Genomic DNA, 112517 nt, shown 5'->3' with positions numbered 1-112517 from the left:
AAGTCGAGTAATACTAATAATCCGAAGCTTTCAAGAGCAATAAACTGTTGTTTGTTCTTCCTAACTTAACTTCTTTCAATAATATGTCACTGTTTGAGTGGTGGAATGTGTAAGCATGAAACCAATAATAATCAAACAATAAAAATATTTAGGTGCCTATATCGGTGGTGTCTACCTCTTCCCATTCCGAACAGAGAAGTCAAGCCCACCAGAGCCGATGGTACTGCGGTAACACGTGGGAGAGTAGGTCGGTGCCAAATCTTAAAGTAAGCCTGTAGTGAAAACTGCAGGCTTTTCTTGTTTACAAGCTTTTTTATTCCTGGATTGTTTACAGATTTTTGAAATCATTGTTTTTATTCAGAACCTATTCCTTCCCGGGCGCTGTAAGTTTGTTGGGTTTTTATCTCTGGATTTGGTATCAGGATTAGCTCATTATAAGCTTAGAGCTCCTTTCTTAGCGCTTTGATCAACATTTCTGAATTCAATTGATCTCCTATATCGGATGTCCGGTCCTGAACGGACTTTATACAAAAGATCCGATCCTTATTCTGGTATTTAAAACTTATTCTTTTATACGATGTTGTTTAGATATATCGCCAAATATTATGTCGGGAAAGCGCTTTTATAAGGCCCTTAATTGCGAATAAAATAATGTCGAAACGATAAAATATGCAATTTTTGGTTATCTTTGACTACTAATTTAAAACATAAAAAACAATGAGTTTTTTCGCAGAAAAGAGAAGGGAAGTGATGCTACACATTGAAAGCTATATGCTGGATATGATGGACACCTACTTGAAACCGATTGACACTAATTGGCAACCATCTGACTTCCTGCCTGATTCAACCAGCGAAACATTTTTCCAGGATATAAAACTATTGCGTGAGAATGCTGATGGGTTATCTTATGACCTTGTCGCAGTATTGATCGGAGATACCATTACAGAAGAGGCCTTGCCTACTTATGAGTCATGGTTAACAATGGTAGATGGTATTACTAAAAATGAGCAAGGTGGCTGGATGAAATGGGTGCGTCATTGGACTGCTGAAGAGAATAGACACGGAGACTTATTAAATAGATATCTTTACCTGTCTGGACGTGTGGATATGCGCCAGATGGAAATTTCTACTCAGTATTTAATTGCTGATGGTTTTGATATTGGAACAGGCCATGATCCATATAGAAATTTTGTATACACGAGTTTTCAGGAATTGGCAACAAATATTTCCCACAGAAGGGTAGCCTCAATGGCTAAAAAAGATGGCGATGCCTTACTTTCTAAAATGTGCGGAGTAATTGCTTCTGATGAGGCACGTCATGCAAAAGCATATAAAGACTTTATGGCTAAAATCTTTGAAGTGGATCCTAACGAAGCGATGATCGCTTTTGAAGATATGATGCGTAAAAAAATCGTTATGCCGGCACATTTCTTACGAGAAATGGGACTTAAGATCGGACAAACTTTTGGACACTTTACAGATGCTGCACAACGTCTGGGCGTATACACGGCAGTTGACTACGTAGAAATCATGCAACAGCTGATTGAAGAGTGGAAACTGGAAAGCATGCGCGATTTAAATGAAGCTGGTGAAAAAGCCCGTGATTATATCATGGCATTGCCTAATAGATTGTTGCGCGTTGCTGAAAGAATGAAAACCCCAACAATGGATTATAAATTTAGCTGGATACATTCTTAGTCTAAAATCTTAATATAACAGAAAAGCCCGAATATTAGTATTTGGGCTTTTCTGTTATCCATATTTTTTCTTTTCATCCCTGATTGGCAATCGATCCCCATTACCTGCGCTGCCTGATGAGAAGTGATGCCTCTTTTTCTTCTTGATTTATCTCATTAACTGCATTCAGTTATTGCTATATATTTGATTTAACTTAAAAATAATTGAATTATTTTAATAATAATTGGAAGATATTAAAATAATTTATTAAGTTTAATAAACAAACTATTTTTTATGAAGATTAAACTTGTAAAAGCATCGGAGTTGAAAAGCGAAATATTAAAAAAGCTTTACTATGAAAATGCTCTTTCATGTGCAGAATTAAGCGTGCTGTTTGGTAAAAGCTTACCCATCATTATGAAAGCTATAAATGAGCTGATTGATGAAGGCTTCGTTGTGGAAGTGGGATATGCGCCTTCCAGTGGCGGAAGAAGACCTTTGAACTATGCCGTTAAGGCTGACGCCATGTACATTATGGCGATTGCGATGGATCAGCTTTCCACAAGGATTGCAATTGTAGACCTCTGTAACCGGCCGGTGGCCGAGGTGGAGATGGTAGAATTGCTTTTGAATAACAATGCGGTCGCCTTAGAGAAACTGATAGAATACATCAATGCCTATATTTTAAGAAACGGAATAGATAAGGCGCGAATACTCGGAATTGGTATCGGAATGCCTGGTTTTGTTAGTGCTGCAGATGGGATCAATTATTCCTATCTCGACGCAAATGGACAAAGCCTGAACGAATATATTTTTAAGGCAACCGGCTTGCCAACCTACGTGGCCAATGACTCCAGTGTGATTGCATTGGCAGAACAGAAATTCGGTGTAGCAAAATCTCAGGAAGAAGTTATGGTGATCAATTTGGGCTGGGGAATCGGCCTGGGGATGATCATTAAAGGCGAAGTGTTTAGAGGTTACGACGGCTTTGCCGGAGAATTTAGCCACATTCCTTTATTTGAAGACGGTGCCCTATGTATCTGTGGCAAGCAAGGATGCCTTGAAGCCGAAGCATCCATGTTGGTTGTTGTAGAAAAAGCGAAAGAAGGCATTAAACAAGGTCGCTTATCCACGTTGCAATCCGTTATTGACGACCCTTTGAAACTAATGGGTGATGCGATTTTCGAGGTGGCAGCAACAGGAGATCCTTTTGTGATTGAATTGCTCTCTGATGCCGGGTATAAGATTGGAAAGGCCCTGGCCATTCTGATCCATATCATGAATCCAAAAACTATTGTGTTGAGTGGAAGAGGGGCCAAGGGAGGTAAGATCATGATGGCACCTATTCAGCTCGCACTAAATAAATATTGTATCCCAAGATTGGCAGCAAACATAGAAATTTTGATTTCGGAACTTGGTTTCGACGGAGAGATTATTGGCGCTGCTGTATTGGTGATGGAGAACTTTGACCAGGAAAAACTAATTATTAACACTAAAAGAATTCAAATGAATATATAAATATAATTAATCAACCCCAACTCTATTAACCTAACCCATCCACTAACTTACAATGAAAAAATCATTACTATTGACCGTAGTAATGCCCTGTCTTGCGCTGGGAGCTTTGGCTTCCGATGCAGATCATGGTGCATTAAGAATTCGATCCTTAATCGGGATTGAAGTCGTAAAACAAGCAGAAACCATTAACGGAACCGTAAGAGATGCCAAAGGGCAACCCCTGGCAGGTGTTAATGTTTTGCTTAAAGGAACAAAAAATGGTACTTCCGCTAACGGAAACGGCCAGTTTACCATACAAGCCAATATTGGAGATGTATTGGTGTTTAGCTATCTAGGCTACACCACTAAAGAAGTCACCGTTAGTTCCAAACAATTAAATATCGTTCTTGAAGAGGATGCCCAACAACTTGGTGAAGTTGTGGTGACTGCCCTGGGTATTAAGAAATCAGAAAAATCAATCACCTATTCCAGTCAGCAGTTAGCAGGATCTGAGTTAACCAGAGCAAAGAGCGACAACCTGATGAATTCCCTGAATGGTAAAATTGCAGGGGTAACCATTTCACCTAGTGCTTCAGGTGTAGGGGGCTCTGCTAAAGTCGTCCTGAGGGGTAATAAATCCGCTGGTGGTAACAACCAACCGCTATATGTGATTGATGGAGTACCAATCTCGAACGGTTCAAACGCCAACGGACAACCTAATAATACCTTTGGATCCAATGTTGGACAAGGCGGAACGACTGCTGTTAGTGCAAGTCAGGACGGTGGCGACGGTATTTCTAACCTGAACCCGGACGACATAGAGAACATCACGGTATTGAAAGGTGCTTCAGCTTCTGCATTATATGGTAGTCAGGCACAGAATGGGGTGATCATGATCACCACTAAAAAAGGAAAAGCAGGAAAGCCTGTGGTGAATTATTCTTCCTCGTTTACCCTGGATAAGATTGCTTACAAACCAGAGCTACAGAACAGTTACGGCGAAACGAAAGCCGGAGCAACAGATAGTTGGGGAGCGAAAATAACAAACGCAGCAGATAATGTATCTTCCTTTTATCAAACCGGAAGAAACTGGACAAATTCGATTAACCTTTCAGGAGGTACCGAAGCTGCTCAATCTTATTTTTCTTATGCAAATACGGCATCCAGAGGAACAGAGCCTACAAACGAGCTTTCCAGACATAACGTTAACTTCCGGGAGAGTGCTAAATTTTTTGACAACAAATTAAGCGTTGACGGAAATATAAACTACATCTCGCAAACGATCAAAAACAGCCCTGGACTGGGATTGTATTTGAACCCATTAACCGGTTTGTATTTGTTCCCAAGAGGAAAAGACCTTTCTCCGTACAGAAGTCAATTTGAATTGGCTGCAGTTCCAGGTGGAAATGGTGCGCCAACTCAGAACTGGCCTTTTAATGAGGATGTACAGCAAAACCCATGGTGGATTCTGAACCGCAACCTTAACGAATCCAAGAGAAACAGAATCCTGTTGAATGCCAGTGCAAAATATGATTTTACCAGTTGGTTAAACCTGCAGGCACGTGGTAGCATTGACCGCACCAACGACAAGTACGAACAACGTCTTTATGCAGGAACACATCCTGTACTGGCAAAAAAGAATGGTCAGCTGCTCATGAGTGACCAGACTAACGAACAAAAATATGCCGATTTATTGCTTACTTTTTCCGTTCCGGGCGAATCGGATTTAAAAATAGATGGGGTTCTGGGTACGAGTATTACCGATTCAAAGACGGTGGGAACACGCACTGGTCCTGATGCCAGTAATAACTATACGGAACCAGGATTGACCATTCCTAATATCTTTTTACCTGAAAACATCGCAACAGCTGCCGGAGGGCCTCCGACACTGACTTTGCCAAATAACCACAATCAGATTCAATCTGTATTTGCCAACGCGAATTTCTCTTATAAAAACTGGGCTTTTCTAACCCTTACCGGAAGAAATGACTGGTCATCAAATCTGGCCTTCACGCCAAATAAATCTTATTTTTATCCTTCGGCAGGTTTATCTTTTATTTTGAACCAGGCGCTGACATTGCCGGAAGTGATCAGCTATGCTAAAATCAGAGGTACATACGCACAAGTGGGAAATACAGTCCCTTCATATGTGACCAGGCCTTTAACGCATATGTTTATCGGTGGTGGCGTACTTTTGAATTCTGTTGCCCCATTCCCTCAATTGAAACCGGAAAAAACAAATTCCTTTGAACTTGGTGCTGACCTCCGTTTTCTGAGCAACAGACTGAGCCTTAGCTTTACTTATTACAAGTCAAATACTTTAAACCAATTTATTCAGGTAATTCCAGCTTATACGACTACATTCTCTCTTGGATATGTAAATGCGGGTGACATTCAAAACTCAGGTATTGAATTTAACTTAGGATATGATGTGGTCAAAAACAGCGACTTTAACTGGAACACTTCATTTAACGGATCTGCCAATAAGAACAAAGTCATCGATGTAGATTCAAAAGATGGAATAAACCGCTTTGTATTGACGCCTAACCGTAACAATACTTACGAATCGGTGTTGAGTACAGGAGGTTCTTTTGGGGATATTCATGGTGTTACTTTCCAACGTGATGCACAAGGCAGAATTTTAATTGGTAGCGGTGGAACGCCAATGGTGAATCCAGGATTTAATTATATTGGAAATCCTAATCCTAAATTTCAATTGGGTTGGAGCAATACTTTCGATTATAAAAATTTCAGCCTGAGCTTCCTGGTAGACGGGAAATTTGGAGGTCAGGTTCTTTCTCTTACTGAGGCTTTATTGGATAAATATGGGGTGTCTAAAGCTTCCGGAGAAGCAAGGGACCGTGGTGGTGTAAATATCAATGGTGTGGATGCTGCGAATGGTACACCAATCAGTAGTGTTGATCCTAAAAAGTGGTTTACTACTGTTGGCGGACGTGATGGTATCACCGAAAATTACATTTATAGCGCAACGGCAATTCGTTTACGTGAAGTATCTCTTGGGTATAGCGTACCGATTACTAGAGGATTTGTGAAGAATTTAAGGCTTTCTTTAATCGGAAGGAACCTTTTATACATTCATAAGAAAGCGCCTTTTGATCCGGAAGTTACCATGTCAACAGGTAACGGACTTTCTGGTGTAGATGTATTTAGTCAGCCTGCAACACGTAACATTGGTTTCAGCCTGAATGTTACCCTATAAATTATTCAATTTAAAAGAAGAAACAATGAAAACACCTCATATATTAATGGTACCTCATGGAGCTAAGTTCTGCCAGGCAGTCTTATGTTTCCTCCTGTTATTTTCGTTTAGCAGTTGTACAAAAGACTTTGAAAAATTCAATACAGACAATACCGGCTTTACTCCGGATCAATATCATATCGGTTTAGTTTATCCAGGGATTCAAAGTGCAATTTTTGGCCTGGAAGGTGATTATCAATTAACCCAGAACTTAAATGCAGATTGTTATGCAGGTTATATGATGTCTCCGAATCCTTTTAGGGGAAACATCAATAACTTAAATTATGATCTGGTAGATGGTTGGAACAGACAGTCGTTTATCGTTTCCTATACCAATTCATTATTTGCGATCAATTCCATCGCCCAGGCTGGAACGAGAACCAAACTTCCTGATTTTTGGGGAATAGCCCTGATCCTTAAGGTGGAGACCTTTAGCCGTTTAACTGATAAATTCGGCCCTATTGCTTATAGTAAAGCAGGAAGCTCTTTGATTGCAACTCCTTACGACAGTCAACAGAACCTGTATAAACAGTTTTTTCTGGAATTAGATACCGCTGTTACGAACCTGAATACCTATGTAAAAGCTGCTGCTCTAAATTCGAGCATGGAGAAAAAGCCTTTCGAGAAATTCGATCTGGTCTATGGCGGGGATTATGAGAAATGGATCAGACTGGCAAATTCCTTAAGGTTGCGTTTGGCGATGCATATTGTAAAAGTTGATCCTGCAACTGCTCAGACACAAGGTCAGAAAGCTTTAGACCCTGTTAATGGTGGATTATTGGCTACAAATGCAGACAATGCCGGTATTTCAGGTGGTGGATACCACAATCCTTTAAATGTGATTGCAACCAGCTGGACAGATATTTCTATGGGTGCTTCTTTAGAGTCTTACATGACGGGTTATAACGATCCAAGGTTGCCTAAGTATGTAACACCCGCTACTGATGCACTTTTTAAAGGTCAGTATAAAGGAATCCGTATCGGATCAGCAGTAACCGCAAAACCGGGTTATAACGGCTTTTCTACCTTAAATGGTGCAACTGCCTTTGGCTCAGCCTCACCAATGTGGATGATGACCGCTGCTGAGGTCTATTTTCTAAAAGCCGAAGCAGCATTGCGCAGCTGGACCGGTGCAGGAGATGTAAAGCTCAATTACGAAACTGGTATCCAGGCTTCCATGGACCAATGGGGCGTATCGGCAGGTGCTTATAAAGACGATGCAACGAGCCTGCCTAAGGCTTATGTTGATCCGCTAAATGCGGCAAATAATTCTCCAGCTGTTTCTACGGTGACCATCAGCTGGGATGCTGCAGCTTCCAATGAGCGTAAACTGGAACGAATCATTACACAAAAATGGTTGGCGATGTTCCCGGAAGGACAGGAGGCATGGACAGAATTCCGTCGTACCGGATATCCTAAGTTGTTTACAGTAGTAAACAACAATAGCAATGGCGCGATAGATACACAGGTTCAGATCAGAAGACTGGCTTACCCGGCCAATGAATATTCTACGAATGGCGCTGAAGTTCAGAAAGCTGTTCAGTTATTGGGCGGACCAGACAATGGTGGAACCAGACTATGGTGGGATGTGAATAAAGCTAATTTTTAATCGCTCTTCATTATATATTAAAAAAGGGTTTCGTCTATGACGAAGCCCTTTTTTAATATGGAATAGAACAGAATTTACATGTTTCTTCTGTATTGTCCACCTACCTCATATAAAGCATTTGAGATCTGGCCCAGCGAACAAATTTTACATACTTCCATCAGCTCTTCAAAGATGTTATCACCTGCAATGGCAGACTTTTGCAGTTTTCTGAGTGCGGACGCCGTCTGATCGGCATTCCTGTCCTGGAAGGCTTTTAATGCCGTAATCTGGTATTGTTTTTCTTCTTCTGTAGCACGAATCACTTCTCCGGGAACAATTGTTGGCGAACCATTTTTATTCAGGAAGGTATTTACGCCTACAATAGGATATTCGCCCGTATGTTTCAGGGTTTCATAGTACAGACTTTCTTCCTGGATCTTACCGCGCTGGTACATCGTTTCCATGGCGCCCAATACCCCACCTCTATCGTTGATCCGCTTGAATTCAAGTAATACAGCCTCTTCCACTAAATCGGTCAGGTCTTCGATAATAAAGGCACCCTGTAAAGGATTCTCATTCTTCGCCAAACCTAATTCCCTGTTAATGATCAGCTGGATGGCCATCGCCCTGCGTACAGATTCTTCTGTAGGTGTGGTAATCGCTTCGTCATAGGCATTGGTATGTAGTGAGTTACAGTTGTCGTAGATCGCATACAACGCCTGCAAGGTGGTCCGGATATCATTAAAATCAATCTCCTGCGCATGTAAAGAGCGGCCGGAGGTTTGGATATGGTATTTTAGTTTTTGTGAACGGTCATTTCCTTTGTATTTGTTCTTGATGGCTTTTGCCCAGATTCTTCTGGCGACACGGCCGATCACCGAATATTCCGGATCGATTCCGTTGGAGAAGAAAAAGGATAAATTAGGTGCAAAATCATCGATATTCATTCCCCTGCTCAGGTAATATTCTACAAAGGTAAAACCGTTGCTCAGGGTAAAGGCTAATTGCGAAATCGGGTTGGCACCTGCTTCAGCGATATGGTAACCTGAAATCGATACGGAGTAAAAGTTCCGTACTTTTTCCGTGATAAAATAATTCTGAATATCTCCCATCATTCTCAGTGCGAATTCTGTAGAGAAGATACAGGTATTTTGTGCCTGATCTTCCTTCAGGATATCGGCCTGAACAGTTCCCCTTACCGTGCTGATGGCATAGGCCCTGATTTTGGCATATACATCGGCTGGCAGCACCTGATCTCCGGTTACGCCAAGCAACATCAGGCCTAAGCCGTTATTGCCCGCCGGAAGGTCACCGCTATAGGTTGGTCTTTCTATTCCTTTGTTTTTATAAAATGCCGCTATTTTAGTTTCTGTTTCTTCCTGAAGCTCATGTTCAATAATGTATTTTTCACATTGCTGGTCGATCGCTGCATTCATAAAGAAGCCCAGTAACATCGGTGCAGGACCGTTGATGGTCATCGACACTGAAGTAGAAGGCGCGCACAGGTCAAAACCAGAGTACAATTTCTTCGCATCATCTATGGTGGCAATGCTCACTCCTGAGTTTCCAATTTTACCATAAATATCCGGTCTGATGTGTGGATCTTCACCATATAAGGTAACGGAGTCAAATGCGGTAGATAAGCGGTGTGCAGGCTGGCCTAAAGACACATAGTGAAATCTTTTATTCGTTCTTTCCGGACCACCTTCACCGGCAAACATTCTGGTTGGATCTTCTCCATCACGCTTTAGCGGAAATACCCCTGCGGCATAAGGGAATTCTCCCGGAACATTTTCTGTCAGTAACCAACGCAGGATATCCCCCCAGTCTTCATAACGGGGAAGGGATACTTTAGGGATTTGAAGTTTGGACAGCGACTCATAGAACAAAGGTTGTTTGATCTCTTTGTCCCTTACCTTATACACAAAAAACTCCTGTTTGTATTTGAGCTTTGTGTCCGGCCATTGGCGCAGTAATCTCCTGCATTCTCCGTCCAGTTGTTCTTCGAGATGCTGATAAATATCCTGTAATGCATCTCCAATATTTTCTGTTGCCGGAATATCTTTAATCAGCTTCTGTTCTTTAGAGAGTTGGATCACACCCTGAAGCTGGTATAATTTCCTGGCAATGGTACTTTGTTTTTCTACCCATTCGTTGTAAGTCTGACTGGCTTCGGCAATCTCTGCGAGATATCTTGTTCTGTCTGGCGGAATGATATAAATCTTTTCTGACTGCTCTGAGGTCAGTTCCATTTGTGCATTGAAATCCACTTTGGTTTTCTCTTTGATCTTGTCCATCAGGGCAGTAAAGAGGTTGTTCATTCCAGGATCGTTGAACTGAGATGCCATCGTTCCAAAAACCGGAATCGTATCGTCTTTGGCGTCAAAAAGATTATGGTTGCGTTTGTATTGCTTGCGAACATCGCGTAATGCATCCAATGCGCCTCGTTTGTCGAATTTATTGATGGCAACAAGATCCGCGAAATCAAGCATGTCAATCTTTTCCAACTGCGTTGCAGCTCCAAACTCAGGAGTCATCACATATAGGGAAACATCACAATGTTCTGTGATTTCTGTATCCGACTGGCCGATTCCGGAAGTTTCCACAATGATCAGGTCGTAACCGGCAGCTTTACAGATGTCTATACTTTCCTGTACATTTTTAGATAAGGCCAGATTGGCTTGTCTCGTGGCCAGGGAACGCATATAAATCCTTGGGTTATTAATGGCATTCATGCGGATTCTATCGCCCAGTAAAGCACCTCCTGTTTTACGTTTGGAGGGGTCTACGGAGATGATTGCCATGGTTTTATCTTTTACTTCGATCAGGAAGCGCCTTACGAGTTCATCTACCAGAGAAGATTTACCGGATCCTCCTGTTCCTGTAATTCCAAGTACCGGAGCCTGGCTTTTAATCGTGAGTTTCTTGAGCTCATCTACAAATGCCTGTGCACCTTCCGGATCATTTTCTGCAACAGTAATCGCGGAAGCAATGCTCTTTACATTCTTTTGAGGAATGGTTTTAAGCTCTCCGTTAAGCGTGGTTGTCGTGATGTAATCCGTTTGTTCCAGCATGTTATTGATCATGCCTTGCAAGCCCATTTTACGTCCGTCATCAGGAGAATAGATCCTGGTGATGCCATATGCCTGTAACTCTGCAATCTCGGAAGGGAGGATCACTCCGCCACCGCCACCAAAGATCTTGATATGGGAAGCACCACGTTCCTGTAACAGGTCGTACATGTATTTAAAATATTCGATGTGCCCGCCCTGGTAAGAAGTCATGGCAATACCTTGCACATCTTCCTGAATGGCACAATTTACCACCTCGTCTACAGATCGGTTATGCCCAAGGTGTATGACCTCAGCTCCCGAAGACTGAAGGATCCGACGCATGATATTGATCGTTGCATCGTGTCCGTCAAATAGTGCTGCAGCGGTAACAAAACGTATTTTATGTTTGGGCTTATAGATTTCAATTTTCTCCATAGGATGGTTTTATAATTGGTAGGTAAAGGTAACAAAAACTGAGCGTAGGGTGGTTAAAATAGCCAAATCAATACAATGGCATGATGCATAAAAAAAGCTCCCCTGAATCTTGTTCAGGGGAGCTTTTCTTTCTTTTGAATTGGTTTACTGATGAGTAAGCTCTGTGATCGGCTCTCCGACACAGCCGCTTGGCATCTGTATGTGTAACATCGCCGCCAAAGTTGCTGCGATATCAGTCATGTAATGTGTTTTATTGGTTTTTCCTGGTTTTACATTCCATCCCATGAATACACAAGGAATATGGGAATCGTAAGGGTTCCATGAACCATGAGTGGTACCTGTTTTGCTGCTGCTATCGAAATAGTTGGGCTGAAGGATAAAATAGACATCTCCGCTTCTTTTGGCATTGTATCCATTGGTGATCCTGGTTTTGATGGGTTCAGGCAAGGTGCTTGCACCAACTTTATTCAGGTCTACTGCATTTACAAAACCATTTTGAGTTTTTAGGAATTCAATGCTGAAAGCTTTAACGGCGTCAAAATCAAGTTTTGCATTCTCTATATTTTTATGGTTGAAATAGAGTTGGTTATTCATGGATTTGATGATCGCCTGTTTGATGCCAAACTTCGCTTCCAGGCGTGTATTCAGTTCTTTTACAACCGGGCTGTCGTCAATTGTTCCACCAGGTAATTTGTTCTCTGCCATGAATCCCGGTACATGCGCTGCACCATGATCTGCAGATAAAAAGAACAGGTAATTTCCTTTACCTACTTTGCTGTCCAGGTAGTCAAAAAATTCTGCCAGGTCTTTGTCTAATCTAAGGTAAGTATCTTCTGCTTCGATAGAATTCGGACCATACATATGTCCTACGTAATCCGTAGAAGAGCAGCTTACTGCAAGAAAATCAGTGATGTTGTCCTTACCCAGGTCTTCAGAGAGGATGGCCAGTTTAGCCAGGTCTAAAGTCATGGTATTTCCATAAGGCGTACTTTTGATCATCTCAAAATTCTTTCCTGCATATAGTTTCAAAGGATGTGGGAAAACAGGGCTTTGTTCGCCTCTTGCTTTTCCTTCGTAAGACTTATCATCTGCTGTACTCTGAGTATAAGTTTCGACCGGGTAAAGTGTAGGCCAGTTTTTCTCATAAAACTTGTTTACCAGTTTTATTTTATTGTAATCTTCTACCCATGAAGGGAGTTTAGTCATGTAAAAGGTACTCGTAATCCAGTCGCCGGTTTGTCCGTCGAACCAATACGCTGCATTGGCTGAGTGTCCGGCAGGAAGGATGGATCCACGGTCTTTCAGAGAGATTCCGATTACTTTGCCCTGGAAATTAGTCGCCAGACGAAGTTCATCAGTTATAGTGGTGGTTAACATGTTTTTTGGTGACATTACCCCTGCCATTGTCGTACTTCCCACACTGGTTACAGAAGTATCTTCCGCGCAATATACATTGCGGCCTAACTGAGGATCATACCAGTCGTTACCAATAATTCCATTGATGGCAGGAACAGAGCCGGTATAAATACTGGCATGTCCGCACGCGGTATAAGTAGGGGTATAAGGAATAAAAGTATTTTCGGCAGAGAAACCTTCATTGATGAGTCTTTTAAAGCCTCCTGAACCATATCTGCTGTAATAACGGTAGAGATAATCCCATCTCATTTGATCTATGACCATACCAACTACCAGTTTAGGTCTGTTGATGGAAGCAGGGAAGTCTTTTTTTGCAACGGCAGCTGTCTTTTTTTGTGCCATAGATACACTACAGGTAACAAGCAGTGCAGAAAATAACAGGTAAATTCTTTTCATTGAGTTGTGTGTATTAAGAATTTTTAAAGGTAGTTAATCCATGTAACTAATGAATTGACTGTAATGTAAAGATTTTATAGGACTTCTGCCACGACAAAGGTGCTCCCACCTACGAAGACCATATCGTTGGAATCGGCATTGTCTTTTGCCGCATGAAAAGCGAACTGAACAGTTGGAAAGACATCTCCAATCAGTCCGTATTGCTTTGCTTCCTGTGCAAGTTCAGCAGCAGGGAGGGCCCTTTCCAGTTCAGGCTGACAAAAATAGTAATGTGCATCCTTTGGCAGTAATTTCAATACGCCACTGATGTCTTTGTCTTTCACCATTCCGATAACGATGTGTAGCTGATCGTGAGGAGTGTCGTTGATGTTCTGTACCACCTCAGTGATTCCACCGATATTATGCCCGGTATCACAGATGATCAATGGATTTTCTCCCAGGGTTTGCCACCTGCCTTGAAGGCCTGTTAGTCCTTTCACATCTTTTAAAGCGGCATAAAGTGCCTCCTCATCGATCTGATAACCCTTTTCTTTTAAAATTTGTACAGACTGGATCACCGTCAGGATATTTTTCCTTTGATAAGATCCGTTCAGGTCTAATTCCAGATGCTGGTATAAAGGCGTATTCCCTGATAAGACGTCTGCATTCAGGTATTTCTCCTTTTTTATAAGATTCGTAATGTGCAGTTCCTGATCTGCAAAAGTTATCCGGCTATTGGTTTCCGTCGCCTTTTGAATAAATACGGACTTGGTTTCTTCCTGTTGTTCTCCGATCACTACCGGAATTCCAGGCTTAATAATGCCTGCTTTTTCCTTCGCAATTTCGGGTAGGGTAGTTCCCAGGATATTGGTATGGTCCAGACTGATATTGGTGATCACCGAAAGTTCCGGTGTAATGATATTCGTAGAATCTAACCTGCCACCCAGTCCTACTTCGATGATGGCGATGTCTACCTGCTCTTTCGCAAAATAGGAGAAGGCCATGGCGACAGTCACCTCAAAAAATGAAGGGTTGATTTCTTCCATGATGTCTCGTTGCTGTGCGACAAAATCAGTGACGAAATTTTCTGTGATCATTTCTCCGTTGATACGGATGCGTTCTCTGAAATCTTTAAGATGGGGAGAAGTATAGAGTCCTGTTTTATATCCTGCCTGTTGCAGGATCGCGGCGAGCATGTGTGAGGTGGAACCTTTTCCATTGGTTCCACCGACATGTATGGTTTTGAATTTATGCTGAGGGTTTCCCAGTTTCTCGCACATGGCGATGGTGTTGTGCAGGTCTTTTTTGAAGGCTACTGCGCCAACACGGGTAAACATAGGCAGTTTACCGTACAGATAATCCAGAGTTTGTTTATAGTTCATTTTGGAGTTCCAAAACAGGTAGGTTATTTCACTTTAAAGTTGAATACTACCACTCCGATTTGAACATCAGGGGCAGATTCAGATTGGGTCAGACGTGCACCCATTACGGCTTCTTTACACTTTTGCCATAGCTCTCTGTCGTTCAGGGTAGTCCCTTTCACTCCGGGAGTTGCGTCAATCACGATACCACTTTTATTGATCTTTATCCTTACTGCAATTTTTCCGGTCTTTTGCCCGTCATCCTGAGGGGTGACCAGGTTCGTAAACTTTCTGAGTGCAATCGGGGTTTCGCCAAATCCGGAGCCACCTTCGCCATAGTTGTTGGCCAATGGATCTCCATCTTTGTCGCCCTGATTTCCCGGGGTAGTACCCGTTCCATCACCACCACCTGTACCTTTATTGGCTTTGCCTTTATACAAAGCATTTTGATTGATGACAGGTTTTGCCGGCTTAGTCTCTGTTGTTGCTGTAGGTGCAGTATTTTTATTGCTGCTTTTCGTGTTTACACTAACTGCTTCTTCTGTACTTTGGGTAACGATCTCTTTGGTACTGTTCTGATTGGTCGGCGTCTCTTTGGTTGGTTCTTTTGGAACCACCTTATCCGGTGGTTTATTGTTGGCATTCGGATCTGCAGAAGGTTCTTCTATACTCGTATAGTCTGTTCCCATTCCGGTCACCGATGTACCATAATTGACCACAATTCCTCCCATACCGGCCTCTACAGGAGGCTGGAATGTTCCTATCGCGATGAAGAAACTCAGGGCGATGAGGAAAATCATAATACCAGTAGAGATGGCTACTGCTTTAGGATAATTGTTTTCTTCCTTAGGGTACATCATTATTTCTTAGGTTCTACAGCGAGTACAACTTTCAGTTTTAACTTGTTGGCGATATCAAAAACCAGCATGGTATTTTCGATGGAAACTCCTCTGGCCACATAAAGTACAATGGTCAGATCCGGCGATGCTTTCTGATAAGTCTCAATTGCCGCCTGGATGTTTTCCAGCGTTGTCGGTTGCTTGTCTACAAAATAATTCAGCTTTTCATCTATAGATACCGTAACGGTTTTCTGAGCCGAAGATTGTTGTCCTGATTCTGATCTGGGTAACAACAGCTTCACTACCTGTGGATTAACTACGGCAGAGGCCAGTAGGAAAAACAGCAGGAGGAAGAACATGATGTCGTTCAATGCAGAAGTATGAACCTCTACAGTTCCCTTATTTCTTTTGCGTAGATTCATTATTTACCTGGCTCCTCTAATAGATCAATAAACTCAATAGCATCAGTTTCCATTCTTAGTATGATGCGCTCTACCATCATATTCAGGATATGATATAATACATAAGCGATAATACCGATGATCAGACCTGTAGCAGAAGTGATCATTTTAGTATATAAACCTCCGGATATCGTTCCGATCTCAATAGCACCTTTGATAGACACATCATGGAAAATGGTAATTACCCCAATAATGGTACCAACGAAACCAAGCATAGGTGCAATACCGGCAATAATTCCAAGTACACCAATGTTTTTCTCCAGTTTGGATACTTCCAGCTTTCCATTGTTTTCAATAGCAGCTTCAATATCTTTAATCGGACGGCCAATACGTTTTAGCCCTTTTTCCAACATTCTGGCTAAAGGAGAGTTGTTGTTCTTACATAAAGCAATCGCGTTGTCCAACCGGCCGTCGTGGATATATTGTTTAATCTGAAGCATCAGGTTAGATTCTGTTTTAGAAGCTTTTCTGATGGTCAGGTATCTTTCAACAAAAATGACTAGTCCTAAAAAAGCAAGGAAAGCCAGGGGAAGCATTACCCATCCACCTTTTAACAGCAGGTCGATAAAGTGTAATTCCGGTGGTGCTGCAGCGAGTGCCTGAGTGGCGTTGTTAGCGGTATCAGCAATTTGTTTCAGGCTATCAGTAGCACCCTGTATTAATGCGATCATAATTTATAATGGTTTATTTGTGTGTATGTATGTGTCTTTAATACCTAACTTCTTTTCTAATTTTGGTCTTTCCTGATGAGCGGTGTTGTAGTCTTTAAACGAGCCAATGCTGAGCTTTATTATTTTCCTGCCATTGGTAGGAGGGATGGCTTTCGCTGTAATTCCCAAAGATTTCATATTGGCAATAAAGCGTTCTGCTTCCTTCTGACTGGTTACGGAAGAACCTATAACCTCATAAGTCGTTCCCGTTTCTACAGCAGGAGGTGTTGTTGCAGTAGTTGTCGGTGTTACCGGGATTGTTGTTTCCGGTTTTGGGACCACAGGCTTTGCAGCAGCAGGTTTTGTGATTGCTGAGCTGTCTTTTTTAGTAGTATCTTTTATGGGTAGTACTTTCTCTGAACTTCTTTTAAGGCTGTCCGCTTTTGCAAGGGAATCTGCTGTTAATTTAGCATCCTGCACACTCGGACCTGATTCTACAGGTAAGGCGGTAGTGCTTTCTCCTCTTTTCAGAATGGGATCAAAAAGATCGGGGCGGATGAAGTAAGCAGCCGCAAGTCCGATAAGAATCAGCAATAGGGCAATCAGGATTTTTAAATAAACAGGTGTTTTAGCTTTGTCTGAATATTCTCCGTCAGAATTGTAGAATCCAGTTTCTGTAATTTGTTCCCTTTCTACCAGTTGTTCCGGTACCGGAGTTGGACGGGGCTCAAAAACAGCCCTGTTAGGTTGTGCATAAGCATCGTTGATGGTCGTTGGAACAACCGTTTCAATTACGGGTTGTTCTACTGGTTTTTTAGGAAGTTCAACTTCTGCGATTTCTTCATAGACAGGTTGATCATCAGCGATAGCTAAAGGTTGAATTTCTTCTTCGACCTCGTATACTTCTGTTACAGGAAGTTCTTCTGCAGGTTTTTCTTCTATTGCAGGAATTTCGATAGGAGGAGCTTCGGTTGCAACGACCTCATCAACACGCTCAGAAAGCGCTTGTTGTTCTGCAGGGTTAAGTGAAGGAATTTCTTCTTCTCTAAGATCTGCATTGCTGTTCTCCAATTCCAGTTGTTCTTCAGTGACCTGATGTATATCGCGCTCCTCGTTGAGTACTTCTTCTTCAGACTGAAGATCTGTGATCACCGGTTCTGTGGAATAAGGCAGGATTTCTTCCGGCTCAGCCACCAATTCGGCTTCTTCTTTGACTGGCGGTAAACCGTAAAAATCAAAACCGAAGTTTTGATCATTTACAGGTTTAAAGCTTAATGTTTCCGGGGAGCCATATAAAGTACCCAGGGGATAAAAACTGGCTTCCTCATGTTCCTCTAATTGTTTCTTTATTTCATCCGAAAACTGATCCACATAATAGGTGGCAGCATCCGGGGATATATTTCTTTTTTTGCAGATATGGGCAATTAACAGTGTTTGCTCTCTTACTTCAGAACTGAAATCCAGTACATAGCTGGGAGGTAGAAACGAATGTGTTTCCGCATCATACCTTCCCGGTGATTTCTTTTTATAGATCGTTCCAAGTCCGGGGATCCCAACCTCTTTACGGGTTTTAATAAGCTCTGTAAGATACGCTAGCATGTCCATTCTGGTAAAATTAAATTTTAATTCTATATCAACCAATTAATAATTGAAAACCGCTTAGAAGGAGTACGTTAAACCTCCGAAAATATTGGTTCCAATTGTTGGATAATACAGGTATCTGCTATACGAGGTATTCAACAGATTGTTTGCTCTTACAAAAGCAGAGAATTTGTTGTTGATTTTATAGCTGGCACCAACACCAAGATCTACAAAAGCTTTCACACTTTCTACGGTTTCAATAGAACGGTTAGGAATTAGATAGGGACTAGCTGGTGCGGCAGTATAAACTTTTGCTTTGCTGGCATCCTGAATGGCTACAGATGCATTTAATCCAATCTTATCCGTGATGTTGAATAATAAGTCTGAGCTGATTCTCATCTGTGGCTTAAACCAGCTTGCGGTTTCCTGAGCCGGTTTATAGTCTTCAAAGTTCAGTTTTCCAGTCCATTTCAGGGAATTGCTCACTTGTACAGAAATTTCACCTTCAAGTCCTGTCATCGTTGTTGATCCGAAATCATAAATCACATCAAAACGGGTAGGGTTTGCAAAGTTGTTTACGAAAAGCGGCATATCAGAGATTTTCTTGTGGTAAACCCTTGCTTTATAACCAAAGCCCGGACCACCGGTTCCTTTGATACCTGCGCTGAAACCTAATTTTTCTACTGAATTTCTGATTTGAATATTCGAGTTCAGGAATGGGTTTTCATCTGTAAACTGTTTTAGTGAATTGCGGTTCACATCACCTTTCACCTCAGCGAACAATTGCAGGTAGTCTGGGATTAAGGTCAGGTCTGCAGTAATCGCAGGGAAAATTCTGCTTTTTGAAAAAGCGCCAAATTCCTGTACGAAATTAATACCTGCATTGATCTTTACCCCATTTGCCTGAAGTCTGATGTATGGATTTAATTTTAATACGTTATTTCCAACACTCACCAGGGCATCTTTGGTATTTCCAAATTCTGCAGAAGCAGCAAGGCCAAGATTAAAACTGCTGATTCTTTTGTTTACGTAACCGTTTAGCACGATAGAGTTTTCTTTTGCAGCGTATTTATCGTTCCATAGATATCCGTTTAGTTTTACGGCATAGCTCAGTGCATCAGGATCGTCTGTATACTTATTTACGATTTCTCCTTCTGCTTCGATGAAGCTCAGCGTTTGTCTGTCCGGATTCAGGTTAAGTTCTGGTTTCGCAGGATTAAAGCCATAGAAGAACAATCCGTTTCTCTGGTAATTGATGCGGCCACTCATGGTCACCTGATCACCGATACTTCTTCCAAAGACACTCAGTTGTTGTTGGTTTACCTCTTGTCCGGCAAGCTTTCCTTTTTGTCCGAAATGCTTAAAGAAAGCACCCGCCTGTAAGGCTTCATCTCTGCCCAGGTTGATGTAGGCTTCTCCTAAGATCGTGGTACGGATTCCAAAACCACCTTTCACATAATTGTTGATCAGTTCTGTTTCTCTTTCCTTGGCGACTTGTTCTGCCTGTAATTTATTGATATCTGAGTTTAGTTCCAGTTTCCTGTCGGTCAGGCTATAATTGAATTTTGCTTTATATGTTTTTACCGTATTCAGGTCCGGGCTTCTTCTCAGTTTTACGGCTTCTGCCAAAACTGGTTTATAAGGCCTTACGACTTCAATCTCTTCTGTTACGGCTTTCTCTTCAGTTTTCTTTTCATTAGTCTTGGTATCCTGAGCCAATGTGCTCAGCGTTCCGGCAGTAATAAAAAACAGGGTGGTATATATTAATTTCGTCAATCTCATCGTGCTTGTCTTATTTAATTTTTTGTAATTTATCCTTAGCAGTCTGGACAATTTCGTCCTTGCCTTCATAATTGTCTATAAGGCTAAGGAGCGTGCTTTTAGCTTGTAGATTGTCTTTTAATGCAACGTAGTTGTCTGCTAACAGTAGGAAAGATTTAGCCACCCAATAATCATAAGATGATAAGTTATTGATCAGGTCAAAACAGGTTTTTGTAGAAGTTTTATATTCCCTTTTTGCATATTGAATTGCAGCGATATTATATTTTGCTTCCGCGGCAGCAAGTGTTTTTGTTTTCTCTACCACCATGTTGAATGATTTAACAGCAAGGGTAGTATCTGCTTTTGCTAAATAAGCTTTTCCTGCATACAGTTCAGAGCTGCTTTTTTCTTCCTGCGAAGACTTATCAGACTCTTTGATCAGTGCTACGTATTTAATCACATCATCAGGCATGTTTAAAGCGCTGTAAGCTTTCAACAGGTTATTGATGGCATAAGTATAGTGCACTTTATAATCTGCGGTTGTTTCCAGCCTTTTCAGGTATACAATGGCCTCATTGTATTTCTTCTGATCCAGGAATAATTTGGAAATAGAAACTAAGGAACGTTCTGTATAGTCACTGGTCCAGTCGTTTAAGATAAACTCATAGTCTGGAATTGCTTCATCCGGTCTTCCTAATTTCACTAAAGATTCTGCTCTGATAAATTTAGCCTCTTTGGTATGAATGGCTTTAGGGAACTTGTCAAAATAAGCATTGATGGCTTCAAAAGCTCCTTTGGCATCACCTTTCAGGTAACGGTTATTTGCAGCGGTAAAGATGATGTTGTCTTGTTCAGCCAGAGAAAAATCTCCGATTGGGGTGGTCTTGGCATAACTGATAAAACCTTCTGAATCTCCTTTGTCTACGTAAATGTTCTTGATGGATTCCAAAGCCTGTTTGGCCTCTTCACTACTTCCATAATCGGCAATCACCTTTTTGAATGTCTCTGCAGCGGCATCGTCCTGATCCTGGTTGTATTGCACCAATCCGATGGTGACCAATGCACGTGGCACATAACTGCTACGTGGATATTGGCTGATCAGGGAAGTCAAATCTGTTTTTGATTTATCCAGATCTCCTTTATTGAAATAGGTATAGGCAGTTTCAAAACCAGCATCATCTGCATAATTGGAAGCAGGGAATTGCTTTAATAAACTCTGCATGGTATTGATCTTTGCATCGTTTTGGTTTTCGAGACCCTGGATCATTCCACGTTGAAAAAGGGCATAATCTTCTCCGGTAGATTTTGAGGCAATGATCTTATTGTAATTTTCTAAGGCATTGCCATAGCTTTTATTCACAAAATAGGAATCCGCTAACCTGATGGTCGCATCTGTTATCGTTTTCTGGTCTTTATCATTTCCTTTCAGGAAGCGCTCAAAATAGGTCGCTGCTTTTCCGTAACGTTCATCTTCAAAAGCCGCATAAGCCAAAGCATAATTGGCGAAATTGTAAACTTCGGTTTTGTCTGCCCCCGGCATGTCAAGGAATAGCTCAAAGTTTTTCACCGCCTCTCCGAATTTTCTCAATTCATAACTCGCTTCGGCTTTCCAATAAGTACTTAAAGCATGAATTTCTTTATCCTCAGGGAACTTCTCTGAACGTAAGAACATGGACAAGGCATTAGGGAAGGCCCTTTCATTATAGAATTCAAGTCCTCTGAAATAGGTTACTTTCTGGTAAGCTTCTTTTGCCTCCGGCGATTTATCCGGAATAGGTTCCAGAATATCAATTGCTGCCTGGTAGTTTTTACTCGTTAACAAGATCTCACCCAATAAGGTTTTAGCTTCATTGGCTTTCCTTGATTTCGGGAATTGCTTTAAGAAATTCTGAGTAGATTCTAAGGCCTGCTGATTGAAATCCAGCTCATAGCTTAACCTTGCATAGTTGATCCATGCCTCTTCCTGTATGAATTTATCAAAGTCAAGCCTTGAAGACCTGAAAAAGGCACTGCGTGCTTTTTCTTTGTTTTTCAACTGAATGAAGGAACGACCCAGGGTATACATCCCGCTTTGCAGGTATACATCATCTGTATCTAGTTTTTCCAGGATAGCTACGGATTCCTGGTATCTTTTCAGGTGAAACAGGGAATATCCATACTGGTAGATAAACAGGTTATTCTTTACCTCTGATTTGTCTTTTGCATAATATTCACTGAAATATTTCTCTGCATTAGTATAATCCGATTTAGCAAAATAAGAGGCTGCGATTAAGCTCAGCATTTCTGCTTCATACTGTTGCTTTGATGTTTTTAAAATTGGAATCGCATAGGAAATCACATCATCATAACGCTCATCCAGGTAGTACATTGAAGTGATGTAATAAGGATAACTGGCTTCATATGTTGGCGAACCTTTTAATTTTTCAAAGTTTGCCAATGCTGTTTTATACTCCTTGTTCAGGTAATTGATGTAAGCAAAATAGTAAGTTGCGCTTTCCTGATATGGGGATTTTTCTTTTTTTACGATCTCAAAAAGAGGTTCGGCTTTCTCCGTATTTTTCAACATGAAATAAGCATAACCTTGTTTGAACTGATATTCTAAACGTTGTTTTCCGGAAAGGGTAGAAGGGTCTGTTTTTTCAAACCAATCCAAAGCTTTCTGATAGTTTTCCTGAGCAAAATAGGATTTACCGACATGAAAATAGGCCAGTTTGGTATTTGCGTTCAGTGGGTAATCTTTGATGAAATTCTGGAACAGGCTTTCTGCATCATTATTTCCAAGTTCCAATGCGCAAACGGCAGCATAGAACTTTGCATTTTCTTTAAGAAGGGATAATTCTGAGTTACTTTCCTGTTGAGCACCTGGTTTTTGTCTGGCTTGTTCTACCAACCTAAATTGTTGTGCTGCTGCGATGTACTTTTCATTGTCCAGTAACTCCAGACCGGTTCGGTAATTCTGATTTAAGTTGACTAGTATGCTGGACTGCGCATAACTAGACGTAAAGCTACCTGCTAATAATAGCGGAATAAAAAGGTATTTTTTCTGCATCTGGTTTCAAATATGGTTGGTACTAATATAAAAATAGTATTATGTCTTATTAACATAAGAAATTAACAACTGTTGATAACACTGGTTTAACGAAAAGAAAACGAGATTGGTATAAAAAACTTGCCGGAGATTTTAATCTCTCTGAGAAGCCAGCAGATAAAGTACAGCCATCCTTACAGCAACACCATTTTCCACCTGTTCAAGGATGATGGATTGTTTGCTATCGGCAACATCACTGGTGATCTCCACGCCACGGTTAATCGGGCCAGGGTGCATTACAATGATCTCTTTATCTAAGTTGTCCAGGATTTGCTTGTTCAAGCCGTACATCATGGCGTATTCCCTTAGGGAAGGGAAATATTTGATATCTTGTCTTTCCAGCTGGATGCGTAGCATATTGGCTACATCACACCAGTTTAAAGCTTTAATCAGGTTGTGTTCTACCTTTACTCCCAAACTTTCAATGTGTTTAGGAATCAGGGTGGTAGGGCCGCATACCATCACTTCTGCACCCAGTTTTTGCAGGCATAGAATGTTGGATATCGCTACCCTGGAGTGTAAAATATCACCTACAATCACCACTTTTTTACCAGCTACATCACCCAGTTTCTGGCGGATAGAGAAAGCATCTAAAAGGGCTTGTGTTGGATGTTCATGTGCGCCGTCTCCGGCGTTTACGATCTGTGCATTAATGTGCTTGCTCAGAAACTGGCCCGCTCCGGCATAGGGGTGTCTCATGACCACCATATCCACCTTCATGGCAAGAATGTTGTTTACGGTGTCAATCAGCGTTTCTCCCTTACTCACTGAAGAAGAGGAAGCTGCAAAATTGATCGTATCTGCAGAAAGTCTTTTTTCTGCCAGCTCAAAAGAAAGCTTGGTACGGGTAGAATTCTCAAAGAAGATATTGGCAATGGTGATGTCTCTCAGGGAAGGCACTTTTTTTATAGGCCTGTTGATCACATCTTTAAAATTATCTGCAGTTTCTAAGATCAATTCGATATCATTTCGGTTAATATCTTTGATACCTAAAAGATGTCGGGTCGATAATTTGTCTGCTGCCATGTTATTTATTGCTTTCTGATATTAAGATTACTTTGTCTTCTCCTTCTGTTTCTTTCCAGCTCACCCTTACCTGTTGTGAGTTTAAGCTGTCTACCTGCTGGCCGATATAATCGGGCTCGATAGGCAGATGCCTTGAAAAACGCCTGTCGATCAAGACCATCAATTCTACCCGTTCTGGTCGTCCGTAAGCCAATAATGCATCCATAGCGGCACGTATTGTACGTCCGGTCCAGAGTACATCATCAATCAGGATTACGTTCTTTCCTTCGATAATAAAATCTATGGTATTGCTGTTTGCAGAAACGATTCCGTCTTTCCTTCTGAAATCATCACGGAAAAAGGTAATGTCTAAATTGCCTTTTTTGATGGTACCTTTCTTAAGGATTTGGGAGAGTTCGGTCTGTACTCTATCGGCAAAGTAGCTGCCTCTTGGCTGAATGCCAATTAAAACAGTATTTGAAAAATCGTTATGGTTCTCAATTAATTGATGACAAAGTCTCTTAATTGTGATCTGGAATTTTTGACCGTCTAGCAGGGTTCTCTTTTGCATTGACTAAAGGATTGGCCAAATATAGGAAAATGTTTCAATTCTGTAAAGTTGAATGTGGATTTATTCCCGCTGAATTCTGAATTGTATTGATTTTAAAAGACATAAAACTTTTAACTGGCTTATTTATAAAACTATAGACAGAAGCTCCGGATTTAAAATTTATATTTGTATAAATCCAATATCAGGGACTATTAAGAGGAAAACAAGCAAATGAATGAAGATAGAGATCATGGGGTAATTTTTTTTGATGGCGTCTGCAATTTGTGTAATCATTCTGTGCAGTTTATCATTAAGAGAGACCATAAAGATTACTTTCGTTTTGCAGCTTTACAAAGTGACATTGCAACGCAAAAATTGTCTGACTTTGATTTCAATGCGGAAGATTTGAAAACGATCATTCTTTTGGAAGGCGGTAAGGTTTACCTCCGTTCTACTGCCGCACTTCGCATTGCCAGACAGCTGAGCGGAGGCTGGTCCATGTGGTACGGATTTATCATTATCCCTGCATTTATCAGGGATTTCGTCTATAAGCTTATTGCCAATAACAGGTACCGGATTTGGGGAAAGACAGAAAGCTGTATGGTTCCTTCCCCGGAACTCAAAGCAAAATTCCTGTAATTATTTAGGGATACAGCATGTCTACAAGACAAGAGCTCAGATTGAACGTGAAATGGATCACTATTCCGTACCACAAGGTATTTTCCTTGATCCTGATGTACGCCAGTAATACGGCAAATGGCAATAGCCAAAAGAAGGATACCAGAGAAAAGTGGATTAGAAAAAACAGAATAGAGCTGATGTATATTGCTTCCTTCCTGTCGACAACATGGAGTAGTTTTTGCATCAGGTAGCCCCGGTAGGCTAATTCCTCAAAGATGGCCGGAAGTACAGCAATGGAAAGAACCATCAGGTAGTTCCCATAAGGATGATATTGGTATAGGGTATAGTTATTCGATTCTTCGGGACTTACCGTTTTGTTTAGGTAAAAAACCAGTACCTGAACAATCAGGGAGCAGAGCACTGCAAGTACAATGCAAGCACCTAATTTCCAGAAGGAAAAACTTTTCCATCTTAATAAATGCCTGATGTTTTCCCAGTCGGAGCCGACAAAAAACAAAGTGGTGATGGCCGCCAGTGCCTGGAAGTAGAAAAGAATTTCCATTGTTTGCTTTTCTACCATTAATGCTGTCGCACAAATCATAATTTCCAGGAGGAAGAATAAACCAATGCCCTGAAGATGAGACCATTTTTTTGAATGTACGTTGATCTCCTCCATATTTTGGGGAGTACCGCAGGCAGCGCAGAATTTATGACCTCCGGTTATGGGCTGTTCACAATTGGCGCAATATAAAGGAGTTGGGGCCTGGTCCTCCAATTAAACGAGGTTGAGCTCTTTCCTTATTTTGTCCCGGTCGATCACAGACTTAATACCTTTTACGAGGTATACAATAATGATCACCTTTACTATAATTCCTGAGAATATGGTGAGTGGGTCGAAAAGCGCGTTCAGAATATGGATGATTAAATAAAGTGACAGTCCGGAAATCAGCGCTGTTGAAGCCCTCGTTTTCCCCCAAACGGCGAGGCCCAAAAAAGCAGCGGATAAAATAATGGTGGTAATTACCGTGAAGGAGATGTCTTCGTCCGGTGCCGGTTTAAATGCCACAAAAACTAAAGAGAATAGGGTGAGGCCGGAAATCCAATATAATGAATTGCGTGCTCTTTCTACTTTTTCATCGAGGTCAATCAGCTCAATCTCTTTTACATTTCTTTCTGAAATATAAAAATCCTGCTCCTGTTGTGTTCCTTGTAAAGGAAAGCCACAAGCTTTACAAAAAGCATCTACTGCATCGTATTTAACTGCGCAGCAGTCACAATAACTTATATTTTCATTTTCCATTAAAAGAGCATTTGTTTAGTGTAAATATATAATTGTAACGGGAAATTAGGAAACTTTTAAGGGAGAACTTAATTCTCCCAATATCTTTTGCTGTATTTTATTCCCATTTGGTCATACCTCCTGAGTTGCTGTTTTAACCTTTGTTGAAAACTGCTGTAATTACGTTTGGCTTTCGGGCTCCACAATACCTCACTTAAGGCATCCAGTCTTGGGAACAACATGTACTCTGCTTTAGCGGGATTGCCGATGTACTCCGACCAAAGGTTGCCTTGTGCTCCCCAGATGTATTTGCCTTCAGCAGGACTCAGCTCTGCAGGCACAGGCTCATAATTATAGACATTAACCAGAGGTAAGAACTTAGCTGCCGTAAGAGAATCATCTTTTAAACACTGCGCATGATTAAAGTACATGAAGTTTTCCGGGGTCATGATCACTTTATGCTTTTGTTTTGCCGCGGCAATTCCTCCCTTTTCTCCGCGCCAGCTCATCACTACTGCGTTAGGAGCAAGGCCGCCATCAAGGATTTCATCCCATCCAATGATGGTTTTTCCTTTGCTGTTCACAAACTTTTCTACCCTATGGATAAAATAACTTTGCAGTCCGATTTCATTTTTCAATCCTTTCTCTTTAATCAGTTGCTGGGAAAAGGCAGATTGCTTCCACCAGATCTTCGAACATTCATCTCCGCCAATATGGATGTAGGGAGAAGGGAAGAGGTTCATCACTTCAGTCAGCACTTCTTCGAGGAAAGTAAAGGTTTGCTCAGAAGGGAGTAATACATTATTGAATTTGTTGAAGATTCCCCAGGTTTCTGCGACTTTCTTCGGCAGCTTGGGAGTAGTGCTCAATTCCGGATAAGCCGCAAGGACAGCCATGCTATGTCCAGGCATTTCGATTTCCGGAATAATGGTAATGTACCGGTCTGCCGCATACCGGATCACTTCTTTCACTTCTTCCTGGGTATAGTAGCCACCATAACGAATGCCATCGTTTCCGGTTCCGGGATAAAGGCCGATAATGGAGCCATCTCTCCAGGCGCCAACTTCGGTTAACCTTGGGTGCTTTTTAATTTCTATACGCCATCCGTGGTCATCCGTCAGGTGCCAATGGAAATAATTGAGCTTGTGCATCGCGAGATAATCAATATACTTTTTGACAAAGCTGACCTCAAAAAAATGCCTGCTGACATCCAGGTGCATGCCCCGATAGGCAAAACGTGGATAGTCTGTAATCGTTACTGCCTGAACCTGTAAAGGAAATGCTTTGGCACTTGGAGGCAACAGCTGGATCAGGGTTTGTATGCCATAAAATATGCCGGCAGGAGAAGAGGAGTGAATGTTGACAGATTTACTGCTTACCGACAAAGCATACTGCTCTGGATTCGGATCCACCCCTTTGGTTAGGGTAAGATTGATTACATTTTTTCTGTTTAAATCAGGAAGCGTAGTTAGACTAAGATCAAGGTTATAGTATTTTTTGATATAGTTAATGAAGAAATCTGCAGCAGGTTTCAGCTTGCTGTCACTGATAAATAGCTGTGTGGTATGGTTATCGATAGAAAAGTTTTCCGATGCTTTTCCTGTCGTCATTTCCACAGGTTGTGGAATAAGCGAAGGAAGTTGTGCATGACTTACCTGGAACAACAGCAGGGTGCTGATGATACTGATTAAGATTCTCATAAAATGAATGGGGTATTGGTTTTAGGAAACAAAGTAACAAAAAAAAAGGCATCCCGGTTGGGGATGCCTTTAATATATCAGCTTTAAAGATTATTTAGCTTTGTTTTTGCTTTCTTCACCTTCCATCTGCTCTTTTAATTGAGCCAATACACCTAGATCGCCAAGAGTTGATTTCTCAACTGAATCTTTAACTTTCTTAACTGCACTGCTTGATGCTTTAGCTTCTTTTTTCTTAGTAGCTCTTTCTTCAGCAACAGCTTCAGCTTTAGCCTCTTCCCAGATACGGGCATGAGAAACAACGATACGTTTAGCATCTTTGTTAAACTCAATGATTTTGAAATCATTAGTTTCTTCAGCTTTGATAGTTGTTCCGTCTTCTTTAGCCATGTGTTTAGTTGGTACGAAACCTTCTACACCATATGGTAAAGCAATAACAGCACCTTTATCAGTTACTTTAACAACAGTTCCCTGGTGGATTGAATCTAACGTGAAGATAGTTTCAAAAGTATCCCAAGGGTTTTCTTCTAATTGTTTGTGACCTAAGCTTAATTTACGGCTTTCAACATCTAATTCAAGAACAACTACGTCTAATGTATCACCTACTTTAGTGAATTCGTTAGGGTGGTTAACTTTTTTAGACCAAGAAAGATCAGAGATATGGATTAATCCATCAATACCTTCTTCAATTTCTACGAATACACCGAAGTTAGTCATGTTTTTAACTACAGCAGTATGTTTGCTTCCGATAGGATATCTTTCAGCAACATTTTGCCAAGGATCCTGAGTTAATTGCTTAATACCTAAGCTCATTTTGCGTTCGTCTCTGTCTAAAGTTAATACTTCAGCTTCGATTTCATCGCTAACTTTCAAGAATTCTTGTGGGCTGCGTAAGTTTTGTGACCAAGACATTTCTGATACGTGGATTAAACCTTCAACACCAGGAATGATTTCTAAGAAAGCTCCGTAATCAGCAACAGTAACAATTTTACCTTTAACTTTAGATCCAACAGCTAAGTTAGTGTCTAAAGATTCCCAAGGGTGTGGAGTCAATTGTTTTAAACCTAATGCAATACGTTTTTTCTCGTCATCAAAGTCAAGAACTACAACGTTGATTTTCTCATCTAAGCTCAATACTTCTTTTGGATGCTCTATGCGGCCCCAAGAAATATCAGTGATGTGAAGTAAACCGTCAACTCCACCTAAATCGATGAATACACCGAAGTCAGTAATGTTTTTAACTGTTCCTTCTAATACCTGTCCTTTTTCAAGTTTAGATACGATTTCAACTTTTTGGCTTTCTAAATCGTCTTCGATTAAGATTTTATGAGAAACTACTACGTTTTTAAACTCATGGTTGATCTTAACAACTTTGAATTCCATTGTTTTACCCACGTATACATCGTAATCGCGGATAGGTTTGATGTCAATTTGTGAACCAGGTAAGAAAGCTTCAACACCCATGATGTCAACGATAAGACCACCTTTAGTACGGCTTTTAACAAATCCGTTGATGATTCTGTCATTGTCAAGAGCCTCATTGATAGACTCCCATGATCTTTGGGTTTTAGCTCTTTTACGAGATAAAATTAACTGACCATTCGCATCTTCCGGAGCTTCAACGAATACGTCAACTGTATCACCAATTTTCAAGTCAGGTGTATCACGGAACTCAGAAGTAGATACTAATCCGTCAGATTTAAATCCTACGTTTAATACTACATCTTTATTGTTGATAGACACAACAATACCGCTGATGATTTCACCTTGGTTGATTTGATTGAAAGTATCGGTATACATGTCTTCAAACTTTTTACGGTCTTCATCAGAATATTTTCCGAAAACTTTGTCATCTGCATCCCAGTCAAAATCCTGATCAGGGGTAGCTAATGATGATTTGATCTGTTCGATCGACACTGAATCAGCTTCTGACTCAATGGTTTCTTTCTCGGTCAGACGAGCGTCTGCACCTTGTAATTCGGCTTTTTTAGCCTCTAGTTCTTTTTCTGCTACTTGTTTTTTAGCCATTAAAATTTAATCTCCTTTTCCCGTGAGGGACGGCAAAGATAGAAATTAATTATTTTAAAGAAAAGAATTTTGTGATAAATGTTGTTGATTTAGAACAGATTGTCTACAAAACACGCGATTATCAGGATATCGGGAATAAAACCAGATAAAATTCCGGGTCAAATACCAGCATCAACATTTTGATCTTATGGAGCAGATAGCCAAAGTACTTTTGAAAGGCGCTCGTGAAATGAGAGGCATGTTTATAGTCCATCGCTTTTGCCTGCTCCATTTTGTATAGGTTCAGGTAACCATATACTAAGTAATTCCTTAAGTATTTAGACTAGTTCTTAATAATTGAGGAATTATACTAAATTTGCAAAAAACACAAGGCCTAAATGAAACAATCAACACCAAGATCTGCCTGGCAGATCACACGTAAACTTTTTAATGACATTCACTTATGGCTGGGATTAGCCAGTGGAATTATTGTCATTGTAGTTTGTCTCAGCGGAACACTTTATGTATTTAATACGGAAGTCAAAGAAATGTCAACTCCGGAGTTATATAAAGTAGGACATACAGCAGGAGCGGTGGCTTTACCTATTGAAGAACTTATTGGAAAAGTGAAAGCCAATACTGGCGGAAAAGTTGTTTCTGTAAAAATCCCTTCCGATCCTAACCGGACTTATCAGTTCATGGTGAAAATGAAAGAAGAGAAAAAAGAAGGAGAAGCCGCGAAGGCTCCGGCTAAAGAAGAAAAAGATAAAGAAGAAAAAGATAAAGCAGAGAAAGGGAAAGCTGGAAAAGATAAACCTGCTGAAGGAAAACGCCCCTCAGCTTTTGCCGTGAACCAATATACGGGAGAAGTGATCGGCAATATCTCAGAAACAAAAAGTACTGCCGCTTCTTTTATGAAGACCATGTTTAGTCTCCACCGATGGTTGCTTTTAGATAAAATCGAAAAGCCTGTTTTCGGAGAATTGGAAAACAGAAAATTAGGCAGTTATATTTCCGGTGCGGCAACGATCCTTTTTACACTTGGCGTCATCACAGGAATGGTCATCTGGTTCCCACAAAGATTGAAATCATGGAAACAGGGTTTAAAGGTGAGATGGAAAGGAAGTTGGAAAAGAACCAATCATGACCTGCACAATAGTCTGGGTTTTTACGCCTGCATCTTTTTATTCCTGATGGGCATCACAGGACCTCAATGGTCGTTCCCCTGGTATCGAGAGGCCTTGCGTAAAACATTAGGTACTTATCAGCCGGAAGGCTTTGAACCACCAAAAGATCCGGTTTCAGTGATTAAAGCGGGCACAGCCGGAGCGCCACTAAACATTGCAGATTATCTGAAAAAAGCAGATGCAGTGCTACCTTATCCCGGAGATTACAGCATTAGTCTGCCTAAAGATTCTATCTCAGCAATTGCCATCACAAAAAATAAGGTTGGTTTTTTTGCACCTTCGGCAGGAGATAAATTGTTATTAGATCAATACACAGCTGGGGTACTAAAAATAGAGGTATTTAAGGATAAACCATTTAATGAGCGCATCTCTGGCTCGATTAAAGCATTACATCTGGGAGATGTGTACGGTATGTTTACAAAAATCATTTATTTTCTTGCCTGTCTGATTGCCACAAGCTTACCCATTACCGGAACTTTGATCTGGTTGAATAAGATGAAGAAAAAGACTAAAAAAGTAAAACAGAAACCTGCTATGCAGCTTTCGGCTTAAACTTATCCCGATAATCTTTAGGAGTCATTCCGGAGTTTTTCTTAAAAAGCTGCCGGAATGTCTTTAAGTCATTATAACCGGAATGGAGCATGATTTCTAAAATGCTGAAATTGGTTTGTTCCAATAGTTTTTTGGCAGCTTCTATTCTGGTTTTCTGTAAATATTCGATCAGCGTATTTCCGGTAGCCTGTTTAAAACGACGTACAATATTACGTCTGCTGGATGGAATCTGCTGTAAGATATCCTCAATAGTGACTGCTTCTTTATAGGCATTTTCAATGCAAAGCTGTGTTTTAACAACCAGCTCATCGCCATGATCTTTAGCCGGATGAAAAGTCCCGAAATAACTTTGCTGTTCCCTGTTCATGTCGATCGCAAAAATCTTTGCAATATGAACGGCCAGATTACGGTTACAATAATTGTGAATGAGTGTCAGCATCAGATGAAAACTACTCGTTGCGCCCCCGCTGGTATAGATTCCTTTGTCAATGGTAACCACTTTATCAGGTTGAAAGTAAACATCCGGAAAACTGGAAGAGAAAGCCTGACTGGCATTGACATGAGTTGTGGCATTTTTGCCATTTAAAAGGCCACTGGCAGCCAGTAAAAATGCGCCTGTACAAAAACTAGCAAGTTCTGCTCCCTTTTTATATTGCTGTTGCATCCAGGGTAAAAACTCCAGATTGTTATGGATAGAAGAGTTGAGGTCTGCACCGTCAAATGCAGGGATTAAAACCAGGTCTTGTTGTCCGGATTCGTTTAAGGAAAGAGAGGAATACTTTTCAAAAGAAGCACCCTCATAAGCTGAACTTCCGTTCCGGATCAGATTGATCTTGAAGAAAGGAGCTTCTCCATTATTTTCATAATGACTGTTAACTGTATCGAACACGTCTAAAATTGCTGCGACACTAAGTAAACGGTATTTGTTGGTTAATAAAAGGCCTACCTGTACCATATCATGATCTCTTTATAAGATGCAAATTAAGAAAATTTGTCTCAAATACCCCCTCTTTTCTCTATTTTTAATTAATAGTAAAGCCTTGTTGGCCTGCGAATCACGTTTGTACTTTTGTTTCTTTTTCCTATCCCGGCAAATGATCAAAGCGGTGATGACATCATTATATCCGGAGCTATATTTTATAAGTCGTATCTCTTTTCTCTTCGGATAAGACCAGGAAACTCTGTACACTTCCTACATTGGGTAATTTAGACAACTGGCCACGCAGGAAATCATTATAACCTTTCATATCCGGGGATACAATCTTTAGGATAAAGTCGAAATTTCCAGTGATGTAATAACACTCTCTGACATCGTCAAAAAGAACAACTTCTCTTTGGAAAGCACTCAAAGCTTCCTCAGAATGGTCGTTCATCTGAATATGAGTATAAGAAATGATGCTGTTGCTACTCTTTTGTAAATCTACCAATGCCGTGTATCCCTTGATATAGCCATTTTGTTCGAGCCATTTTACCCTTTCAAAAATTGGAGAAACGCTTTTTCTCAACCTTCTTGCCAACTCCTTATGAGTCATTCTGGCATCTTCCTGTAACAGGCGTAAAATTCCAAGATGTGTAGGATCTAATTTAGACATTGTTCAGCGAATGAATTTCTAGCTTAGTGTATATTTTTATAACGTTATTCCGCTCAAATATAGTATTATTTATTTTTTATGAAACATTTGGCCCTTCCCGCATTAAGGATAGTGTACATAATACCTTAACTCTCTAAAAAATAGGATAGTAGGGAAATTATATTTTGCCTGATGGATGGATAATAATTGCCTACCAAAAATTGTATGGTTTGAAATAGTCAAAACAGAAAAATTTGCTGAATGTAGTGGAAAAATTAGATATCTGTTTTGACCTTCCGAACTTTGGAGCAATCAACTGCAACTAATGACAACAATTATCAAACACAATTTCGGAGCCGGGCCTTGTATCTTACCTGCTAACGTTTTAGATCAGGCAGCAGATGCTGTCAGGAATTTCAATGGCATTGGCCTGAGTATTCTGGAAATTTCACACCGTACTCCGGAGTTCGAAGCGGTAATGAAAGAAACCGGGGATTTAGTAAAGGAATTGCTGGAAGTACCCGAAGGTTACAGCATTCTCTTTTTGCAGGGAGGAGCAAGTACTCAGTTTTCTATGCTTGCTATGAACTTCCTTCATCAGGATAGAAAGGCCGCTTATCTGGATTGTGGATACTTCTCTCAAAAAGCAATTAAAGAGGCCTTGTTGTTTGGCGAGGTCGATATTGTGGCCTCTTCAAAAGATAAAGGATATAACTATATCCCTCTTGGATATGAAATCCCGGAAGATGCTGCCTATTTCCACTATACTTCTAACAATACAATTGAAGGAACTGAAATGTTCAGCTTTCCGCCAACGAGTGTTCCGGTGATCTGTGATATGTCATCTGATATTTTCAGCAGAAGGGTAAACGTGGCAGACTTTGACCTGATTTATGCAGGGGCACAAAAAAATATGGGACCAGCAGGAATGACGCTGGTCGTGGTGAAAGATAGCTTGCTCGAAAAAATACAACGCCAGGTTCCATCCATGTCGGATTATCGCATCTACAGGGACAATGGTTCTCTTTTTAATACACCTCCGGTATTCTCTATCTATGTGGCGATGTTAAACCTAAGGTGGTTAAAAGAAAAAGGAGGCGTAACACAGATTGAAACAGAGAATATTGCTAAAGCAATATTACTCTATCAGGAAATTGACCGCAATCCATTGTTCTATGGCCTTGCAGATCCGGATCACAGGTCAAGAATGAACGTCACCTTTAAAATGAAGAATCCATCTCTGGAACAGGAATTCCTTGATTTCGCTGCTGCAAGAGGAGTGGTCGGTGTGAAAGGATACCGTTCGGTGGGTGGCTTCAGGGCATCCTTATATAATGCATTGCCGATTTCAAGTGTGGAAGTTCTGGTAAACTGCATGAATGATTTCGAAAAAGAAAATAAAGAGGTTGAACTAGCACAAAGTGAATCTGTATGAGACAGTTAAAGATCGCGCAATCCATTACCAACAGAGACACAGATTCCATCGATAAATACCTGACAGATATCGGCAGGATAGACCTCCTCAGCATTGATGAGGAATTGAGCCTGGCCAAAAGGATAAAAAAAGGAGATACTGTGGCATTGGATAAATTGGTGAAAACCAATTTACGTTTCGTCGTTTCTGTCGCAAAAAAATATCAGAACAGAGGTCTGCAATTGGCCGACCTGATCAGTGAAGGAAATCTGGGCCTGATTAAAGCAGCACACCGTTTTGACGATACCAAAGGTTTCAAATTCATTTCTTTTGCAGTTTGGTGGATTCGTCAGAGCATTATGCAGGCCCTTGCCGATCAGAAAAGAATGATCAGGCTCCCTGGAAATCAGGTGCTGGGAATTATTAAAATTAATAAAGCCGCTGACCTGTTAGAACAAAAGCTCGAAAGGTTGCCTACTTATGAGGAGCTTTCTGTTGCTACTGAGCTCTCTCAGGAAAAAGTAGCCGATTATTTGTCCAGTGCCCCCTTGTCTTACTCTCTGGATATGACCACCAACGAAGAAAGTGGCTTTACCCTGATGGATACCCTGGCTAACGACAACGTGCCTAATACCGATGCATTAATGATGACGGAGTCATTGAGTGAAGACCTCAACCGCACATTGGGCGTTTTGCCGGAACGGGAAAAATGGATCATCACCCTTTTCTTTGGCCTGGATAACCATACTGCATTAACACTGGATGATATGGTGGAAGTATTTAATTTGAGCAAGGAAAGGATCCGACAGTTAAAAGACAGAGCTTTGAAAACGCTGAGACAGAATTGCAGAACTCCTTACCTTGCAGAATATTTCTAACAGGTTACCTGCGTTTAGCTTTTTCTTTTAGTGCCGACAGATCTTTAAGTTCCACCTTGCGGAAATCTATAGGTTGTCCTTCGCTTTGCAGGGCGATATAGCCGTTGCTGAGTAACTTCCCGTCTATTTTCATTTTTGGATCATATCCGTTTGCCACTCCTCCTCCAATCTGAGGCTTTGAATATTGTAATACCGTATCTCCGTTGATGATATGGGTAATCAGAGAATCGCCAAGAACAATCAGTTCTGCACGTACCCATTGATCTCCATCGTAAGTCTTTGAACTGGAGTTAAGACAATGAGACGCAGCTAGTTTTCCCTGATAAACAACATTCGTTCCCGGCGAACACATATTGCCTGTTGGCCTTGGTTTTCCATCTCCTAAACCACCCAGAAACTGCATCTCTACAGATATCGGCCAGTCTTGTTCTTTAAGCATCGTCCGTGGGTCCTGAGAATGAAACATTACACCACTGTTTCGAAGGGTGTAGGATGGCGCCCCTTTTTGAAGTTCGCCTACGAAACGGTATTCCACCACGAGGTGATAATAGGAGTAAGGGACCTTGTAATATAAATGACCGAACTGGTCGTTGAAATCGCCATACTGATCATACCTCACTTTCACCATGCCATCTTCTACGCGAAATGTATTGCCGAAATTCTCATCTATCCCATGGTGATGGATCTTTACAAACCAGTCTTTAATGTCTTTTTTGTTGAAAAGGGAAATCCATCCATCTCGTTCAGCATGAGCTTCTTTAGATTGGCGTTTTGTTGTACTACAGCTAGAAATAATAAAGCAGCAAAGGATAGGGATTAATAAGGTTGTCTTCATGATTGGGTTCAAGTTGTGTTTGGTTGCTCACAAAATACAAAAAAAAGAGGATATCCATGGTTGGATATCCTCTTAGGCTATAGTTCTTAACGAGGTGGTTAGACCTTATTTATGTTTTGCTGGTGCTTTTGGAGCTGCTGCAGGAGTAGTTTTTACTGCTTCAGCTGGTTTAGCTGCTTCTGTTTTTTTTACTTCAGCTTTTTTAGTTGCTTTTACTTTATGAGCTACAGGTTTTGCAGTAGCAGCTGGAGTTTGTGCGAATGCGCCGAAAGTTGTTGCAACTAATGCTAACGCTAAAATTGTTCTTTTCATGTTTTTTAATATTTAATGTGATTTGTTAGATCAAAGTTGCATATCAAACATGAAGATTTCATGAAGATGGAAGAGGGACTAATCTTTTTCAGGAAAAATAACGATTACCCGTGTTCCCTTCCCTTTTTCCGACTCAATTTCGATTTCAATATCATGGAAAGAAGCAATACTCCGGACAATAGAAAGCCCCAGACCATGACTGTCTTCCTTTTCCGACTGGAATTTTTCAAACCGCTGAAAAGCATGCTGCACCTCATTCAGGTCCATTCCCTGGCCGGTATCTTCTACAATAAGTTCATAGTGTTTGTCTATATAGGTGTCGTAAATGCTAACACTTCCCGAAGGTAAGTTATACTTAATCGCATTATTGACCACGTTCATCAATAAGGTGTTGAATAAGGACCGGTTCCCTGTAAAATGATGATCTTCGGATAAGTTAATTGTAAATTTCAGCTCCATCATCATCAGGCGGTGCTCCAGCTCTTCATAAACTTCATGAACGAGCTCCTTTATAGAAATGCTGTCTGGTTTCTTATATTGGTTGTTTTCTACTTTTGAGATGAGTAATAAGCTGTTAATAATCGACTTAAGCCTGTTTAAGGTTTTTAAACAGGCAAAAACCTTGTTTTCTCCTTCAGGGCTTAATTTTTCATCATTCAGTAGATTTTCCAGACGGGTATTCAAAATAGAGATGGGGGTGAGGAGCTCATGAGAAACATTGGCAATGAATTCTTTCTCGGTGATGAACAGGTCGGCGATTTTATTCATCAGGATACTGATGCTCTGGTCTAAGATCTTAAAATCTTCGGTTGTCGTCTTTACAGGCTCGTAGTTGAAGCTGATGGGATCGTTCACCTTATTGAGTTTCTGATCAATGATCTGGTAAAAAGGTGCGAGTAAAAATTTACTGAAAGCAAGATCTGTCAGTAAGGTCAGGATGACTGCTGCCAGGAGAATGAGAAAGGTAAATACAGAAATGGTATGCTCTAACTGGCCTACGGTAGACATCGTTTCTCCCAATTCCAGCAAATATCGCCTGCCCCCATATTTAAACTCGGCACTCAGGATCTGGTATTCTTCCTGGCTACCCTCAATCTCCCTGCTCTCCTGACTGAAATAATGTTTCAGTTTTGAAGTGTCGCTGTTTTTTACTTCTTTTAAAATGATGTACTCTTCTTTCAGAAGGTTGTAGTCTGTAAAGGTCTTTTGCTGAGTTAACAAGTCATTGATCTTTACGCTGGAAAGGTTGGTGATGAGTTTGTTCTTTTTCTGAATCAGCCGCTGATGTATGTGATTTACAGAAATTCTGTTAATGGAAACCAGGATTAAGATGCCCATCATAGTGATGATCGCAACTTTGGTCAGCGTATTGTATAGAGCCAGTTTTAGTTGCAGTTTCATCATCAGTCCTTATTTACCGGAATTTATTCTGTAGCCAATACTCCTGACGGTCTCAAACCATTCAATAGGGGCGTGACCTGAGAGTTTCTTGCGTAGGTTTTTAACATGAACGTCCACAAAGTTGGAGTCGGAATTGATTTCCAGGATATCCCCCCAAACATGTTCAGTAAGATTGATCCTTGAAATCACCCGGTCTTTATTCAATACCAGGTAATTGAAAATCTCAAATTCTTTGCCAGTCAGGCTTATTTTTTGCCCCTCAAAACTCACTTTATGGTTTTTAATGTCCAGAATGAAGTTGTGGATGTTTACTTCATTCATTTCCAGTTTATGTTTTCTCCGGATGATGGCATGCATGCGTGCCAGCAGTTCTGTTAAAGAAAAAGGCTTGGGCAGGTAATCATCAGCCCCGGCTTCCAATCCTTTAATACGGTCTTCTACATCGCCTCTGGCCGTAAGAATAATCACGGCATCTTCGCGATCTTTAAGTTGTTTGAGCTGATGGAGGAGTTCAAATCCATCTCCTCCGGGTAAGCCAAGGTCCAGCAGGATAAAATCGTAAGTATTTACAAATATTTTCTCTTCGGCTGAGGATTTTTTCCAGGCATGTTCTATCGTATAGCCTTCTTTACCAAGGAATTCGGCAATCTCCAGTCCTAAGTTTTTTTCATCTTCAACGATCAGGATATTCATGCGTTCAATATTACGTAAAAAATCATTTAATCTCAGCGATTTGACAGGAAGAGAAAACAGTCAGAACTTTCCTGCATGGAAAAGCTAAAAATCCTGATCCAAAAAAAGAGGGATTTCTGTTAAGAAATCCCCCTTGCTATGATTTAAAAAAGGCTATTTCCAGCCTCCGCCTAACGCTCGGTAGAGATTAACTACAGATTGTAATTTTTGTAGTTTGTCATTCACTCCACTCAATTGAGCGGCTAAAAGACTTTGTTCTGAAGTCAATACATCAGTATAATTTGTAGCAGAACTATATCTCAGTAATTCCTGAGTATAATTTACTGATTTTTCTAAAGCTGCAATTTGCTTTGCCCTGGCTTCTTCCTTTTCAACCGCAGTCTGATAAGTATACAACGCATTGGATACTTCCTGTCCGGCCACCAATAGGGTTTTTTGGAAAGTATTTAAGGCCTGTTCCTGAGCAGATTTAGCCGTAACCAGCCTTTGTTTATTTAAACCCTTGTTAAAGATAGGCTGTGTTAAACCGCCAACCAGGTTGTAAAAGATAGATTTGCTAAAGAAATCCTTGATGTCCAGACTTGAGAGTCCTCCCGCTGCCGTGATGGTTAAAGAAGGGTAGAAGTAAGTACGGGCAAGGTTCGTGTTTTCAAATGCTGCTCTGAAAGCAAATTCAGCACCCTGAACATCAGGTCTATTTTCCAATAGCTGCGTAGGAACACCAATTTTAACATCAGGGCTCAGGCTTTGATCCGCAAGCTTGCTGCGGCTGATCGAACCTGGAGCTCTTGACAATAAAATGTTAAGTGCATTTTCCGTTTCTCTGATCGTTCTTTTCAAATCAGGAATGGTTACTTCTGTGGCATAACGGCTGGCCTCACTCTGAACCACGGCAGCACCATTTACGACGGCGCCTTCTTTCAGGGTTTTCATGGTTTCTACACCAGCAATCCTGCTTTTTAAAGTCTCCTGAGTAATTTCCAGTTGCCTGTCTAAAGCAAGCAGGTTATAATAATTGTTGGCAATGTCGGCAATCAATTGCGTCTGAATAGCCCGCTTGGCCGCGTCAGTCCTGAAGTAAGCAGCTAAAGCAGATCTTTTAGTGCTGCTCAGTTTGCCCCAGATGTCCGCTTCCCAGCTGGTACTCAGCTGGGCTTTGTAGGTCGTGGTCAGGGTATTGATGTTAATTCCCGGAGGAAAATTTAAGCCTGCTTCAGATTGCTTTGACCTGGTTACATTGGCATCCAATGATAACGATGGAAGAAAAGCAGCCTTACTTTGTTGTAAGGTAGCCTGTGCCTGTACAATGTTTTGTAAGGCATTTTTCAAATCCAGGTTCTGGTCAAGACCTTCCTGAATCAATCCCGATAATAAAGGATCGGCAAAAAGGGTTTTCCATGGCGTATTCGCCATGGTAATGGTATCTGTAGCTGTCTGCTCACGGAACAATCCGGCTGTTTTCAGCGAGGGGTTCTCGTAAGTCTTGGTCACCTTGCAGGATGCAAATACTGTAGCTGCAATTGCCAGGGTGAAAAGCTGTTTTTTATATGTCTGAATCATTGTATTTCTCTGATATATGAACTTAAATCACTGGGAGCTTTTTCGCTAAAGCAGGGTCGATCGGATTCGGATCATCGTCATCGTGCTTTTTCAAATGCGGAGGACCACTCACTTTTTCCTGTAAAGTCTGGAAGATGATGAACAATACAGGAATCACAAATACCCCTAGAATTGTTCCGATCAGCATCCCGCCCACAGCACCTGTACCGATAGATTTATTACCTACAGCACCTGCTCCGGTAGCGATCATCAATGGAGCCAATCCAAAGATGAAGGCGAAGGAAGTCATTAGAATCGGTCTCAGACGAGCGACGGCTCCTTCTACTGCAGATTGTACGATGGGTAGACCGTGACGTCTTCGCTCTAAAGCAAACTCCACAATCAAAATCCCGTTCTTGGCCAATAGACCAATCAGCATGATGAGGGAGATCTGCAGGTAAATACTGTTGTTCAGGCCAAATACAATCGAGAAAATATAGGCACCTGCTAAACCGAATGGTACAGAAAGTAACACCGCGAATGGCAGGATATAACTCTCATATTGCGCACTCAACAGGAAGTAAACGAATACCAGACATAAGATAAAGATAAATGCAGTCTGACTACCTGAAGCAAGCTCTTCCCTGGTCAGACCAGAAAAGTCATAACCATAACCTGCAGGTAAAGACTCCGCTGCAACTTCCTGGATCGCTTTGATTGCATCTCCGGAACTGAAGCCTGGATTTGGTGCTCCTGTGATTGCAATAGAGCTGAAAAGGTTAAACCTGGTGATCGACTCCGGACCATATACCCTTGTTAAGTGGATAAACTCGGTAATCGGGGCCATTGTACCTTTACTATTCCTGACAAAGATCTTATTCAATCCCTCAGGATTTTTACGATAATTGGCATCTGCCTGAATCATCACGCGGTATTGCTTTCCAAACTGGTTAAAGTTTGAGGCATATAATCCACCATAGTAACCTTGTAAAGTATTCAATACTGAGTTTACGGTAATTCCTGCTTCTTTACATTTCTCCAGGTTAATGTCCAGCATATATTGCGGGAAGTTAGGATTGAAGGACGTCTGGGCATATTGAATCTCCGGACGTTTTGACAATGCGGCAAGGAAGTCGGTATTTACTTTAAACAATTCCTGAATGCTATGCCCGCCTTTATCCTGAAGCTGGAACTCAAATCCTCCACTCTGTCCGAATCCCTGAATAGTAGGGGGAGCAATAAAGAAGATCTTCGCATCACGTATTCCTGAGGTCTTGGCGAAAAGTTCCCCGATCACCTGGTCTACACTCCGGTCGCGGTCGGACCATGTTTTTAGTTTCAAAATTACCATACTATAAGCACTACCTTGACCAGCTGTAAAGTTTTGTCCTACAATCCTCAAGGTGTTTTTAACCTCAGGAATGGAGTTTGCAAGACTATCTACATACTTAGTCACTACTTCAGATCTTTCCATCGATGCGGATGGAGGCAAGCTGATGTTGGCAAAAATAGTTCCCTGATCTTCCGAAGGAACGAAAGAGGAAGGTGTGGTTTTCATCATATAACCCAATGCAATTCCAAAAAACGCAATTGAGGCAATGATCATCCATTTCTTTACAGAAAAGAACTGAATGGAACGTTTGTATTTGCTGGTTACATTGTCAAATGCAACGTTAAAAGCGGTGTAAAAACGTTGGATAAAACTACTGTGTTTATGGTCATCTGCGTGCGGCTTTAATAAAATCGCACATAAAGCCGGACTTAAAGTCAAGGCATTGATTGCAGATAGAATAATCGCTACAGCAAGGGTAAGCCCGAATTGCTTATAGAATACCCCGGTTGATCCGGTAATAAAAGTTACAGGAATAAATACCGCGGCCATTACCAATGTAATGGAAATGATCGCACCAGAGATCTCTCCCATAGCATCCACAGTTGCTTTTCTGGCCGATTTGTAACCCTGGTCTAATTTGGCATGGACGGCCTCGACGACCACAATTGCATCATCCACTACGATACCAATTGCGAGAACGAGGGCAAAGAGCGTCAGTAAGTTGATGGTAAATCCAAATAAGTTCAGGAAGAAGAACGTACCTACAATCGCCACCGGAACTGAAATCGCCGGGATTAAAGTAGAACGGAAATCCTGAAGGAAGATAAATACCACAATAAATACCAGAATAAAGGCTTCTATCAGGGTATGAATTACTTTTTCAATGGAAGCATCAAGGTTTTCGTTCACATCCACCAGATAGATATGTTTCACTCCGTTAGGGAAATCTTTAGCAGCAGCATCGAGAATTTTTTTAGACTGATTGATGACGTCTCTGGCATTTGATCCGGGAGTCTGACTTACTGCAAAGGCAACCGATGGTAAACCATTGGTCACAACGTTAGAGGAGTAAGTTAAAGAACCCAGTTCTACCCGTGCCACATCTTTCAGACGTAATAATTGTCCGTTACCCGCTGATTTGATAATGATGTTTTCAAATTCAGCGGCTTTTGTCAGCCTTCCTTTAAATTTAATTACATATTGAAAAGATTCATTTCCGTTTTCTCCGAATTTACCGGGTGCAGCCTCAATGTTTTGTTCTGCCAAAGCGGCTGATATATCCGCAGGAATAAGGCTGTATTGTGCCATCACATCTGGTTTCAGCCAGATCCTCATCGAGTAATCTTTTGAACCAAATACGGTCACGTTACCAACACCTGTTACCCTTTGAATCTGGGGAACCAGGTTAATCTTGATATAGTTCTGAAGAAAAGTCTGATCGTAAGATTTGTTCTCACTGTTTAGGGCAACAATCAAAAGATTACTACTCTGACTCTTGGTCACGGTAACCCCTGCTTGTGTAACTTCCTGTGGCAATAAACTGGTTGCCCTGGACACCCTGTTCTGCACGTTTACAGCAGCTAAATCGGGATCTGTTCCTACTTTGAAAAAGATATTGATATTGGCCGATCCTTCATTCGTAGCAGTAGAGGTCATGTAAGTCATGTTCTCCACCCCATTGATCTGCTCTTCGAGCGGAATAATCACACTCTTAAGTACAACGTCTGCATTTGCTCCGGTATAGGAAGCAGAAACCTGAACCGTTGGTGGCGCAATATCAGGGTATTGTGAAATGGGCAACGCAAGTAACCCTAAAAGTCCCAGTATGACGATGATCACGGAGATCACGGTCGACAGCACTGGGCGCTGTATAAATTGCTTAAACATATCTGTTTCTTATTTTAGGTCTGCGTAAACAGTTTCTGCGCTTGTCGCAGTTGCTTTAATTGGGGTGCCATCTTTAAGTGTAGCTACTCCTTCCAGAACAATCCTGTCGCCTGCTTTTAATCCGTCCTGAATTACATAGAAATTACCTGCTGTGTTTTGTAATACAGTAATGGCCACACCTTTGGTTTTTCCATCTTTGTCTACGACCACCGCAAAACGTTTGTCCTGTAATTCGTAAGTCGCACTTTGAGGGATCAGTAAACCTTCTTTGATTTGATTAGGAATCCTTACAGTTGCACTTGCCCCGCTGCGGATAAGTCCTTTAGGATTAGGGAAAGTCGCACGTACATTCGCCGATCCTGTTGCCGTATTGATTTGTCCGGTAATGGTTTGAATACGCCCTTTCAGTTCATACAAGGTACCGTCGGAAAGTAACAGGGAAACCGGAGGTAACTTAGCTAACTTCTGCGCCAGATTGCTGCCTTCACCTTCTTTGGAGAAGTTCAGCAATAATTTTTCATTAAATGCGAAGTAGGCATATACATTCCCAATGCTGGATACCGTAGTTAAAGGTTCCGCATTATTGCCACTCACCAAACTTCCTAAACGGAAAGGGATGGCACCAACAACGCCGTTTACCGGACTGGTTACGGAAGTGTAGCCAAGATTTGTTCTGGCATTGGAAAGGGCCGCTTTAGCTTGTGCCAACGCAGCGACTTTTGCCTGATAGGTATATTGAGCAGATTCCAACTCGTATTTGCTGACGATATCTTTCTCTACCAGTGGCTTTACTTTATTTACCGCCATATTCGCAGAACTTACTTCTGCCTCAGCACTTTTGATGCTTGCGGTAGCGGTACGTACTTCCTGCTCATATTGAGGAGCGTTGATTTTAAAGAGCAGTTGTCCTTTCTTGACTACAGAACCTTCGTCTACAAATATCTTCTCGACGTAGCCATCTACTCTGGGTCTGATTTCTATATTTTCCTGTCCCTGAACGCTGGCTGGATAATCTGTATTCAATACCGCCACGCGGGGCTGAAGCTCTAATACTTTAAATTCTTTGACCTGATCGCCAGGCGCGCCGCCTTTTTGAGGGGCACCACCTCCGCAAGAACTAAGGATCAGTACTGCTGGAAGTAATAATAGTGATTGAATGGTATGTTTCATTGTTATGGATATTGGAGGGTTTGCTTTTATTTATCGGAAAATGGTTTCAAAAATTAATTCTTTTCTTTCTTCCATTAGTTTTGCGTATTCGTCATCATTCATGCCAAAAATGGCTTGCTGTAACGGAGCGGTAATCAGAGGGTGCGCCATCAGGGAGAACAAATTGATAATGAACTGTCTAGGGTCCATTTTTCTAAGTTCTCCATTGTCCATTTCCAGCTGGATTTCCTCGATAAAGCTCTTCACTTTATTCACCCTGGATCTTTTGGAATAAAGCACCAGATCTCTGTTCATTTCGGTGATGATGAAAAGCTGACGATAGGGATATTGAGTAGTTTCCTCAATAAATACGTTGATCAGATTCCTGATTTTCTCTTTAAAGGGCATACTGGATTCAAAAACCTCGTCCAGTGTCGAGGAGAAGACCTCCTGTGCCTCATTAAATACCTGATCGAAGAGAATGTCACGGGAGCGGAAATAGTAATTCACCAGGGTGCGGTTTACCCCGGCTGCATCAGCAATTTCCTGCGTTGTTGCATGTAATTTGCCCTCGGCAAAAAACAAATGCTTGGCCGTGTCTCTAATTAATTGTTCTGTACCTGTATCTCGGGTAGACATATACTTTTTAGTTTGACAAAATTGTTAAACAAAAGTATTAAACGTATTTTTTACTTAAAACATCGAATTGTAATGTTTAGGTAATCTGTCCTTTTGTAACTGAATATTGACAGAAAAACAATGATAAGAGGGTTGTTTAAGAAAAAATAAATACCAGGAATGGTAAAATTTACTGAATACATCAAAACGGGATGTTTAAGAAAAGCATCCTTTGAGGAGAGGGGAGATAGAAAAAGGAGAAGGGGAAATCTACTTATTCCGGGAAATGGAGCTTCACTTGTTCAATCGCAAAATCAAGTTGTTCCTGCTCTGTAATTTCCGTATTATCTAAAATTACGGCATCTTCTGCTCGGGTTAGCGGACTCTCTGCACGGGTCGTATCTAAATAGTCACGGTGTGCAATGTTGTCAAAGACATCTTCCATAGTGGTTGTCAGATCTCCTTTACTTTGCAATTCTTTGAAACGACGTTCTGCACGAATCTTTGGATCTGCTGTCATGAAGAATTTAATCTGCGCATCCGGGAATACGGTGGTGCCGATATCACGGCCGTCCATGACGATGTTTTTTGATTTTCCCATGCGTTGTTGCTGCTTCACCATGTCTTTGCGGACAAATTTGTTTGCAGCAACTTCACTTACATTTTCAGAAACCGGCATTTGCCTGATTTCATCTGAAACTTCTTCTCCGTTTAAAGTGATGTGCGACTGATAATCCCTGGAATGGAAATTCAGTTCAATATGCTGAAGGGCATCTTTGACCGCTTCAGTATCCGTCATGTCTACATGATTGCGAATGAAATAAAGCGTTACTGCACGGTACATCGCACCGCTGTCTATATAAATGAAACCTAGTTTTTTTGCTAATGCTTTCGCCAATGTACTCTTTCCACAAGATGAATAGCCATCTATAGCTACAACCAGGTTTTTTCTCATATAGTGCAAAGGTAATATTTTAGGGAATTGTTTTAAATCATTTTTTATTTGTCACCGGTTTTCTTTATTACTTTTGCAGCTATGTTACCTGTTAAAGAAGATATCGTTAAAGTAGTGACCTTTAAAACATCCCGTAGTGGTGGAAAAGGCGGACAAAATGTAAATAAGGTTTCCAGTAAAGTAGAGCTGATCCTCCATATTGATTCTGCCGGGATTTTTACGGAAGAAGAGCGTGAGCTTTTGCATGAGCGGCTTGCCCATCGCCTGGATCAGGAAGGAAACCTGCATATCGTGTCGCAGGAAGATAGAAGCCAGCTGATGAATAAAGAACGCACGATCCTTAAATTGATCGCCCTGCTCAAATCAGCACTGCACATTCAGAAAAAAAGAAAGCCTACGAAAACCCCTAAATCGGTAATTAGAAAAAGATTGGCAGATAAACAATCCGTATCCGCAAAAAAGGAATTCCGTAAGCGTCCTTCTCTTGATTAAACAATATAGCGGTTAATTAAACCGGTAAAACATACTGATCGTGCCATATTGGTGCGCTTTGGCACTGCTCTTTACTTCTTTGGTTTTAAACAACATGCCAAAATCAAAGGTAAAACGCTGACTGCTGTAATTAAATCCTAGCTGCTGTGCAAAAACCACTGGTTTTGCTCCAAAGGTTACCGGACTTTTATCATTAAACATACTCCCTTGTATCGTCGCATCATAAGCGACAAAGTTAAGCTGCGGTTTGGCATAGAAGAACAGTTCGCTATTCACCAATCCTTTCGTCTTTGAATTGTTTCCGATCATCGAATTGGTATAAGCAGCATTAAAAAGCTGGTTAATTCGGCCAGCCCTGAATAAGATGCCTGCACCAGCACCACTAAAGGTTGTTCCTACATTTGCATAACCTTCAAAGGAGAAATCTGCGGCCTTGCTGTCAAAGCGGTGTAATAACCGTGTGTATTTTGCGGAAAGATTAACTTGCATTTCTTCTTTAATCTGATAGTCCCAGCCTTCAAGTTTATAGAAGCCAACAGTATTGTGCAGGACTTCCTGTCCCTTTTCGGCAAGGGATGCCGGACCAGTTACACCAATTTGCACACCGGCTTTTAAAATACTTTCATTCTTATAAAACCAGTTCATGGCTCCTTCAGCGTACAGATACCCTGCAAAAGGGCGGTCTTGCTTTGCCGGGTCTGGTGCCGAACCTGAGTAAGGATTGTACATTTTTTGACCAACAGCAATTTCATAAGTTTTCTTTTCCAGCTTTTCGCTGAGCTTTTGCTGATCTAAAGCATGACGAAAGTTAATAAACAAGCCATTGGTGTAATATCTATCCGAGCCCTGAAGTAAATAGGAATCGTTATCGCTGCTAAAGCCAAATTCATTTTTGAAGGTTTGTGCGTCGGCTGAATTTACAGCAAGCAGATAGATCAGAGAGAAGGGGAGAAGTACTTTATTTAATGCTTTCATTATTATTTTTCTAAAAAAAAACTCCGGCAGATTTGCCGGAGTTGAATATCGTATTTTTTATTCTTAAAAAGTATAACCAAGACTCAGACCACCGTAATAAGGTAAAAAGAAATCTTTGCTGAACACAGGACTTAAACCTGCACGGAAGGAGAAGCCACTATCTTCCGGTTGAACCCGGTAAAAGAAACTCATTGTTCCAACCACATTACTTTCATTCTTGTTGAAAAGTACCTCAGCATCACCGCTGGTCGAAATATACGTTGCACCAAGTCCCAGTTCGAAGAATTTGTTCCCTTTTCCAAGCAGGTAGTTTAAGGAAAGCGGAACAGTAGTCACTTTGTCTCCGTCAACAGAGAAGTAACCAATACCGGCTCTACCGCCTAAACCATCTCTCTTATTGAAAAAACGGGAGTCATAGTTCGCAGTAAAAGTTAAACCCTGACCGCCAAGTTCAATGAAGATGTTCTGTGCCCTTGCAGTAACAGGTGCAGTTGTGGTGCTCTGCTGTGCGAAAAGGGACTGTACACTTAGCACTGCTAACAGCAGACTAAAAACTAATGTTAATTTTCTCATTTTTGTTTGTTTGGTGGCGCAATATTAAGAAAAAACAACTTAGTTTGCAATCGGCTTAATTTTTACACTAAGGTCCTGTGCATTTTTCACTTTCTCCTTTGTTAAGGCCAGCTCAATCACTTCCTTCATCTCAGAAACATAATGGAAGTTTAAATCTTTGATATAACTTTCCTTGATTTCCAGGATATCCTTTCTATTGGATTTACATAAAATGATGTCTTTAATATTGGCACGTTTTGCCGCCAGAATTTTCTCCTTAATGCCTCCTACAGGCAGTACTTTCCCCCTTAGCGTGATCTCACCCGTCATCGCCAGGTTTGATTTTACTTTACGCTGGGTAAAAGCGGAAGTCAATGCCGTTAGCATCGTAATCCCCGCAGATGGTCCATCTTTAGGTGTTGCTCCCGCAGGAACGTGCACATGGATATCCCAATTGTCAAACAAGGCATAATCGATGTTAAACAAGTCTGCATGGGCGCGTAAATAAGCCAGCGCTATCACTGCCGACTCTTTCATCACCTCCCCCAGGTTTCCTGTCAGGGTTAACTTTCCTTTACCAGGACTTAAGCTGGCTTCAATGAACAGAATATCACCACCTACCTGTGTCCAGGCAAGTCCCGTAACTACACCGGCAACTTCATTTCCTTCGTAAAGGTCTTTGTCGTAAATCGGCGCACCTAAAATGCGTTCCACATCCTCTAGAGTCAGGTTAGGTTCATAACTTTCTTCCATGGCAATCTTAGTCGCCACACCACGAACCAGTGATCCTATCTTTTTTTCCAGACCCCGAACTCCGGATTCTCTGGTATAATCTTCAATCACTTTCTCAATTAAAGCGCTTTTCAGATTGATGTCTTTTGTTTTGATCCCATGTTGTTCCTTTTGCTTAGGCAACAGGTATTTTTTTGCGATCTCAATTTTCTCCTCTATGGTATAACCGTTCACTTCAATGATCTCCATACGGTCCAATAATGCCGGCTGGATGCTGCTTAATGAATTTGCAGTCGCAATAAAAAGTACATTGGAAAGATCATAATCTGCTTCTACATAATGGTCATTAAAGGCACTGTTTTGCTCAGGGTCTAAAACTTCCAATAAAGCAGAGGAAGGGTCCCCTCTAAAGTCAGAACCTACTTTGTCAATCTCATCCAGTACAAATACAGGGTTCGCTGCTCCAGCCTTTTTGATAGACTGAATAATACGGCCTGGCATTGCACCAATATATGTTTTTCTATGGCCGCGGATTTCAGCTTCATCTCTGATACCTCCTAATGCCATCCGTACATATTTACGGTTTAATGCTTTCGCGATAGATTTCCCCAATGAAGTCTTACCAACTCCCGGAGGGCCTACCAGACAAATGATAGGGGCCTTCATATCCCGTTTCAGCTTTAGCACAGCCAGGTATTCTATAATACGTTGTTTCACTTTTTCTAAGCCAAAATGATCCTTATCTAATACGCGTTGTGCACGTTTCAGGTCAAAATTGTCTTTAGTGAAATCATTCCATGGAAGGTCTAACAAAAGCTCCAGATAATTGATCTGTACCGAGTAATCCGGCGCAGCAGGATTCATTCTTCCCAGCTTATCCAGTTCTTTGTTGAAATGTTCTTTTACCGGATCGGACCACTTTTTCTTCTTGGCACGAATCTGTAAAGCTTCATATTCCAGATCAGATGAATTGCCACCCAGTTCTTCCTGAATGGTTTTCAATTGTTGATTCAAAAAATAATCCCTTTGTTGTTTATCCAGATCAGTACGAACTTTAGATTGAATCTGGTTCTTTAACTCCAGCATTTGAAGCTCTAAGGTTAACAGCTCCATGACCATCATTGCGCGCTCGCGCTGATTGGTCATTTCCAGCATCTTTTGCTTATCAGAAACATCCGCATTCATATTTGAAGAGATGAAATTGATCAGGAAAGAAGTGCTTTCAATGTTTTTTAGTGCAATTCCCGCTTCACTTGGAATATTCGGCGATAACTGGATGATCTGAGAAGACATCTCCTTGATCGAGGCCACCATTGCTTTAAATTCTTTGTCTGCCTTATGTTTGCCTTCCTCAAATTTGCTGATGGTCACTTTAATATAAGGTTCAGACTGAACTTCTTCAATTAAACGGAAACGCTGTTTTCCCTGAATGATCACGGTAGTGTTTCCATCGGGCATCTGCAGCATCTTAATGATGTGTGCCACGGTACCTACGCTATTCAATTGCTCAAACGTTGGGTCCTCGATAGAAACATCGCGCTGAGAAACAACACCAATGATTTTATCACCTTTGTATGCTTCTTTTATAAGTTTTATGGATTTATCCCTGCCAACAGTAATCGGAATGACCACTCCTGGAAATAGCACGGTATTCCTTAATGGAAGAATTGCTAGGATCTCAGGAGTCTCTTCATTATTCATTTCATCTTCGTCTTGTTGAGACATCAAGGGAAAGAATTCTGTATCTTCATTTATGATGGGTAGTGCATTGCTAAAATCAAAATGATCTTGTTTACTCATTTAAGTAAGTCTTTCTAAAATAAAAACGACAATCTGACAGCATGTCGTTTACGAAATTATTAATTATATTGAACTATCCATATTTTCAACTCTTGTGCCAAAACACTGATACCTTCTTTTCCCTGTTAAAAAGTCAGGGCTATTTCCTTCGGGGCTTAAAAACAGGTCTGATTGTCTGCTGTTTCTTTGGGAAAAAGAACAATAATTTCTCCCCTCATCATATTTTCAATTATTTAGCGTTTAAAAGGAATATTTGTAAATGGTATGATAGTTGCCTAGAAATATCTTTATCCCAATAATCCTAATAAATACGTTTTGTAGATTTTATTAGGGTATTGAACTAAATCTAAATATATTTATTTTTTTTAAATAAAACTTAATGAAGTATTCCAAGCAAGTCATCTTATTATTATTTGTCTTTTCTACCCAGCTGAGTATCGCACAAAGTAGCGGTTATGATAAATTGGGTATGGATGCCATGATGAAACGCGATTTTAAAGGTGCGGTAGGACAATTAGAAAAAGCAGATACAAAAAATCCTAACAATCCAATTGTATTGAAAATGTTAGGGTATTCTTATTTCCAGTGTGGTGATTTTGAAAATTCAATCGCAACCTATAGCCGCTTAATTGCCTTGAAACCCTCAGATAATTCTGCCTATTACTATAGAGGTAAGGCCAGGTTAAATGTAGCCAATGATCCTAAAGAATCTTTAAATCAAATCAGAGAGAGCTTCTATCTTTCTGCAATTAGAGATTTTACTAAAGGAATCGAGATTAACGGGGAAGAAGATACCCAATTGTTGCAGAACAGAGCACTGGCCTATAAAGATTATGGTATCTATAAATCTTATAAGATCAAGAAATCAACTGAAAAGGCTGCTGTAGTCGCTTTATTCAACAATTCAATTGCTGATTTTCAGAAGGTATTGGTTGTTCAACCTTTACGTAAAGACATCATTTCTTTAATCGATTATGTCAAAGCGCAGATATCGAGTTTAAAATAGAGAAATTCTGGCATCAGAAAAGGGTGTTGCTTTTGTTCAGACAAAAGCAACACCCTTTTTTTATTTATGCTTCTTCAAAGATTTCTACAAACTTTGAACGGCTTAATGGCTTGGTGAGAAAATCTGTGACCACAGGAATGCCCTGCGAACGTTCCAGTTCCGAAGGAGAGATGGAAGATGACACAATATAAATGGCGATCTTTTTACTCATCAGAGGTGCCATTTGTTGGTACTTATCCAGAAAGCCCCAGCCATCCAATACAGGCATGTTGAGATCCAGAAATATAATGTCAGGCAATAGTCCAGGCTGATTTGCACTCAGTTCTAAGTCTAGTAAAGCTTTTTGCCCGTCTTCAAAGACGGTGAGGTCGGTACTTAGATTGGCAACCTGTAATGTTTTTCTGGTCAAAAAAACGAATATAGAGTCGTCATCTATCAGATAAAATCTTTTCATTGGAATATATTTATTGGTTCGTTAATCCTTGTGTTTTTTGTTTAATAATTTTTTATTTAGCCCTGTTTATTCTGGCGGGATTTGATTTTCCTCCGCCTGATGAACGATAGACTCAATGGTCTCATTTAATTGCGTCGTGGATTCTTTAAGCATGTATAGTAAATCGATATGATCTCCGTGCGGATTCTGAAGCATCATTTCTGTCAGGCTCATGATATTTGTTAATGGGGCGCGTACTTTATGACTTTGAATCCAGGCGATGTCTTTGAAATCCTGATTTTGTTTCTCAATCATACGTACATAATTGACACGTTTTGATACATCTGTTGCCAATACTAATCTGGCATCAACACCATCTAAACTGACGATATTGGTATCTATTTCTACCGGAAAAGACTGTCCTTCTTTATTCATATGCGTCAATATGCCGGAATAGGTCCGGGTCTTAATCGTGCTGAAGATGTCCATCAGTTTGCTGATTTCTGAAGTCGGCCTTATTTTCGTGATGTTCATCGATAGAAACTCCTCTTTAGAATATCCGTACTTTTTAACAGCGGCATCATTCACCTTTAAGAAATTTCCGGTATTTAGTTCAAAAATGTACATAGGAACTGGATTGGAATCGAAAACATTCCGGTAGTACCGTTCGGAGGCGTCCAGTTTTTTTAACAACATCACCTCCTTTATCCTCGTCTTCTCAAATCCATTCAGGATGCTGCTGATCATAAGGACGCTTACAAAACTGACGAAGATCAGGTTTACTGAATACGCAACCCATAAAGTAAGGTCATAGGTATCCGAGAGTGGGGTGGGAAAAATATGAAATTTAATGACCAGACCAATTCCGATACAGATCAAGGTATTAATGATCAGGGGAATATAGGTTGCCTTTGGTGGAAAAATCATCGCCGTAAAAAAAGTGATGATCAGTAAATAAAGCGCTCCAGGTCCATCAGAACCTACAAAAATCAGGTAAATTAAGGCAATAAGATACAGAAGGATGACCACAATGACCATTCTGTAATCCAGCTCAATTTTTCTATTTATTACAAAACCCATAAGCAATATCACGACAATAACCATAAATACAGGGAAGAATACCCTCCCTGTCATGAATTCATGGATCAGAAAAAGAACCAGTCCAACCAGGCTTACAGGAAGACAATACGTAATTGTATTCCTGAATAACATGACCCGCCAGGAGCTGATCCGGAAAAGTGTAAACTGATTTTCCACCGGAATAACATGTTCAATTGCTTTCCTATATTTTTTCCAGTATAATTTCACTCCTCCCATTTTTTTGAGATCTATTTCAATGACTTTAATATATACCGCTGATATGAATCCATTAAATGAGGAATATATTTCCCGATATCTGTTTAAACAGATATCGCGACATTGTTAAACCAATTCGTTGTAAATCATAAAAGACACGTTCTCAGGCTTGCCAGGCATTTGAACGTTAAAAAAAACGATATCTATCTCTGATAATAGGCCTATTATCATGCCACACCTGCCTTTTATTCAGTTAGCTACTGAACTGGATAAAAGGAGGTTGCAATAAATGGTGTAGGGCTGGAAGCCGGAAGAATTCCAGCCTATTTAAATTTTCCGGTGATCCGGTAATTCTTTGTGGAAAGGAGCCTGATGTTTTGTGTTTTCTTTACCTCATATAAACTGTCAGGGTAATAGCTGAGCGTGTCTGCTGAAGTGTACAATGTGTTGGAATTTCGGATGAATAACTGAAGACCATAAAGCTGACCACTTCGTCGGGTGATGATCAGTTCCTTCACCGGCACCTTTTTATGGTCAGAAGTATACATTTCCTTTTCCCCGGACTTTTTTACCTGGAACAACCCTTTCCAGGCAGCCCTGTTCATGTCCGCATCGGAAAAGGCCGACAACTCTTTCTTCCAGTCCTTGATTTTGATCTCCTTACTTTCTGAAGAATCATTCACCATCACAGTTTTATGAACCGATGGATTTGAGCGGTTTAACCTGTTGCTCTCCTGCTCAATATATCCTTTAAGGTCAAAATAAATATGGGCATTCTTTTGCCCGGCTACTGTGGAATCCCCACAGCTATAGCACAGTAACAAAAGAAAGCCACATAATAAATGATGATATCTCATTATACCAGACAATTACCAGTCATAATAGCCGGTGCAGGAATACCTAATATCTTTAAAATAGTAGGGGCAATATCGCCAAGTTTTCCATCAGCTACAGTTTTATAGTCATTGTCTATCAGGATGCATGGAACCAGGTTCGTGGTATGCGCAGTGTTTACTGAACCATCAGCATTCAGCATATATTCTGAATTTCCATGATCCGCAAGGATGATAAAAGAATATCCGTTTTCAATTCCTTTGTTGACCACAATTTCTGCACAACTGTCTGCAGTCTCTACTGCTTTGACTACTGCTTCGAAAACACCGGTATGGCCTACCATATCAGGATTCGCAAAATTCAGACAAACGAAGTCTGGCCAACCGCTTTCCAGTTCCTTACTGATGGCTTCGGTGATTCCAGCGGCACTCATTTCCGGTTGCAGGTCGTAAGTGGCCACCTTTGGGGAAGGGATCAGAATCCTTTTCTCGTTTTCAAACACGGCCTCTCTTCCTCCGGAGAAAAAGAACGTAACGTGTGGATATTTTTCGGTCTCCGCAATACGGATCTGATTTTTATGATTTTTCTCCAATACTTCACCCAGTGTTTCAGAAAGGTCATCTTTGGTGAAAATCACCTTCACATTCTCGAAGTTCTCATCGTATGTAGTCATCGTCACATAATACAATGGCAATTTGTGCATCTGAAAATCAGGATAGTCATGCTGACTTAGCACCGCAGTAATTTCACGGCCTCTATCTGTTCTGTAATTAAAACAGATCACCACATCATCAGGCTGGATTGTTGCTACCGGACTGCCATCAGCCTGGGTGACAACAATTGGTTTTATAAATTCATCTGTAATACCTTCACTATAGGATTTCTCAATAGCCATTGCCGGATTACTTGTGGCCTGTCCAATGCCTTTAGTTAAAAGGTCATAAGCCAGTTTTACCCTTTCCCAGCGGGAATCCCTGTCCATCGCATAATAACGGCCAATTAAACTGGCAATCTTGGCGGTAGTACTTTCCAAATGATGATCAAGGTTCTTAATAAAATTTAAGCCTGAATTTGGATCCGTATCCCTGCCATCAAGGAAAGCATGAACAAATACATCTTTTAACCCCTGTTCGGTGGCTGCGTCACATAAGGCCTTCAGGTGATTGATATGTGCATGTACCCCCCCATCAGAAACTAATCCAATGAAATGTACTGCTTTATTGTTTTGTTTGGCATAATTGAAAGCATCCAGCAACACCTCATTCTGATGGAGTGTCCTGTCTGTAATGGCCTTATTAATCCTGCCCAGCTCCTGGTAAACGACTCTTCCTGCACCTAAATTCATATGGCCAACTTCTGAATTGCCCATTTGTCCGGCAGGTAAACCCACCGCTTCACCTGAAGCTTCCAGTTTGGAATTCGGATAGTTTTTAATTAAAGAGTCAAAGAAAGGAGTGTTGGCGGCATATGCAGCATCGGAACTGTCTTGTTTTCCATATCCCCAGCCATCAAGAATAAGTAGGACTAATTTTTTATGATTCATCAGTGAATTGCTTTTAATATCTAACAAATATAAACCTATTGTGTGTTTTTTTTGAGGCAAATTGTAATTCCTCTGTAGTATCTTTGTTTTTTTTAGGCGCCATTAATGGCATAATTTATGTGCAGATGATACATTAGCCATATAGAGAATATGAAGCCCTTACTTTTTTTGACGATCCTGTTTACCTCCCTTTCCTCTTCCGTTGCTACGCAAAGCGATATTATCGACAACTTATCGACTTACTTTAGGAGTGGAAGTTCTAAAGATGTTGCGGGATATTTCTCTTCTTCTGTCGAATTAATCATAATTGATGAAGAGGATGTCTACTCAAAAGCACAGGCTGAACAAATTTTAAGGAATTTTTTTACCAAATACCCACCCGTAAAATCTTCGGTTATTCACCTCATTAATGCAAACCCTAATTTCAGATTTGGCATCCTTTCTTTACACACCAAGAATGGAAAATTCAGGGTTTCTATAACGATGAAAAAGTCTAACAATGCTTTTTTTATTACAGAATTAAGAATAGAGCCCGATAAATAATAGTAAAAATGCTATTTTTGGGTTTAATTATAAGTTTTGGATAAGCAAATCATAGATCAATTCATAAAGAACGCTGTTGCCGAAGATTTAGGCGATGGAGATCATACTTCACTTTCAACCATTCCGGCCAACGCACAAGGCAAAGCAAAATTGCTGATTAAAGAGGATGGAATCATTGCAGGAGTAGAACTTGCAGTGGAGATTTTCAACTATATAGATGCGAAACTGGTAACTGAGGTGATGATCACTGATGGTTCAGAAGTTAAATATGGCGATATCGCACTTACGGTTTCCGGAAGTACACATTCTATTTTATTAGCTGAGCGTCTGGTTTTAAACTGTATGCAGCGGATGAGTGGGATTGCCACAAAAACAAACCGCATCGTTGGCCTGCTTACTGCTTACCCTACTAAATTATTAGATACACGTAAAACCACGCCAGGTCTGAGATATCTGGAGAAATGGGCCGTTCGTATAGGTGGTGGAGTAAATCACCGCATCGGTTTATACGACATGATCCTGATCAAAGATAACCACGTGGATTATGCAGGCGGGATCTCTAATGCAATAAAAGCAGCAAACCAATACCTGGCAGATAAAGGAAAAGAACTGCAGATAGAAATCGAAGTGAGAAACCTTTCTGAGCTAAATGATGTTTTAACTACAAGAGGGGTAGACAGAATCATGCTCGACAATTTTAGCTTCGCTGATTTAAAAACAGCTGTAAACCTCATCGATGGCAGATTTGTTACTGAAGCTTCAGGTGGAATCACCGAAGAGAATGTAGTCGAATATGCAGCTTGTGGAGTAGATTTTATATCTATGGGTGCTTTGACCCATTCTGTCAAAAGTTTAGACATGAGCTTAAAGGCATGCTAAAAACCATAATTCATCAGAATTTGATTCTGTTTTTTTACTATAATTGTAGTTAATGATTTCGGTCTATTCTATATCAGCAGTAATTTTAGCATATCTATTTGGGTCTATACCGACAGCGGTATGGCTCGGACAAGCATTTTACGGTGTCGACGTCAGGGAATACGGAAGTGGAAATGCAGGAGCAACCAACACTTTCAGGGTTCTTGGAAAACGTGCAGGGCTTGCCGTAATGACCATAGATATTGCCAAAGGTTACACTGCAACTAAACTTGCCTACTTTATAGGTCTATCCGTTACCGGTCCTCAGAATTCTTCTCAGTTTATCAACTATGAACTTGCATTGGGAGTTACCGCCGTGATGGGGCATTTGTTTCCTATATTCGCCGGATTTAGAGGCGGAAAAGGGGTCGCTACACTTTTTGGAATGATTTTGGCAGTTAACTTTCCTGCAGCGATGCTTTGCGTTCTGGTCTTTGTAGTCGTCTTATTGGCCACTAAATACGTTTCCCTTGGCTCTATATGTGCAGGTTTTACCTTCCCATTGAGCATTGTATTCCTATTTCACTCTTCGGTGAAATCGGAGGTTTTATACGGAATGTGTGTATGTATCCTTATTCTGGTAACTCACCAGAAAAATCTGGAACGACTCCTCAAAGGCAAAGAATCCAAAGTTTACCTGTTTAAGAAGAAAAACAACTAAAACAAAAAATTCATGAAAGCTTTAAATTTAATGGTCATTGCTGCGGCAGCGATGTTTTCGATATCCTCCTGCTCCACAGTTCCCTTAACCGGGCGTAGCAGGCTGAGTTTAATCAGTGAAAGTGAAATGAGAGGCGCAGCCTCGCTTGAATATAGCAAAATGCTGAGAGATCCGGGAACTAAAGTCCTTAATAACGCTGATGCCCAAAGGGTAAAGCGGGTAGGTCAGAAAATACAGGCGGCCATCACCAAATACATGAATGCAAATGGTTATGCCAGTCAGATTCAGGGCTTCGCCTGGGAATTTAACCTGATCGATAGCAAAGAAGTAAATGCATGGTGTATGCCGGGCGGTAAAGTAGCGGTTTATACCGGACTTTTGCCGGTAGCTAAAGACGATGCCGGATTGGCGACAGTAATGGGACACGAAATTGCCCATGCGATTGCACAGCATTCTTCAGAGCGCGCTTCGCAGGCAGCGCTGGCACAAGCCGGTGGAGGTATTCTGGGGGTGGCTACTGCTGGAAAATCTGGTGCAACCCAGGAAATGATCAGCAAGGCCTATGGATTGGGTGCACAAGGTTTTGTATTGTTGCCAAATTCGAGAAAACAAGAGCTGGAAGCTGATAATTTGGGCCTTACCTTTATGGCCATCGCGGGATACGATCCGGCAACAGCGGTAACTTTCTGGCAACGCATGGCAAATGCCAGTAGGGGATCTCAAAAACCACCTGAATTCCTAAGCACACACCCTGCGGATGAAACGCGCATTGCGCAGATTCAAAGGTTATTGCCACAGGCACAACGTTATTATAACTCTCCGACAGGGAAACCGATCAGGTAGTTAAAAATAAATTATAGAGAGAGGCCGTTAGCAAAAACGGCCTTTTTTATTGGGCCAATGTCTGGATAATGGCGGATGCTTTGACCATACATTCTTCATACTCCCCCTCAGGGCTTGAAGCATAGGTGATGGCCCCTCCAACCTGGAAGGATAAATACTTTTCTGTTTCCTGATACAAAATGCTGCGGATGATGACGTTAAAGTCAAACTCTTCTTCCGGACTGATGTATCCTATGGAGCCTGAATAGGCCCCGCGTTTGCTCAATTCATGAGATTCGATCAATTCCATTGCCCTGATTTTAGGGGCACCGGTCATTGAACCCATTGGAAAGGTATTCTTTATGGCATCAATAAAATGTAATTCAGGTTTCAGCTCACAGCTGATGGTTGAGATCATCTGATGTACCTGAGGGAAACTATAAATGCCGAATAGCTCTTCTACTTTTACGGTGCCTTTTACTGCGCTCTTGGTCAGATCGTTTCTAACAAGGTCAACGATCATCACATTTTCTGCCTGCTCCTTTAGGTTATGACTCAATTCTAATTTTACCTGTTCATCGGTTACGCCGTCTGGATGTCTTTTAGCCGTGCCTTTGATGGGTTGTGAGATGAGTTTGTCTTCACGTTTACATAGGAAGCGTTCCGGACTTGCAGAAAGGATATATTGGTCATAAATTTTGAAATATCCGGCAAAGGGGGTAGGAGATACGTTGTTTAACTGATTAAACACCTGTAGTGGATTGATTTCTGCAGGTTTGGCGAAAAACTCCTGACAATAGGTAACTTCATAAATATCGCCCCTTCCAATGTGTTGTTGTAATTCTCGGATCTTTTTAAGATAAGCGGATTTATCGAGCTTATGCTGAATATTTAGTGGATTTCCGTGAGCTGGAACGGCCAATTCTGTTTGTCTGATCTCTTCCAGTATTTCCTGATTCCCAAGGACAACCACAACCTGATCGTTTTTTATTGTAATCAGGTATTTAGGTACAAAAAAGAAGAGTTCAGGGAAATGTAGCCCATCTGGATTCCTGGAATACAATTGTTCCTGTTCATTCTTCAGGTCATAACTGAATAAACCGAACATCCAGGTTTTATGCAAATCATAGAAGGAGCGAAGTGCTTCAAAGGCCTGTCCTGTAGGTATGTTTAAAATCTGTGTTGCCCCCGCAGCAATTACAAAATCGAATTTCCCAAAAGGATCAGGATAGCTGTTGGAATCCAAACAGCAGCAGATGTCAAAGGAAGTGGCCCATTGAAGTGCCTTGCTTTTAAATAACGGTATATCCGGGTGACTCATTTGAGGGCAAAGTTAAAAAAATAATGGGCTGAACCCTGGTTTTATAAACCAAAAAAGGCGGCCATCGGCCGCCTTCTATATTAGAAATTACGCTCTAGTTCAATTCTAAAGTCTGAACCCTGTCTGGTCCAACTGAAAGGTATTTTACAGGTACTGCTAACTCTTTCTCTAAGAAAGCGATATAGTCTGCAAGTTTCGCAGGAATTTCTGCTACTTTATTTACTTTAGTTACATCTGTTTTCCAACCTTCAATCGCTTTTAATACCGGAGTAGGTTTTACTGTAATGATGTCATATGGCATGTAGTCAATGGTTTCACCATTGTGCTCATAATGTGTACAGGCATAAATGGTATCAAAACCATCCAATACATCTGCTTTCATCATGATTAGCTCAGTAACACCGTTTAACATGATGGCATATTTTAATGCAGGCAGATCAATCCATCCGCAACGACGGGCACGACCGGTAGTTGCACCGAACTCATGGCCAACCTGACGAAGGTTTTCTCCAACTTCATTGTCCAGCTCAGTAGGGAAAGGTCCACCACCAACACGGGTACAATAAGCTTTAAAAATACCGTATACATGACCGATTCTGTTAGGAGCAATTCCTAAACCGGTACAGGCACCAGCGGTAGTGGTGTTTGAAGAGGTTACAAATGGATAAGATCCGAAATCTACGTCCAATAGTGTTCCCTGTGCACCTTCTGCCAATACTGTTTTTCCTTCTTTAAGGAATCCATTTACATAATGCTCACTATCTACATGAGGAATGCTTTTCAGGAATTCGATCGCTTCAAAAAATGCAGCTTCTCTTTCCGTCAGGTCATATTCAAAATTATAATGAGAAAGCATCTCTTTATGTTTCTCAACCAGTTTGTTGTAACGGTCTTTGAAATCAGGAAGGGTAGTATCACCAACTCTTAATCCATTACGTCCGGTTTTGTCCATATAAGTCGGACCAATACCTTTTAACGTAGAACCGATTTTGTCCTTGCCCATTTTTTGCTCATTTGCCGCATCCAGTAACTGGTGTGTTGGCAAAATTAAATGTGCTTTACGGGCAATCACCAATTTCCCTTTTGCTACAGGATCATGGCCGGCTGCTTTAAGATTGTCTAACTCTCTTTTCAGAATGATAGGGTCAATAACCACACCATTTCCAATTAAGTTCATTGTTTTCTCATTGAAAATACCTGATGGTATGGTATTTAAAACGAATTTTTTGCCATCAAACTCTAAAGTATGCCCGGCATTCGGACCGCCTTGAAAACGAGCTATCAAATCATATTGCGGACTTAGAACATCAACAATTTTTCCCTTGCCTTCATCGCCCCATTGCAGGCCCAGAAGCACGTCTACTTGCGTCATTATTTAAATTTAAGAATAGAAATATTATAAATTGGATATGTTAACTTGCATGTTTAATGTCGGCATTCTGATTGTTCATTGCATGTTTTGCAGAACAATCGAAACAGCTGCCATAAAGATTAAGAGAGTGATGTTTGATCTCAAACTTTAATAAATCTCCAACCATGCTCTGTATCTGATGGATACGTGGATCGCAGAATTCTACTACTTTCCCGCAGTCAATACAAATGATATGGTCGTGCTGATGATAGCCATATGATTTCTCAAATTGGGCCATATTTTTACCAAACTGATGTTTAGTAACCAGATCACATGAAACTAACAACTCTAAAGTGTTGTATACAGTAGCCCTGCTTACACGATACTTTTGGTTTTTCATGTGGATATAGAGGGTCTCTACATCGAAATGGTCATCTCTGGAATATATTTCTTCTAAGATGGCAAAACGTTCCGGTGTTTTTCTCAGACTTTTATTTTCGAGATAAGCTTCGAATATTTTTCTTACTAACTCGCTGTTGTGGTTTGTAGACATAGTTTTTAAACTCCTTTCAAAGGTACCAATTTTTATATAAATCTGTATGTTTTATTCGTTTTTTTAGGCATCAAAACGGGTAACACCCGTTACACCTTTTACTTCCAGCAGGTTTTTAATCAGGTTGTCTAAGTGCTCTTTATCATTTACAAAGATCATAATTGATCCGTCAAAAATGCCATTATCTGTGTCTACAGTAATAGAACGCATATTTACCTTGAAATCTCCTGAAATTACTTTAGTGATGTTATTGATCAAACCTACATCATCAATTCCGATAATGTGCAATCCTGTTAAAAACGTGAGCTCCTGCTGACGGTTCCATTTTGCTTTCACTACCCGATAACCATAGTTCGCCATCAGCTGTGCGGCATTCGGACAATTCGTGCGGTGGATCTTGATGCCCTCATTAACCGTTACAAATCCAAACACATCGTCGCCTGGAATAGGGTTACAACAGGCAGCAAGGGTGTAGTCTATTTTTTGAAGGTCTTCACCAATCAATAGAATATCAGACTCAGGACCTTTAACACGACTCAGCAATGCTTCAATCTTTTGATTGTCGCTTTTCTCTGAAGAACCCCTGTTCTCGATCTCTTTCTCACTCGCCAGATAATCCTTTAAATCCTTTAATTCGATCTTACCATTGGCAATGTTAATGAACAGTTCCTGTGTAGATGGTAATTTAAAAAAGTAAGTCAGCTTATTCAGGTTGTCCGTATTATAAGTAATCTTTAATGATTTAAGTTTACGCTCCAGGGTTTCTTTACCTTGCTCGGCTATTTTTCTTTTTTCCTCTTTTAAGGACGACTTGATCTTCGATTTGGCTTTCGCCGTAACCACAATGTTGAGCCAGTCCTCTTTAGGCGTCTGTTTACTGGAAGTAATAATTTCTACCTGATCCCCATTCTGTAGCTTATAGGATAAAGGAACAAGTTTATGGTTCACTTTTGCCCCGATACATTTTGCTCCTACATCGGTATGGATCTCAAAAGCAAAATCTAAAGCGGTAGCTCCTAAAGGCAATTGTAACAAAGCCCCTTTAGGCGTAAAGATGAAAATCTCATCCGAGAAGAGGTTCATTTTAAAATCATCCAGGAAGTCTAATGCATTGGCTTCCGGATTGTTCAGCATTTCCCTCACTTTCATGATCCATTGGTCAAGACCATTGTCATTACTCGATTCTTTGTATTTCCAGTGTGCAGCAAAACCTTTCTCCGCAATCTCATTCATTCTTTGCGTACGGATCTGAACTTCTACCCATTGTCCTTTAGGTCCCATCACCGTTGTATGCAAGGATTCATATCCATTTCCTTTAGGAGAAGAAACCCAGTCGCGCAAACGGTCCGGATTCGGACGGTAAAGGTCAGTCACAATAGAATAGGCCTTCCAGCAATCTGCTTTTTCATTTTCCGGATTGCTATCCAGAATGATCCGGATGGCAAAAAGATCATACACCTCATCAAAAGGGATATTCTTGCTCTTCATCTTATTCCAGATCGAGTGGATCGATTTCGGGCGGCCATAAATATCAGCCGTCAGTCCCTGTTCTGCCAGAATCTCATTGATTGGCTCTACAAATCTTTTGATGAATAAGGTTCGCTCTGCTTTTTTCTCGTTCAGCTGAGTGGCTATGTATTTATAAGTATCTGGCTCCAGATATTTCATGGAAAGATCTTCCAGCTCAGATTTAATGGCATATAAACCCAGACGGTGGGCCAGGGGTGCATATAAATAGATCGTTTCCGATGCAATCTTTAATTGCTTTTGCCTCGGCATAAAGTCCATCGTCCGCATGTTGTGCAACCGGTCAGCAAGCTTGATCAGGATCACCCGTACATCATCGGCTAAAGTCAGCAGCATCTTCCGGAAATTCTCTGCTTGTAAAGAACTATTATAATCGAAAACACCGGATATCTTGGTCAGACCATCAATAATCTTTGCTGTTTTCTTTCCAAATTCCCGTTCAATATCCTCCAATGTGATGTCGGTATCTTCTACAACATCATGTAATAAAGCACATACGATCGAAGTGGTTCCCAGTCCGATTTCTTCCGCGGCAATCTGTGCAACAGCAATAGGGTGATAAATATAAGGCTCTCCCGATTTCCTTCGCATATTTTTATGACTTTCAAGGGCCATATCAAATGCTTTCCGGATCTCTTTCTTATCTCCCCTTTGAAGTGTTGGCTTACAGGCACGCAAAAGCGCACGGTATCGCTTCAATATCTCTTGCTTCTCTGCTTCTAAATCAATCACTAATGTGTTCTTCATCAATATATATGGTGTTTTTTCGTAATCTGCTATTTTGTCGGTTGTTCTTCTTGAAATGACACATGAACATACGAATTTACGCATTTATCAGTCCATTGCCGGATACTTTTGTTAATATAAGCTTTTTGTAAAGATCATGTTAGTATATGCAATAATTCCTCCAAATTTAAGTTTGTCATATTAGGCCGGCCAGGCTTCGTTCTTATCGGAGACCAATTTTAAAAGATGCTGGTTTCAATTGTATTATTTACGTCAGGATGATAACGATTTGTTGTTAAAAGATTATCTTAGACATGAAATAAAACTAATATATTATTTTAGCCTTAAATGGAAGAGGTATAAATTTATGAAATTTTACAGGTTATTTTTTCTGTCAATTGTCATTATTACAGGTGCTTCTGCCAAAGCGCAGGAGCGGAGTTCTGTGAAAGTGAGATTTCCCGTATTGGGTAAGAATGACACGATTCGGGTAGCCTCTACCAACGAAGACGGAGAAATGATTCCATGGATCCCACTCAATGAAGTGGTCATCTACGGTTATAGAATATTCAAAACCCCCGAAGATCGTGCTGCCTTTAACCGCTTACGTTACAATGTGATGAAAGTGATGCCTTACGCGCTATATGCGAAAAGAAGGTATGAACAGCTGGAAAAGGACCTCGCGGTAGCCGAAGATAAAAAGCTGCAAAAGAAACTGGTTAAGCAATGTGATAAAGAAATTAAAGACATGTTTAACCGAGAAATCAAAGAACTCACCATCTCTCAAGGACAGATTTTAACAAAGCTGATCGACAGGGAGCTGGGAAGGACCACCTACGAAATCGTTAAAGAAACCAAAGGCGGAATCACCGCATTTTTATACCAATCCGTGGCCAGAGTTGTTGGCCACAATCTCAAAAGTAAATACAACCCATCGGAAGAGCGTGACATCGAATCCATCATTCTTTCTTCCGGGTTTTACCAATAAAATATGTCTGATAACTCAAAAAGTGTACACCAGTTTAAGGTAAAATTGATCAATGGAACAGAAAAGAATCTTTCTGACTATAAAAACAAAAACTTATTAATTGTAAACATTGCTTCTGCCTGTGGCTTTGCGCCTCAGTTAAAGGAATTGCAGCAGCTTAGGGAAGAGCTTAAATCTGAGAACTTTGAGATTCTCGCTTTTCCATCCAATGACTTCGGAAGGCAGGAGCCGCTCGAAGGAGAGGCAATCAATTCTTTCTGCGAACTGAACTACGGGGTTCAGTTTCCTGTATTTGAAAAAATCATGGTCAGGGGAGAACAAGCCCATCCCTTATTTAAATTTCTTGGTGATAAAAAACTCAATGGAAAACTGACCTCCACCCCAAGGTGGAATTTTCACAAATACCTGGTGAATAAAAAAGGAGAAGTGGTGGACTATTTCTTCCCTTTTACCAAACCTTTATCCACTAAAGTGAAGAAAAAAATACAACGCCTGGGCTAAACCCAAAACATTTTAAAGCACATGATGAAGTTAGATATATTAGTCCTTGCCGTTCATCCGGACGATGCAGAATTAGGGTGTTCCGGAACGATTGCCAAACACATTGCAATGGGAAAGAAAGTCGGAATTGTAGATTTTACCCGGGGAGAACTCGGAACCCGGGGTTCCGCAGAAATCAGAGACATCGAAGCCGCAGATTCTGCAAAGATCCTGGGCCTTCATGCACGTGAAAACCTGAAGTTTAAAGATGGCTTTTTTACAAATGATGAAGAACATAAAACCGCGGTAATCAGAATGATTCGTAAATACCAACCGGAAATCATTTTGACGAATGCCCTGCACGACAGACATCCGGATCATGGAAGGGCCGGAGATCTGGCTAATGATGCTTGTTTCTTATCCGGATTGTCCAAAATTTCTACGAATATCGACGGACAGGAGCAGGACGCCTGGAGACCACGTTTAGTGCTTCAGTATATCCAGGACCGTTACATAGAACCTGATATCATTGTAGACATTACACCTTATATCCAAACCAAAATAGATTCCATTAAGGCCTTTAAAACGCAGTTCTTCAATCCTGATCATGAAGAAGCGGAAACTTATATCTCCTCACCTGAATTTTTTGATAGTGTGATCGGCCGTGCCCGTGAATTCGGAAAATCAATAGGGACGACTTACGCGGAAGGCTTTACTTGTCGTAAACTTTTAGGCGTAGACGATCTTTTTAACCTGAGCTAGGCTGATATAACGATCTTTATCGGGTTAGGCCAACAAATTGGCTGTTTTGCTGTTTTTAAAGGAAACAGCAAAACATGGCCAATATCTTCTCCTCCTTAAAAAATGCATATACCCTTTTTAAAACCGTCGATTTTCAGAAGCTGGAAGCACTTTCTAAAAAGGTAGACCTGACTAAAATTGTAGACTCGGTATCCAATCTTGATGAAACCCAGTTACAGGGATTGATGAAGATGATCGGCGGTCCGCATAAGAAAAGAGAACTTCCTCCGATAGAAGGAGATTTTTATCATCTTGGTGATGAAGCCCTGAGTGATGAAGACCGTGCTTTACAGTTGAAAGTGCGCGCATTTCTGGAAAAGGAGGTCAAACCTGTGGTCAATAAATACTGGCTCAAAGCTGAATTTCCTTTTGAACTCATTCCCGGAATTGCAGAACTCAATATCTGCGGCCTTACCTACGAAGGCTATGGCTGTCCCAATAAATCAAATCTTATGGAAGGTATGCTGGCGATGGAAATGGCCCGGATAGATACCTCTATGTCTACTTTTTTTGGGGTACAAAGCGGACTGGCTATGGGCTCCATTTACCTGCTTGGATCTGAAGCTCAGAAACAGGAATGGTTACCCGATATGCAACAGCTGAAACTCATTGGTGCGTTTGGATTAACAGAACCGGAAGTGGGCTCAGGTGTTGCGGGAGGACTAACGACTACAGCAAAACGTGTGGGGAGCAAATGGCTGCTTAACGGACAGAAAAAATGGATCGGCAATTCCACGTTTTCTGATGTGACGATTATCTGGGCAAGGGACCTGGATGATCAGGAAGTAAAAGGATTTTTGGTGCGTAAAGGTACAAAAGGTTTTGCTGTAGAAAAGATGGAAGATAAAATGGCCTTGCGGATTGTGCAAAACGGATTGATCACCCTTACCAATTGTGAGGTGGAGGAAGAAGACCGCCTGCAAAATGCCAATTCTTTTAAGGATACGGCAAAAGTATTAAAGATGACCAGGGCAGGAGTGGCATGGCAAGCTGTAGGTTGTGCCAGAGGAGCCTACGAAAGTGCCTTACAGTATACCCGGACAAGAAAACAGTTCGGAAAACCGATTGCCTCTTTCCAGTTGATTCAGAACCACCTTGTGGAAATGCTGTCTAATCTGACGGCAATGCAGACCCTCTGTTTCCGCTTATCTCAGCTTCAGGATCAAAATCTGCTAACCGACGAACATGCTTCATTAGCTAAAGTATTCTGTTCTATGAAAACCAGAGATGTGGTGAGCAGGGCGAGAGAAGTAATGGGTGGGAATGGAATCCTGCTGGAATATGACGTGGCCCGTTTTGTAGCGGATGCTGAAGCCATCTATTCTTATGAAGGTACGAAAGAAATCAATACACTGATTGTAGGCAGGGCCATCACTGGCTTCTCTGCCTTTGTATAAATCCTATTTAAAAGGATATTTGGTAATGCTTGTATTGCCCATTGCACTTTTTTCGTAAAGGGCAATACAAGCATTGTTAAATGAAGGATCGAAGTTTTCTTTTCCCGGGCCTAGCTGATTCGGAACCGGACTGCCTTTAATGAAAAAATACACCTTGGTATTTCCACCTTTATGATGGGGTTTGAAATTACCGTAAGTCTCCATTTCAGACCAGAGCGTATCTTTTAGGGTTATCGCAAATACATGCTGTATTGGTCCGGTATTGTTGTCGTTGCGATAATGGGCCACTTCTGTGAATTCCCCTTTCAGGTCCTCAATCCCCGGTTGGGTAAAAGTGCCTTTCATCATCCAGATCAGCAATAGTATCACCAGTATGCCAAGAAAAATATTAAACTTCTTTTGACCCATTATAACGCAGGTAAGATTTTTTCCATTACGGCCAATCCTTCATCGATATGTTTTTTCTCAATACAAAGTGCCGGTCTGAAACGAATGGTCTGGTTTCCACAACCTAAGAACATTACATTCTGCTCCATTCCTTTTTGAATAAAGGCATTACGCATGTCTTTATTTGGGAAGTCAAACGCACAAAGCAAACCTCTTCCTCTTACATTGCTGATTTTATCATGTTTCTGCGCAAGTTGCTCCAGGTTTTCTTTTAGATACTGGCCTACGGTTGTTGCATTGTCACATAGATTATCGTCATGAAGGATCTGTAAGATCTGCGTAGAACGAACCATATCTACCAGGTTACCACCCCATGTAGAATTGATTCTGGAAGGAACCCTGAATACATTGCCCTCTACCTGATCTACCTTATCGCCAACCAGAATTCCACATACCTGCATTTTTTTACCAAAAGCAACGATGTCAGGACGCGCTTTTTCGCTGTAATGTTGGTGACACCAGAATTTACCGGTAAGGCCTACACCAGTTTGAACCTCATCATAAATTAAAAAGGCATCATTTTCATCCGCAAGCGTTTTTAGCTGAATTAAAAACTCTTCACGCAAATGGTTGTCACCACCTTCAGACTGAATCGGCTCCACAATAATGGCACAGATTTCATCTTTATTATCAGCAAAAGCCTGTTTGATCTGAGCAATAGAGGCTTCTTCAGTATCAATTGCTTTTTTTAAATTCTCATCTTGTAAAGGAAATTTAACCGTTGGTACTGAAACTCTCGGCCAGTCGAATTTCGCAAACCACTTCGTTTTATCAGGAAGGGTATTGGTTAAACTTAAGGTGTATCCTGTTCTGCCATGAAAAGCTTTTTCAAAATGCAGTACTTTAAATCCTTTTTCTTCTTTAATCCCTTTCGCAAAATTCTTCTGAACTTTCCAGTCCATCGCTACTTTAATGGCGTTTTCAACAGCCAATGCCCCGCCTGCAATAAAAAAAGCATGAGGAAGGTAAGAGGGAATTCCAACTTTAGAGAACGTATCTACAAACTGGGCATATTGTTGTGTGTAAACATCAGAATTAGAAGGGTTCGACATGGCCGCCAGTAAAAGGCTCTTTTTGAAGGCTTCGTCATTGACCATTTTCGGATGGTTGTATCCCAATGGAACAGACGCAAAACAAGTAAAGAAATCCAGTAAGTTCCGCTTATACTTCGAGTCGTAAATATAAGCCCCCTGGCTTTTTTCCATATCATAGGTAAGGTCAAAACCATCGGCTAAAATGTGTTTGCTTAAAGTTTCATTTACCTGCTCGGGAGCTACAGTTAGTTGATACATAAAATCTATATTTTGGTGTAACCAAATGTAACAAAAAGTGCCAAATTAACAAATGCGGGCACTATTTGGACTTGAAAACTCAAAAAGTAGGTTTAAACTGTTTAAAGTATGATTTTAGTCAAAAATAAATTTTAAGCTCACAAATGTTAGTAATTTTCGGCACACGATTCAGACAGATTTCTCGGAAAACCTGCTGAAAACACCAGGATGATTTTGAATTTAACCAGGTTGCTCAGGCTTTACCCTTAAATAATAATAGCTGTTAACAAACAACAATAACCCACCTAATAAACTTCCACCAAGTACATCCGTAAACCAATGGGCACCCTGATATACCCTGGAGATTGGAATGAGTAAAATCAGCAAAACACAAAGCGTAATCATCACTGTTCTTAAAATGAAGGGTATGGTTTTGACATGGCACATGATCACAATTAAAAATCCAAAAAAGACAACATAGAAATTTACATGTCCACTGGGGAAACTCTGTTGTACGGTTTTCTCAAGAACATGTACCAAAGGTGCGGCTGGCCTGGGCCGATCTATAAGAATCTTGACAACGGTACTCGCGACACCTGCAAATAAAGTGCTGAGGGTAAATAAAGCTTCTCTCTTTAATTTAAAAACGAAAAACAGCAAGGCAGTCAGCAGTACCATGATGAGGGAATAAGGCATCACGCCAATAAAACTGATAAACCTCATAAATGGGTTCAGGGACGGGCTTTGATAACTTTGGATTGCAATGGAAAAATTCTTATCCAGGGAAGATAAGGGCATGTAAGCGATAAAGGCGGTTAACAGGATAAAGCCCAACAGCCCGGAAATCAACAGATAGGTTAAGATCAGTTTTCTTTGTTTATTCATTTTATAGTTAATATGATCAATTTGATTTCAAAATACATAGATAACGCTGATTTAAACGATTTAATGCCAAAATAATAAATGATTTTCCAGAAAATCTGGATTTTATTATCAGTATATCTTTAGCGCAAATGTTAACTTTACCCTCCATGAAAATCTTACTAACCGGATGTGTCTTATTCTTTATGAGCACATCATTATTTGCACAAAAGAACGGGGATCTTTCCCAGGCTGTCGTTACTTATAAATTTCGTAACAATGGAAAAGATACAGGAGGAGAACTGAAGTTATTTACGAAGGGAACACAAGCACGTATTGCCAGGAAAGGCGTACAGACGGAAGAGCAGTTTCTGCAGTTTAAAGAAGCGGCAACCTACCAGGTCCTAACCAGCAATGGCCTTTCTTATAGCCTTAAAAAACCATTTTCAGACTATGTGAAGGCCGAACTGCTTCCAGGTATAGATACCATCGCTGGCATTCCCTGTAAAAAAGCAAAACTTTTTATCCGTTCCAACACCATCGAGATATGGTATAACACCGATTTAAAGATCAAAGGAACACCCACGATCTCTATTGCTCCTGAAATGGGACTTGTGTTAAAAGTGATCCGTAACGGAAATTCTGAAACCATAGCTACCAATATAGAATACCGGACAATAACCCCGGAAGAGCTTAAATGGCCTTCAAAATGGGGAAACCTGTTGGATGAACCTGCTTACCAGCGTCAGATCATCGAAAGCCGGTATCAGACCATCCGGATTTTCAATGATGAACAGATTCACTTTGGCCGGAAAATAGAAAACCCAGCCGGGGAGCAGGCCAATGTCACCTATCATTTTGCCGGTGGTACCCTGATCCTTAAAAAAGTGAAGCTACCTGAAACTTCAGCCGGACAAAACCTGTTTGCCGAATTGATACAACATTCTAACGGAGATGCATACGACCGTACGGGCTCTGTATTTATGATCCCGCTAGATCGGAAAGTCTCTTTTCTTCAGGCCCTTCAGAATGGCTTACAAGTACTTCCTGTATACGAGGGGAAAAACGGGAAGAAATATCAGGGGGTAACTGCCACGGATCAATACCTCCCGCCACTGGAACTGATGCGTTTTTTTACCTCTTTCGGAGCCGGACATTTTAACGAACAAGCCAAAATACAGGGATACAACTGGGCAGATTCGGTAGTGTACAAACAAGATATTACGGCATTATTGCCAAGCTTACAAGGCGAAGTATGGATCGGGGTTTTTATTGGGAACTATGATAAAGGTGGCCATAAAGCGAGCCTGAATTTTAAATACTATCCAGGAGATGGGGGAGCGGATAAAAATCTTAAAAAGACCTGGATGATGCCAGCCTTTAATACCACCAATCTGATGGAGATGGCAGGGCAGGAGTATGGGACAATGTTCGATAAGGATTCCCTAACCGTAGCAGTGGATGTGCCTCCAGGGATTAAAAACCTTCGCTTAAGGTACCTGACTACCGGACATGGAGGCTGGGGTAACGGGGATGAATTTGTACCTAAGCAAAATGAGATTTTTGTAGATGGAAAAAGGGTTTATCATTTTATCCCATGGAGGGAAGATTGTGCGACGTATCGCACGTTAAATCCTGCATCAGGTAATTTTGGCAATGGCCTGTCTTCTTCAGATCTGAGCCGCTCTAACTGGTGCCCGGGTACGATTACCCTCCCGGTAGAAATCCCTCTGCCAGAGCTGAAGGAAGGAAAACATACGATAAAGGTGGCTATCCCGCTGGGTAAACCGGAAGGAACGAGCTTTAGCGCATGGAATGTTTCCGGTGTGCTGATCGGAGAGCGGGAATAGACTGGAAACCTATCGCTTTTTATCATAAAAGGTTGGATTTCAAACTGCGAAAGCAGGATGAAGCCCAACCTTTTTTATTAATCTTCTATTTCTGAAGGATAATCTTAATCTTTATAAGTGCCTACCTCGCTGAGTGCTGCGAATTGTGCACCGTCATAAGAGGATTTCATGTTTAATTTAAAGTACTTGAAATTTTTAACGGTTGATAAAATGATATCCTGCGGAGTGGTTGTATCAAGTAAGGTAAAATCACCAAGACTGGTCCAGCTGGAACCATTATTACTGGTTAGAATTTCAAGAAGTTTTACTTTTCTGGAATCTCTCTGTCTGAAGGTAAACCTGTTCACGTCTTTGCGTGCTCCCATATTAATGACCAGGTAATGCGGGTAACTGGCAGCACTGGAAGACCAGCGGGAATGCCAGGAAGTATTTACTGCATCGTCAATTACATTGACAGCTGCCCCATTTTCACTTGCAGTTTCCTGCGAGCTGAAAGAAGTAATGCTCCATGTCGATTTATTGTAAACTGGCTTGTCGCCAAAATTGATAACCGGAACATCATTGGCAAAGGAATAGTCAGTTGCATAAGTACTGATACTGCCATTTTCATGGACATAACGTATCGTAAATTCATAATTGGTATTTCCTTTATCCCTGAAGTCTGAAACGGGCATGCTGACATAAAAGCTATCCGTTCCAACCGGCTTTGCAGCAAAGGTTACGGAGTTGTATCCACCGTTATCATTTCCTTTATTTCTGTGATAAAAGGCAACATCCTTCACCGCTTTGGTGGAGGTGAATTTTCCCGAAACAATGATGTTTCCGTTTTGATACTTTGCGAAAAGCTTTTTAAGCTGGAATCCCGGATCTGAATACCAATCTGATCTGGTTACGGTGCTGAAAGTCTGGCCATTGGCAAGGATCGCTGCATCTGCAGGAGAAAGATAAGTAGGTGATTTGCCAAGAGTACCGTTCCCGTAACCCATCAGGGGTGTACCGTGCAAAATATTTTGAGATTGAGCACCACCATTATGTGGAAGGTTGATGCCATGTCCCAGCTCATGCGCAAATCCACCAATCCATTTAGTCGAGAATTTGTCATCTGGTTTACCCAGGTTTAGGGTATCCAGGCCAGTGTAATCCAGTGCGAAACACCAGCGGCCGATTCCATAAAACGGCCCACCGCTAGGATCACCATTTGAACCGTAGGTATAAGTAGGCATAATTACCAGAATATGGTCGCTGGTTTTTTCTGCCGGATGTGTTGAATAATAAGCGTTAACCTCTGTCATCACTGCCCCGGCCCCTCCTTCGTAAGGATATTGCGCTTTAGGTTGTGCCCCTCTGATAACGGCCATCTTTAATTTCCCCTGCGCGTCAACAGGCAACCCAATCGTTTTATTGGCATATCCCCATTGGTTCATCCATTTGGAAATAAAATTTTGGGTATAGACCATTACTCCATTTATCCGTTGTTGATAACCTGGAACAGTGTCTAAATCTGAAGGGATAAAGTAAACGACATTGAGGTTGTTTAAGCCGGCTTGTGGGCCATCTCCGGTGCCAGCTTTTGCATTTTGCCGGATTTGTCCGTTAGCCGGGACTTCTACTGCTCTTTTACAGCTAAAAGTCATCATTGTTGCCACCGCAATTAAAATGGCTGGTAATAGGTTTTTTTTCATGGTTGTTGGTTTAAATTTATAGTTGATGATTAGTTTTTAATTTAATAGGACCTACATAGAAAAAAATGGGAATCGGATTTAAAGAAACCGGACATCGTATTTTTGATGCCCGGTTTGAGAGACCGTTAAAAGGCGACCAAACCTTTTGCGTATCTCATGTTGCCCGGGTGCTAACCAAATCACCCTGATGGCAGGAGCTTAGTAACCAGTGTTTTGTGTCAGGACTCCTTTTGAAAGGTCAATTTCTGTCTGGGGAACTGGCATAAGATATAATTTATCGGCCCATGTTCTAACCTGTACCTGGGTGTTTTTAATGTTGTTAATTGTCTTCATGACCTGAGGGGCTATTTTCCAGCGACGGATATCCAGATAACGATTTCCTTCAACTGCCAGCTCAATACGACGCTCATTGCGGATTAATGTCCTCAATGAAGCCTGACTGCTATATTCAGTCCGGTCTACCGGAAGCATTCCTGCACGGGTTCTGATGGCGTCCAGTGCATCATATACTTCAGATGAAGGTCCGGAAAGCTCATTCTTAGCTTCAGCAAAAGTTAACAGGATTTCTGCATAACGGATCAGGATCACATTGGCATGGTTATCTACACGGTCTCTGTAAATTTTAGGGTCCACCAGCTTACGGAAATTATATCCTGTCTTTGACATATTGGAAGCACCCTCAGTCCAGATAAATTTATAATCATCTTCTATCGCATTCCATGGTGCATTTTCAAATAAAACAGTCGCGTAAAAACGTGGATCACGGTTTTTATATTCGTTCTCAAAAGCAGGGTTTTTAGCGGTATACCAGGCTGCACGTTGAGCAGGATCAACGGGGCTTACCGCTTTCCCTGTTTTATAACTTTCATAACTGTTTACCAGCTCCTGAGTAGGAGTAACTGAACTCCATCCTCCGATATCGCCGGGAAGAAGATAAGTGTTCAAAAAGTTCGCATCTTTCTGATCAATCTGCTGGCGATCCAGGATCACCTCCATATTACCCTCATTTGCTTTATGGAATAAAGCCTCATAACTGCGTAATCCAAGGCGGAATTTTTTCTCATCGTCTGCATTGGCAAAAGTTACCCAATGGCTGTAATCATCTTTGACATCAATGGCTTGTTCTTCGCTTACTTTAAATAAGCTATAGCCCAATCCCATTACCTGCGTGGCGGCATCTGCTGCCAGTTGCCATTGATTTTCACTTAAATGAACTCTGGCTTTGAGTGCCAGTGCTGCCCCTTTTGTAATTCTTCCTTTCTCATTTGGTTTCCCTCCTGCATAAGTCTGAGGTAGGATCAGGGCAACAGCACTCAGCTCATCCGTTACAAATTTCAGGACTTCTGCTTTCGGGCTTTTTTTAATGTTTTCTTCCCCAAGTTTAAGCACCGTAGTGAAAAAAGGGACATCCCCAAAATTGCTGGCCATATTAAAGTAAAACAGCGCCCTCAAAAAGCGGACCTCCGCTTTATAACGTTCCAGTAATGCCGGATCCATATTGACCACCTTATCTGCATTTGCCAGAAAATAATTGGCACGGCGAATGTTACCAAATCCCCAGCCAGCATTCGTAACCGAAGTAATTGTTCCGGCAGATACATCAGTTGCTGAACTTTCCCATGGGTATTGGGCGTAGGCATTGTCTGAAGCTCCGTCATCATAGATAATTCCATCGCCCGGTAACTGATTATAAACTGCATTTACTGCCTGATATACATCGTTGGAGTTTTTCCAGAATGTTGCCTCAGATAATTGGTCCAGTGGGGGTCTTTCTAAGAAGTCTTTTTTACAAGAGCTGAGTGTTGCCGAAAGTAACAGCCCGGAAAGTATAAATATTGATATTTTCGTTTTCATGTTATTCAATTTAAATTGTGGATTAGAAACCTGCGCTTAAACCAATTGACCAGGTTTTAACACCAGGATAACTACCTCTTCCAGATGCTGATTCAGGATCAAAATCACCCATACGCTTATCTGCCATAATGGTAAATGGATTATTTGTAGTTCCATATATCCTAAGTTTCGACAGACCGATTTTTTTAACCGTGTTTTGAGGAATGGTATAGCCCAATGTGATGCCTCTTACGCGGAAATAGGCCCCGCTGAATAACCAGAAAGAGGAAGTTGGGGTATAATTATGTGTACCATCTCCTGTACGCAGGATTCTTGGAAAATCTGCATTCGGGTTCGGGTTTTCTTTTGTCCAGCGGTTTAACCATTGTTCTTTAACATTGGCACCGTTGAAGAAAGGATAGCCTGCTTCTTCCGATAAATACGTCTTTACTTTAGCCACACCATAGGTAATCACACTCAGGTCAAAACCTTTATAACTGGCATTAAGGTTAAAGCCATAATTTAACCACGGTACATCATTCCCGATTACTTTACGGTCTGCAGCATCAATCTTATTGTCGCCATTCAAATCTTTATATTTGATGTCTCCGGCCTTGGTTGAATTGGTTTGGAAGGCATGGCCTGCCACATCATTGGCATCCACAAAAAGGCCTTCGGCTTCATAACCATAAAAGGAGCCTATGGATTCTCCTACCTTTTGAATAAATCTGCCGTCAAAATTTTCTCTGTTGTCTTCCCCAAGTTTGGTAATCTCACTTTTGATCACGGAGATATTACCGCCAATGCTATAGGTGAAATCGCTCCCTATTTTATGATTATGTGTAATGGCAAGCTCAAAACCTTTGTTTCTGGTCGAAGCTCCGTTGGAAAGCGGAAGATCACCTGTGCCTACCCCAATACTGGAAACCCTCGGAATCCTCATTAAAAGGTCTTTGGTGTTTTTAACGTAATAATCTGTAGTGATGTCTAACTTACCTTTAAATAAACTGATGTCCATTCCCAGGTCGGTCATGTATACTTTTTCCCATTTGGTACGGTCGTTGGAGATTTTTTGTTGATAAACCCCGCCCTGAGGTGCTTCTTCAAAACTGTATTGATAACCGGTGTTAAGCAGGTCAAAATAATTCCCGATCGGTACCACATCCTGATTTCCCAGTGATCCATAAGAACCACGAATTTTCAGCATATTCAGCCAGCTTATGTTTTTCATGAATTCTTCTTTCGTTAAGTTCCAACCGGCAGAGAAAGATGGGAATACAGCCCGGCGGACATCATCTTTGAACCTGGATGAATAGTCAATACGGGTGTTGACTTCAAGAAGGTATTTTTCGTCAAAAGTATAATTGAACCTTCCAAATATAGAACGCATTGCCCATTCACTTTGATTACTTCTGTTTGCCTGGCCGTCGCTATCAGAGTTAATGTCTTCAGGATTTGTAGAGCCACTTACGATAGTAGTCATGTCATTGTTAGGGAAATTCTTGCGGCCTACCAAGGCAGTTCTGTTTACATTGCTCTCCTGAGATGATCCCACAGTTAGCTTGCCATAATGTTTGCCGAAAGTACGCTCGTAATCAATAGTTCCCTGTACCAACAATTCTTTTCTTTTACTCCAGTATTCCAGGGCATCATTCTGTATCCTCTGAGTAGAAAGTATAGGAGCGCCTGTTAAGAAATTATTGATTGGCATCAATGTATTATTGAAAGACCAGGAGTTTCCGTTTGTAAATTTCAGGGATACCAATCCATTAATGGAAAGTCCTTTCAATGGGGTTAGACTAGCATTTGCTGCGGTTTGGATATAATTGTTTCTATCCCATGCCTTTCCTCCTTCAGCAATCGCACGCGCCTGGTTTCCTGCCGCTGCCTGAGAGTTGACCTTTCCATTCTCTATCGAACCCCATTCTCCATTACTTTGACGAAAGACTGAAGTGGGTAAGGATCGATTCAAGGTAGTCCAGGTTAGATCTCCCTGACGGTCAAAGCTCTGATTGATAAACGAGAAGTTAGTCCCGAACTTCAGGATTTCCGGAACCACAACGGTTTCGGTGTTAAGTTTGGCTACAAAGCGATCCTGTTTTTTATTTGGAACGAAAGACCCCTGATTCAGATAAGAAAGCCCTAAATAACTGTTAGTTATCTTACCCGGTGCATTCACATTGAGGTTGATGTCTCTTAAAGGTGGATTTTTACGCAGTACTTCTTTATACCAATCTGTATTTGGATATAAATCAGGTTTGGAACCGTCTTTGTACCATTGAATTTGTTCAGCGGTAAATAATGGAGCTGCTCCGGCATTGGTCAGCGCTTCATTATAAAGCGTGGTATAATCCACGGAATTCACATATTTAGCAATTCTGGTAGGGGATTGCCAGCCATAATTTGCATTGAGGCCAATCGTAACCCGGTCACCGCTACCACGTTTGGTCGTTACCATAATGACCCCATTTGCGGCCCTGGATCCATAAAGTGCAGCAGAAGACGCATCTTTTAATACCGACATTCCAGAAATATCGTTGGCATTTAGGGTAGCAAATTCCTGTGAAGTAGCCGGGATTCCATCAATAATGTACATTGGAGATCCTACTGCTGCCAGACTGCTTCTACCTCTGATGCTGACGGTGGTTTGGCTGGTTGCAGATGAGCTCACATCGCCAGGACGTTGCAAAATGGTTAAACCAGGAGAAATTCCTTGTAAGGCATTCTGAATAGAAGTCACAGGTCTTTCACTAATCTGTTTAGGAGTTATAGTTGCCACGGCGCCTGTTAAACTGGCTTTCTTCTGAGTACCATAAGCTACCACGACTACCTCATCCAGATCACTAGGCTGTATTTTCATTTTAATGGTAAGCTGACTGTTTGAGCCCACACTTACTTCCTGGGTAAAATAGCCGATATAAGAAATCACTAAAATAGCGCCTTCTGGTACATTGGTCAGTTTAAACTGTCCATTGCTATCTGTTACGCCTCCGCGATCAGTTCCTTTGATCCTGATGTTTGCCCCGGGAATTCCCGATCCGTTCTCATCAAGAACCGTCCCTGTCACATCCTGTGCATTTGCTGCTGTGCTGACTTTTAGGATTTTCTGCTCTTTTTCCTTTATCACAATGGTGTTTGCCCGAATGGAATAGCTGAGTGGCTGATTTTCAAAACATTGATCCAGCGCCTCCTTTAAAGGAACATCTTTTACATCTATGGTTACCGGAAGCGCTTTGTCGATCATTTTCTGAATAAAAAAGACACTATATCCGCTTTGGGCCTCAATAGATTTTAAGACCTGTTTTAAAGAACTGTTCTTTTCGGATAAGGAGATGTTTTTCTGAGCAAAGCTGGCCGCACTTACCTGCATAAAAGCAGAAATAATTAAGAGCACTGTAAACTTTAGGGTAACGAGTAACTTATTTTTCATACAGCAGGTGCCGTATGAATTAAAAGTGTAATTTTTCATACATTTGGTTAGTTTGGGTTTCAACAACAGACATCGCATGACTTAGTCATGTGCTGTTAAGTTTGGTTGATTAAAAAATATCGATTCTTGGAATGGCAATCCCAAAACTACTACTGCCGGGAGTGGAGTCAACACTTCCGGTTTTATTTTGGGCTGCTGCTGAGTAAATGTTTATTTTACAATCTTCACCTCCCTTCCTTCTACTTCAAACTTAAACTCATTTGTGGCCTCTAAAATTTTTATAATGTCAGCAAGGTGATTTGATCTTGAAAATGAACCGCCAAAATTGATGTGCTCAAAATTTCCCTCATAGGAGACTTTGATGTCATACCATCTTGACAGTTTGCGCATTGCACTTTTAATGTCTTCATCGTTAAATATAAACCGTCCATTTTTCCAGTCCACTGCGCTTTCGGTATCTACATTCTTCACTTCAAAAGTCCTGGCATTTAAGATCGATTGTTGTCCGGGATTAAGAAAGCGGGATTGGATAGTTTGATCAGGGCCTGTTCTGTTGGTTTGGCTTATTTTGACACTACCTTCCAGTAAGGTAGTTTTTACGGCTGGTTCATCAGGATAGGCATTGATGTTAAAATGAGTACCAAAGACGCTCAGTTCCTGTCCTTCTGTGAGTACTATAAACCTTTTGTTTTTATCTTTGGAGACTTCAAAATACCCTTCTCCCGTAAGTTCAACTCTTCGTTCCGCAGCAGTAAAAACAACAGGAAAACGTAAAGATGAAGCTGCATTCAGCCATACTTTTGTTCCATCTGGCAAGTTAATCTGGTACTTTCCGCCAATCGGGGTTTCAATCTTGTTATAAACAGATTCTCCGGTTTGTAGTGCTGATTTTTTATCAGACACGGTATAAATTAACTGCCCATCTGCGGATTTTGAGAGCTGTAATCCCATCTGTTCAGCGATTTTTCCCGTGTCTGCATCGGTTAAGCTCAGTCGTTTTCCATTTGCAAGAATTAGAAAAGCCTTGTCTCCTCCTGCTTTAATCTTTGATATGGCTTGATCGGTAGCTTGGTTCGTGTTTTTTTGAGGACTAAAGAAATACAAGCCCAGATTTAAGAGGATTAATATAGACGCAGCAACCGACCACCATGGGAATCTTTTAATCAGAGGTCTTACTTCATTGGCATCAATATTTACGTTGATTTTCCCTAAAATCATCCGTTCTACTTCTTCTGCTTCGCCCATAACAGGTGTATTCCATTCCGACTTTTCTTCCTGCAATCCATCATAAAAACTAAATAACAATACCTGTTCAGCCTCAGTTGCCTCTCCATCCAGATATTTATCTATTAAATGCTTGAATTCCGCTTCTTTCACTCCTGTTATTTTTAAGTATGTACCATAATCAAGGCTGACCCCCCAAAGGAATTAGAGAAAAATAAAATATTTTCATTAACCATAAAAATTATGGTCAGCTAGTGTCTTGTGATTACCCTAAGCAGGACCACAGCCCAGAATAGGAGATCGCCCATCTGAGTGCGCAGTTTTCTTAATGCAATGGTGATCTGGTTTTCGACGGTTTTTGGAGAGATCTGAAGACGTGCAGCAATTTCTTTAACACTCAAGTGCTCTTTACGGCTCAGAATAAAAATTTCCCTGCATTTCTCTGGAAGGGTCGCAATGCTTTCCTCTAAACGCTTATCCAATTCTTTTTCATGAAGGATGTCTTCAATACTGTTTTTATCGAAGAATTCTTCTGCCTGACTTGATAAATCTATTCTGGCTTTCCCGTCACGGATGGCTTTAAATACTTGAAAACGAACTGCAGTGTGTAAATAGGCCGCTAAGTTATCAATGGCGACCTGATCCCGTTTTAACCATAATTGGGCAAAGATTTCCTGAATGATATCTTCAGCAGCATGGATATCTTTAAGGATGTGGTAAGCAGATAGGTACAGCTTCTGCCAGTATTTATGATATAAGCATTCGAAAGCAGAACGGTCCTCGTTTTGAATTGCCTTCAGAAGCTCCTCGTCAGATTGGCGTTTTTGTTTGTTTAACTGCATTTGTAACGTTCGAGTTACTAAACTAGTATATTTTTCATGAAAAAATGGGTTATTCTGTCGTGATCGTCTAAAATTAGATTTGGGCAATCGTTTTTTTAGTAACGACTCCAACGCATTTTAGTAAAAAGACTGTCGGAGCTTCGTTTAATTTATCAGGGAATAAAATCCAGAGAAAGGAATATAGTTGTAACTATCTGCTAAATTAGGTGTCACATCACTAAAACATAAACCATATGAAAAAAATATTTACCTGCTTTCTTCTTTCCTGCTTCAGTATTTGTGCAATTGCCCAGCAAAAGAATGTTACTCCGGATAGCCGGTTAGCAGATCTGGACGTCGTACTAAACAAGGTGCTGAAAGATCAAAAAGTTGCTGGCTTTGCAGTAGCGATAACAGAAGGTGATCAAATCATTTATAGTAAAGGTTTTGGTTATAGGGATGTGGAGGGTAAAAAGCCGGTTACCCCAAATACGCTTTTTGCGATAGGTTCAAGCTCAAAAGCTTTTACCTCAGCTCTGCTGGGTTTGCTGGAGAAAGATGGCAAACTCTCATTGGATGGCAAGGCAACAACTTACCTGCCACAGCTGCGGTTTTTCAATGACAACATGAACAACCAGATCACGGTTCGTGACATGATGTGTCACCGGACCGGATTGTCCCGTTATGATTATTCCTGGTATCTCTTCAATACGCTTAACAGGGACAGCATCTTGCAGCGTGTGAAGTATATGGAGCCAAACGCCGGATTAAGAGAGAAATGGCAGTATAACAATTATATGTTTCTTGCTCAGGGGATGATCGCTGAAAAGATTACCGGAAAAACCTGGGAGCAAAATATAAAAGAAAAATTCTTTATCCCATTGGAAATGACGCGTTCTAATACCAGTATCTACGATATGCAGAAAGATTCGGATGCTTCTCTGCCGTATACACTGGAAAAAGATAGTGTCATTAAAAAAATGGAATATTACGATATTTCTGGTATGGGCCCGGCAGGATCGATCAACAGCAGTGTCAATGAAATGGCGCATTGGTTACAGCTTTGGACGAGTGGTGGCCGTTATCACGGAAAAGAGATTCTTCCTTCTTCTTATATCGGACAGGCAGAAAGTGCACAAATGGTGATGTCGGGCGCTTTGCCAGGAGAGTTTAAAGATATTTATTCAGCCAGCTATGGCCTTGGATGGATGATCAGTTCTTACCGCGGATATTACCTGGTAGAACATGGTGGAAATATTGATGGCTTTTCAGCAAATGCAGCCTTCTTTCCCTCAGACGACATCGGAATCGTTGTGCTAACCAATCAGAATGGTTCCCCTGTTCCTGGCCTGGTCCGCAATACTATTGCCGATCGGATTTTTAAGCTAAACAAGATAGATTGGAATGGGGAGCAAAACAAGAAGAAAGAAGAGGCCAGGAAAAAGGAAAATGACGAAAAGCCAGAAGCAGGAGAGGAGCAGGTGTTGAATACCAAACCTTCGCATCCTGCCAGGAATTATGTGGGCTTCTATGAAAATCCTATTGCAGGTACAGTTGATGTGTCTCAAAGAGGGGACTCGTTGTTTGCTACACTGGGAAAAGAACGAATCTTTCTGAAACATTACCATTATGATGTCTTTGAAGCCAGAGATATTGATAAAAAAGGGAAAATAGATACTACAAGCAGCAATTTTAGAATGAATTTCAGCTTTGGAACGGATGGAAAAATAACAGGAGTGAGTCTTCCCATGGATGGAAAACCCCTTGTATTTGCTTTTCGTCCAAAAGCAGTCGCTTTAACTAAAGAAATGCTGGACAAATATACAGGTGATTATAATCTGGGTAAAACGGTGGTTAAAGTCTACCTCAAAGACAAGACTTTATTTGTCTCTTTGCCCGGACAACGGGATTATGAAACGACTTCTCTGGGAGCACATTCCTTTAAAGTTAATGCCTTGGCAGGATATAGCCTGAAGTTTGAACTTAACGGGGATCTGGTAGAGTCGCTGACCGTCAAACAACCAAACGGAAATTTTAAAGCAGTCCGTAAGAAATAAACGAAATCAGATATGGTTAGCGAAATAAGGCTTTTCAATTCCGGAAGGCCTTATTTTATTATTCATGAAGTCCTTGTTGAAATTTTGACGGAAGAGGGGGAGTATCCCTCAGAAGAGGATGAAGATAGCCTGAAATATTTAGTGTTTTATCTCAATAATAAATACCTCGTTGTTTTTACCAGATATCACCGCTTATTGCTAATTGAGAGAGAAACCATGAGATGTATAGGGGAGTTATTGACCGAGGGATGTTCTATTAACGCTTATGATAAATCCGGTAAACTGACAACTAATCCTGCCGGAATATTTGATTATGAAGGTGAAATTCTTGATGTTAAACTCACCAAAAGTCATGAACTCCTGATCAGGCATATCTCCGGCAGTATGAAATGGTACGAATTACCTGACTGGCTTTCCTGATTTTTTCTCTCCAAAAACAGAGGGGGTATTTCATATAAACATTAGTTTAGTATGTGTTAACTTTTGTTGATATTTAACCCCGACTACATCATTACCTCTCTGCTCCACATTTTTTGCACATCCTTTTAGGGGTATTTTGTAAATCTCATTAAACTATAAATTGCTCTTTCTGGTAATTTAAACACCACCTTTAGCTGCTTTAAAAAGGAATGTATTGCATTGATGATGTAGTCATGTAGTGGTGCTTTTTATTGTGGGAGCGGATTCCGTTTCTTAATATTATGCTAAACCAAACCTGTTGATTTTTATGAACCTAAAATTTCTAACTAAAGCAAAATTGCCTTTTATTGCCCTATTGTTCCTGGCAGCAATGTCTTCATCTTGTTCAAAACAAAAGAACGAACCCGCCACAGGAGAAGACGTTAATGGAAAGCCCGTTACTTCTCCCATTTTAACAGACCTGTTCCGAAACTCCTACCGTGTATATGAAATGCAACGGAATGCGAAAGGAATTTACAGGGATTCAAAACTATTTAACGGAACGGATTATCATCCTGCTTCGGTTGCCAACATAGGGACAGGCCTGGTATCCCTTTGCATTGCTGATAAAATGGGCTGGGTTGCAAATGGGAGCCAGCAGGTAATTACTACCTTACAGACTTTACTAGGCCAGAACGCCAGCTTTCAGCTGGATGTAAACACAGCTGGCTTTCCGAGACATTTTGTAGACATGGAAACAGGAGTCCAGGCCTGGAATTCCGAATATAGTACCATCGATGCAGCCATAATGGTCTCGGGAGCATTATTTTGTAAAAAATATTTCAGTACAAACACAACTATAGCAACGCTCGTGGACGGCCTGTATAAATCCATCAACTGGTCAAAAGCAATTGCGAACCCCGCTACCGGAGCAATCTATCTTTCACTGGATGCAAATGGCAATGGAATTGGAAATACCGCTGTTTACAATGAATATATGATTGTGGCTTATCTGGCCTTTAAATCTGAAAATGGGGTGGGGGGACCGGCAACAACCTTGTGGAATAATTTCTATGCGAATACAACAAACTTACCTAAATCAACCTATTCTGGTTTTGAGGTTTTAACAGATTATCCTGGTTCTTTTCTTTCTGATTTTATCCCTCAGTTTTGCTATTATCTATGTCATCCTTATGCCGCAAATACTCAATATATGCAATACATGAATAATGCCATGCAGGCTGATAAAAAATGGTGGACATTAACGAGTGGTATTGCTCCTTACGAATGGGGCTTAGGTGCGGGCAGCGACCCCTCAGGTTATCATGCGAACCGTATTAATGACAATGCAGGTAAGGTGGTTTCTCCGCATATCATCAGTGGCTTTATCCCCATTAACCCAACTGCAAAAGCTGACTTACTGAGTTTGTACAATGCCAACAAAGGTGTTTACACGCTTCCGGGCACCTCCCATAAAATTTTATGGAGATATAGTGTCAGTAACCCTTCCTGGAAGGCCAATGAAGTTCAGGGAATAGACTTCTCATCTATGCTTTTTGGATTGGCGACTTTACCGGAAAATTGTGGAACCGCATTTTTTAGTACTTATAATGATTATAGTTTTCCGGCCTATTCGTTTTCGCCGATTCCCTGAAGCTAAGGATGGAGAAAAGCTATGGAGCTGGTCGGTTTACGAACGCCATTTCTGAAGAATTAAAATAAATAGCGCATTATCAATCTGATCGCAGACGTTAATAGCGCTTCCGATCAGATTGTTTTTTGGCAAGAAGGAAATTATCCTTCCAGTGTTTCTGCTGCTCTTATGATCAAATCAGCGATTTCCTTTGGATGAGAAGCCATAGAAGCATGACTTGAGGATAAGCTAATGGTGTCGGCTTTCATTCTTTCTGCAAAGAAATGTTGTGTTTCGGGAGGGATCATTCTGTCGAGCTCAGACACCTGATACCAGGTCGGTAAATTTTTCCATCCCACATAGTCCGGTTTGTCTTCAAAACATTTTCCTGAAGTTGGCTTTTGTGCAAGGGCCATCACCAAAGCGTCCTCTACGGAAAGGTCATGTGCGAAATTTTCCGCAAACATGCTTTTTTCAATCCATAGAAAGCCATATTGATCGGGGCGTAATGCTGCGGCACCAGCGGGAGCAGTGGTCCTGCCCAATAGCATGCCCAGATTTTCATTTTCGTCAGGTGCAAAAGCAGCAATATAAACGAGGCCCACTATTTTGTCACTCTTTCCAGCAGCTTCAGTAATTACGGCTCCGCCATAAGAGTGTCCTACCAGAAGCGTTGGGCCATCAAAAGATTCTACGAGTCTGCGGGTTCGCTCAGTGTCGTCGGAAAGGGAAGTCAGCGGATTTTGAACTGAACCTACGGTATACCCGGCCGCAGTTAAAATTGGAATCACCTTGCGCCAGTGAGAACCATCGCCCCAGGCTCCATGTACCAGAGTAATGTTGATTTTCTTTTTCATAATTGTTGAATTTTAGGTTAACAGGAATTGGTCCAAAGTTCAGCAGAAACAAAGCCAAAAAATTAACCCCGGTTAAAATCGTTTACACGGCATCATCTTTTTCTGATCCGGCTTAAAGAAGGACCCTGAATTCCAAGATAAGAAGATATATGGTAAAGCTGAACAGTATTTAAAATTTCTGGATGGTTGTTCATCATAGTCAGGTACCGTTCTTCAGGTGTCTGAAATAAAAAACTTTCCATACGCGCTGCAGCTATTTTATTTGACATCAAGATATCAATATATTTTGGTGTCAAGACCTCTGTGGGGGGATAGATCATCTGTATTTGTAGGTTAGATAATTCAATTGAGGTAGCTTTGGTAAACACAGTTTTAAAATTTTTCAATTTAAATATTTAAGTATAATTTATATGATAATTATTTAATTTAATATTTGTTTTTGTTGCTTTTATTGTATAAGTTAGACAATGACAGTTACTACTATAACCCCCGCGACCAATCAACGATTTATTGACCCGCTTACAGATTTTGGATTTAAGCACCTTTTAGGAGCTGAACCAAATAAAGAGATTATAATTGGATTTTTGAATGCCATTTTTGCCGGACAAAAAGAAATCGTTGATTTGGTTTTTAGTCCTACGGAACATGCAGCAAGCACAAATGAGAATAAGAAAGTCTTTTTTGATTTGATGTGTACAGGAAGCGGTGGTGAACAGTTTATCATTGAAATGCAACGTATTCAGCATGGTGGCTTTCGTGAACGCTGTGTGTACTATTTGTCCAGATTAGTGAGTGAACAGCTCCCCAGAGGTGAATCTAACTGGAAAGATCAACTTAAGGAAGTGTATTTAATAGCAGTTTTGGATTTCAAGTTCAGAGATAAGGACGAGGAACGGTTTTTACATGATATTGTTTTAATGAATAAGGATACAGGTAAAGTTTTCTACGACAAGTTTGGGTTTAAATTCCTGGAATTACCTAACTTCGACAAAGAGGTAAATAAACTGTCGTCTGATTTAGATAAGTGGTTTTATATTCTTAAAAATATGAGCAGGATGGAAAAGGTACCATCGTACCTCAATCAGGGAATCTTTAAAAAATTATTTAAAATCGCAGAGGTGAGTAAACTAACAAAGGGACAACGGACACTTTATGAATCTAACTTAAAGGCAAAGTTGGATTATGATGCTAGTATTGCCTGGGCTAGTAAAGAGGCTGGGGAAAAGGCGAAAATCGAGGGTATGGCCGAAGGTCTTCAGGAGGGCAGACAGCAGGGAATAGAAGAAGGCAGGCAAGAAGGCAGGCAAGAAGGCAGGCAAGAAGGTAGGGAGCAGGGAATACAGGAAGGAAGAGACGAAGGAATACAAGAAGGTATTTATCAGCAAAAGTTGACGATGGCCCGAAAACAGAAGCAAAGAGGGGTTCCCATTGAGGAAATCGCTGAGTTAAACGACCTTTCAATTGAAGAAATCGAGAAATTGTAATCCTATAACCAGATAAATTAAAATGCGGGTGTTAAAAACGAAATGATCCTGGCCCTAACCAGGATCATTTTGTTGATTTTCAAAACTTGCTAATTAATAAGTGATTTTGACCAGCCGGTTATTTTGCTGGAGATCCAGGGAGCTGAATCCTCCTACCAGAATTGCCGCTTTTCCGTTATCTACGTTAATCACATCAAAAACCGGATTTCTAAACCTGTTGTCTGTGAATATAAACCCTCCGATGGTGTTGTTATTCGCGCTTAACTGACCTGTAGGTTCTACAACAGCAAACCCATATCTGTTAATGCCATTGAATTTTTGAAAAGAACCGGTCAGCAATATTTTGCCGTTGCCCAGCCGGCTGGCTTTGGTCACCACTCCATCTGCACCAACTCCGGTATTAAAACTTTCTTCCAGGCCACCATTTTGATTCAAGATGGCAACCTTTGAAACCGCTTTTCCATTGAAAGTGGAAAAACTACCGGAAATGAGCATCTGCCCATTTACATAGGGCTGTATGGACGTGATCAGGTCATTCGGACCAGAACCTGTACTGAAGCTTTTATCCAGTGTTCCATCTGTATTGATCCTTGCAATTCTGTTCACACTTTCTCCGTTATAACTACTAAAAGCACCTGTAACGATTGTTTTTCCATCAGCTTGCATATGGGCATCGTATATATATCCATTAAAGCTATCGTTAGCCTGATTTGCCGGTAGGTTGAAGTTGTATGTTTTATCCAGTGAACCATCAGGTTTAATTCTGGCAATGTTATTTACGACTACAGAATCGGTAATAATGGTGTCTTTTTGATTTGGATAATACCTTTTTGTCATATAATATTTAAAGGCGCCGCCTACAATAATATTGCCATCGGGTTGTACCATCATCTCCGTTACCGGGCCACTAAAGAACGCAGCGAAAGAAGGTACCGTATCTTTTTTCGGTTCGCCTGACCTGTCGATAAACGAATAAATAGTAGAATCCATGGCACCGCTGAGCGATATTTTTCCAATGTTTCCAATCCGGCCTTTTTTATTGTTGTAAGTGTTGAACTGTCCGCCAATCAGGATTTTACCATCTAAGAGGAGTGCTGCTTTGTTTAAGTTGCCGGAAGGTATCCCCTTGCCTGGCTTAAAGGACTTATCTAAAATCCCTTCAGGCGAAATAATCGCCAGCTTACTGTATCCGGAACGGATGCCTGAATTGTTGTAATCTGTGAAGTTGCCCAGGATCAGCATCCGGCCATCAGGAAGGGCTGTAATGTTATTGATGTCCTCATTTGCACCTACATAAGAGTTAAAGGCCTTGTCTATTTTGATATTTCCGTTTACCTGGAATTTTGGACCCGGTAAGATTTGCGCTCCAACCATGAAGGTGATCATTCCGCTGCTGGCCCATTCCGGTACTTTCACCTTGGCTTCTGTGTCTGATAGCGATAGTACCTCTCCCTTCTGTCCATTGAACAATACATTGAGCGTTGTTTTATATTTCAGAAATCCCGATCCGGTTAAAGTAACGGTCGAAGCGATATCTCCCTGAGCAGGGGTTGAAGCCAATGCATTGACTTTTAAATCGAGCGGAGGTTTGGCATCTCCATAAGGGTCTTTCCCAATGCTTTCATTCTTTTTGCAGGAAGTCAGGCTACAAATAAAGAGGAGGCTGACTGCAGAGAGCAATTGAACTATTTTATATTTAGAATTAAAAATCATAAGACGGTATTTTATATTGATGAAATGCTGGTCTGAATTTGTTGCCTATTTGAAATATTCATTTACGTCAGTAATAAATAAGAAGGAGTTAAAACCAAAATTATGCGTATCATTAATGACATGGATGACACCATTGTTGGTTTGCAGGTCTGATGTTGCAACCGTAGCCCCGAAATTTAAAGGGTTGCCGATATCACCAATGTTTCTGAACACGACCGTGCGTGGACCGACATCCCTGGTGCCTTTATAGTCGCTAAACTGTACACCAAGATTCATGATGTAACCGTCATAAGAGGTCATGTATTGTCCCGGATAAACGTTGGGCTGCCCCGAATCATATCTAGCGATGTCCTTTAACAGGTATTTATCTTTGATCAGGTATTGTGATAAGTACTTTCTCCATATAGACTGTGGAATGTCTTTAATAAATATGGAGTCTTTTGATGCAAAATAGCGCGTCGTATTTAAGAGGTCCATGCTGAGTTTTATCGCACGGTCTGAAGGAGCAAAAAAGGTGATGTCTTCTTTCTCAAATGCGTCCCTTAGCCCGGATTTATCGATCACCGTAACCAAGGTGTCAAAATAGAGGGGTTTCGTTTTCAGGAACTCATAAGCGCTCATTTTGAAGACACCGTTTTGTAAGCTTCCACCATTAAAATATTCTTTTTTACAGGAGATCACTGCAACAGAGAGGAGGACTCCAAGGAGTAACAGCCATTGATTTTTTCTTTTCATAACATTTAGTTTTAGCACTACTTTACCCAATATTGGTTCAGGACAATGTTAGGGTTGTTTACCCTGGCTTTTGGGTTTATTGGCCAGGTCCAGGCGCCTTGATTGAATTGTTCAGGAGTTAAAAAGTCTACACATTGGCTGATATCCATTACCCGCCCTGTTCGGACCAGGTCATACCACCTGACCCCTTCACCGATCAGTTCTTTCTGTTCTTCCATAAAGACAGCATCCACAAGATTGCCTTCTGATGGGCTATATTCTGTTGCCCCTGCGCGGTTTCTAACCATATTTAGTAAAGGAACTGCTTCTCCGTTTCTACCCAGATTGGCCAATGCTTCAGCACCTAACAGCAAAACCCCGGAATAACGGAAAATAATCATGTTGTCATCAAAGAGATAGTTGTTTACATCGGTGACATTAGAATATTTCAGGAACATCTGAGTGGTATTGTTGATGTAAGGCAGGTAGAACCAAACGTCCCTTCTTTTATCGGGGGCAGTAGGCGGATATAATTTCTGTACATAGGAAGCCAGGTAATAACCATCACTGTTGGCACCGTAATTAACGATTGGCGAATGGGTGGTCCATTGACCTAATGATACATATTTTGTTTCTGAGCCATAGTTCTTGTTTACGGAGAACTCGAAAATGCTTTCCCGGGTTTTGCCTTTAAAGATCTTTTTGAAATCTTCAATGGGTAACAATTGAAAGAAACCTGAATTTTTTACATTTAAGGCAGCATCAGCAGCTTTTTGCCAATACACTTGCTGATTTGCTTTATCGAAACCTGCAATCCACATATAGCAGTTTGCGATCAGTGTTTCTGAGGAGGCCCGGGAAGCTCTTACTCCCCAGTTTGTCGGGTCTGTATATTGCCATGGCAAGGCCTCTTTTGTTTCTTCCAGCTCCTGGATGCAAAATCTAAGTACGTCGATGAAATTGGTTCGGCTCTTTGCACTGCCATCATAAGCCTTGGTATAAAGAGGTACATCTCCATAAATACGCGAAATATAGAAATAGGTAAAGGCCCGGATAAATTTCACTTCAGCCTTGTATCTTGCCTTTTCAGTATCGTCTAAAAAGGTCAGGTCATCTAAGCGGTCCAGGGCAATGTTACAGGCCGCAATGGCCTGGTAGAAGGGATACCAGTCTGCGAGTAAATCACCTTTATACCTCGCGGGAAGTGCAACCTGACTGGAGTTGGACAAGTCGTTTTTGGCTACAGTGGGGAATACAGGGAAGCCGGGGCAAATAAATTCTCCTGCCCTGATGTCGCCATTCAGGTTGTGATAAGGACCGACGGTAAGGCGGTCATAGATCAGTCCGTAACAATCTGCAACAGCAGATTCTACATCTTGTTTTGTTTTCCAGAAGGAATTGGAGCCGAGTCTGTCTACCGGCTCAACATCAAGAAATTTTTTGCAGGAACTAACCAGTAGTAAACTGCATGTTCCAAATAATAGTATGGTATATTTTAATAATTTCATCAGGTGCTGATTTAGAATTCAAGGTTAAGACCGAGTACATAAGAAGGAGAATTGGGATAAGAGTCTATCCGGTCGCGCCCCAGCTCTGTTACGTTTTCAGGATTTGGTCCCGAGTATTTCGAAAGAATAAACAGGTTATTACCAGTAGCATAAAACCGAAGATTGTTGATTCCGTACCGGCTTAGGAATTCCTTTTTAAGGGCATAACTAAACGTGGCGGAATTGAGCTTAAAATAGGTTCCGTCTTCCTGAAACAAGGTTTGAGAAGAATTGTATGGGTCTGTATTGCTCAGGTATCTCAGAGGGTTGGGGTACCTGGCCTGGTCGCCGGGCTGTTTCCAGTAGTTGTATTGTGAAATGTCTACCATGGCAGATTTGTCCAGCGAAAACGGATTGTAATTGTTGTTCAGGCTGGAGGATAAAGCATTGTTTAACAAATCACGTTTAACGGTGAAACTACCGCTGAGCGTTAATCCGAATTTGCCATAAGTTAAAACAGAATAAAAACCGCCTGTTAGTCTTGCGACAGGATTTCCGGCGATTTGTAAATCGTTTTTATCGGTGATGAAATTGCCATCTACGTCCTTGTACATCAAATCTCCACCTTTATAGTCGCCACCTTTGGCATTTCTGTAAGCTCTTCCGGTGACCGGATCAACGGGTACATCCTGGTCTCTGCTGTAAACTCCTTGTGAGATGTAAAGGAAGTTGTTCTGGGTGTTTCTGCCTACTTTCGAAATGATAGCCCCTCCATCTGAAAGAAGTTGGGTGGCTCCTCCCGGAAGTGACAACAGAACATCGCGGTTGATTGCGCCATTCACGCTCATATTCCAATAAAGTTTGGAACTGCTCGGCAAAGGACGGAAATTTAAAGTCAGCTCAATCCCTTTGTTCATCATGGAGGCACTATTGGTAATTACCGTGCTGAAACCTGTAGAGGTAGGGAGATCCTGAGTAAACAACATGTCTGTGATTACCTTTTGGTAAACATCAACCGTAAACCCGAACCTGTTTTTAAGTACACTGATGTCAAAACCAGCATTGTATTGTTCCACACGTTCCGGTTTTAAGAAGGGATTTGGCATTACTCCGAGTTTGGGACTAATCCGGGATACATTATTGTAATTCCCTGCTACACCATAAGATCCCAGGGAAGCGTAAACATTGGTGGATGGTCTCAGGTTAATTCCATAAGAGAACCTTGCAGAAGCATAGTCCAGCCATTTCATCTGTTTCGCGAAACCTTCTTTTTCAATGTTCCATCTGGCACCTAAAGAAGGGCTTTTTGCCCATCTGGACTTTACACCTGCATAGGAATTGCCATCTGCACGGTAGTTGAAATTGATGATGTATTTTTTCTGGTAATCATAAGAAAAATTGGCACCGGCACCAACAGAATGGACCTTGCTGAAATCGTTGGCATCATTTGGGTCTTCAAGGTTTGGGGTAATTCCAATGAAGCCATTGTATATGGCAGAGTAACCAAGGGGACCGAAGTAATGGTCGTTTGGACCATTTACCAGGTTTGCTTCCCTGGCAATGTTTTCAGTAGAGGTGATTTCAGAAAAAACACCTGCATAAATAGTATGGTCATCTCCAAAAGACGCAGAGTAGTTCAAAGCGGTTCTGTTGTACAGATTTGTGGTCCTGCCAACATATCCATAGACTTTTGACCGGTCGTTATTGGCCAGTGAAGGGATAAAAGAATCTTCGTTGTTCTGAAGATAAGAGACGCTCAATGTAGTTCCTAATCTTAAAGCAGGAAGAAGTTCATAAGAGCCATCCAGATAAGAAGATACACTATAGGTTTTGGAATCATTTTTACTGTTCAATGCGCTGGTAAACCTGGGGTCGTTCAGGAAATACGAAGGGCCTGGCAATAAAGACGAGCTCAGACTGCCTCCGGCACCTACATCGGTAAGTCCGTTTCCGCTGCCTTTCAGTTTGTTACCTAAGGATAAGGTGACAGAGCCTGTTAAATTCAGTTTAGGATTGGGTTTGTAATTGACCTGGGAAGACAAGGAATAGCGGTCAAAACCAGTATTTTTAATCACACCGCGTTCATTGTAATAGTTGAGGTTACTCTTGTAGTTCAATCCCTGGTTTCCGCCACTTACAGAAAGGTTATGGGTCTGATTAAAGGTGGGCTGATAGTACAATCCCTGCCAGTCGGTCGCATTGTTGTAAAATGCATTTAAACTGTCTGAAAGGAATGGCGTTAAAGAAATTCTATAAAGTTCTCTGTAATCATTGGTGTTGATGATCCGGTTCATCAGGCTTTCCCTTTCTTCCTTACCTCCAATGGTCTGTCGCAACTGGGGGACGGTGTTCATAAAGAAACTACTGGTCAGACGAATGATGGGAACAGGAGAATTTCCTCTTTTTGTCGTGATGACAATTACACCGTTTGCACCTCTGGAACCATATAATGAGGCGGCATCAGCATCTTTCATTACATCTATAGATTCTACATCTTCCGGTGGAATCAAAGCCAGCGGACTTGTTCCCGGACCTTTTGATTCGAAACCATATTCAAATCCGGAGTTGGCATCAATAGGAATCCCGTCAACTACATATAAAGGAGAAGAAGGGGTTAGGTAAGCATTGTTCCCGGAGCCTTTTACACCGATCTGGGACAATCCCCGAATGGCGGTAGATCCTCTGAATCCCGGTGCACCAGTGTTGTTCTGGATGTTCAGCCCGGCAACTTTACCTTGTAGGAGCTGCTCAACACTGGATACCGGAATATCTTTAATCTGATCTGAAGTAATCCTGGTGACAGACCCCGTAACGGTTTCCTTGGTTTTTCGCTGATAACCAACAATAACAGTTCCTTCCAGGCTCTGGGTGCTGGAGGTCATCTTTACACTGAGGTAGCTCTGACCTTTTACTTCAACCGTTTTACTGGAATAGCCAATGTAATTGAATTCAAGTTTGGCGGTTTTACTTACTTTAATATTGAAATTTCCATCATTGTCTGTACTTGCAATGGCTTGTTTTTTACCATTGGCATTGACCATTGAGATGGATACCCCTGGCAGAGGTTCGTTCCCTTCTAACACCTTTCCTTTCACCGTAATTATTTCCTGGGCAGATAGCGCTCCCGAAAAGAGCAGCAGAAATACCCAGCTGAAAAGCAGAAATTTTGTAAATCCTGGCATCATAATATCTTTGTTTGGTTTTGATTAAATTGGTTGGTTTGGCATTACTCGCTCTGGAAGCGGGGCGTTCGTTTAAACTTGAAAATAATTACCCAGTCGCCCTTCTCATAGATGCTGAAGTTCAAAAGCAGGTTGGCATCAATTCTCGCGGAACTGAATCCCGTTCGGGTATAACCGATATTGATTGCGGCTTTATTTGATTTTGCGAACTTCGTGTCCAGATCGGTCAGCGGGATAGGGTAGGCCACATCGTAACTCACCTGGGTATTGGTTTTCGTTAGGTTAAACCCATGTACCAGCTCTTCCCATTTTGTAAGGTTAAACTTAGCCGGATCAATGACTACAGAATCCTTATCAAAAAATTTAATGGTTAATGAATTGCCGTTCCCGGTCTTTTTGAAATAAACCCTGCTTAGCGAATCGTTCATCAGGGTGTCTTTAGAAAGGTAAACGTTGGTCATCGTTGCATGATTAACGAATGCCGTGGTATAAGGGACGCCCTGGGCGGTTACCCTGGATTCTTTTTTGCGTAACCTGGTATAAGGGTCATATTCGAAAGGCTCATAAGGAATGTCCTGAATCGGGCGTAACCTGAAATTTTTAATGGTCCGCTCGTTTCCTTTATTACTGATCTTAATGTCAAAAAGGTAGCCGTCATTTGGAAAAGAACGGACAACTCCTGAACCTGATTTATAGAAGATCAGATCTCCTGAACCTGGCCTGACCTCAAAGAATGGTTTGTTCACCAGTTTCCGTTTATCTTCAATTTCCTTTAACGTTTTTTCAGTGCCGTCATATAGCCCCGTCCATTCTAAGGCCGGCGCGGATTGCTGCAGCTCAGGAGCGGGACTGCCATCAAAATGACGCATGTTTGCCAAGGAGAAATTTAATGGATAACTTGATCCATCGGCACTGAAATTGGTTTTGTATAAAAAGGTCCTGCCTAAGATGGGTTCGTAAACGGCCACATTTGAAAATGTAGCTTTATCACTCAGGTAGTCTTTTTCAGCAGGTGCTTTCTTGCAGGACACCAAAAAGACGGCCATCAAGCTTGCAGCATATAGTCTGTTTATATTTCTTTTGAACATCATTTTCATCCTCATTTAATAGTTTCTAAGTTTTATACGTTCTGATATGAAGCGGTCGGCAGTAGTGGTGTATTTATAGTTCAGTACAAACTCCTGGTTGATCGGGTCATAATGACAGTCTCCGTTATTTTTTAAGGTTTGATTCACGGAGGAAGGAGCTGGGCTAACAGTTACCAGGTTATTTACAGGGTTAACCGTCAGACGGATAAAGTATCCATTGGCCTTTAAATCAGCCGCATCAGTTTGTACGGTTGTTTCATTGATCGCGATAAGTTCCTTGCCGAGTTCCAGCCAGTCGCGGGTGGCGGTGGGTAAAATAATCCTTCCGGAAGAGATGTAGTACCGGTCTGAATATAGATTTTGTAAGGTGCCTGCATATTGAACAAAAGCTCTGAATCCAAAAACATGACTGGGCTCCAGGGTATGAATGATTCCGTTTTTCGCCTGCAGGTTGCTGCTGGTTACATAAGAAAAGACCCAGTCTTTGGTAAAACGCGAACCGTTTAAGTCGCTATATTTTAGTAACAGACTTCCGGAGCCCATGCTGCCCTGTGTTGCGATAGCCTGCGCATTTACATGTAGCTTTCTTTTGTTCAGGGTAATGACATCCAGCCCATCTGCCAACGCAAAATTTTCGCTGGTAAACTCGCCGGGAATGATATACCGCATCAGCATGGCTCTCCATATAAAAGGAGGGACTTCAGCCATTTTTAAGGGAGGCAGGCCTGTTGTACTTCTGTTTACATTCAGGTTTTCTAATGCCGTTAAAATGCTCTGATTGGTGGGTGCGAAAAAGGTGATTTTTGTTTTTCTGAGCGTGTCGGCGAGCTGCGCCTGATCAACAATATAAACAAGTGTCTCAAAAGTCTCTTTTTTGCTAACGAGATAATCATATATATTGAGGTCCACTTTATTCGTGGGAACACTGTTTCTATAGGTGTCATCTGTTTTAGAACAACCTTGTGTCAGCACAACAGCGGTTATAAATACAGATAAAAGGAGTATGAATTGCTTACGTAACATGAGTCTAGGTTTATTAATGCCAGAAATTATTTTGAACTAATTTTGAGTTATTGCCCAGGACGACCTTGGAAACCGGCCATCTGGTAGCGCCATTGGCGATATCTGCATCGGTCAGCTTGCTGAACTCCTTAACTCTTTTGAACCTGATCAGATCGTACCATCTCCAGCCTTCCCCCAGTAATTCCCTTCTTCTTTCCTTAAAAATGGCTTCCAGAACTACTTTGTTGTCCGTAGAAGAAAACTCAGATAAGTTTCTTGCGGTCCTCACTTTGTTCAGATTGGCAAGTGCATCTGACCTGAAGTTTAGAAATATAGCCGCCTCAGCACGAAGCAGCAGGATTTCCTCAAAACGGAAAATAACAATGGCCGACTGATAGCTTTTGAATACCGGAATTTGAGAGACACTGAGGTTTCTGATTTTGGAGAACATGGGTGCTGCGTTGCTGAAATTAGTGAAATAGTCTCCTACAGTGGAACCATCTGCAGCCAGTGAGAACCTGGCATCATTCGGTTCATTGAATATCTTCGTAATGCTGTCTTTAGGAACATAGATGTCTGCTGTTTTTTTAGGAATAAAAGGCTCACTGAGCGTCCAGTCTTCCACATGGCCTTTGATCGAAGCTTCCTGGTTTTTTGCAGCGAAGTTGATAGAAAAGATTACGCTATAACCCTGTCCGGAAAATACACCATTTGGGGAAGTCAGATTTGAGGTCGCTGCGGTATTGTACCCGCCGTTCGAATTGTTATCAACGACCAGCCTGCAATTTTTTTCTGCAGTGGCATAATCACCTTGCCACGCAGCAACGTGTGCAGCAAGGGCGTAAGCCGCAGCTTTAGTCGCAATAATTGATTGCAATTGTATATCCGTCTGACCGTAATACATGCCCTGTTGTTCTGGCCATAGTCCATTGTAACGCCATGGCAAATCTATGGCAGCAGCAGTGGCTTCCGAGGCGGCAAATGCCAGAACGTCTGCTTCAGAAGCCTGTGGTTTTTCTGCGAAATCCCCTTCTGCGGCAGAATTGATCAAAGGCACTTTACCCCAGATCCTCGCCAGATAAAAATAGGAAAGCGCTCTTATAAACCGGACATTAGCCAGGTCCAGCTTTAAATCTTCCTGACGGTAGCGGAAATCATTCTGAGTTACCAGGGGAAGCTTTTCAATACATAAATTTGCCTGGGCAATGACGGCATAAAATCTTCTCCAGTCTTTCCATTCCGCCATCGAGCCGTAATCGGCATTGAGGTCCTGCTTGGTTACAGCACTGATGTCCTGTCTGCTGGAGACCTTAAAGTCACCTCCTCTTAATTCGCCATATGCAAAAAAGGCATTTTCATTGGATAAGGCAGCACGAAGCAATCCGTAGGTCGCAAAGACTGCGGATCTTGCATCATTTTTAACCTTCCACATCTGGTCATCGGTGACCAGGCTGGTCGTGTTAACATCGAGTGCTTTTTTACATCCAGCCCCGCATAAAAGCAAAAGACCGGTTATGATAAATAGTAGTTTTGTTTTCATTTGACTTCTTTAAAGGGTTAAGTTCAAACCGATGGTATAGGTTCTTGGGATAGGCATTCCATAGCCGGTATCGTAACCCATATAGTTGACCAGTTCCGGATCTGTTCCGCTGTAGTTGGTGATGGTAAATAGGTTATTTCCAGTTGCATAAACCCTGATTCCAGATATTTTGCGCTTTTTGAACCATGCGGCATTGCTGAGGTCGTAGCTTAATGTCGCTGACCTCAGTTTGGCATAAGATCCGTTTTCCAGAAATAGTGTTTGATCTGCCTGATATGGGTTCACAGAACTCCATGGATTGTAAAGCGGATATTTAGTGTAATCTCCTGTTTTACTCCAGAAAGTGATTTCTTTGATACCGCTTAGTTTATCTACGCCTTCTCTGTTGGCAAAGTCAAAACGGTTTGCCATCTCGCTGTTGATGATGTCGCGACCCAAAGCATAAGAAAACAGGACATTTAGAGAGAAGTTTTTATAGCTGAAGTTGTTGCTGAATCCTCCGGATAGAATCGGACTGATGTGGCCTTTAAGGATTTTATCCTGGTCGTCAATCACGAAATCTTGATTGGTATCTTTCCATTTTGGATCACCTGCGGTTAAAGGAATGCCATTATAACTGAGCTTTTTACCGGTACCGGGGTTCACCGGAACTTCTGCATCACTATTGTAAATCCCCTCATTCTGAAGCAACCAATAATTGTCAATCGGTTTGCCAATCGTTATTTTTCGGTTGTTGCTGATAATGCTGGTTGCATTGCCAGGTAGCGCAATCAGTTTGTTTCGGTTGGTTTGTATCGTAACACCCGGACTCCACTGGAAATCTTTGGTATGGACCAGCAGCGCAGTTAGACTTAGCTCAATTCCCTGGTTTCTTACATTCATGCCATTCAAAAGGCGGTTGTTAAAACCGTATTCTGAAGGAACAGGGATTTGTATGGCGAGGTTTTTATCAGCCTTGGAATAAAGCTCGATATTGGCATTAATCCTGTTATTGAGCATAGAGAGTTCGAAGCCCAGGTTTAGCTGTTCAGTATAGGGGGTAGTTACACCAAAGCCGGTGTATCCTTTGCTAAATGGTAAGCTTAATGTTGGAATCCCTGCATAAGATGGAATATTCTGACTGCCACTCCAACCAATATCTACCGTATATCCCGGGCCATATCCATTGTTGTTGTCTAGAAACGTACGGCCTATTCTGCCATAACCTGTGTATAATTTTAAGTTGTTAATCAGCTTTGACGACTGGAGGAAATCCTCTTTGGTTAAATTCCAGTAAGCATTTGCTGAGGGCGAAAAGAACCAGCTTGTACCATTTTGATACAAAGTAGAGCTGCCATCTGTGCGCAACATGACGTCAATGCCGTATTTTTCCTGATAGTTGTATCCAATACTTCCGTAAAAGGAAGTCATGTTTTGGTTGATATAGTCTTTGTAGGTAGAAACCATAGTCGGGTCAAACGTATTGTTTTGATAACCATTGGTTTTGATGACTTTTATGAAGTCTGAGGGCCCACGATACGCTTTTGTATAGTCGTATTTGTACTTATCATACCTCAGCGTCTGGCCAAGTGCAACAGAAATCCGGTGCGCTCCGGACAAAGTGTTGGCATAGGAAATGGAATTGTCCATATATACCCTTCTGTTGAAACCAGTGTAGTAAGAAATGAAACTATTGCCTTCATTGATGGAGGCAGGAACAAAATACTCCCGGGTATTGTCGCCAACCACCATAGCAGAAAGCGACCTGATCTGAATTTTATCAGATACATTATATTTGGCGATCAGCTGACCTTGTAAATAAGCGTTTTTATTGACGTCCGATAGCTTCTCGGAGTTGCCGTAAAACACGTTCAGTTGATCTTTATTTGGCGGAAGTGGGGTGGTTAAATCGGGTAAATACTCTTCTTCTGTAAATCTGCTTAATAAAGATTGATTGCGTTTTCTGTTTAATAAAGCGCCTGATAGATTGGTGTAGATTTCTAAATCTTTAATGGGTAAGATGTTGATCTTTAGGAATACATTGTAGCGGTCTAAACCTGTTTTATCTGCTGTTCCTGCTTCTTTTTGCTGCCCTACACCAAATGAAAAGTTAGCCCGTTGTTTCCCTCCCGAGATGGAAAAGGAGTTTCCGGTGATGTAGTTGTTGCTGTAGTAAAGCTCATCCCAGTTTGCCGCCCCAAAATAGGCCGGTTGTGAAGCGTCCGAGAGGTAAATGGGGTAATTCGCCTTTAAGGCAGGGGAGGCGTATTTGTTGTAAAACTGCATTCTGAAATCATTTTCAAATGCGCCGTTAACAGTGCTTGCCGACCCTTTCTGACTTAAACCGAAATAGGTGTTGAACAGTACTTTTCCCTGGTTGGCATAAGGACGTTTCGTAGTGATTTCGATCACACCATTGGCGGCTAGCGGGCCGTATTTTGCACTCTCTCCATAGTTTTTTAGTACCCTGATGGAGGCCACATCGTTCAGGTCTATAATGGAACTGATATCCGTGTTGGGGCCTATTCTCTCATAATCATAGGGCTTGATATCAAAGGCAAAGGGGTGTTCTACAATCATAGGAATGCCGTCAATTACATAGGTGGGTTGTGCGTAATAACTGCTTTTCCCGTTGATAAACCAGGTTGATGTACCCCTGATTAAGGTAGAGGAGGGAACCCCTGGTTCTCCTGTGCTTCTCCGGTAATCGAGTCCCGTAACATTGCCTTGAAGCAATTGTACGACGTTTGAAAAAGGAGTCTGAATGGCTTTCGAGATGTTGAGGTCCGAAATTTTTCTCTTGTCGGAGAACTTTGCTAAAGTATCAATTGCCGATCCGACAGTGTCTGTCCGACCGGCGACTTTAACATCTTGCGCGAAACCCTCAACAGCCAGCATTAAAAAGCTTAATGGTAATGCTATCGCTAATAGTTTCCGCGAAAATAGTGAGTAACAATTTTGCATAGAGTTTGGTTTATTAGTGTTTTACTATTATTTAAAAAGTGTTGTTGGTGTCTGAGCTTTAATCTGAAAAAAGGTTTTCGTGTCCCCTGTTTTTTCGAAAACCTTGAATAGCTATGGGTCGCTATTGCAATGCAATTGTAAAATAAAATTTGCAAATAATAAAATATTTTTTTTAATATTTGTAAACTTTGTTCAGTAGACGCTTTTAATGGATTGTTTTTGTAATTGTCTATTTTAGTGTTATTTACTGTCTTGTTGCTCTATTTGTTTGAATGTTAAATTAATATTACTGAAATAATAAGTTTACATATACTAAATTATTGACCTCGATGCTTAGTGTCGTTATGGTGTTGTTTCTACACTAAGATTTGGGATTTATTAGCTAAGAAAAATTAAATGATATGAGAAAATTTTACAATGGAATTGGTACAAGATGTAGTGGAGTTTTAATGCTGGCGCTGCTACTCATCGCAGCCGGCTGTAACAAACCCAGGTATGACCAGATTGGGGGAACAGATGAAGATCCTCCCTCGGGAAAACACAGAAAAGTTTTAATTATAGGAATCAGCGGAGCGAGAGGTGAGGTCATTTTAAAAGCCCCGATCCCTAATATTCGTAAAATGCTGGCCAATTCAATTTATAGTTTTGATGCGCTGACGGAGGCACCTACCTTGGAAAGTACCGGCTGGTCGTCAACCTTAACCGGTGTCTGGGGCGCAAAACACGGAGTGCTCGGCGCGGGATATGCAGGGAATAATTTTGATAAATATCCCATGCTTTTTAAACATGTTAAGGAGTTTGATTCCAAGCTTAAAACAGTTTCAATTTCGGCAGATGCAGCACTAAACACCAATCTGGTTAGCGACGCGGATGTGAAAGAAAGTTTCGGAAATGAGGATGTAAAGGTGAAAGATAAAGCCTTGACGGCATTGGCTGATGCCAGTTCAGATGTGGTACTCGTTAATTTTAAAGGAGTAGATGCTGCGGGTGATCAATATGGTTTTGATGCATCGGTACCAGAATATATGCAGGCAATTGCGACTGCAGATGCCTATGTTGGTGAATTGCTTGCTGCGGTAGAATCCAGAACTTCAGCTAAAAATGAAGATTGGTTGATCGTGATTTCTTCAGATCATGGAGGAACTTTGACCGGTCATGGCGGCAATGAATATGAATCGCGGAATATTTTTACAGTGTTCTACAATAAAAATTTTAAGGCTAATCCTATCGTGAAATCTCAAACCAATACCACTTTTTTAAAAATTAATCAGGTAGATGGTTTGCAATATGCTTATTCAGATTCCAGTCTTTATAAGTTCAATAAGTATCCGCAGTTTACCTTCGAAATGAGGGTCAAAGTAGATGTAGTGATGAAAAGTGATCCAGCATTTGCCTCTAATAAAGATTGGGGAAGTGGGGGAAATCCCGGTTGGGGATTATTTGTTTCGGGACAGCGATGGAGATTTAATGTTGGCGACGGGATCTCTGCAAACAGGAGAGATTTTGCAGCACCGGAAACTGCGCCGGTATTAAGTGACGGAAAATGGCACCATATCGCGGTTTCTGTTAATAAAAGTAGTTTTGCCAGAATTTATCAGGATGGCGCTTTTCTGGGAGAAGTAAACGTCTCAGGGGTTACAAATTGGGAGGGAAATCAAAAGGCAACGCTGGCTATTTTGGAAGACGGAACGATAGACAGCCGAAACGAATGGGGCTATGAACTTAAAGCTAATTTCGCAGATGTGAGGCTATGGAACACGGTGATCGACCCTACAACTTTGGCTACTTATGCGAAGTGTGATACGACCGTTACGACAAATCACCCTTATTACGAAAACTTACTTGGCTGGTGGAAAGCAAATGATGCAAAAGGTGCAATATTGAAAGATTATAGCCTTAGAAATAGCAATTTGAAAGTGTTTGGTGGGCCTAAATGGGAGGAAACAGGAAAGAATTTATGTAGTGCAATTGTGCAGGCGGATGTGCCTAAAACTGTTGATGTTACTGCGCAGATATACTCCTGGCTACGTATCCCGATAAGACCGGAATGGAGTCTTGATGGTAAGGTTTGGATCGATAATTAAATTAATAAATCCTGAAGTGCTTCTTTGTTCTTAATTGAGCAAGAGGTTTCTTGCTTTCTTAAATTTCAGCGATAATTTTTTTAGATAGGAATTGAACTGGCAAATGAAATTGAAGAACCTCTCTAACGAAGATTATATTTTACAATTTTTTTAAAAAGCTTAATATGAATACAAAAACGATGAAAAATATTTTTTTGCTATTTACTCTGACATCAATTTCTATGGCATGTCAAAAAAATGACCAGGTTAGTAACCAACTAGATTTAGGAAAAAAAATGAATGTTAAGTACGCTGGTAATTTAAGTAGTACTGCCAATTCTAATCTGATCTGCGATAAAATTTTGGTGAACGTTTTCAATAACAGTATTACTGTTAAAGATTTAACATATTCTTATCCTTACAATTTAATTAATTTGTCAGGTTTACCACATGATCCATCAGGAAACTCCGTTTTACTTGCAAACTGTATAGATAATAGTGTCGCTACTGAGGCACAAAAAAGTTTGCATAAAAAAACTGATTCCATGATTAACATGGCCGGAAATGCGTTGAGGATTTTAGGTGCTGGCAAACCAAAGCTTCCACGCCTTGCTCCTTATACCATGCAGGAATTTGAATCGGCGATGGATGAAACGCCTTGGCAAATAGGCGATGATGGAGCTGATTACGTGAGCTCTATTTTTAACAAAGTGATACGTAAAAATCCGGAGATACCACAGCTTCCTGGTATCTCCTCTGTTTTGGCTGCCGCAGCATTATCTCAACATAAAAATTTCACGAAAATTACCGTGGAACAAGTAAAGCTTTTCACGAGTAGGGCTGAGGCTTTCGTGATCGCCGTGGGACTTTCAAGTGGAATACCTAGGCTGACTATCGTTGATCATCGAAGAATCAAAAATAATTGTGATGAATGTGAAACAATTGAAACGGTGTATGTTCGTGAGGGGCCAGGTGAATATGGATATGTTCGAATGTCTAGTTTTTTTGACTATGTAACATGGGCTTCAATACAGTATTATATGTATACTGGAGACTATTAATAAATTCGGGTTAAAAACATAATATTTAATAGTATTGCGTTTTTAACCCTTTTTCCAGAAGGTCATCAATGATAAACGTTATCTCCAAAAAATTGAAGGCAAGATCAGCGACTAAATTTTCAATGTGTTCATGTTCAATGTCAACCCAGCCCTCCATAAGCGTCAAAGGACCAAAACGGACACCAACGTTTGGCCATCTGTTTTCAAAAGACTTGAATTTCAATCTGAAGGCCTCTGCAAATTCCCTGCTTTTAATGACATATCCTTTTAATTCCCTTAATTTTAAAGCATGGATGTTGTAATATAACTTGCCTTTGCCGAGGGATTCATCATTTAGCCAGACAGAGAAAAAAATACCCTCTCCAAAAGGCTTCGCCGAGGCGTTGATCCATGATTTTTTCTGAATCTTTAATACCACCGAGTCGAGCCAGATCCCGACTTTACTTTCCAGATTCTTCTGACTGAAAGCTCCCTTTTTCTCCAGTTGATCCAGACTTTTTTGAAATTTATCTAAATAGTACCCGGTTTCAATTTCCATGCTTATTTGTCAATTTATCAGATCTATCTTATCATTGGATTTTCCTTATCCAGAAGCTTAACTTTTCCATTTGTTTTAGTGTATGGATAGATGAACATCTTATGGATATTTGTGGCCTTGTCGTCCACTTTTACGGTAATGCATTCCTTGTCGCCTGTTGGTAAATGAGCGATACCATCCCAAGCCATAAAGCACAATACATTTTTTTTGTCTTTATAGGCTTTCCTCACTAAATCTTGAATAATCGTTGCATGTGCCCGATGGTCAATCGTTGTTTGATCTGGGGCATGATATACGATCATATGCAATGTGCCTTCATTTGTCAGTGCCCCGCCAAATGGTAAAAATGAACTGCTTTCTTCAATTTCTGGTATGGCTAAATTAACCGCCTGCAGCGCAAATGATTTTATTTCATTTAAATCGGTAGGGTCTAAAGATTGTGCTACCGTATTTCTATCTTTTTTCTTGAAAAAATCGAATAGTCCCATTTTGAGATCGTTGTTTGTTTAATTATAGGGTAATTATAAATGTAATAAAAACTGTTAAATTTTGTTTAGCAATAATTTTATGGAGACGAAGTGAATCCTGGTGTTTAGTCAATAGTTTCGAATGGGGGTACCTTAGCACGGTTTTTGTATAGCTGGAAGATCAGCAGACTATTTATTGATTAGTTTGGAATGTTACCTTAAACTTTACCGATTTTCATTTATGACAGACGAGCAGAAGCAGCAGATCAAATCAGAAAACGATCAGCTTATTAACCAAAAAGGATTCCGTGTCAACAATTGGCTTCCAATCTTAGATACTCCGAAATTAAGAACAGTCGAAGAAATAAAAGGACGTATGTCCGTAATGAATGCAATGATCAACATTGCCTTTGAAGCACCAACCTATATTATTGATGAATGGATCAAAGCTCAGAAACTAACTGTTTTTCTTTCCGATTCGGAGCAGCAGATTTTAGCTAAGGAAAATGAGGAACTGACAGAAGAAGAAATCAATTCACTCATGTGGTACCTGGAAGCTTTATGGGCATTGATGTGGCTTGCACAAATGGTGGATAAACTGGACGCGGAAAAGCATGTCGGAGACAATATGGCTTCCCTATTGCCAAATCTGGAAGATGGGGATACCAATGAAAAGCTCGACAACATACAAGAAATTCGTCCTGAACTGGAGATTTATACGATGCTGGATTACTATTATCGCCTTCACTGGTATTGTGTTGACGAAAGGTTAAATGGCCGGGAACCAAAACTAAACGAAGGACAGGTCTATGAAAGAAGAAAAGCTTTAGAATGGGCTTTCAACAGATCAAATGACTGGGACGATGTAGAAATGGGAACATAACCGGGGTGTTGAATGCATAGCAAAGCCAGCCATCTGATTTCAGATGGCTCTTTGTTCTTTTATTTCTCCAGATCAGTGCCTTAATTCTTTACTCAGGACGGGGGAGAAGAAACATCGCCTCTTCCCGCAAGCCCTAAATGAGGGTAAACAAAGGATTGCTGACAATACACCGGATCTGAATTATCTGGTAACGTCTTTTTGTCCTCATTTTGAACTTTACGCTCTTCTTCGTTTTTTATTTTAATAGAAACCGGAGGATTGGTGTTCAAAGAACCAGCATGTACGCTGTCTGAGATCTGTTTCCCGTTGTCTTTAACAAAGGTGATATAAGCCTCCATACGTTCATTCACATGCTCCAGGCCGATCACAATCACATCTTTACCTTCGACTCTTTTTGCCCCGATAAGTTGGCAGCAAGTCTCTTTTATATCTGGGAAATAGATCACCAGCATCGTGCGGTCAGTATGATATTCGCTTACCGGACTAGCCGATATTTCCCAGTTAAAGGTAATCTCAGCACCGTTTTGGCTGATCGAGGGATTAACTGCCACCGGGAGCTTTCCCATACTCATTAATACTTTGGTATAATCCAGGCTGATGTTCGGATATACCCCCTGAAGGGCATTCTTTTTATTGTAAGAAACTGCCTCATTGTATTCGTTTCTGTCCGTTCCAACAACTGCCAAACGAAACCCTACCCGGATCGCATGAATGGAAGGCTTGAGGATCTCATTGACCACCTTCATCTTTTCGCAGTTTGCTTTTCTTGCAGGAGTAAGCGGTTTCTCCGTTCTGCCAATTGTTCTGATGACATGTTTACCTTTTAAGGTATAACCTACCAGGTTGCCGATTCTGCCATGGAATCCGCCAAATAACCCATTTCTTAAATTTCCCATTTTTCGTAAATTTTATTTAAGTAATTAGATTGATTACAAGTAATTTACGAAATGTTTTTCATATGCTTTTAATGTGCCTCCGAATAATGTTATTCATCAATTGGCCTGGGAAACATCGTTTAAAGGTCCGGTAAACCAATGACCGACCTATCAACCACCTAATAAAAATCAAATGAAATTCAATTAAAATAAAAGGCATATGAAAAGGATTTCAAACAGATTTAAATTGGAATCACAATAGATGTCATGATATGTTGATGTCTTGATTTTTTGATGTGAATATGTCTCTTGATGACGAATGTAGATCAGGATTAAGCCCGTTGATCTTACACCCTTCTTAATTTACGCATACGTTTGAAATGTGTAATGCAAACGTATGCGCAACTTTTTATGGCACAGCTCAGTTCTTTTTACCTAATTATTTTGTTACAATTGTGAGGGAACACAATACAGCAAGACCAATCTCTATGGTCTTATTCTTTAGAATTTAAGAGAGGGAGTGCATCATGAATAGGTATCGCAGTTTTACTGATCCGGAATTAACTGGCTTATTGGAAGATGGAGATCATACGGCCTTTACGGAGATCTATAACCGTTATTGGAAAAAACTATTTCTTGTTGCAGCACATAAAGTAAAAGACCTGGAAGAGGCAGAAGAAATTGTGCAGCATATTTTCGTTTCCCTCTGGAACAGGAGAGCAAGTTTAAAGATTACTTCCAGTTTGTCCGCATACCTGTCTGTTTCTGTAAAATATAGGGTGATCAAAGCCCTGGATAAGCAATACCATCAGCAAAAATATACGGATAGCCTGGGAATGAAGGGAATCGCAGACGATTCTACTCAGGAATGGCTGGATTTCCTGGAACTCAAAGCGCGTTTAGAAAAACTCGTTTGTGCCCTGCCGGAAAAATGCCGCCTGGTATACCGGATGAGCAAAGAACAAGGATTGTCTCAGAAAAAGATTGCGGAGGAGCTGGAGATCTCTGAAAAGACAGTTGAGGCTCATTTAGGAAAGGCAATGAAATCTTTGCGTGCAGGGCTAAATCAATTTATGATGACCTTGTTGTAAAAATATTTTTCAACCTGGTAAGGGATTTGTCTTTCACAAGAGACCACTGTTATATAGCCCTATAACGGATGGACGACTCTAAAGAAAATAAACGATATCAGGAACTGGCTTCTAAATGGCTGGATAAAATAATTACGGCCGAAGAAGAAGTCGAATTTGCCAATTGGTACAATAGAGACCAGGACCTGGAACTGGATATTCCGGAAGCGTTCGTCAATAATGAAGACTGGCATAAAAGCAGGATGTTTAAAAAAATCCAGCAGGAGATCCGGCCCAAAAGATCTTTTCTAATTCGTTACCGCATCGCCATCGCAGCAATTTTGCTGATTAGTCTTTCCTGTGGGATATACTTTTACCATTATTCATCAACGATTCAGGACAGGCCTAAAGATCTCGTAAACAACGACATTTTACCTGGGACAAATAAAGCTTTCCTCACACTCGCCGATGGGACGAGACTCTCATTAACCGATTCTAAATCCGGAAAACTGGCAGAGCAGGCAGGGGTAAAGATCACCAAAGGAAAAAATGCCCAGTTGATTTATACGGTTTTGCCTTCCGCAGGAACCAAAGTAGAATACAATACGATCAGTACGCCCAGGGCTGGTCAGTACCAGGTAAATCTGCCGGATGGGACACAAGTCTGGCTAAATGCCGCTTCTTCCCTCAGATTTCCAACAAATTTTTCGGCCGCCAGGGAACGTAGGGTAGAACTGATCGGAGAAGCTTATTTTGAAGTGGCAAAAGATCCTGAGAAAGCATTTAAAGTGAGTTCAGCAGGGCAGGAAGTCACAGTCTTTGGAACCCATTTTAACATCAACAGTTATCCTGATGAACAAAATACTTACACCACCTTATTGGAGGGCAGTGTAAGCGTAAATGGAACCCGGCTCAAGCCTGAGCAGCAATCCATCCTCAACGGAAAAAATATTAAAGTCGTTCCTGCGGATCTCGAAAGTGTGATGGCCTGGAAAATGGGATACTTCAGGTTTGATGATGAATCCCTGGAAAGTATCATGAAAAAAGTGTCAAGATGGTACGATGTGGAGGTCGAATTTCAGGAACCTGACCTTAAGGAACTGGAGTTTGGAGGAATCGTAAGCAGGTCAGAAAAAGTGTCTAAAGTATTGAGAATGCTGGAACTTACCACCATGAGAAGCTTCAAGCTGGAGGGGAACAAGATCATCATCAAACAGAAAAAATAATAGACCAAAAAGAAAATAGATTACTAACCAAACCTAACCAAGTATGAAACATCTAGAAAAAGACCCTTAAATCACAACAGCTTGTCAGATTTCGGATAAGGAGATCAGGAGCGCTGGAACGCCCCCGATCAAATGTTCTGTGATCATTGAAAACAATCGATTCAACCATTTTCTTAAATCCTTTTCTGATTGCCCTGAACCTTCGAAAGCTGTGGCAGTCAGATGAAAAAGAACAACCAAATGTATAAAAATTATACTAAAAGTCTTGGTATGCCTCCCGGCTATACCCTTAAATTTCTGGTGAGTATAAAGCTGACCGTCATCTTTTTAATCGCAACCGCCCTGCAGGTCAGTGCAACAGGCTTTGCACAAAAAGTGACTTACTCCAAAAAAAATGCTACCCTCAAACAAGTGTTTAATGAAATCAATAAACAAACGGGGTACAACATCATCTGGTCAGCAAAAAAAGTAAAAAATACCACGAGTGTAAATGCAAATTTTAACAATGCTTCTTTAGAAACGGTACTGGATGTCTGTTTGAAAGACCTGCCTTTAGCTTATGTGATTGAAGATAAAATTGTAGTCATCAGGGAGAAAGAAACGATCATTTCTGAAAAGCTAAACCAGTTTCTGCGCTTCATGGAAGTAAGAGGAAAGGTAGTGGATGAGAATGGAGGTCCTTTGCCGGGTGCTTCCATTAAGGTCAAAGGCGCAAATAAAGGAGCCGTTTCCGATGTAAACGGTGCTTTTATCCTTTCCGATGTAGCGGAGAATGCAACGCTTGAAGTTTCCTTTGTCGGTTATATCAGTCAGGAAATCAAGGCCTCTACTCAAAATATGGTCATTAAGCTTATGCCAAAACCAAACGAACTGGAGGATGTAGTCGTAGTAGCTTACGGTAGCCAGAGGAAAACACGCTTAACAGGTGCTGTGGCACAGGTGACGGGGAAAGATCTTGCTGATCGTCCGATCACAAGGGTCACTCAGGCTTTACAGGGACAAGTGGCCAACCTGAATATCAGTATAGGAGGTGCCGGCGGATCACCAAACGCAACACAGAACATTAACATCCGTGGCTATACAGGTCTTGGAACAAGCGCAGGACCATTGATCGTAATTGATGGGGTTCAGGGAGGTGATATCAATAGCCTCAATCCGGATGATATAGAGAACATCTCTGTATTGAAAGATGCAGCGTCAGCAGCGATTTATGGGTCAAGTGCCCCTTACGGAGTGATCCTGATCAAAACAAAACAGGGCAGCCGTGGAAAGACACCGAGCATCACTTACAACAATAACATTTCGATGAACACCATCTTCAATTTGCCAACGATGGTGAATTCCCTGGATTTTGCAAACATCTATAATGAAGCTTTTGTGAACGCAGGAAGATCTCCTTTTTACGATGCGGCAACCCTGCAACGGATTAAAGATTATCAATCGGGGGCATTGACTACCGAAACCATAAAAGATCCCAATCCGGCAAACAACAGCTATTTGTCATGGAATGCAGCCAATTCAAATAACGATTGGTTTAAAATTTATTATAAAGACCGTTCTTATAGTCAGCAACACAATGTGAGTGTAAATGGAGGTTCGGAATCTTCCAGCTACTTTGTAGGTGCCGGATTTAACGACAGAAGCGGAATGTATAATTATGGAAATGATAAGTACAAACGCTATAACCTGAGAGCAAACTTAACTACGGACGTCACCAAATGGCTTACTTTTAGTTTCAGAGGAAGTTTTTCCAGGGAGCTATTCGATACTCCGAATCTGTATGCCGCACAAACCGGTGGTGGCGAGAGGGCCTATATGCACCAGATTGCCCGTAAATTTCCTACCGTGCAATTGTACAATCCTGATGGACGTATCTCCGCAGAAAGCAATATTCAGTTGCAGAGTGAGGGAGGAAGGGAAATTACGACTAAAGATAAAGGCCTGTTAACAGGAGAACTGAATCTGAAACTGGCAAAAGGATGGACCGCAACAGCAAACTATACTTTTGATGGAACCTATTTTGATAGAAGTACGCACCTGAAAACCTTGTATACCTTTTTGCCGGATGGCTCACAGGCAACAGTAGGAGGAACGACCCCTAATGGATATGCCAGATATAATGAAAGGATCCAACATGAGGTCGTGAACATTTATTCTCAATATGAAAAACAGCTGGGCGATCATTATTTGAGTGTGATGGGTGGTTTTGTAAGCGATTACAACGCTTTTCAATCTTATGGCGCGAGCAATACGAATTTGTATTCAGATAATATTCCATCGCTGTCTACTTCGTACGGAACAACTCCCTCCATTTCTGATGGTGTCAGAAAACTGGCTTCAGAAGGTTTTTTTGGAAGGTTTAACTACAATTACAAAGAAAAATACCTGTTGGAACTGAGTGCCCGTTATGATGGTACTTCGCGCTTTTTATCTGATGTAAGATGGAAAGCTTATCCGGGAATTTCCGCAGGATGGAATATCGATAAGGAGTCTTTCTTTGAACCGGTAAAAAAATATGTGAACAGTTTGAAATTCCGCGGG

At 41.1% G+C, this 112517-nt stretch carries 87 protein-coding genes and 1 rRNA gene (1 of these 88 running past the window's edge); 30 read left to right on the top strand and 58 right to left on the bottom strand.

The features are described 5' to 3' along the window. Positions 1–148 precede the first annotated feature (148 nt). The 5 genes from rrf (at position 149) to BLQ87_RS12235 (ending at position 8042) form a co-directional block, all read left to right on the top strand. A 5S ribosomal RNA gene (rrf, locus tag BLQ87_RS12255) occupies positions 149–260 on the top strand. Between the two features lie 457 nt (positions 261–717). After that, complete coding sequence (locus tag BLQ87_RS12250) at positions 718–1698, top strand: acyl-ACP desaturase (protein ID WP_074606862.1); 981 nt, start codon at positions 718–720, stop codon at positions 1696–1698. A gap of 273 nt (positions 1699–1971) precedes the next feature. Beyond that, positions 1972–3195 (top strand): ROK family protein, encoded by a 1224-nt coding sequence (locus BLQ87_RS12245; protein WP_074606860.1) that lies wholly within the window; start codon positions 1972–1974, stop codon positions 3193–3195. A 52-nt stretch (positions 3196–3247) separates the two neighbouring features. After that, positions 3248–6394 (top strand): SusC/RagA family TonB-linked outer membrane protein, encoded by a 3147-nt coding sequence (locus BLQ87_RS12240; RefSeq protein WP_083361819.1) that lies wholly within the window; start codon positions 3248–3250, stop codon positions 6392–6394. 25 nt (positions 6395–6419) lie between these two features. After that, positions 6420–8042 carry a RagB/SusD family nutrient uptake outer membrane protein gene (locus BLQ87_RS12235; protein ID WP_083361828.1) on the top strand — a complete coding sequence of 541 codons (1623 nt, stop codon included), beginning with the start codon at positions 6420–6422 and terminating at the stop codon, positions 8040–8042. 74 nt (positions 8043–8116) lie between these two features. On the opposite strand, the gene BLQ87_RS12230 is transcribed toward BLQ87_RS12235, so the two are convergent. The 11 genes from BLQ87_RS12230 to pyrR form a co-directional block, all read right to left on the bottom strand. Next, positions 8117–11509: a methylmalonyl-CoA mutase family protein gene (locus BLQ87_RS12230; RefSeq protein ID WP_074606856.1), complete on the bottom strand. Its 3393-nt coding sequence runs from the start codon at positions 11507–11509 to the stop codon at positions 8117–8119. A 144-nt stretch (positions 11510–11653) separates the two neighbouring features. Continuing rightward, complete coding sequence (pafA, locus tag BLQ87_RS12225; RefSeq protein ID WP_074606854.1) at positions 11654–13321, bottom strand: alkaline phosphatase PafA; 1668 nt, start codon at positions 13319–13321, stop codon at positions 11654–11656. A gap of 74 nt (positions 13322–13395) precedes the next feature. Beyond that, on the bottom strand, positions 13396–14682 hold the full coding sequence (locus BLQ87_RS12220) for a bifunctional folylpolyglutamate synthase/dihydrofolate synthase (RefSeq protein ID WP_074606852.1): 1287 nt from the start codon (positions 14680–14682) through the stop codon (positions 13396–13398). Between the two features lie 23 nt (positions 14683–14705). Then, complete coding sequence (locus tag BLQ87_RS12215; protein ID WP_074606850.1) at positions 14706–15521, bottom strand: energy transducer TonB; 816 nt, start codon at positions 15519–15521, stop codon at positions 14706–14708. After that, positions 15521–15922, bottom strand: coding sequence for an ExbD/TolR family protein (locus tag BLQ87_RS12210; protein ID WP_069378162.1), 402 nt, complete (start codon positions 15920–15922; stop codon positions 15521–15523). Before BLQ87_RS12210 ends, BLQ87_RS12215 begins: the two co-directional genes overlap by 1 nt. Further along, on the bottom strand, positions 15922–16632 hold the full coding sequence (locus tag BLQ87_RS12205) for a MotA/TolQ/ExbB proton channel family protein (RefSeq protein WP_143010416.1): 711 nt from the start codon (positions 16630–16632) through the stop codon (positions 15922–15924). The genes BLQ87_RS12210 and BLQ87_RS12205 overlap by 1 nt, the downstream gene beginning before the upstream one ends. A 3-nt stretch (positions 16633–16635) precedes the next feature. Beyond that, positions 16636–18216 carry an HU domain-containing protein gene (locus BLQ87_RS12200; protein ID WP_074606848.1) on the bottom strand — a complete coding sequence of 527 codons (1581 nt, stop codon included), beginning with the start codon at positions 18214–18216 and terminating at the stop codon, positions 16636–16638. Between the two features lie 54 nt (positions 18217–18270). After that, the gene (locus tag BLQ87_RS12195; protein WP_074606846.1) at positions 18271–19974 is read right to left on the bottom strand and encodes a TonB-dependent receptor; all 1704 of its coding nucleotides are present in this window, start codon (positions 19972–19974) and stop codon (positions 18271–18273) included. A gap of 10 nt (positions 19975–19984) precedes the next feature. Continuing rightward, entirely contained in the window at positions 19985–23002 is a 3018-nt protein-coding gene (locus BLQ87_RS12190; protein WP_074606844.1) for a tetratricopeptide repeat protein, read from the bottom strand. A 132-nt stretch (positions 23003–23134) separates the two neighbouring features. Further along, positions 23135–24067 carry an aspartate carbamoyltransferase catalytic subunit gene (locus tag BLQ87_RS12185; protein ID WP_074606842.1) on the bottom strand — a complete coding sequence of 311 codons (933 nt, stop codon included), beginning with the start codon at positions 24065–24067 and terminating at the stop codon, positions 23135–23137. 1 nt (position 24068) lies between these two features. Next, on the bottom strand, positions 24069–24617 hold the full coding sequence (gene pyrR, locus BLQ87_RS12180; RefSeq protein WP_074606839.1) for a bifunctional pyr operon transcriptional regulator/uracil phosphoribosyltransferase PyrR: 549 nt from the start codon (positions 24615–24617) through the stop codon (positions 24069–24071). A gap of 210 nt (positions 24618–24827) precedes the next feature. Here pyrR and BLQ87_RS12175 point away from each other — a divergent pair, with 210 nt between their 5' ends. Beyond that, complete coding sequence (locus BLQ87_RS12175) at positions 24828–25235, top strand: thiol-disulfide oxidoreductase DCC family protein (RefSeq protein ID WP_074606837.1); 408 nt, start codon at positions 24828–24830, stop codon at positions 25233–25235. 4 nt (positions 25236–25239) lie between these two features. Here the strand turns inward: BLQ87_RS12175 and BLQ87_RS12170 are convergent, their stop codons facing one another. The 5 genes from BLQ87_RS12170 to BLQ87_RS33750 form a co-directional block, all read right to left on the bottom strand. Beyond that, positions 25240–25893, bottom strand: coding sequence for a CPBP family intramembrane glutamic endopeptidase (locus tag BLQ87_RS12170; protein ID WP_074606835.1), 654 nt, complete (start codon positions 25891–25893; stop codon positions 25240–25242). A gap of 99 nt (positions 25894–25992) precedes the next feature. After that, entirely contained in the window at positions 25993–26517 is a 525-nt protein-coding gene (locus BLQ87_RS12165) for a hypothetical protein (RefSeq protein WP_074606833.1), read from the bottom strand. Positions 26518–26585: 68 nt separating this feature from the next. Further along, entirely contained in the window at positions 26586–28196 is a 1611-nt protein-coding gene (locus tag BLQ87_RS12160) for a beta-N-acetylhexosaminidase (RefSeq protein ID WP_083361818.1), read from the bottom strand. Between the two features lie 90 nt (positions 28197–28286). Continuing rightward, positions 28287–30221 carry a 30S ribosomal protein S1 gene (gene rpsA, locus BLQ87_RS12155; RefSeq protein ID WP_073233816.1) on the bottom strand — a complete coding sequence of 645 codons (1935 nt, stop codon included), beginning with the start codon at positions 30219–30221 and terminating at the stop codon, positions 28287–28289. A gap of 121 nt (positions 30222–30342) precedes the next feature. Continuing rightward, the gene (locus tag BLQ87_RS33750; RefSeq protein ID WP_172664742.1) at positions 30343–30492 is read right to left on the bottom strand and encodes a hypothetical protein; all 150 of its coding nucleotides are present in this window, start codon (positions 30490–30492) and stop codon (positions 30343–30345) included. 106 nt (positions 30493–30598) lie between these two features. Here BLQ87_RS33750 and BLQ87_RS12150 point away from each other — a divergent pair, with 106 nt between their 5' ends. Further along, complete coding sequence (locus tag BLQ87_RS12150; RefSeq protein WP_074606828.1) at positions 30599–31939, top strand: PepSY-associated TM helix domain-containing protein; 1341 nt, start codon at positions 30599–30601, stop codon at positions 31937–31939. Here the strand turns inward: BLQ87_RS12150 and BLQ87_RS12145 are convergent. Both BLQ87_RS12145 and BLQ87_RS12140 read right to left on the bottom strand, forming a co-directional pair. Further along, positions 31920–32894, bottom strand: coding sequence for a GlxA family transcriptional regulator (locus BLQ87_RS12145; RefSeq protein ID WP_074606826.1), 975 nt, complete (start codon positions 32892–32894; stop codon positions 31920–31922). The genes BLQ87_RS12150 and BLQ87_RS12145 overlap by 20 nt on opposite strands. Before the next feature lie 175 nt (positions 32895–33069). Further along, entirely contained in the window at positions 33070–33531 is a 462-nt protein-coding gene (locus BLQ87_RS12140; protein ID WP_074606824.1) for an Lrp/AsnC family transcriptional regulator, read from the bottom strand. Between the two features lie 304 nt (positions 33532–33835). On the opposite strand from BLQ87_RS12140, the gene serC reads away from it, so the two are divergent. Both serC and BLQ87_RS12130 read left to right on the top strand, forming a co-directional pair. Next, positions 33836–34945, top strand: coding sequence for a 3-phosphoserine/phosphohydroxythreonine transaminase (gene serC, locus BLQ87_RS12135; RefSeq protein WP_216857745.1), 1110 nt, complete (start codon positions 33836–33838; stop codon positions 34943–34945). Next, complete coding sequence (locus BLQ87_RS12130) at positions 34942–35802, top strand: sigma-70 family RNA polymerase sigma factor (protein ID WP_074606821.1); 861 nt, start codon at positions 34942–34944, stop codon at positions 35800–35802. The genes serC and BLQ87_RS12130 overlap by 4 nt, the downstream gene beginning before the upstream one ends. Before the next feature lie 4 nt (positions 35803–35806). Here the strand turns inward: BLQ87_RS12130 and BLQ87_RS12125 are convergent, their stop codons facing one another. From BLQ87_RS12125 to cmk, 9 genes are all read right to left on the bottom strand, one after another. Beyond that, positions 35807–36637 (bottom strand): 3-keto-disaccharide hydrolase, encoded by an 831-nt coding sequence (locus tag BLQ87_RS12125; RefSeq protein ID WP_083361817.1) that lies wholly within the window; start codon positions 36635–36637, stop codon positions 35807–35809. A gap of 105 nt (positions 36638–36742) precedes the next feature. Continuing rightward, entirely contained in the window at positions 36743–36949 is a 207-nt protein-coding gene (locus BLQ87_RS12120; RefSeq protein ID WP_074606819.1) for a hypothetical protein, read from the bottom strand. Between the two features lie 78 nt (positions 36950–37027). Then, positions 37028–38353, bottom strand: coding sequence for a sensor histidine kinase (locus tag BLQ87_RS12115; protein ID WP_245723845.1), 1326 nt, complete (start codon positions 38351–38353; stop codon positions 37028–37030). Positions 38354–38359: 6 nt separating this feature from the next. Next, complete coding sequence (locus BLQ87_RS12110) at positions 38360–39043, bottom strand: response regulator transcription factor (protein WP_074606814.1); 684 nt, start codon at positions 39041–39043, stop codon at positions 38360–38362. A gap of 153 nt (positions 39044–39196) precedes the next feature. Then, a complete protein-coding gene (locus BLQ87_RS12105) occupies positions 39197–40603 on the bottom strand; it encodes an efflux transporter outer membrane subunit (RefSeq protein WP_074606812.1) in 1407 nt (468 codons plus the stop codon). A 22-nt stretch (positions 40604–40625) separates the two neighbouring features. Continuing rightward, positions 40626–43802: an efflux RND transporter permease subunit gene (locus tag BLQ87_RS12100; protein ID WP_074606809.1), complete on the bottom strand. Its 3177-nt coding sequence runs from the start codon at positions 43800–43802 to the stop codon at positions 40626–40628. Positions 43803–43811: 9 nt separating this feature from the next. Continuing rightward, a complete protein-coding gene (locus BLQ87_RS12095) occupies positions 43812–44972 on the bottom strand; it encodes an efflux RND transporter periplasmic adaptor subunit (RefSeq protein WP_074606807.1) in 1161 nt (386 codons plus the stop codon). Between the two features lie 30 nt (positions 44973–45002). Next, entirely contained in the window at positions 45003–45590 is a 588-nt protein-coding gene (locus BLQ87_RS12090; protein ID WP_074606805.1) for a TetR/AcrR family transcriptional regulator, read from the bottom strand. Between the two features lie 253 nt (positions 45591–45843). After that, positions 45844–46524 carry a (d)CMP kinase gene (gene cmk, locus BLQ87_RS12085; protein ID WP_074606804.1) on the bottom strand — a complete coding sequence of 227 codons (681 nt, stop codon included), beginning with the start codon at positions 46522–46524 and terminating at the stop codon, positions 45844–45846. 81 nt (positions 46525–46605) lie between these two features. Here cmk and arfB point away from each other — a divergent pair, with 81 nt between their 5' ends. Beyond that, positions 46606–47016, top strand: a complete 411-nt coding sequence (gene arfB, locus BLQ87_RS12080; RefSeq protein ID WP_074606802.1) for an alternative ribosome rescue aminoacyl-tRNA hydrolase ArfB — start codon at positions 46606–46608, stop codon at positions 47014–47016. A 12-nt stretch (positions 47017–47028) separates the two neighbouring features. On the opposite strand, the gene BLQ87_RS12075 is transcribed toward arfB, so the two are convergent. From BLQ87_RS12075 to lon, 3 genes are all read right to left on the bottom strand, one after another. Then, positions 47029–47991 carry a lipid A deacylase LpxR family protein gene (locus tag BLQ87_RS12075; protein WP_074606800.1) on the bottom strand — a complete coding sequence of 321 codons (963 nt, stop codon included), beginning with the start codon at positions 47989–47991 and terminating at the stop codon, positions 47029–47031. Positions 47992–48054: 63 nt separating this feature from the next. Beyond that, on the bottom strand, positions 48055–48564 hold the full coding sequence (locus BLQ87_RS12070) for a hypothetical protein (protein ID WP_074606799.1): 510 nt from the start codon (positions 48562–48564) through the stop codon (positions 48055–48057). 39 nt (positions 48565–48603) lie between these two features. Next, positions 48604–51075 (bottom strand): endopeptidase La, encoded by a 2472-nt coding sequence (gene lon, locus BLQ87_RS12065; protein WP_074606798.1) that lies wholly within the window; start codon positions 51073–51075, stop codon positions 48604–48606. A 379-nt stretch (positions 51076–51454) separates the two neighbouring features. Here lon and BLQ87_RS12060 point away from each other — a divergent pair, with 379 nt between their 5' ends. Then, positions 51455–52081: a tetratricopeptide repeat protein gene (locus BLQ87_RS12060; RefSeq protein ID WP_074606796.1), complete on the top strand. Its 627-nt coding sequence runs from the start codon at positions 51455–51457 to the stop codon at positions 52079–52081. Between the two features lie 64 nt (positions 52082–52145). On the opposite strand, the gene BLQ87_RS12055 is transcribed toward BLQ87_RS12060, so the two are convergent. The 4 genes from BLQ87_RS12055 to gpmI all read right to left on the bottom strand — a co-directional run bounded on the left by BLQ87_RS12055 (position 52146) and on the right by gpmI (position 56187). After that, positions 52146–52535, bottom strand: a complete 390-nt coding sequence (locus tag BLQ87_RS12055; protein WP_074606794.1) for a response regulator — start codon at positions 52533–52535, stop codon at positions 52146–52148. 66 nt (positions 52536–52601) lie between these two features. Beyond that, on the bottom strand, positions 52602–53822 hold the full coding sequence (locus tag BLQ87_RS12050) for a PAS domain S-box protein (RefSeq protein WP_176832992.1): 1221 nt from the start codon (positions 53820–53822) through the stop codon (positions 52602–52604). A 311-nt stretch (positions 53823–54133) separates the two neighbouring features. Continuing rightward, positions 54134–54667: a hypothetical protein gene (locus BLQ87_RS12045; RefSeq protein ID WP_083361816.1), complete on the bottom strand. Its 534-nt coding sequence runs from the start codon at positions 54665–54667 to the stop codon at positions 54134–54136. Further along, positions 54667–56187, bottom strand: coding sequence for a 2,3-bisphosphoglycerate-independent phosphoglycerate mutase (gpmI, locus tag BLQ87_RS12040; RefSeq protein ID WP_074606790.1), 1521 nt, complete (start codon positions 56185–56187; stop codon positions 54667–54669). Before gpmI ends, BLQ87_RS12045 begins: the two co-directional genes overlap by 1 nt. A gap of 150 nt (positions 56188–56337) precedes the next feature. Here gpmI and BLQ87_RS12035 point away from each other — a divergent pair, with 150 nt between their 5' ends. Genes BLQ87_RS12035 through BLQ87_RS12020 form a run of 4 tightly spaced genes read left to right on the top strand, consistent with a single transcriptional unit; the run spans position 56338 to position 59152 of the window. Next, a complete protein-coding gene (locus tag BLQ87_RS12035; protein ID WP_074606788.1) occupies positions 56338–56730 on the top strand; it encodes a DUF4783 domain-containing protein in 393 nt (130 codons plus the stop codon). A 36-nt stretch (positions 56731–56766) separates the two neighbouring features. Then, positions 56767–57609, top strand: coding sequence for a carboxylating nicotinate-nucleotide diphosphorylase (gene nadC / locus BLQ87_RS12030; RefSeq protein WP_074606786.1), 843 nt, complete (start codon positions 56767–56769; stop codon positions 57607–57609). A 52-nt stretch (positions 57610–57661) separates the two neighbouring features. Further along, positions 57662–58309: a glycerol-3-phosphate 1-O-acyltransferase PlsY gene (gene plsY / locus BLQ87_RS12025; RefSeq protein ID WP_074606784.1), complete on the top strand. Its 648-nt coding sequence runs from the start codon at positions 57662–57664 to the stop codon at positions 58307–58309. Positions 58310–58321: 12 nt separating this feature from the next. Further along, complete coding sequence (locus BLQ87_RS12020; protein ID WP_074606782.1) at positions 58322–59152, top strand: M48 family metallopeptidase; 831 nt, start codon at positions 58322–58324, stop codon at positions 59150–59152. A 46-nt stretch (positions 59153–59198) separates the two neighbouring features. Here BLQ87_RS12020 and BLQ87_RS12015 read toward each other — a convergent pair whose 3' ends face one another. The 4 genes from BLQ87_RS12015 to BLQ87_RS12000 all read right to left on the bottom strand — a co-directional run bounded on the left by BLQ87_RS12015 (position 59199) and on the right by BLQ87_RS12000 (position 64630). Beyond that, the gene (locus BLQ87_RS12015; RefSeq protein WP_074606780.1) at positions 59199–60452 is read right to left on the bottom strand and encodes an anthranilate synthase component I family protein; all 1254 of its coding nucleotides are present in this window, start codon (positions 60450–60452) and stop codon (positions 59199–59201) included. A 94-nt stretch (positions 60453–60546) separates the two neighbouring features. Continuing rightward, positions 60547–61824 (bottom strand): adenylosuccinate synthase, encoded by a 1278-nt coding sequence (locus BLQ87_RS12010; protein WP_074606778.1) that lies wholly within the window; start codon positions 61822–61824, stop codon positions 60547–60549. Positions 61825–61864: 40 nt separating this feature from the next. Beyond that, positions 61865–62356, bottom strand: coding sequence for a Fur family transcriptional regulator (locus BLQ87_RS12005; protein WP_073233751.1), 492 nt, complete (start codon positions 62354–62356; stop codon positions 61865–61867). A 63-nt stretch (positions 62357–62419) separates the two neighbouring features. Then, on the bottom strand, positions 62420–64630 hold the full coding sequence (locus BLQ87_RS12000) for a RelA/SpoT family protein (RefSeq protein WP_074606775.1): 2211 nt from the start codon (positions 64628–64630) through the stop codon (positions 62420–62422). Positions 64631–64976: 346 nt separating this feature from the next. Between BLQ87_RS12000 and BLQ87_RS11995 the strand changes: the two genes are divergently transcribed. The 4 genes from BLQ87_RS11995 (at position 64977) to BLQ87_RS11980 (ending at position 68275) form a co-directional block, all read left to right on the top strand. Continuing rightward, positions 64977–65597, top strand: coding sequence for a DUF4294 domain-containing protein (locus BLQ87_RS11995; RefSeq protein WP_074606773.1), 621 nt, complete (start codon positions 64977–64979; stop codon positions 65595–65597). 3 nt (positions 65598–65600) lie between these two features. Beyond that, positions 65601–66098: a glutathione peroxidase gene (locus tag BLQ87_RS11990; RefSeq protein ID WP_074606771.1), complete on the top strand. Its 498-nt coding sequence runs from the start codon at positions 65601–65603 to the stop codon at positions 66096–66098. Between the two features lie 24 nt (positions 66099–66122). Beyond that, a complete protein-coding gene (bshB1, locus tag BLQ87_RS11985; RefSeq protein WP_074606995.1) occupies positions 66123–66839 on the top strand; it encodes a bacillithiol biosynthesis deacetylase BshB1 in 717 nt (238 codons plus the stop codon). A gap of 74 nt (positions 66840–66913) precedes the next feature. Continuing rightward, positions 66914–68275 carry an acyl-CoA dehydrogenase family protein gene (locus BLQ87_RS11980; RefSeq protein ID WP_074606769.1) on the top strand — a complete coding sequence of 454 codons (1362 nt, stop codon included), beginning with the start codon at positions 66914–66916 and terminating at the stop codon, positions 68273–68275. A gap of 3 nt (positions 68276–68278) precedes the next feature. On the opposite strand, the gene BLQ87_RS11975 is transcribed toward BLQ87_RS11980, so the two are convergent. From BLQ87_RS11975 to BLQ87_RS11965, 3 genes are all read right to left on the bottom strand, one after another. Next, a complete protein-coding gene (locus BLQ87_RS11975; protein WP_074606767.1) occupies positions 68279–68683 on the bottom strand; it encodes a hypothetical protein in 405 nt (134 codons plus the stop codon). Further along, positions 68683–70014 carry an L-lysine 6-transaminase gene (lat, locus tag BLQ87_RS11970; protein ID WP_074606765.1) on the bottom strand — a complete coding sequence of 444 codons (1332 nt, stop codon included), beginning with the start codon at positions 70012–70014 and terminating at the stop codon, positions 68683–68685. The genes BLQ87_RS11975 and lat overlap by 1 nt, the downstream gene beginning before the upstream one ends. A 219-nt stretch (positions 70015–70233) precedes the next feature. Beyond that, positions 70234–70878, bottom strand: a complete 645-nt coding sequence (locus BLQ87_RS11965) for a phosphatase PAP2 family protein (protein WP_074606763.1) — start codon at positions 70876–70878, stop codon at positions 70234–70236. 146 nt (positions 70879–71024) lie between these two features. Here BLQ87_RS11965 and BLQ87_RS11960 point away from each other — a divergent pair, with 146 nt between their 5' ends. Further along, entirely contained in the window at positions 71025–72704 is a 1680-nt protein-coding gene (locus BLQ87_RS11960; RefSeq protein ID WP_074606993.1) for a PNGase F N-terminal domain-containing protein, read from the top strand. Between the two features lie 104 nt (positions 72705–72808). Here BLQ87_RS11960 and BLQ87_RS11955 read toward each other — a convergent pair whose 3' ends face one another. From BLQ87_RS11955 to BLQ87_RS11935, 5 genes are all read right to left on the bottom strand, one after another. Beyond that, positions 72809–74386 carry a discoidin domain-containing protein gene (locus tag BLQ87_RS11955; protein ID WP_074606761.1) on the bottom strand — a complete coding sequence of 526 codons (1578 nt, stop codon included), beginning with the start codon at positions 74384–74386 and terminating at the stop codon, positions 72809–72811. Positions 74387–74584: 198 nt separating this feature from the next. Further along, complete coding sequence (locus tag BLQ87_RS11950) at positions 74585–76240, bottom strand: RagB/SusD family nutrient uptake outer membrane protein (RefSeq protein WP_074606759.1); 1656 nt, start codon at positions 76238–76240, stop codon at positions 74585–74587. A gap of 22 nt (positions 76241–76262) precedes the next feature. After that, complete coding sequence (locus BLQ87_RS11945; RefSeq protein ID WP_074606757.1) at positions 76263–79649, bottom strand: TonB-dependent receptor; 3387 nt, start codon at positions 79647–79649, stop codon at positions 76263–76265. Positions 79650–79859: 210 nt separating this feature from the next. Beyond that, positions 79860–81026, bottom strand: a complete 1167-nt coding sequence (locus tag BLQ87_RS11940) for a FecR family protein (RefSeq protein WP_074606755.1) — start codon at positions 81024–81026, stop codon at positions 79860–79862. A gap of 98 nt (positions 81027–81124) precedes the next feature. Then, a complete protein-coding gene (locus tag BLQ87_RS11935; RefSeq protein WP_074606753.1) occupies positions 81125–81715 on the bottom strand; it encodes an RNA polymerase sigma-70 factor in 591 nt (196 codons plus the stop codon). Positions 81716–81948: 233 nt separating this feature from the next. Between BLQ87_RS11935 and BLQ87_RS11930 the strand changes: the two genes are divergently transcribed. The 3 genes from BLQ87_RS11930 (at position 81949) to BLQ87_RS11920 (ending at position 85804) form a co-directional block, all read left to right on the top strand. Further along, entirely contained in the window at positions 81949–83751 is a 1803-nt protein-coding gene (locus BLQ87_RS11930; protein ID WP_074606751.1) for a serine hydrolase, read from the top strand. Positions 83752–83763: 12 nt separating this feature from the next. Continuing rightward, positions 83764–84171, top strand: a complete 408-nt coding sequence (locus BLQ87_RS11925) for a hypothetical protein (protein WP_074606748.1) — start codon at positions 83764–83766, stop codon at positions 84169–84171. A gap of 307 nt (positions 84172–84478) precedes the next feature. Then, positions 84479–85804 (top strand): hypothetical protein, encoded by a 1326-nt coding sequence (locus BLQ87_RS11920; protein WP_074606746.1) that lies wholly within the window; start codon positions 84479–84481, stop codon positions 85802–85804. 140 nt (positions 85805–85944) lie between these two features. Here BLQ87_RS11920 and BLQ87_RS11915 read toward each other — a convergent pair whose 3' ends face one another. Next, the gene (locus BLQ87_RS11915) at positions 85945–86640 is read right to left on the bottom strand and encodes an alpha/beta hydrolase (RefSeq protein WP_074606744.1); all 696 of its coding nucleotides are present in this window, start codon (positions 86638–86640) and stop codon (positions 85945–85947) included. A 467-nt stretch (positions 86641–87107) separates the two neighbouring features. Here BLQ87_RS11915 and BLQ87_RS11905 point away from each other — a divergent pair, with 467 nt between their 5' ends. Beyond that, positions 87108–88124, top strand: a complete 1017-nt coding sequence (locus BLQ87_RS11905; RefSeq protein WP_074606742.1) for an Rpn family recombination-promoting nuclease/putative transposase — start codon at positions 87108–87110, stop codon at positions 88122–88124. Positions 88125–88217: 93 nt separating this feature from the next. On the opposite strand, the gene BLQ87_RS11900 is transcribed toward BLQ87_RS11905, so the two are convergent. The 8 genes from BLQ87_RS11900 to BLQ87_RS11865 are packed head-to-tail and all read right to left on the bottom strand — an operon-like array spanning position 88218 to position 101793. Further along, positions 88218–89837: an IPT/TIG domain-containing protein gene (locus BLQ87_RS11900; RefSeq protein WP_074606740.1), complete on the bottom strand. Its 1620-nt coding sequence runs from the start codon at positions 89835–89837 to the stop codon at positions 88218–88220. Positions 89838–89882: 45 nt separating this feature from the next. Continuing rightward, on the bottom strand, positions 89883–90572 hold the full coding sequence (locus BLQ87_RS11895; RefSeq protein WP_074606737.1) for a fasciclin domain-containing protein: 690 nt from the start codon (positions 90570–90572) through the stop codon (positions 89883–89885). Positions 90573–90589: 17 nt separating this feature from the next. After that, entirely contained in the window at positions 90590–92059 is a 1470-nt protein-coding gene (locus tag BLQ87_RS11890; RefSeq protein WP_074606735.1) for a RagB/SusD family nutrient uptake outer membrane protein, read from the bottom strand. Between the two features lie 11 nt (positions 92060–92070). After that, on the bottom strand, positions 92071–95223 hold the full coding sequence (locus BLQ87_RS11885; protein WP_083361814.1) for a SusC/RagA family TonB-linked outer membrane protein: 3153 nt from the start codon (positions 95221–95223) through the stop codon (positions 92071–92073). A 41-nt stretch (positions 95224–95264) separates the two neighbouring features. Further along, complete coding sequence (locus tag BLQ87_RS11880; RefSeq protein ID WP_172664744.1) at positions 95265–96311, bottom strand: DUF5007 domain-containing protein; 1047 nt, start codon at positions 96309–96311, stop codon at positions 95265–95267. 12 nt (positions 96312–96323) lie between these two features. Then, positions 96324–97331 carry a fasciclin domain-containing protein gene (locus BLQ87_RS11875; protein WP_074606731.1) on the bottom strand — a complete coding sequence of 336 codons (1008 nt, stop codon included), beginning with the start codon at positions 97329–97331 and terminating at the stop codon, positions 96324–96326. 13 nt (positions 97332–97344) lie between these two features. Further along, complete coding sequence (locus BLQ87_RS11870) at positions 97345–98850, bottom strand: RagB/SusD family nutrient uptake outer membrane protein (protein WP_074606729.1); 1506 nt, start codon at positions 98848–98850, stop codon at positions 97345–97347. A 9-nt stretch (positions 98851–98859) separates the two neighbouring features. After that, positions 98860–101793, bottom strand: a complete 2934-nt coding sequence (locus BLQ87_RS11865; RefSeq protein WP_083361813.1) for a SusC/RagA family TonB-linked outer membrane protein — start codon at positions 101791–101793, stop codon at positions 98860–98862. A gap of 401 nt (positions 101794–102194) precedes the next feature. Between BLQ87_RS11865 and BLQ87_RS11860 the strand changes: the two genes are divergently transcribed. Together BLQ87_RS11860 and BLQ87_RS11855 are read left to right on the top strand one after the other, a co-directional pair. Further along, positions 102195–103877, top strand: a complete 1683-nt coding sequence (locus tag BLQ87_RS11860; protein ID WP_074606724.1) for an alkaline phosphatase family protein — start codon at positions 102195–102197, stop codon at positions 103875–103877. 164 nt (positions 103878–104041) lie between these two features. After that, positions 104042–104917, top strand: a complete 876-nt coding sequence (locus BLQ87_RS11855; RefSeq protein WP_074606722.1) for a hypothetical protein — start codon at positions 104042–104044, stop codon at positions 104915–104917. 25 nt (positions 104918–104942) lie between these two features. On the opposite strand, the gene BLQ87_RS11850 is transcribed toward BLQ87_RS11855, so the two are convergent. Together BLQ87_RS11850 and BLQ87_RS11845 are read right to left on the bottom strand one after the other, a co-directional pair. Beyond that, the gene (locus tag BLQ87_RS11850; protein WP_074606720.1) at positions 104943–105455 is read right to left on the bottom strand and encodes a hypothetical protein; all 513 of its coding nucleotides are present in this window, start codon (positions 105453–105455) and stop codon (positions 104943–104945) included. A 23-nt stretch (positions 105456–105478) separates the two neighbouring features. Further along, entirely contained in the window at positions 105479–105943 is a 465-nt protein-coding gene (locus BLQ87_RS11845; RefSeq protein ID WP_074606718.1) for a hypothetical protein, read from the bottom strand. A gap of 220 nt (positions 105944–106163) precedes the next feature. Between BLQ87_RS11845 and BLQ87_RS11840 the strand changes: the two genes are divergently transcribed. Continuing rightward, positions 106164–106805: a DUF4272 domain-containing protein gene (locus BLQ87_RS11840; RefSeq protein WP_074606716.1), complete on the top strand. Its 642-nt coding sequence runs from the start codon at positions 106164–106166 to the stop codon at positions 106803–106805. Positions 106806–106897: 92 nt separating this feature from the next. Here BLQ87_RS11840 and BLQ87_RS11835 read toward each other — a convergent pair whose 3' ends face one another. Further along, positions 106898–107701: a DUF6266 family protein gene (locus tag BLQ87_RS11835; RefSeq protein WP_074606714.1), complete on the bottom strand. Its 804-nt coding sequence runs from the start codon at positions 107699–107701 to the stop codon at positions 106898–106900. Positions 107702–108207: 506 nt separating this feature from the next. Here BLQ87_RS11835 and BLQ87_RS11830 point away from each other — a divergent pair. From BLQ87_RS11830 to BLQ87_RS11820, 3 genes are all read left to right on the top strand, one after another. After that, on the top strand, positions 108208–108771 hold the full coding sequence (locus BLQ87_RS11830) for an RNA polymerase sigma-70 factor (protein ID WP_074606712.1): 564 nt from the start codon (positions 108208–108210) through the stop codon (positions 108769–108771). Between the two features lie 68 nt (positions 108772–108839). Then, positions 108840–109976, top strand: a complete 1137-nt coding sequence (locus BLQ87_RS11825; RefSeq protein ID WP_074606709.1) for a FecR family protein — start codon at positions 108840–108842, stop codon at positions 109974–109976. A 222-nt stretch (positions 109977–110198) separates the two neighbouring features. Continuing rightward, on the top strand, positions 110199–112517 hold the 5' portion of the coding sequence (locus tag BLQ87_RS11820) for a TonB-dependent receptor (protein WP_074606707.1). Its footprint extends 1176 nt past the window's final position; 2319 of the gene's 3495 nt are visible here — the first part of the coding sequence; its start codon is at positions 110199–110201; the stop codon falls past the right edge of the window.

It is taken from the genome of Pedobacter steynii (genome assembly GCF_900103665.1).
Classification (GTDB): Bacteria; Bacteroidota; Bacteroidia; order Sphingobacteriales; family Sphingobacteriaceae; genus Pedobacter; species Pedobacter steynii.
The sequence above is the reverse complement of the archived record's forward strand: the minus strand, read 5'-3'. Positions and strand labels throughout refer to the sequence as shown.

What these genes read in the sequence shown, in the direction of transcription:
- BLQ87_RS11840 (WP_074606716.1), top strand. Translation starts at nt 106,164, where the DNA reads ATGACAGACGAGCAGAAGCAGCAGATCAAATCAGAAAACGATCAGCTT.
- BLQ87_RS11875 (WP_074606731.1), bottom strand. Translation starts at nt 97,331, where the DNA reads ATGTTACGTAAGCAATTCATACTCCTTTTATCTGTATTTATAACCGCT.
- BLQ87_RS12240 (WP_083361819.1), top strand. Translation starts at nt 3,248, where the DNA reads ATGAAAAAATCATTACTATTGACCGTAGTAATGCCCTGTCTTGCGCTG.
- BLQ87_RS12015 (WP_074606780.1), bottom strand. Translation starts at nt 60,452, where the DNA reads ATGAGTCACCCGGATATACCGTTATTTAAAAGCAAGGCACTTCAATGG.
- BLQ87_RS12090 (WP_074606805.1), bottom strand. Translation starts at nt 45,590, where the DNA reads ATGTCTACCCGAGATACAGGTACAGAACAATTAATTAGAGACACGGCC.
- BLQ87_RS12120 (WP_074606819.1), bottom strand. Translation starts at nt 36,949, where the DNA reads ATGAAAAGAACAATTTTAGCGTTAGCATTAGTTGCAACAACTTTCGGC.
- BLQ87_RS12205 (WP_143010416.1), bottom strand. Translation starts at nt 16,632, where the DNA reads ATGATCGCATTAATACAGGGTGCTACTGATAGCCTGAAACAAATTGCT.
- cmk (WP_074606804.1), bottom strand. Translation starts at nt 46,524, where the DNA reads ATGAGAAAAAACCTGGTTGTAGCTATAGATGGCTATTCATCTTGTGGA.
- BLQ87_RS12235 (WP_083361828.1), top strand. Translation starts at nt 6,420, where the DNA reads ATGAAAACACCTCATATATTAATGGTACCTCATGGAGCTAAGTTCTGC.
- rpsA (WP_073233816.1), bottom strand. Translation starts at nt 30,221, where the DNA reads ATGGCTAAAAAACAAGTAGCAGAAAAAGAACTAGAGGCTAAAAAAGCC.
- BLQ87_RS12220 (WP_074606852.1), bottom strand. Translation starts at nt 14,682, where the DNA reads ATGAACTATAAACAAACTCTGGATTATCTGTACGGTAAACTGCCTATG.
- BLQ87_RS12230 (WP_074606856.1), bottom strand. Translation starts at nt 11,509, where the DNA reads ATGGAGAAAATTGAAATCTATAAGCCCAAACATAAAATACGTTTTGTT.
- BLQ87_RS11835 (WP_074606714.1), bottom strand. Translation starts at nt 107,701, where the DNA reads ATGGGAAATTTAAGAAATGGGTTATTTGGCGGATTCCATGGCAGAATC.
- BLQ87_RS12095 (WP_074606807.1), bottom strand. Translation starts at nt 44,972, where the DNA reads ATGAAACATACCATTCAATCACTATTATTACTTCCAGCAGTACTGATC.
- BLQ87_RS12145 (WP_074606826.1), bottom strand. Translation starts at nt 32,894, where the DNA reads ATGGTACAGGTAGGCCTTTTATTAACCAACAAATACCGTTTACTTAGT.
- BLQ87_RS11955 (WP_074606761.1), bottom strand. Translation starts at nt 74,386, where the DNA reads ATGAAAAAAAACCTATTACCAGCCATTTTAATTGCGGTGGCAACAATG.
- BLQ87_RS11925 (WP_074606748.1), top strand. Translation starts at nt 83,764, where the DNA reads ATGGTTAGCGAAATAAGGCTTTTCAATTCCGGAAGGCCTTATTTTATT.
- BLQ87_RS11945 (WP_074606757.1), bottom strand. Translation starts at nt 79,649, where the DNA reads ATGAAAAATAAGTTACTCGTTACCCTAAAGTTTACAGTGCTCTTAATT.
- BLQ87_RS11995 (WP_074606773.1), top strand. Translation starts at nt 64,977, where the DNA reads ATGAAATTTTACAGGTTATTTTTTCTGTCAATTGTCATTATTACAGGT.
- BLQ87_RS12005 (WP_073233751.1), bottom strand. Translation starts at nt 62,356, where the DNA reads ATGTCTACAAACCACAACAGCGAGTTAGTAAGAAAAATATTCGAAGCT.
- BLQ87_RS12020 (WP_074606782.1), top strand. Translation starts at nt 58,322, where the DNA reads ATGAAAGCTTTAAATTTAATGGTCATTGCTGCGGCAGCGATGTTTTCG.
- BLQ87_RS12210 (WP_069378162.1), bottom strand. Translation starts at nt 15,922, where the DNA reads ATGAATCTACGCAAAAGAAATAAGGGAACTGTAGAGGTTCATACTTCT.
- BLQ87_RS12195 (WP_074606846.1), bottom strand. Translation starts at nt 19,974, where the DNA reads ATGAGATTGACGAAATTAATATATACCACCCTGTTTTTTATTACTGCC.
- pafA (WP_074606854.1), bottom strand. Translation starts at nt 13,321, where the DNA reads ATGAAAAGAATTTACCTGTTATTTTCTGCACTGCTTGTTACCTGTAGT.
- BLQ87_RS11860 (WP_074606724.1), top strand. Translation starts at nt 102,195, where the DNA reads ATGAGAAAATTTTACAATGGAATTGGTACAAGATGTAGTGGAGTTTTA.
- plsY (WP_074606784.1), top strand. Translation starts at nt 57,662, where the DNA reads ATGATTTCGGTCTATTCTATATCAGCAGTAATTTTAGCATATCTATTT.
- BLQ87_RS12125 (WP_083361817.1), bottom strand. Translation starts at nt 36,637, where the DNA reads ATGAAGACAACCTTATTAATCCCTATCCTTTGCTGCTTTATTATTTCT.
- BLQ87_RS12190 (WP_074606844.1), bottom strand. Translation starts at nt 23,002, where the DNA reads ATGCAGAAAAAATACCTTTTTATTCCGCTATTATTAGCAGGTAGCTTT.
- BLQ87_RS12115 (WP_245723845.1), bottom strand. Translation starts at nt 38,353, where the DNA reads ATGATGAAACTGCAACTAAAACTGGCTCTATACAATACGCTGACCAAA.
- BLQ87_RS12060 (WP_074606796.1), top strand. Translation starts at nt 51,455, where the DNA reads ATGAAGTATTCCAAGCAAGTCATCTTATTATTATTTGTCTTTTCTACC.
- BLQ87_RS11880 (WP_172664744.1), bottom strand. Translation starts at nt 96,311, where the DNA reads ATGATGTTCAAAAGAAATATAAACAGACTATATGCTGCAAGCTTGATG.
- BLQ87_RS12150 (WP_074606828.1), top strand. Translation starts at nt 30,599, where the DNA reads ATGAAACAATCAACACCAAGATCTGCCTGGCAGATCACACGTAAACTT.
- BLQ87_RS11975 (WP_074606767.1), bottom strand. Translation starts at nt 68,683, where the DNA reads ATGGGTCAAAAGAAGTTTAATATTTTTCTTGGCATACTGGTGATACTA.
- BLQ87_RS12175 (WP_074606837.1), top strand. Translation starts at nt 24,828, where the DNA reads ATGAATGAAGATAGAGATCATGGGGTAATTTTTTTTGATGGCGTCTGC.
- gpmI (WP_074606790.1), bottom strand. Translation starts at nt 56,187, where the DNA reads ATGAATCATAAAAAATTAGTCCTACTTATTCTTGATGGCTGGGGATAT.
- BLQ87_RS12010 (WP_074606778.1), bottom strand. Translation starts at nt 61,824, where the DNA reads ATGACGCAAGTAGACGTGCTTCTGGGCCTGCAATGGGGCGATGAAGGC.
- BLQ87_RS11980 (WP_074606769.1), top strand. Translation starts at nt 66,914, where the DNA reads ATGGCCAATATCTTCTCCTCCTTAAAAAATGCATATACCCTTTTTAAA.
- BLQ87_RS12215 (WP_074606850.1), bottom strand. Translation starts at nt 15,521, where the DNA reads ATGATGTACCCTAAGGAAGAAAACAATTATCCTAAAGCAGTAGCCATC.
- BLQ87_RS33750 (WP_172664742.1), bottom strand. Translation starts at nt 30,492, where the DNA reads ATGGAGCAGGCAAAAGCGATGGACTATAAACATGCCTCTCATTTCACG.
- BLQ87_RS12165 (WP_074606833.1), bottom strand. Translation starts at nt 26,517, where the DNA reads ATGGAAAATGAAAATATAAGTTATTGTGACTGCTGCGCAGTTAAATAC.
- lat (WP_074606765.1), bottom strand. Translation starts at nt 70,014, where the DNA reads ATGTATCAACTAACTGTAGCTCCCGAGCAGGTAAATGAAACTTTAAGC.
- BLQ87_RS12130 (WP_074606821.1), top strand. Translation starts at nt 34,942, where the DNA reads ATGAGACAGTTAAAGATCGCGCAATCCATTACCAACAGAGACACAGAT.
- lon (WP_074606798.1), bottom strand. Translation starts at nt 51,075, where the DNA reads ATGAGTAAACAAGATCATTTTGATTTTAGCAATGCACTACCCATCATA.
- BLQ87_RS12245 (WP_074606860.1), top strand. Translation starts at nt 1,972, where the DNA reads ATGAAGATTAAACTTGTAAAAGCATCGGAGTTGAAAAGCGAAATATTA.
- BLQ87_RS11845 (WP_074606718.1), bottom strand. Translation starts at nt 105,943, where the DNA reads ATGGGACTATTCGATTTTTTCAAGAAAAAAGATAGAAATACGGTAGCA.
- BLQ87_RS11915 (WP_074606744.1), bottom strand. Translation starts at nt 86,640, where the DNA reads ATGAAAAAGAAAATCAACATTACTCTGGTACATGGAGCCTGGGGCGAT.
- BLQ87_RS12185 (WP_074606842.1), bottom strand. Translation starts at nt 24,067, where the DNA reads ATGGCAGCAGACAAATTATCGACCCGACATCTTTTAGGTATCAAAGAT.
- bshB1 (WP_074606995.1), top strand. Translation starts at nt 66,123, where the DNA reads ATGAAGTTAGATATATTAGTCCTTGCCGTTCATCCGGACGATGCAGAA.
- BLQ87_RS11825 (WP_074606709.1), top strand. Translation starts at nt 108,840, where the DNA reads ATGGACGACTCTAAAGAAAATAAACGATATCAGGAACTGGCTTCTAAA.
- BLQ87_RS11930 (WP_074606751.1), top strand. Translation starts at nt 81,949, where the DNA reads ATGAAAAAAATATTTACCTGCTTTCTTCTTTCCTGCTTCAGTATTTGT.
- BLQ87_RS12035 (WP_074606788.1), top strand. Translation starts at nt 56,338, where the DNA reads ATGAAGCCCTTACTTTTTTTGACGATCCTGTTTACCTCCCTTTCCTCT.
- BLQ87_RS11895 (WP_074606737.1), bottom strand. Translation starts at nt 90,572, where the DNA reads ATGAAAAGAAAAAATCAATGGCTGTTACTCCTTGGAGTCCTCCTCTCT.
- BLQ87_RS12110 (WP_074606814.1), bottom strand. Translation starts at nt 39,043, where the DNA reads ATGAATATCCTGATCGTTGAAGATGAAAAAAACTTAGGACTGGAGATT.
- BLQ87_RS11960 (WP_074606993.1), top strand. Translation starts at nt 71,025, where the DNA reads ATGAAAATCTTACTAACCGGATGTGTCTTATTCTTTATGAGCACATCA.
- BLQ87_RS12140 (WP_074606824.1), bottom strand. Translation starts at nt 33,531, where the DNA reads ATGTCTAAATTAGATCCTACACATCTTGGAATTTTACGCCTGTTACAG.
- BLQ87_RS11920 (WP_074606746.1), top strand. Translation starts at nt 84,479, where the DNA reads ATGAACCTAAAATTTCTAACTAAAGCAAAATTGCCTTTTATTGCCCTA.
- BLQ87_RS12055 (WP_074606794.1), bottom strand. Translation starts at nt 52,535, where the DNA reads ATGAAAAGATTTTATCTGATAGATGACGACTCTATATTCGTTTTTTTG.
- BLQ87_RS12250 (WP_074606862.1), top strand. Translation starts at nt 718, where the DNA reads ATGAGTTTTTTCGCAGAAAAGAGAAGGGAAGTGATGCTACACATTGAA.
- BLQ87_RS11900 (WP_074606740.1), bottom strand. Translation starts at nt 89,837, where the DNA reads ATGATTTTTAATTCTAAATATAAAATAGTTCAATTGCTCTCTGCAGTC.
- BLQ87_RS11885 (WP_083361814.1), bottom strand. Translation starts at nt 95,223, where the DNA reads ATGATGCCAGGATTTACAAAATTTCTGCTTTTCAGCTGGGTATTTCTG.
- BLQ87_RS11870 (WP_074606729.1), bottom strand. Translation starts at nt 98,850, where the DNA reads ATGAAAACAAAACTACTATTTATCATAACCGGTCTTTTGCTTTTATGC.
- BLQ87_RS11990 (WP_074606771.1), top strand. Translation starts at nt 65,601, where the DNA reads ATGTCTGATAACTCAAAAAGTGTACACCAGTTTAAGGTAAAATTGATC.
- pyrR (WP_074606839.1), bottom strand. Translation starts at nt 24,617, where the DNA reads ATGCAAAAGAGAACCCTGCTAGACGGTCAAAAATTCCAGATCACAATT.
- BLQ87_RS11935 (WP_074606753.1), bottom strand. Translation starts at nt 81,715, where the DNA reads ATGCAGTTAAACAAACAAAAACGCCAATCTGACGAGGAGCTTCTGAAG.
- BLQ87_RS12000 (WP_074606775.1), bottom strand. Translation starts at nt 64,630, where the DNA reads ATGAAGAACACATTAGTGATTGATTTAGAAGCAGAGAAGCAAGAGATA.
- BLQ87_RS12200 (WP_074606848.1), bottom strand. Translation starts at nt 18,216, where the DNA reads ATGGACATGCTAGCGTATCTTACAGAGCTTATTAAAACCCGTAAAGAG.
- BLQ87_RS12105 (WP_074606812.1), bottom strand. Translation starts at nt 40,603, where the DNA reads ATGATTCAGACATATAAAAAACAGCTTTTCACCCTGGCAATTGCAGCT.
- arfB (WP_074606802.1), top strand. Translation starts at nt 46,606, where the DNA reads ATGTTACCTGTTAAAGAAGATATCGTTAAAGTAGTGACCTTTAAAACA.
- BLQ87_RS11950 (WP_074606759.1), bottom strand. Translation starts at nt 76,240, where the DNA reads ATGAAAACGAAAATATCAATATTTATACTTTCCGGGCTGTTACTTTCG.
- BLQ87_RS11905 (WP_074606742.1), top strand. Translation starts at nt 87,108, where the DNA reads ATGACAGTTACTACTATAACCCCCGCGACCAATCAACGATTTATTGAC.
- BLQ87_RS12160 (WP_083361818.1), bottom strand. Translation starts at nt 28,196, where the DNA reads ATGAGAATCTTAATCAGTATCATCAGCACCCTGCTGTTGTTCCAGGTA.
- BLQ87_RS11850 (WP_074606720.1), bottom strand. Translation starts at nt 105,455, where the DNA reads ATGGAAATTGAAACCGGGTACTATTTAGATAAATTTCAAAAAAGTCTG.
- BLQ87_RS12045 (WP_083361816.1), bottom strand. Translation starts at nt 54,667, where the DNA reads ATGAGATATCATCATTTATTATGTGGCTTTCTTTTGTTACTGTGCTAT.
- BLQ87_RS11830 (WP_074606712.1), top strand. Translation starts at nt 108,208, where the DNA reads ATGAATAGGTATCGCAGTTTTACTGATCCGGAATTAACTGGCTTATTG.
- BLQ87_RS12070 (WP_074606799.1), bottom strand. Translation starts at nt 48,564, where the DNA reads ATGAGAAAATTAACATTAGTTTTTAGTCTGCTGTTAGCAGTGCTAAGT.
- BLQ87_RS12100 (WP_074606809.1), bottom strand. Translation starts at nt 43,802, where the DNA reads ATGTTTAAGCAATTTATACAGCGCCCAGTGCTGTCGACCGTGATCTCC.
- BLQ87_RS11965 (WP_074606763.1), bottom strand. Translation starts at nt 70,878, where the DNA reads ATGAATAAACAAAGAAAACTGATCTTAACCTATCTGTTGATTTCCGGG.
- serC (WP_216857745.1), top strand. Translation starts at nt 33,836, where the DNA reads ATGACAACAATTATCAAACACAATTTCGGAGCCGGGCCTTGTATCTTA.
- BLQ87_RS12170 (WP_074606835.1), bottom strand. Translation starts at nt 25,893, where the DNA reads ATGGAGGAGATCAACGTACATTCAAAAAAATGGTCTCATCTTCAGGGC.
- BLQ87_RS11890 (WP_074606735.1), bottom strand. Translation starts at nt 92,059, where the DNA reads ATGAAATTATTAAAATATACCATACTATTATTTGGAACATGCAGTTTA.
- BLQ87_RS11865 (WP_083361813.1), bottom strand. Translation starts at nt 101,793, where the DNA reads ATGCAAAATTGTTACTCACTATTTTCGCGGAAACTATTAGCGATAGCA.
- BLQ87_RS12075 (WP_074606800.1), bottom strand. Translation starts at nt 47,991, where the DNA reads ATGAAAGCATTAAATAAAGTACTTCTCCCCTTCTCTCTGATCTATCTG.
- BLQ87_RS11855 (WP_074606722.1), top strand. Translation starts at nt 104,042, where the DNA reads ATGAATACAAAAACGATGAAAAATATTTTTTTGCTATTTACTCTGACA.